The 115,343-nt window shown below is 51.9% G+C and carries 99 protein-coding genes and 3 tRNA genes (2 of these 102 only partly in view); 51 read left to right on the plus strand and 51 right to left on the minus strand.

What is annotated here, in order from left to right; genetic code table 11:
• The 7 genes from ispF to JL719_RS05680 form a co-directional block, all read left to right on the plus strand.
• On the plus strand, positions 1 to 131 hold the final stretch of the coding sequence (gene ispF, locus JL719_RS05650; protein ID WP_033158834.1) for a 2-C-methyl-D-erythritol 2,4-cyclodiphosphate synthase. 343 nt of this gene lie to the left of the window's left edge; the window shows 131 of its 474 coding nt (coding positions 344-474); its start codon lies beyond the left edge, outside the window; the stop codon is at positions 129 to 131.
• Between the two features lie 143 nt (positions 132 to 274).
• Complete coding sequence (locus JL719_RS05655; RefSeq protein WP_033158835.1) at positions 275 to 562, plus strand: hypothetical protein; 288 nt, start codon at positions 275 to 277, stop codon at positions 560 to 562.
• 218 nt (positions 563 to 780) lie between these two features.
• Complete coding sequence (gene truD, locus JL719_RS05660; RefSeq protein ID WP_033158836.1) at positions 781 to 1,818, plus strand: tRNA pseudouridine(13) synthase TruD; 1,038 nt, start codon at positions 781 to 783, stop codon at positions 1,816 to 1,818.
• 111 nt (positions 1,819 to 1,929) lie between these two features.
• Entirely contained in the window at positions 1,930 to 4,080 is a 2,151-nt protein-coding gene (locus JL719_RS05665; protein ID WP_051670411.1) for a type I secretion system permease/ATPase, read from the plus strand.
• A gap of 1 nt (position 4,081) precedes the next feature.
• Positions 4,082 to 5,440 (plus strand): HlyD family type I secretion periplasmic adaptor subunit, encoded by a 1,359-nt coding sequence (locus tag JL719_RS05670; RefSeq protein WP_033158837.1) that lies wholly within the window; start codon positions 4,082 to 4,084, stop codon positions 5,438 to 5,440.
• 21 nt (positions 5,441 to 5,461) lie between these two features.
• A complete protein-coding gene (locus tag JL719_RS05675; protein ID WP_033158838.1) occupies positions 5,462 to 6,109 on the plus strand; it encodes a response regulator transcription factor in 648 nt (215 codons plus the stop codon).
• A gap of 32 nt (positions 6,110 to 6,141) precedes the next feature.
• On the plus strand, positions 6,142 to 7,434 hold the full coding sequence (locus JL719_RS05680; protein ID WP_033158839.1) for a TolC family outer membrane protein: 1,293 nt from the start codon (positions 6,142 to 6,144) through the stop codon (positions 7,432 to 7,434).
• Between the two features lie 148 nt (positions 7,435 to 7,582).
• On the opposite strand, the gene JL719_RS05685 is transcribed toward JL719_RS05680, so the two are convergent.
• From JL719_RS05685 to JL719_RS05705, 5 genes are read right to left on the minus strand one after another with little or no spacing between them, the layout of a single operon-like run.
• Positions 7,583 to 7,771: a formate dehydrogenase subunit delta gene (locus JL719_RS05685; RefSeq protein ID WP_276308146.1), complete on the minus strand. Its 189-nt coding sequence runs from the start codon at positions 7,769 to 7,771 to the stop codon at positions 7,583 to 7,585.
• A gap of 27 nt (positions 7,772 to 7,798) precedes the next feature.
• Positions 7,799 to 8,638 (minus strand): formate dehydrogenase accessory sulfurtransferase FdhD, encoded by an 840-nt coding sequence (gene fdhD, locus JL719_RS05690; RefSeq protein ID WP_033158840.1) that lies wholly within the window; start codon positions 8,636 to 8,638, stop codon positions 7,799 to 7,801.
• A 14-nt stretch (positions 8,639 to 8,652) separates the two neighbouring features.
• Positions 8,653 to 11,505 carry a formate dehydrogenase subunit alpha gene (gene fdhF, locus JL719_RS05695; RefSeq protein WP_033158841.1) on the minus strand — a complete coding sequence of 951 codons (2,853 nt, stop codon included), beginning with the start codon at positions 11,503 to 11,505 and terminating at the stop codon, positions 8,653 to 8,655.
• 20 nt (positions 11,506 to 11,525) lie between these two features.
• Entirely contained in the window at positions 11,526 to 13,070 is a 1,545-nt protein-coding gene (locus JL719_RS05700) for a formate dehydrogenase beta subunit (protein ID WP_033158842.1), read from the minus strand.
• A complete protein-coding gene (locus JL719_RS05705) occupies positions 13,070 to 13,546 on the minus strand; it encodes a formate dehydrogenase subunit gamma (RefSeq protein WP_033158843.1) in 477 nt (158 codons plus the stop codon). Before JL719_RS05705 ends, JL719_RS05700 begins: the two co-directional genes overlap by 1 nt.
• A 239-nt stretch (positions 13,547 to 13,785) precedes the next feature.
• Here JL719_RS05705 and JL719_RS05710 point away from each other — a divergent pair, with 239 nt between their 5' ends.
• On the plus strand, positions 13,786 to 13,989 hold the full coding sequence (locus tag JL719_RS05710) for a (2Fe-2S)-binding protein (protein ID WP_084153452.1): 204 nt from the start codon (positions 13,786 to 13,788) through the stop codon (positions 13,987 to 13,989).
• Between the two features lie 83 nt (positions 13,990 to 14,072).
• Here the strand turns inward: JL719_RS05710 and JL719_RS05715 are convergent, their stop codons facing one another.
• The 5 genes from JL719_RS05715 to JL719_RS05735 are packed head-to-tail and all read right to left on the minus strand — an operon-like array spanning position 14,073 to position 16,528.
• Positions 14,073 to 15,053 carry a peptidylprolyl isomerase gene (locus tag JL719_RS05715; protein WP_051670415.1) on the minus strand — a complete coding sequence of 327 codons (981 nt, stop codon included), beginning with the start codon at positions 15,051 to 15,053 and terminating at the stop codon, positions 14,073 to 14,075.
• Between the two features lie 14 nt (positions 15,054 to 15,067).
• Entirely contained in the window at positions 15,068 to 15,331 is a 264-nt protein-coding gene (locus tag JL719_RS05720) for a BolA family protein (protein WP_020482975.1), read from the minus strand.
• Entirely contained in the window at positions 15,328 to 15,630 is a 303-nt protein-coding gene (locus tag JL719_RS05725) for a YciI family protein (RefSeq protein ID WP_033158844.1), read from the minus strand. Before JL719_RS05725 ends, JL719_RS05720 begins: the two co-directional genes overlap by 4 nt.
• Positions 15,630 to 16,172, minus strand: coding sequence for a septation protein A (locus JL719_RS05730; protein ID WP_033158845.1), 543 nt, complete (start codon positions 16,170 to 16,172; stop codon positions 15,630 to 15,632). The genes JL719_RS05725 and JL719_RS05730 overlap by 1 nt, the downstream gene beginning before the upstream one ends.
• A gap of 26 nt (positions 16,173 to 16,198) precedes the next feature.
• Positions 16,199 to 16,528: a hypothetical protein gene (locus JL719_RS05735; RefSeq protein ID WP_129871354.1), complete on the minus strand. Its 330-nt coding sequence runs from the start codon at positions 16,526 to 16,528 to the stop codon at positions 16,199 to 16,201.
• A gap of 112 nt (positions 16,529 to 16,640) precedes the next feature.
• Between JL719_RS05735 and JL719_RS05740 the strand changes: the two genes are divergently transcribed.
• From JL719_RS05740 to JL719_RS05755, 4 genes are all read left to right on the plus strand, one after another.
• Positions 16,641 to 16,946: a DUF1244 domain-containing protein gene (locus JL719_RS05740; RefSeq protein WP_033158847.1), complete on the plus strand. Its 306-nt coding sequence runs from the start codon at positions 16,641 to 16,643 to the stop codon at positions 16,944 to 16,946.
• A complete protein-coding gene (locus JL719_RS05745) occupies positions 16,943 to 17,674 on the plus strand; it encodes a class I SAM-dependent methyltransferase (RefSeq protein ID WP_033158848.1) in 732 nt (243 codons plus the stop codon). Before JL719_RS05740 ends, JL719_RS05745 begins: the two co-directional genes overlap by 4 nt.
• A gap of 63 nt (positions 17,675 to 17,737) precedes the next feature.
• Positions 17,738 to 19,462, plus strand: coding sequence for an SPOR domain-containing protein (locus JL719_RS05750; RefSeq protein ID WP_033158849.1), 1,725 nt, complete (start codon positions 17,738 to 17,740; stop codon positions 19,460 to 19,462).
• A gap of 2 nt (positions 19,463 to 19,464) precedes the next feature.
• Positions 19,465 to 20,364, plus strand: coding sequence for a 5'-nucleotidase (locus JL719_RS05755; RefSeq protein WP_033158850.1), 900 nt, complete (start codon positions 19,465 to 19,467; stop codon positions 20,362 to 20,364).
• On the opposite strand, the gene JL719_RS05760 is transcribed toward JL719_RS05755, so the two are convergent.
• Positions 20,342 to 21,850 carry a cyclic-di-GMP receptor FimW-related protein gene (locus JL719_RS05760; protein WP_033158851.1) on the minus strand — a complete coding sequence of 503 codons (1,509 nt, stop codon included), beginning with the start codon at positions 21,848 to 21,850 and terminating at the stop codon, positions 20,342 to 20,344. The two genes, JL719_RS05755 and JL719_RS05760, sit on opposite strands and share 23 nt — an antisense overlap.
• 135 nt (positions 21,851 to 21,985) lie before the next feature.
• On the opposite strand from JL719_RS05760, the gene lnt reads away from it, so the two are divergent.
• From lnt to JL719_RS05775, 3 genes are all read left to right on the plus strand, one after another.
• Positions 21,986 to 23,509 carry an apolipoprotein N-acyltransferase gene (gene lnt / locus JL719_RS05765; RefSeq protein WP_033158852.1) on the plus strand — a complete coding sequence of 508 codons (1,524 nt, stop codon included), beginning with the start codon at positions 21,986 to 21,988 and terminating at the stop codon, positions 23,507 to 23,509.
• A gap of 51 nt (positions 23,510 to 23,560) precedes the next feature.
• A complete protein-coding gene (locus tag JL719_RS05770; RefSeq protein ID WP_033158894.1) occupies positions 23,561 to 25,060 on the plus strand; it encodes an alkaline phosphatase in 1,500 nt (499 codons plus the stop codon).
• Positions 25,061 to 26,342: 1,282 nt separating this feature from the next.
• Entirely contained in the window at positions 26,343 to 26,510 is a 168-nt protein-coding gene (locus JL719_RS05775; protein WP_165385923.1) for a hypothetical protein, read from the plus strand.
• A gap of 103 nt (positions 26,511 to 26,613) precedes the next feature.
• On the opposite strand, the gene rimI is transcribed toward JL719_RS05775, so the two are convergent.
• The 13 genes from rimI to JL719_RS05840 all read right to left on the minus strand — a co-directional run bounded on the left by rimI (position 26,614) and on the right by JL719_RS05840 (position 39,752).
• On the minus strand, positions 26,614 to 27,168 hold the full coding sequence (rimI, locus tag JL719_RS05780; RefSeq protein ID WP_033158853.1) for a ribosomal protein S18-alanine N-acetyltransferase: 555 nt from the start codon (positions 27,166 to 27,168) through the stop codon (positions 26,614 to 26,616).
• Between the two features lie 4 nt (positions 27,169 to 27,172).
• Positions 27,173 to 27,979: a uracil-DNA glycosylase gene (locus JL719_RS05785; RefSeq protein WP_033158854.1), complete on the minus strand. Its 807-nt coding sequence runs from the start codon at positions 27,977 to 27,979 to the stop codon at positions 27,173 to 27,175.
• Positions 27,980 to 27,992: 13 nt separating this feature from the next.
• Positions 27,993 to 29,537, minus strand: coding sequence for a 2-isopropylmalate synthase (locus tag JL719_RS05790; RefSeq protein WP_033158855.1), 1,545 nt, complete (start codon positions 29,535 to 29,537; stop codon positions 27,993 to 27,995).
• Positions 29,538 to 29,827: 290 nt separating this feature from the next.
• On the minus strand, positions 29,828 to 30,799 hold the full coding sequence (locus JL719_RS05795; RefSeq protein ID WP_051670419.1) for a glycosyltransferase family 2 protein: 972 nt from the start codon (positions 30,797 to 30,799) through the stop codon (positions 29,828 to 29,830).
• Between the two features lie 224 nt (positions 30,800 to 31,023).
• The gene (locus tag JL719_RS05800; RefSeq protein ID WP_051670421.1) at positions 31,024 to 31,902 is read right to left on the minus strand and encodes a glycosyltransferase family protein; all 879 of its coding nucleotides are present in this window, start codon (positions 31,900 to 31,902) and stop codon (positions 31,024 to 31,026) included.
• A gap of 161 nt (positions 31,903 to 32,063) precedes the next feature.
• The gene (locus JL719_RS05805) at positions 32,064 to 32,948 is read right to left on the minus strand and encodes a hypothetical protein (RefSeq protein WP_051670422.1); all 885 of its coding nucleotides are present in this window, start codon (positions 32,946 to 32,948) and stop codon (positions 32,064 to 32,066) included.
• 284 nt (positions 32,949 to 33,232) lie between these two features.
• Complete coding sequence (locus tag JL719_RS05810) at positions 33,233 to 34,084, minus strand: CHAD domain-containing protein (protein WP_033158856.1); 852 nt, start codon at positions 34,082 to 34,084, stop codon at positions 33,233 to 33,235.
• Between the two features lie 3 nt (positions 34,085 to 34,087).
• Positions 34,088 to 34,828 carry a CDP-diacylglycerol--serine O-phosphatidyltransferase gene (gene pssA, locus JL719_RS05815; protein ID WP_033158857.1) on the minus strand — a complete coding sequence of 247 codons (741 nt, stop codon included), beginning with the start codon at positions 34,826 to 34,828 and terminating at the stop codon, positions 34,088 to 34,090.
• A 242-nt stretch (positions 34,829 to 35,070) separates the two neighbouring features.
• Positions 35,071 to 35,511 carry a DUF6678 family protein gene (locus JL719_RS05820; protein WP_033158858.1) on the minus strand — a complete coding sequence of 147 codons (441 nt, stop codon included), beginning with the start codon at positions 35,509 to 35,511 and terminating at the stop codon, positions 35,071 to 35,073.
• A 118-nt stretch (positions 35,512 to 35,629) separates the two neighbouring features.
• Positions 35,630 to 36,409: an outer membrane protein OmpK gene (locus JL719_RS05825; protein ID WP_225893029.1), complete on the minus strand. Its 780-nt coding sequence runs from the start codon at positions 36,407 to 36,409 to the stop codon at positions 35,630 to 35,632.
• A 66-nt stretch (positions 36,410 to 36,475) separates the two neighbouring features.
• Complete coding sequence (gene ilvC / locus JL719_RS05830; RefSeq protein WP_033158860.1) at positions 36,476 to 37,492, minus strand: ketol-acid reductoisomerase; 1,017 nt, start codon at positions 37,490 to 37,492, stop codon at positions 36,476 to 36,478.
• A gap of 32 nt (positions 37,493 to 37,524) precedes the next feature.
• The gene (ilvN, locus tag JL719_RS05835; protein WP_033158861.1) at positions 37,525 to 38,016 is read right to left on the minus strand and encodes an acetolactate synthase small subunit; all 492 of its coding nucleotides are present in this window, start codon (positions 38,014 to 38,016) and stop codon (positions 37,525 to 37,527) included.
• Entirely contained in the window at positions 38,016 to 39,752 is a 1,737-nt protein-coding gene (locus JL719_RS05840) for an acetolactate synthase 3 large subunit (RefSeq protein ID WP_033158862.1), read from the minus strand. Before JL719_RS05840 ends, ilvN begins: the two co-directional genes overlap by 1 nt.
• 266 nt (positions 39,753 to 40,018) lie before the next feature.
• Here JL719_RS05840 and JL719_RS05845 point away from each other — a divergent pair, with 266 nt between their 5' ends.
• The 8 genes from JL719_RS05845 (at position 40,019) to JL719_RS05880 (ending at position 51,082) form a co-directional block, all read left to right on the plus strand.
• Complete coding sequence (locus JL719_RS05845) at positions 40,019 to 41,446, plus strand: DUF3375 domain-containing protein (RefSeq protein ID WP_225893031.1); 1,428 nt, start codon at positions 40,019 to 40,021, stop codon at positions 41,444 to 41,446.
• Between the two features lie 714 nt (positions 41,447 to 42,160).
• The gene (locus JL719_RS05850; protein WP_033158864.1) at positions 42,161 to 43,276 is read left to right on the plus strand and encodes an N-acetylmuramidase family protein; all 1,116 of its coding nucleotides are present in this window, start codon (positions 42,161 to 42,163) and stop codon (positions 43,274 to 43,276) included.
• 2 nt (positions 43,277 to 43,278) lie between these two features.
• Entirely contained in the window at positions 43,279 to 43,875 is a 597-nt protein-coding gene (locus tag JL719_RS05855) for an SH3 domain-containing protein (RefSeq protein WP_051670424.1), read from the plus strand.
• Positions 43,876 to 44,148: 273 nt separating this feature from the next.
• Entirely contained in the window at positions 44,149 to 44,781 is a 633-nt protein-coding gene (locus JL719_RS05860; protein WP_033158865.1) for a DUF4194 domain-containing protein, read from the plus strand.
• 229 nt (positions 44,782 to 45,010) lie between these two features.
• Positions 45,011 to 48,388 carry an ATP-binding protein gene (locus tag JL719_RS05865; protein ID WP_129871357.1) on the plus strand — a complete coding sequence of 1,126 codons (3,378 nt, stop codon included), beginning with the start codon at positions 45,011 to 45,013 and terminating at the stop codon, positions 48,386 to 48,388.
• A complete protein-coding gene (locus JL719_RS05870) occupies positions 48,385 to 49,590 on the plus strand; it encodes a Wadjet anti-phage system protein JetD domain-containing protein (protein WP_033158866.1) in 1,206 nt (401 codons plus the stop codon). The genes JL719_RS05865 and JL719_RS05870 overlap by 4 nt, the downstream gene beginning before the upstream one ends.
• Before the next feature lie 2 nt (positions 49,591 to 49,592).
• Positions 49,593 to 50,393: a 4'-phosphopantetheinyl transferase family protein gene (locus JL719_RS05875; protein WP_225893033.1), complete on the plus strand. Its 801-nt coding sequence runs from the start codon at positions 49,593 to 49,595 to the stop codon at positions 50,391 to 50,393.
• 272 nt (positions 50,394 to 50,665) lie between these two features.
• Positions 50,666 to 51,082 carry a hypothetical protein gene (locus tag JL719_RS05880; protein WP_225893035.1) on the plus strand — a complete coding sequence of 139 codons (417 nt, stop codon included), beginning with the start codon at positions 50,666 to 50,668 and terminating at the stop codon, positions 51,080 to 51,082.
• Positions 51,083 to 51,169: 87 nt separating this feature from the next.
• On the opposite strand, the gene JL719_RS05885 is transcribed toward JL719_RS05880, so the two are convergent.
• Entirely contained in the window at positions 51,170 to 51,853 is a 684-nt protein-coding gene (locus JL719_RS05885) for a response regulator (RefSeq protein WP_033158867.1), read from the minus strand.
• Positions 51,850 to 53,202: a sensor histidine kinase gene (locus tag JL719_RS05890; RefSeq protein ID WP_033158868.1), complete on the minus strand. Its 1,353-nt coding sequence runs from the start codon at positions 53,200 to 53,202 to the stop codon at positions 51,850 to 51,852. The genes JL719_RS05885 and JL719_RS05890 overlap by 4 nt, the downstream gene beginning before the upstream one ends.
• Before the next feature lie 193 nt (positions 53,203 to 53,395).
• Here JL719_RS05890 and JL719_RS24270 point away from each other — a divergent pair, with 193 nt between their 5' ends.
• Both JL719_RS24270 and JL719_RS05895 read left to right on the plus strand, forming a co-directional pair.
• Positions 53,396 to 53,527, plus strand: a complete 132-nt coding sequence (locus tag JL719_RS24270; protein ID WP_256438966.1) for a hypothetical protein — start codon at positions 53,396 to 53,398, stop codon at positions 53,525 to 53,527.
• Positions 53,524 to 54,036, plus strand: coding sequence for a DUF2380 domain-containing protein (locus tag JL719_RS05895; protein WP_033158869.1), 513 nt, complete (start codon positions 53,524 to 53,526; stop codon positions 54,034 to 54,036). Before JL719_RS24270 ends, JL719_RS05895 begins: the two co-directional genes overlap by 4 nt.
• A 70-nt stretch (positions 54,037 to 54,106) precedes the next feature.
• Here the strand turns inward: JL719_RS05895 and rpsI are convergent, their stop codons facing one another.
• The 8 genes from rpsI to def all read right to left on the minus strand — a co-directional run bounded on the left by rpsI (position 54,107) and on the right by def (position 61,785).
• Positions 54,107 to 54,496, minus strand: coding sequence for a 30S ribosomal protein S9 (gene rpsI, locus JL719_RS05900; protein ID WP_033158870.1), 390 nt, complete (start codon positions 54,494 to 54,496; stop codon positions 54,107 to 54,109).
• Positions 54,497 to 54,511: 15 nt separating this feature from the next.
• Positions 54,512 to 54,940, minus strand: coding sequence for a 50S ribosomal protein L13 (rplM, locus tag JL719_RS05905; protein WP_020482941.1), 429 nt, complete (start codon positions 54,938 to 54,940; stop codon positions 54,512 to 54,514).
• Between the two features lie 73 nt (positions 54,941 to 55,013).
• A complete protein-coding gene (locus JL719_RS05910; RefSeq protein ID WP_033158871.1) occupies positions 55,014 to 56,375 on the minus strand; it encodes a sigma-54-dependent transcriptional regulator in 1,362 nt (453 codons plus the stop codon).
• Positions 56,372 to 58,528 (minus strand): sensor histidine kinase, encoded by a 2,157-nt coding sequence (locus JL719_RS05915; RefSeq protein ID WP_033158872.1) that lies wholly within the window; start codon positions 58,526 to 58,528, stop codon positions 56,372 to 56,374. Before JL719_RS05915 ends, JL719_RS05910 begins: the two co-directional genes overlap by 4 nt.
• Positions 58,510 to 59,076 carry a DUF4390 domain-containing protein gene (locus tag JL719_RS05920; RefSeq protein WP_225893036.1) on the minus strand — a complete coding sequence of 189 codons (567 nt, stop codon included), beginning with the start codon at positions 59,074 to 59,076 and terminating at the stop codon, positions 58,510 to 58,512. Before JL719_RS05920 ends, JL719_RS05915 begins: the two co-directional genes overlap by 19 nt.
• A complete protein-coding gene (rsmB, locus tag JL719_RS05925) occupies positions 59,051 to 60,346 on the minus strand; it encodes a 16S rRNA (cytosine(967)-C(5))-methyltransferase RsmB (RefSeq protein ID WP_033158874.1) in 1,296 nt (431 codons plus the stop codon). The genes JL719_RS05920 and rsmB overlap by 26 nt, the downstream gene beginning before the upstream one ends.
• Positions 60,343 to 61,269, minus strand: a complete 927-nt coding sequence (fmt, locus tag JL719_RS05930) for a methionyl-tRNA formyltransferase (protein ID WP_033158875.1) — start codon at positions 61,267 to 61,269, stop codon at positions 60,343 to 60,345. Before fmt ends, rsmB begins: the two co-directional genes overlap by 4 nt.
• A 12-nt stretch (positions 61,270 to 61,281) precedes the next feature.
• A complete protein-coding gene (def, locus tag JL719_RS05935; RefSeq protein WP_033158876.1) occupies positions 61,282 to 61,785 on the minus strand; it encodes a peptide deformylase in 504 nt (167 codons plus the stop codon).
• Between the two features lie 280 nt (positions 61,786 to 62,065).
• Between def and JL719_RS05940 the strand changes: the two genes are divergently transcribed.
• The 4 genes from JL719_RS05940 (at position 62,066) to topA (ending at position 67,077) form a co-directional block, all read left to right on the plus strand.
• Positions 62,066 to 63,097, plus strand: a complete 1,032-nt coding sequence (locus JL719_RS05940; RefSeq protein ID WP_033158877.1) for a LysM peptidoglycan-binding domain-containing protein — start codon at positions 62,066 to 62,068, stop codon at positions 63,095 to 63,097.
• Positions 63,098 to 63,165: 68 nt separating this feature from the next.
• Complete coding sequence (dprA, locus tag JL719_RS05945; RefSeq protein WP_225893038.1) at positions 63,166 to 64,263, plus strand: DNA-processing protein DprA; 1,098 nt, start codon at positions 63,166 to 63,168, stop codon at positions 64,261 to 64,263.
• Positions 64,264 to 64,271: 8 nt separating this feature from the next.
• Positions 64,272 to 64,739, plus strand: a complete 468-nt coding sequence (locus JL719_RS05950; RefSeq protein ID WP_020482932.1) for a Smg family protein — start codon at positions 64,272 to 64,274, stop codon at positions 64,737 to 64,739.
• A gap of 16 nt (positions 64,740 to 64,755) precedes the next feature.
• Complete coding sequence (gene topA / locus JL719_RS05955) at positions 64,756 to 67,077, plus strand: type I DNA topoisomerase (protein ID WP_033158878.1); 2,322 nt, start codon at positions 64,756 to 64,758, stop codon at positions 67,075 to 67,077.
• 2 nt (positions 67,078 to 67,079) lie between these two features.
• On the opposite strand, the gene JL719_RS05960 is transcribed toward topA, so the two are convergent.
• A complete protein-coding gene (locus JL719_RS05960; RefSeq protein ID WP_033158879.1) occupies positions 67,080 to 67,538 on the minus strand; it encodes a DUF192 domain-containing protein in 459 nt (152 codons plus the stop codon).
• Positions 67,539 to 67,607: 69 nt separating this feature from the next.
• Here JL719_RS05960 and JL719_RS05965 point away from each other — a divergent pair.
• From JL719_RS05965 to JL719_RS06035, 15 genes are all read left to right on the plus strand, one after another.
• Positions 67,608 to 67,691, plus strand: a tRNA-Leu gene (locus JL719_RS05965).
• Between the two features lie 108 nt (positions 67,692 to 67,799).
• Positions 67,800 to 69,095 carry a trigger factor gene (gene tig / locus JL719_RS05970; protein ID WP_033158880.1) on the plus strand — a complete coding sequence of 432 codons (1,296 nt, stop codon included), beginning with the start codon at positions 67,800 to 67,802 and terminating at the stop codon, positions 69,093 to 69,095.
• 46 nt (positions 69,096 to 69,141) lie between these two features.
• Positions 69,142 to 69,747 (plus strand): ATP-dependent Clp endopeptidase proteolytic subunit ClpP, encoded by a 606-nt coding sequence (gene clpP / locus JL719_RS05975; protein WP_171697797.1) that lies wholly within the window; start codon positions 69,142 to 69,144, stop codon positions 69,745 to 69,747.
• 103 nt (positions 69,748 to 69,850) lie between these two features.
• Positions 69,851 to 71,128 carry an ATP-dependent Clp protease ATP-binding subunit ClpX gene (gene clpX / locus JL719_RS05980; RefSeq protein ID WP_033158881.1) on the plus strand — a complete coding sequence of 426 codons (1,278 nt, stop codon included), beginning with the start codon at positions 69,851 to 69,853 and terminating at the stop codon, positions 71,126 to 71,128.
• 172 nt (positions 71,129 to 71,300) lie between these two features.
• The gene (gene lon, locus JL719_RS05985; RefSeq protein WP_033158882.1) at positions 71,301 to 73,718 is read left to right on the plus strand and encodes an endopeptidase La; all 2,418 of its coding nucleotides are present in this window, start codon (positions 71,301 to 71,303) and stop codon (positions 73,716 to 73,718) included.
• A gap of 207 nt (positions 73,719 to 73,925) precedes the next feature.
• Entirely contained in the window at positions 73,926 to 74,198 is a 273-nt protein-coding gene (gene hbs, locus JL719_RS05990) for a non-specific DNA-binding protein Hbs (protein WP_020482925.1), read from the plus strand.
• Between the two features lie 13 nt (positions 74,199 to 74,211).
• Positions 74,212 to 74,287, plus strand: a tRNA-Val gene (locus JL719_RS05995).
• 6 nt (positions 74,288 to 74,293) lie between these two features.
• Positions 74,294 to 74,370 (plus strand) — tRNA-Asp (locus JL719_RS06000).
• Between the two features lie 98 nt (positions 74,371 to 74,468).
• Positions 74,469 to 76,337 carry a SurA N-terminal domain-containing protein gene (locus JL719_RS06005; protein ID WP_033158883.1) on the plus strand — a complete coding sequence of 623 codons (1,869 nt, stop codon included), beginning with the start codon at positions 74,469 to 74,471 and terminating at the stop codon, positions 76,335 to 76,337.
• 357 nt (positions 76,338 to 76,694) lie between these two features.
• Positions 76,695 to 77,885 carry an enoyl-ACP reductase FabV gene (fabV, locus tag JL719_RS06010; RefSeq protein ID WP_033158884.1) on the plus strand — a complete coding sequence of 397 codons (1,191 nt, stop codon included), beginning with the start codon at positions 76,695 to 76,697 and terminating at the stop codon, positions 77,883 to 77,885.
• A gap of 172 nt (positions 77,886 to 78,057) precedes the next feature.
• Positions 78,058 to 79,911, plus strand: a complete 1,854-nt coding sequence (locus JL719_RS06015) for a peptide-binding protein (RefSeq protein ID WP_033158885.1) — start codon at positions 78,058 to 78,060, stop codon at positions 79,909 to 79,911.
• 15 nt (positions 79,912 to 79,926) lie between these two features.
• Positions 79,927 to 81,003: an ABC transporter permease gene (locus JL719_RS06020; protein ID WP_033158886.1), complete on the plus strand. Its 1,077-nt coding sequence runs from the start codon at positions 79,927 to 79,929 to the stop codon at positions 81,001 to 81,003.
• The gene (locus JL719_RS06025) at positions 80,996 to 82,177 is read left to right on the plus strand and encodes an ABC transporter permease (RefSeq protein WP_033158887.1); all 1,182 of its coding nucleotides are present in this window, start codon (positions 80,996 to 80,998) and stop codon (positions 82,175 to 82,177) included. Before JL719_RS06020 ends, JL719_RS06025 begins: the two co-directional genes overlap by 8 nt.
• Positions 82,174 to 84,147 carry an ABC transporter ATP-binding protein gene (locus JL719_RS06030; protein WP_033158888.1) on the plus strand — a complete coding sequence of 658 codons (1,974 nt, stop codon included), beginning with the start codon at positions 82,174 to 82,176 and terminating at the stop codon, positions 84,145 to 84,147. Before JL719_RS06025 ends, JL719_RS06030 begins: the two co-directional genes overlap by 4 nt.
• A gap of 298 nt (positions 84,148 to 84,445) precedes the next feature.
• Positions 84,446 to 84,721, plus strand: coding sequence for a hypothetical protein (locus JL719_RS06035; protein WP_129871358.1), 276 nt, complete (start codon positions 84,446 to 84,448; stop codon positions 84,719 to 84,721).
• Between the two features lie 170 nt (positions 84,722 to 84,891).
• Here the strand turns inward: JL719_RS06035 and JL719_RS06040 are convergent, their stop codons facing one another.
• The 11 genes from JL719_RS06040 to JL719_RS06090 all read right to left on the minus strand — a co-directional run bounded on the left by JL719_RS06040 (position 84,892) and on the right by JL719_RS06090 (position 101,424).
• Positions 84,892 to 85,929, minus strand: a complete 1,038-nt coding sequence (locus tag JL719_RS06040; RefSeq protein ID WP_129871317.1) for an IS110 family RNA-guided transposase — start codon at positions 85,927 to 85,929, stop codon at positions 84,892 to 84,894.
• Positions 85,930 to 86,751: 822 nt separating this feature from the next.
• Entirely contained in the window at positions 86,752 to 87,015 is a 264-nt protein-coding gene (locus JL719_RS06045) for a hypothetical protein (RefSeq protein ID WP_033157974.1), read from the minus strand.
• Between the two features lie 688 nt (positions 87,016 to 87,703).
• Complete coding sequence (locus JL719_RS06050) at positions 87,704 to 89,098, minus strand: sigma-54-dependent transcriptional regulator (RefSeq protein ID WP_033158012.1); 1,395 nt, start codon at positions 89,096 to 89,098, stop codon at positions 87,704 to 87,706.
• 91 nt (positions 89,099 to 89,189) lie between these two features.
• Complete coding sequence (locus JL719_RS06055) at positions 89,190 to 90,614, minus strand: sensor histidine kinase (protein WP_033157973.1); 1,425 nt, start codon at positions 90,612 to 90,614, stop codon at positions 89,190 to 89,192.
• Between the two features lie 58 nt (positions 90,615 to 90,672).
• The gene (locus tag JL719_RS06060) at positions 90,673 to 91,695 is read right to left on the minus strand and encodes a PIG-L deacetylase family protein (protein ID WP_033157972.1); all 1,023 of its coding nucleotides are present in this window, start codon (positions 91,693 to 91,695) and stop codon (positions 90,673 to 90,675) included.
• Between the two features lie 20 nt (positions 91,696 to 91,715).
• Positions 91,716 to 93,179, minus strand: a complete 1,464-nt coding sequence (locus tag JL719_RS06065) for a carbohydrate porin (RefSeq protein WP_225893039.1) — start codon at positions 93,177 to 93,179, stop codon at positions 91,716 to 91,718.
• Positions 93,180 to 93,184: 5 nt separating this feature from the next.
• Positions 93,185 to 93,511 (minus strand): P-II family nitrogen regulator, encoded by a 327-nt coding sequence (locus JL719_RS06070; RefSeq protein ID WP_033157971.1) that lies wholly within the window; start codon positions 93,509 to 93,511, stop codon positions 93,185 to 93,187.
• A 9-nt stretch (positions 93,512 to 93,520) separates the two neighbouring features.
• Positions 93,521 to 96,589 carry an efflux RND transporter permease subunit gene (locus tag JL719_RS06075; protein ID WP_033157970.1) on the minus strand — a complete coding sequence of 1,023 codons (3,069 nt, stop codon included), beginning with the start codon at positions 96,587 to 96,589 and terminating at the stop codon, positions 93,521 to 93,523.
• A gap of 21 nt (positions 96,590 to 96,610) precedes the next feature.
• On the minus strand, positions 96,611 to 97,780 hold the full coding sequence (locus tag JL719_RS06080; RefSeq protein WP_033157969.1) for an efflux RND transporter periplasmic adaptor subunit: 1,170 nt from the start codon (positions 97,778 to 97,780) through the stop codon (positions 96,611 to 96,613).
• Positions 97,781 to 97,802: 22 nt separating this feature from the next.
• Positions 97,803 to 99,152, minus strand: a complete 1,350-nt coding sequence (locus JL719_RS06085) for a TolC family protein (RefSeq protein ID WP_033157968.1) — start codon at positions 99,150 to 99,152, stop codon at positions 97,803 to 97,805.
• 403 nt (positions 99,153 to 99,555) lie between these two features.
• Entirely contained in the window at positions 99,556 to 101,424 is a 1,869-nt protein-coding gene (locus tag JL719_RS06090; protein WP_033158010.1) for a sigma-54-dependent Fis family transcriptional regulator, read from the minus strand.
• Positions 101,425 to 101,692: 268 nt separating this feature from the next.
• Here JL719_RS06090 and bufA1 point away from each other — a divergent pair, with 268 nt between their 5' ends.
• From bufA1 to msrQ, 7 genes are all read left to right on the plus strand, one after another.
• Positions 101,693 to 101,971, plus strand: a complete 279-nt coding sequence (gene bufA1 / locus JL719_RS06095; protein ID WP_033157967.1) for a BufA1 family periplasmic bufferin-type metallophore — start codon at positions 101,693 to 101,695, stop codon at positions 101,969 to 101,971.
• Positions 101,972 to 102,105: 134 nt separating this feature from the next.
• Entirely contained in the window at positions 102,106 to 102,987 is an 882-nt protein-coding gene (gene bufB / locus JL719_RS06100) for an MNIO family bufferin maturase (RefSeq protein ID WP_051670217.1), read from the plus strand.
• A complete protein-coding gene (locus JL719_RS06105; protein ID WP_051670215.1) occupies positions 102,971 to 103,747 on the plus strand; it encodes an HvfC/BufC N-terminal domain-containing protein in 777 nt (258 codons plus the stop codon). Before bufB ends, JL719_RS06105 begins: the two co-directional genes overlap by 17 nt.
• 3 nt (positions 103,748 to 103,750) lie before the next feature.
• Complete coding sequence (locus JL719_RS06110; RefSeq protein ID WP_084153367.1) at positions 103,751 to 104,272, plus strand: DoxX family protein; 522 nt, start codon at positions 103,751 to 103,753, stop codon at positions 104,270 to 104,272.
• A complete protein-coding gene (locus tag JL719_RS06115; protein WP_051670214.1) occupies positions 104,269 to 104,991 on the plus strand; it encodes an SDR family NAD(P)-dependent oxidoreductase in 723 nt (240 codons plus the stop codon). Before JL719_RS06110 ends, JL719_RS06115 begins: the two co-directional genes overlap by 4 nt.
• Before the next feature lie 46 nt (positions 104,992 to 105,037).
• Complete coding sequence (gene msrP, locus JL719_RS06120; RefSeq protein ID WP_033157965.1) at positions 105,038 to 105,970, plus strand: protein-methionine-sulfoxide reductase catalytic subunit MsrP; 933 nt, start codon at positions 105,038 to 105,040, stop codon at positions 105,968 to 105,970.
• A gap of 3 nt (positions 105,971 to 105,973) precedes the next feature.
• A complete protein-coding gene (gene msrQ / locus JL719_RS06125) occupies positions 105,974 to 106,603 on the plus strand; it encodes a protein-methionine-sulfoxide reductase heme-binding subunit MsrQ (protein WP_033157964.1) in 630 nt (209 codons plus the stop codon).
• Positions 106,604 to 106,940: 337 nt separating this feature from the next.
• Here the strand turns inward: msrQ and JL719_RS06130 are convergent, their stop codons facing one another.
• From JL719_RS06130 to mgtA, 5 genes are all read right to left on the minus strand, one after another.
• Positions 106,941 to 110,834: an NACHT domain-containing protein gene (locus JL719_RS06130; protein WP_129871359.1), complete on the minus strand. Its 3,894-nt coding sequence runs from the start codon at positions 110,832 to 110,834 to the stop codon at positions 106,941 to 106,943.
• A 138-nt stretch (positions 110,835 to 110,972) separates the two neighbouring features.
• Positions 110,973 to 112,220: an ATP-binding protein gene (locus JL719_RS06135; RefSeq protein ID WP_033157962.1), complete on the minus strand. Its 1,248-nt coding sequence runs from the start codon at positions 112,218 to 112,220 to the stop codon at positions 110,973 to 110,975.
• 401 nt (positions 112,221 to 112,621) lie between these two features.
• Positions 112,622 to 113,323, minus strand: coding sequence for a hypothetical protein (locus JL719_RS06140; RefSeq protein WP_225893041.1), 702 nt, complete (start codon positions 113,321 to 113,323; stop codon positions 112,622 to 112,624).
• Positions 113,324 to 113,461: 138 nt separating this feature from the next.
• The gene (locus JL719_RS06145) at positions 113,462 to 113,767 is read right to left on the minus strand and encodes a hypothetical protein (protein ID WP_033157960.1); all 306 of its coding nucleotides are present in this window, start codon (positions 113,765 to 113,767) and stop codon (positions 113,462 to 113,464) included.
• Between the two features lie 26 nt (positions 113,768 to 113,793).
• Positions 113,794 to 115,343: the 3' portion of a magnesium-translocating P-type ATPase gene (gene mgtA / locus JL719_RS06150; RefSeq protein WP_033157959.1), read on the minus strand. 985 nt of this gene lie beyond the right edge of the window; 1,550 of the gene's 2,535 nt are visible here — the last part of the coding sequence; its start codon lies off the right edge, out of view; its stop codon occupies positions 113,794 to 113,796.

The following is a 115,343-nucleotide window of genomic DNA, read 5'->3' on the forward strand; positions in this document are numbered from 1 at the left end:
CCAACATCGCCGCCGACTTAGCTGTCGATGTTGATTTCATCAACGTCAAAGCTACTACCACCGAGAAACTGGGTTTCGAAGGGCGCAAGGAAGGTATTGCGGTGCAGGCGGTGGTGTTGATCGAGAAATAAAAGCGTTGCCAGTGTCTGATCGAGCCAAATGAGGTACTCACCGCGAACCTTCTGGCTTTTACCATCGGTGCGGCCTTCGTTCGGTATGCGGTGCATACCCACAGATCTTTGGTGTTGATGCTCTGTAAATTAAGGAGTCGACTGTGAGTAGAAATGACGCAATAAGCGAATTTATTGCTTACGGCTTCGAGCATTATGGAGACGGTTTTGGAATTGTTCTTTTTGGTATCACTATCCTTATTAGTTCCGGGATGATTCCTTGGCTAAGCGGCAGGCAAAAAAGAGGAGTTAAAGGGTATTTAGACGCGCAAAATGACTCACGTCCGCCAACCATAGAGGAAGAGTATTGTCACTCGCACTACCTTACGTTTAAGGCTGGAATCTTCTTTGTTGTGTTAGGTGTTTTTTTTATACTTTTTCAACCAAGCTAATTTTCTGAACATTTGGGTTTACTACGCGATAGGCTCGAGTAGAACAACGAAAACTTCAGTTAGGGAGGTCAGGGCGTGCGCAGCGTTCCCTGACAATTTCATGGTGGCAACCCCCGGTATGTCGCGTGACCGCTTGGCAACCGCTCCTGTGTTGCTCTGCCTCCCGCATCCATGCAGTCGTATCGCGGAAACATGACCTAAGATATTTTACAAGTCCAATGACAGATTTTAGTTTACCCGAATGGCCTTACGCCTACGGTGGCCCGTACGGTACCGGCGCCATCAAAACCGAGCCTGAAGATTTCGTCGTCGAAGAAATTCTATCGTTTGAGCCAGAAGGCAGTGGCGAGCATGTATTCCTCCATATCCAAAAAATCGGCGAAAACACCGAATATGTCGCGCGGCAGTTGGCTCGCCATGCCGGTGTCAGACAACACGATGTCAGCTACGCCGGTCTGAAGGATAGACATGGCCGCACCCGGCAATGGTTCAGCGTGTGGCTGCCGGGTAAGGCTGATCCGGATTGGTCAGCTATCGAAACCGACAGGTTGCAGGTTTTGCAAACGGTCCGGCATGCCCGGAAACTTAAGCGCGGCGTATTGGCCGGCAACCGCTTTACTTTGCTGATCCGCAATTGGACAGGCGATCAAGAACTTGCCGAAAAGCAGTTGCAACACATCAAAGCCCAGGGTTTTCCGAATTACTTCGGCCCGCAGCGTTTCGGGCATCACGGCCAAAATATCGATCGTGCATTGGCGATGTTTGCCGGTGCCAAGGTCAAACGCGAACAACGTTCCTTGTATCTGTCGGCGGCGCGCTCGTATTTGTTCAATTTAATCTTGGCCCGGCGCGTCGAGCAAGCCAATTGGCAGCGTGCGATAAGTGGCGATGTATTCAAGCTAGACGGCAGTAATAGCTGTTTTACCGGCGATACCAACGACGTCAGTCTCTCGGCACGTGTCGAGCAGGGCGATATTCATCCCACCGGGATCATGTGGGGTCGTGGCGGTAAGATTGCCACAGCTGAGGCTGGTGCGATAGAAGACGCCGTGATTGCCGCTAACGCAGCCGTAGCCGACGGATTGCTTGCGTTTGATCTGGAAGCAGATCGTCGGGCCTTGCGCGCATTGCCGCAAGATATGGCGTGGCAGTGGTTGGACAATCAACTCAAGTTGAGCTTCAATTTGCCCGCCGGTAGCTATGCCACCGCCTTGTTACGGGAAATTATCGGTGATGCACCTGGTGCCGGTGATTGAATTTGCTTTGATAAAATTGCTTTTTAAGTTGTAATGGCAGCGCTTTATAATACTTAAGTACAGTAGCGCGCCTAAGCGTTATAAGAACTATAACTTCTACTCACATCCTCCATGCCTGATAGCGGCCAGATATCCGGACCAGCAGATTCCACGTTTGACGATCCTTTATTGTTGGCTTTGCTGTCGGTCTGCAAGTTGTTGCATATCCCGCAAACCGCCACGGCCTTGGTGGCAGGGCTGCCCTTAGTCGATAATAAATTAACACCGGCCTTGTTTACGCGAGCCGCTGAACGCGCCGGTTTGACCAGCCGCTTGTTGCGCAGGCCCTTGCAGAAAATTTCCAATTTGGTGCTGCCGGCAGTGTTGTTGCTTAAAGATGGCAACGCCTGCGTGTTGCTTGCCAAGAACGCAGAAAACTATACCGTGGTGTTGCCGGAAACCGAGAGCGGCGAAAAGATTGTTAGCGTTGCGGAGCTGCAAGCCAGTTACAGCGGTTCGGCTTTTTTTGTGCAATTACAGCATCGCTTTGACGGCAGAACCGCGGAATCGGCGGTGCCTAAGGTCAAACATTGGTTTTGGGACGTCCTGTATAAATCTTGGCCGATTTATGCGGAAGTGTTGGCGGCCTCGGTATTAATCAATCTGTTTGCTTTGGCGGCGCCGTTATTTTTCATGAATGTGTATGATCGCGTGGTGCCGAATCACGCGCTGGAAACCTTGTGGGTACTGACGGTAGGCGTGTTGATCGTGTTTGGCTTTGAATTGGCGATGAAGCTGCTGCGAAGTTATTTTATCGATGCGGCCGGTAAGCGCGCCGATATTATCTTGTCGGCGAATATTTTTGAAAAACTGATGAATATTCGCATGGAAGCCAGGCCGCCATCGGTGGGTGCATTTGCCAACAACCTGAGCGAATTCGAATCGTTTCGCGAGTTTTTGACCTCGGCGACGCTGGTGACATTGATCGACTTGCCGTTTTTGTTTTTGTTTTTAGTGATTATTTATAGCGTCGGCGGCAGTTTGGCTTTGATTCCGTTGGCGATTTTACCGTTGGCCATGTTGATTGGTATCGCCTTGCAGGCGCCGTTAAAGAACACGATCAACGCCATGTTCAAATTCGGCGGCGAGAAAAATGCCACACTGGTGGAAGCGCTGTCCAATCTGGAAACTATCAAAACGGCCGGTGCGGAAGGGCAATTGCAGCGCCGTAGGGAACAGAATGTCGGCGAAATTGCCCGGCTGGGGTTAAAGTCGCGGTTTTATGCCGGCTTAACCGTCAATTTGACTGCTTTCCTACAGCAATTGGCATCGGTATTGGTGGTGGTGGCCGGTGTCTACCAGATTACGGATGGCGATTTGACGACCGGCGGCTTGGTGGCTTGCACAATGTTGACCTCGCGGGCCTTGGCGCCGGTGGGGCAGGTCGCCGCACTATTGACCCGTTACCATCAAGCTGTGACCGCCTTGGGGTCGTTTAACCGCATGATGGCCTTACCGGTGGAACGCGAGAGTGGTAAGGACTATTTGCATAGGCCGGGTTTCAAGGGCGAGATAGAGTTCAAGCACGTCCGTTTCAGCTATCCGCAGCAACCGGTCAAGGCCCTGGACGGCATAACGTTTAAGATCAAGGCTGGTGAGCGCGTGGGGTTTATCGGCCGCATCGGTTCCGGCAAGAGTACGTTGGAAAAATTGATGCTGGGTTTATATCAGGCGCAAGAGGGTTCGATATTGATAGACGGCACCGATATTCGCCAAATCGATCCTTCCGATTTACGCCGGCAAATCGGCTATGTGCCGCAAGATATTGCCTTAATGTTCGGTAGCGTGAAGGACAATATTGTCTTGGGTTCACGCTACGCCGATGACGCTACGGTGTTAAAAGCGGCGGCGATTGCCGGTGTGGATCAATTCGTCAGTAAACATCCTGCGGGTTTTGATTTGCAAGTGGGCGAACGCGGTGCATCCTTGTCCGGTGGGCAGCGGCAGAGTATTGCGCTGGCTAGAGCTTTGCTGTTGTCGCCATCCATTTTTATTATGGATGAGCCGACCAACGCGATGGACAACAGTAGCGAGGAGGCGTTTAAACAGCGGTTTGCTGCGCAATTGGGCGAACAGACTCTGATACTGGTTACGCATCGCATGTCGTTGCTGAGTTTGGTGGATAGATTGATCGTAATGGACGGCGGACATATGGTCGCAGACGGCCCTAAGGACCATGTGCTGGAAGCCTTGCGCCAAGGACAGATCAAGGTGGCTATTTGATATGTTGAAAAAAATAGCCGAGTGGCGCGCTGAGCATCGCTATCGAGCCGAAGATCAGGGCTTTTTAAGTGACGTCAACGCCGCCAATCTTTACGAATTACCCTTGCAAAGCCATTTGATCCTGTGGTCCTCGGTGGCATTTGTGGTGGTGGCCTTGGTTTGGGCCGGATTTGCCAGCTTGGACGAAGTCACACGTGGTGACGGCAAGACCATACCGTCCAGTCAGGTCCAGGTGGTGCAGAATCTGGAGGGTGGTATCGTTTCGGAAATATTGGTTCAAGAAGGCCAACTGGTGGACAAGGATCAAGTGTTGCTGCAACTCGATCAAGTCCGTTTTGCTTCCTCGTTTAAGGAAGCCAAGTTAAAGTATTACGAGTTACTGGCGAATACCGCGCGCTTGAATGCCGAAGTCAATGGCACGCCTTTGGCGATTCCTGAGGAGGTTTTGAAAAACGCGCCGCAAATTGCTGAGAATGCCAGGCAATTGCTGGTTTCCAAGCAGAGCGAAATAAGATCGAATAGCGACATTTTCGCCGAGCAGGTACGGCAGAAAGAGCAGGAAATTATTGAAATTCAATCGAAAAGTGACCAGTTGGCGCGTAGCTACAAATTATTGCAAGACGAAGTGAAGATGTCTGAACCGCTGGTGGCTGACGGGGCGATGTCGCAAGTTGAATTATTGCGTTTGCAGCGTGCCGCCAACGATTTGAAGGGCGAACTGAATTCTGCCAATCTGGCGATGCCGCGGCTACGTTCGTCATTGGACGAAGCGCGTAACAAATTAGCGGAGATCAAGATTCGTTATAAAACCGAAGCCTTGAAAGAGTTGAACGAAGTGAAGGCGGAACTGGATCGTACATCCGAATCTGCCGTTGCTCTAGAAGATAGGGTTAGCCGTACTAGAGTGCTGTCGCCGGTAAAAGGCACGGTAAAACGCATCAAGGTGGCTACGGTGGGTGGCGTTATTCAACCCGGCATGGATTTGCTGGAAATCGTGCCGCTGGAAGATCAGTTGTTGATAGAAGCGAAAATTCGGCCGGCGGACATTGCTTTTCTTCGCCCTGGGCAGAAAGCTGTGGTAAAACTAAGCGCTTATGATTTTTCGATCTACGGCGGCCTGGAGGCCTCTTTGGAACATATCAGCGCCGACAGCATACCCGGCGAAAAGAAAGATGAAGACAGTTACTACTTGATTCGTTTGCGCACCGCTAAAAATTACCTGGAAAAGGGCGGCGAACGCTTGGAAATCATTGCCGGGATGACCGCGGAAGTTGATATTTTGACCGGAAAAAAAACAGTGCTTGATTACCTCTTGAAGCCGATATTGAAAGCCAGGGATAGGGCTTTAAGAGAACGATAACTCATAACAACAATTACATTTGTGGCTAACATACTGATTTATTCCAATAATCCTCAGCTGACGGCGCAGTGGACTCATGCGCTGATCGCGGAATATAACGTTAGTATGCTGCACAGTATTCGCGGTGAATATACCGCCGATGCAGTGATTTTCGATGCAAAAAAACTGGATGACGATGCCAGCTTGTTAACGGTTTTTGCTAACAAAAAGGTCCGGTTTCTGGTGATGGGTTGCGATTGGCCGGAACATAAGCAGATCGAGGTGCTGATTAACGGTGCCGCCGGCTATTGCGAACAATCCGAAGCGTCGGAGCTTTTAACTCGTGCGGTAGCTTGTATTTTGGCGGGCGATATTTGGATTCGTCGGGCTTTGGTGCCCAAGGTCATTGGTGTGTTGACCAGTGCCAGGCGTCCACAACTTGCACCTAATACTGTCGATACCGAACTAAAGCTAAAGCAACTGGCTAGTCTATCCGCGCGCGAAGTGGAAGTGGCGGACATGATACGGCAGGGCGAAAGTAATAAGCGTATTGCTTTTGCGATGAATATTTCCGAGCGTACTGTAAAAGCGCATTTATCGTCGATTTTTAGGAAATTGAATGTCGACGACCGATTGAGATTAGCCCTATTGTTAAAAGAAATCGACCAATATCAGAGAGGAATGTTATGAGAGTCAGCAGGAGTTTGAGTTTAGGAATAGCCATGCATTTGGCCTGTGTATCCAGCAGCCAGGCGTTGAGTTTGCAAGAATCTATTCAGAAAGTATTGGATGAAAATCCCCAAGTCCAAGCTGCCAAATCAGAACGCCGCGCGGTTGAAGAGGAAATCGGCCAAGCCAAGGCCGGCTATTTCCCAACGGTGGATGTCACAGCCGGCATCGGCTGGGAAGAATCGAATAACCCTACCACTCGTGGCCGCGGTGACGGATCGGTTTTTTATCATAGGGAGGAAGGGGCGATTCTGGCCAGACAAATGTTGTTTGATGGCCTGGCTACTCCGAATGAAGTGGAGAGACAGGAAGCTCGCACCGACTCAAGGGCTTACACCGTATTTGGCCGATCGGAAATAACCGCGCTTGATGGTGTTGAAGCCTATATCAAGGTGTTGCGGCGTCAGGAGTTGTTGAATCTGGCTAAGGAAAATCTGCAACGCCATCAAGGTACCAACGATCAAATCAAACTGCGTAGTGAACGCGGCGTGGGCAAACGGGCCGACGTCGACCAGTCGATGGGCCGGGTAGCCTTGGCGGAAAAGAATGTGTTGTCCGAAATCGGTAATTTGAAAGATGCCGAGACCAGTTTCTTGCGAGTCATAGGTATGCTGCCGGAAGGGATTCAGCCGATTCAGTCCCCTGAAGCCGCATTACCTCAGACGCTTGATCAAGCTATAGAGGAAGCGTTGGCCGACCATCCTATTCTGAAATCGGCCAATTCCGATATCGATTCGGCATTTGCCCAACATGCTACGGCTATGGCGCCTTATTTTCCGCGTTTTGATATTGAGACAGGCGTCAGTCATAACTACAATCTGGACGGGATTCGCGGTACCAACTCGGATATGACGGCAATGTTACGCATGCGCTATAACATTTTTAACGGCGGTAAGGATGTAGCCCGCCGCGAGCAAACCGCGCAGTTGATCAACCAGGCCAAGGATATTCGTGATAATACGCATAGGCAGGTGATTGAAAGCATGCGTTTGTCGTGGGTGGCTCACCAAACCGTGAAAAGTCAGTTGGAGTTTTTTAAACAGCACGTCGATTCCAGCGAGAAGACCATCAGCGCTTATCAGCAGCAATTCAATATCGGTCAACGTACGTTATTGGACTTGTTGGATACCTTCAACGAGGCCTATATTGCCAAAAGTTCGTATATCAATGCCAAATATGACGAGTTGTTTTCGCAATTCCGGATTTTAGCGAGCAAAGGCCAATTGAATAAGTATTTGGGTACGACCTTGCCAGCCGAAGTTCAACCGCTTAGTGCCGCTGACTAAGGCGATCAATCGTTAATAGTTAAGGCTAGGTAGAGACTTAGACTTCCCCCCAAATTGAACCTATTTGGGGAGAAGTTTTCAATGAGGCTGATGAGCCGTTTGGAGCGCTGGTCGATAAACTGATTCAATACAATTTGACCAGCTAGAGCTACTTGGCAATACGCAATACCGCTTCCGACACTATCTCCATCAACTCTTTACCACCTTGTTGCACGTATTCTACAATCGCTTTACGCATGCGCGGTTCCCAAAAGTTGCGGATATGTTGTTCAACGCCTTTAATGGCCAATTCCCGATCGGGTTCGGATTTAAAAAAAGCGCCAATGTTATTGGCCATTTTAATGAGATTATGGTTATCCATGTTCTATGCGGCTGATTCTTGGTAATGTTGTAAACGATGAGGGTGAGTGTAGATCATGTGATTCTCGTGACGGGCGAAGCCGACCAGAGTCAGTCCGCACTCTTCCGCCAATTGAATCGCTAATGCGGTAGGTGCGGATATGGCTGCCAGCAGTGTGATGCCAACGCTGGCTGCTTTTTGTACCATTTCGTAACTGGCGCGGCTGGTCACTAGCAGCCAGCCATTTTCAAAATTGCAGTTGGCTTTGGCTAATGAGCCGATCAGTTTATCCAGTGCATTGTGGCGGCCGACATCCTCCCGTACCGCAACGATGCCGCGTTCCGGATGCAGCCACGCTGCCGCATGGACCGCGCCGGTCAATAAATTCAGAGATTGTTTTTGCGCCATATCGGCGAAACCGCTGCTCAATAGATGTGCACTAAGCGCTAAACCTTGGCCGACATGATGCGGGTGGCGGATGGCTTGTTCCAACGTAGTGGCTCCGCACAAACCGCAACCGGTTCTGCCGGTCATGTTTTTTCCCTTGCCGTGCAGTTTCTCGAATCGGGCTTCCGGAATCGTCATTCTGACTTCCACGCCTTTGGAGCGTTGTACGACACGTATCGATTGCAATTCGGATGGATGACCGATGATTTCCTCGGTCAGGCTGAAACCCAGCGCAAAATCTTCCAAATTAAGGGGCGTTGCCAGCATCACCACATGCGGAATGGTGTTGTAGACCAACACCACCGGCACTTCTTCGGCGACATAATCTTCCTTCGCGGTATGAACAGGCCCGCGCCAGCTATCGAACGTGCCGGTTCGATAGCTGGTCCAGCCCAGTTCGCTTGAGACTGCATCCATAAATCGGTTGCGGTTTACTCGTTGACCGCGATGCGGTTTTCCAGCAAAGACAACTGGTTGTCGGAAAAGTCTTGGTATTCCTGTTGCCATGCCGACGGTTGCGCGACTTTTGCAACATGCACCGCTGTAACCTTGTATTCCGGACAGTTGGTTGCCCAGTCCGAGTTATCGGTGGTTATAACGTTGGCGCCTGAATGCGGGAAATGGAAAGTGGTATAAACCACGCCCGGCTGCATGCGGTCCGTGACCTTGGCGCGCAATACCGTTTCGCCGGAGCGACTTTTCACGCCGCACCAATCGCCATCGCTGATGCCTAAGACTTCGGCATCGTGCGGGTGCAATTCCAGACGGTCTTCTTCATGCCAAGCAACGTTTTCAGTGCGGCGGGTTTGCGCCCCAACGTTGTATTGCGACAAGATTCGGCCGGTGGTCAGGATCAATGGATACTTGCTGCTGGTGCGTTCTTCGGTGGCAACGTATTCGGTCAGCATGAAACGACCTTTGCCGCGGACGAAGTGATCGGCGTGCATGATCGGTGTACCGTCCGGGGTTTCGTCGTTGCAAGGCCATTGGATGCTGCCCATTTCGTCGATTTTTTCGTAACTGACGCCGGCAAATTGCGGCGTTAGAGCCGCGATTTCATCCATGATTTCCGAAGGATGATTGTAATTCATCGGATAACCCAGGGCGTTGGACAAGTCCTGGGTTACTTCCCAGTCTTCCTTGCCGCCTAGTGGGGTCATGACTTTGCGAACTGGTGAAATTCGGCGTTCGGCATTGGTAAAGGTGCCGTTTTTTTCCAGGAACGAGGAGCCCGGTAAAAATACGTGGGCGAATTTGGCCGTTTCGTTCAGGAAAATGTCTTGTACCACCAAGCATTCCAGTTCGCGTAGCGCGTGGTGAACGTGCGTTATGTCTGGATCCGACTGAGCGATGTCTTCACCTTGTACGTACAAGCCTTTGAAACTGCCGTCGATAGCTGCGGCAAACATATTCGGGATGCGTAAGCCGGGTTCGGATGACAGCGCTACGTTCCAAGCTGTCTCGAACTGAATGCGGGTTTGCGAATCGGAAACATGACGATAGCCGACGAACTCGTGCGGAAACGAACCCATATCGCAAGAGCCTTGCACGTTGTTTTGTCCGCGCAGCGGATTGACGCCGACGCCGTCGCGGCCGATATTGCCGGTTGCCATGGCCAGGTTTGCAATACCGATAACGGTCGTGGAGCCTTGACTATGTTCGGTAACGCCCAAGCCGTAATAAATCGCACCATTACCGCCTGTTGCGTACAAGCGGGCTGCCGCGCGCATGCTCTCGGCAGGCACGCCGGTCAATTCGGCAACGGCTTCAGGTGAATGCTGAGGCAGCGCAACGAAGGTTTTCCATTTGTTAAACGACTCGACATCGCAACGTTCCAACGCAAATTTTTCGTCCGCCAGGCCTTCGGTGACGATGACGTGAGCCAATGCAGTGACAACGGCAACGTTAGTGCCGGGGCGCAGTTTAAGATGATAGTCGGCTTTTACATGTGGGCTATTGCTCACCAAGTCGATGCTGCGTGGATCGACTACGATTAGTTTTGCGCCTTGGCGCAAGCGGCGTTTCATCATCGAGCCGAAAACCGGGTGGCCGTCAGTCGGGTTGGCGCCGATTACCATAATCACATCGGACTGCATCACCGAGTCAAAGGTTTGGGTGCCGGATGATTCACCAAATGTGCTTTTCAATCCGTAGCCGGTCGGTGAGTGGCAAACGCGGGCGCAGGTGTCGACATTGTTGTTACCGAAGCCGGCGCGGATTAATTTTTGCACCAGATAGGTTTCTTCGTTGGTGCAACGCGATGAAGTAATGCCACCGATTGAGTCTTTACCGTATTTGGCCTGGATACCTTTCAATTTGTTGGCAGCAAAGCTAATGGCTTCTTCCCAGCTAACTTCGCGCCAAGGATCGGAAATTTTTTCCCGGACCATGGGGGTAGTGATGCGGTCTTTGTGCGTGGCATAACCGAACGCAAAACGGCCTTTGACGCAAGAGTGGCCATGATTGGCTTGGCCGTTTTTGTCCGGCACCATGCGTACCAGTTGTTCGCCTTTCATTTCGGCTTTGAATGAGCAGCCGACACCGCAATAGGCGCAGGTGGTGATTGTGCTGTGTTCCGGTACGCCATTATCGATTACCGATTTTTCCATCAGCGTCGCTGTAGGGCAAGCTTGTACGCAAGCGCCGCAGGATACGCATTCGGATTCCATGAATGGCTGGTTTTGGCCTGGAGAGACTTTGGAGTCGAAGCCTCGCCCGTCAATAGTTAGGGCGAAAGTGCCTTGCACTTCTTCGCAAGCGCGTACGCAACGCGAGCAAACGATACATTTCGATGGATCAAAGCTGAAATAAGGATTGCTGGTGTCTTTTTCGGAATTCAGATGGTTTTCGCCGTCGAAGCCGTAGCGGACTTCACGCAAGCCAACTTGACCGACGGTGTCTTGCAGTTCGCAGTCGCCGTTGGCGGCACAGGTCAGACAGTCTAAAGGATGGTCGGAGATATACAGTTCGGCGATGCCGCGTCTGATGCTGGCCAACTTATCGTTCTGGGTACAGACCTTCATGCCTTCCGCGACCGGGGTGGTACAAGACGCTGGATAGCCGCGGGCGCCTTCGATTTGCACCAGACACATTCGGCACGAGCCGAACGGATCGAGGCTGTCGGTGGCGCACAGTTTAGGAATGCTGATCCCTGCTTCGGCGGCCGCGCGCATTACGGAACTGCCGGCATTGACAGTGACCTTATGGCCGTCGATTTCCAGAGTGACTTGATTTGCAGACGAACTCGCGGGAGTTCCGTAATCTATTTCGTTATTGGCAGACATATTTATCTCCTGGTAATCGATCAGGCTTTGGCGGCTTCGAGGCCAAAGTCTTCAGGGAAATGATTCAGCGCGCTCAACACCGGGAATGGTGTCATGCCGCCCATCGCACACAAAGATCCGTAAGTCATGGTGTCGCATAAATCGCGCAACAACACGGTGTTTTTATCCTTTTGCACGCCGTCGACAATGCGGTCTATTACTTCGACGCCGCGTGTCGATCCGATTCGGCAAGGTGTGCATTTGCCGCAGGATTCTTCCACGCAAAATTCCATTGCATAACGGGCCATGTCGGCCATATTGACGGTGTCGTCGTGAACCACTATGCCGCCATGGCCTAATACCGCTGATATTGCCGCGAAGGCTTCATAATCCAACGGGGTATCGAACTGGCCTTCGTGCAGATAGGCACCCAATGGACCACCCACCTGAACCGCGCGTATCGGCCTGCCGCTGGCGGAGCCGCCGCCGTAATCGTAAAGCAGCTCGCGCAAGGTCATGCCGAAAGCCACTTCAAACAACCCTGGATGTTTGATGTTGCCAGCCAGTTGTAGGGGTAGGGTACCGCGCGAACGCCCCATGCCGTAGTTTTTATAATATTCGCCGCCTTTGTCTAGGATCACCGGGATCGAAGCCAGCGAAATGACGTTGTTGACGATGGTGGGTTTGCCGAACAGGCCGACGATAGCGGGAAGCGGCGGCTTAAAACGCACTAATCCGCGTTTGCCTTCCAAGCTTTCCAATAAAGATGTTTCTTCGCCGCAGATATAAGCGCCCGCGCCGCTACGCACTTCCAAGTGGAAGGTTTTGCCGCTACTTTGAATGTTTTCGCCCAGATAGCCGTTTTTGTAGGCGGCTTCGATGGCTTGATTCAGTGCGATTTTGGCGTGCGGATATTCGACGCGCAGATAAATATAACCTTGGGTAGCGCCCACCGCCAAGCCAGCGATAGTCATACCCTCGATCAATACGAAGGGGTCGCCTTCCATGATCATCCGGTCGGAGAAGGTACCTGAGTCGCCTTCGTCGGCGTTGCAGACGATGTATTTCTGGTCTGCAGGCGCGTTTAACACCGTATTCCATTTGATCCCGGTTGGAAACGCCGCGCCGCCACGACCGCGTAAGCCTGAGTCAGTTACTTGCTTGACGATCTCGGTTGGTTGTAAGGCCAGCGCATTTTTTAAACCTCGGTATCCATCGTGAGCCAAATAGTCGTCGATATTGACTGGGTCGGTTATGCCAACGCGGGCAAAGGTAAGACGGTTTTGATTTTTGAAATAAGCTATTTCTTCAATGTTGCCTAAATAGAGTGGGTGTTGCTTCCCTTCTAGCAAGCCGGCATCGAGTAAAGATGCCACATCTTCTGCTTGCACTGGGCCATAGGCAACTCTGCCCTGGCTGGTTTCGACTTCTACGAGGGTTTCCAGCCAGAACAATCCGCGCGAGCCGTTGCGGACAATTTCTACTGATAGGTTTTTGCTGGAGGCTTGCTGTGCTAAGGCCTTGGCAACTTGCTCCGCACCTAAGGAAAGCGCGGTGGAGTCGCGGGATATGAATACGCGGGTCATTATTTGGCACCTTTATAAGTGGCTAGCAATCGGTCGAATTTTTCGGTTGTGACGCGGCCAATCACCTCGTCGTCTATCGTGATTGATGGCGAGCAAGCGCAGTTACCCAAACAATAAACAGGTTCTAATGAAAAAATTCCGTCGGCTGTTGTTTCGTGAAAGTCGATGCCAAGCTGTTGTTTGGCATGGGTTTCCAATGCTTTACCGTTCATGGCTTGGCATGATTCGGCCCGACAAATCCTTATCGTGTGCTCTCCGGGCGGAGTTTCCCGGAAGTAATGATAAAAACTAATAACCCCGTGGACTTCCGCTTGGGAAAGGTTGAGTGATTTGGCAATGTCTACTACGGCAGCCGGCGGGATGTAGCCCAGTGTGTCCTGAATACCATGCAATATGGGCAACAGATTACCCGGCATCGCTTGATGAGTGTCCAGTATTTCCAACACGGTGGGTTTTTGGGTTTGATAGTCTTGCATCATTGGCTCTGTAATAAATGACGAAAAGGTTATCGTCCTATTTAATCATGAACAAACCCGGGTTTGCAATTCGGGTTCATGCCTCAATCCCGCGTATTTCCTAAGCAAAGCAAGGTAATTGCATCTTCGGACTCTGATTGGTTTCGGAAGTTCGCGTGGAAAAAAATGTGATGGTGGATACTTTACTTTTAAATGATAATTGTTATCATTAATATGCATATGAGTTAAGAGAGGGTGTTATGTACGTGTGTGTGTGTAAAGCGGTCACCGATAGGCAGGTTAGGCAGGCAATTAGCCAAGGTGTGTGCAATCGCAGGCAACTAATGCAGTGCACGGGGGCGGGCGGTGTATGTGGGAAATGCACAGCCAGTATTAAAGCTTTACTGGATGAAAATACGCAGAATCGGAAGATGCACGCCCGAGTTCAAGTCCAAGCGGCATAGTTATTTAGAAAGCTGAGCTTATAGCAATATAAGACTTGTACTATAAAAAGACAGGGCGGTTGGACCGCCCTGTTGGGTGTGCGTTATTTAGCTGTAGCCGCTGGTTCGGTGGGTTTTGCGTCTGCGTTAGGTGCGGCGCTGGCCGGTTCGGCCGGAGTGGCCTCCGCAGCAGGTGCTGGTGCAGCCTGATCAGCTGGCGCTGCTGGTTGAGCCTCTTCTTGCTTTGGCGGTGTCGGCGGCAGCAAGACTTCAACTTTGGCGTTTTTACGCAAATTTTCGATCATGGCTTGCGCTTTTTGGCGCTGTAACATTGGGCGAATTTGTTCTTTGACGGAATCAAATGGCGGTGGTGTCAAAGCTCTGGACTCTTCGCGCAGAATCACGTGCCAGCCAAATTGAGTTTGTACCGGTGTTTTGCTGAATTTGCCGTTCTCCAGTGCAACCACTGCTTCAGAAAATGGCGGGACCATACGGTCTGCGGTAAACCAACCTAAATCGCCACCTTCGGAGCCCATTGGATCGATAGAATGCTTTTTAGCCAGCGCGGTAAAATCCCCGCCTTTTTCCAGTTCTGCAATCAGTTTTTTTGCTTCGTCTTCGGTTTTAACCAAAATATGACGGGCTTTGTATTCGCTGCCCATGTTAGCCATTTTCGAGTCATATTCCGCTTTGATTTCTTCGTCGGTGACCGGATTGGCTTTTAGGTAATCTTGTAACGCTGCTTGCGACAGCAAGGAGTTTCTTACGGTTGCCATGCGTTCGATTACTTCCGGCGATTTATCCAGTTGTTTTTGCACCGCTTGTTGAATCAGCAATTCGCGTTGAATCAGTTCTTCCAGTAGCTGTTCTTTCGGGAATGTTTGGCCTTGGCTGCGTTCCGCAATTTCCTTTTCCAAGGTTTCCAAGGTTTTCTTGCTGATATAGGTGCCGTTAACCGAAGCAACCGCGTCCTCTTTGCTGACAGTCGGCGCTGCTGGTGCGGCGGCTTCCTTAGCTTTTTCTTCGAAGCAACCGGGTAACAATACGCTACTGGCTAGTATCAGGGGAATAAGTTTCAGTTTCATCTTAAGAATTTCCTTTAGCTGTTTTCAGAGGGGGTTAAAGCATTAATGCCCAGGGCATGGATTTCATCCTTCATCATGTCGCCCAAAGCTTGATAAACCAGCTGATGTCTTTGTACCAGGGATTTACCTTCAAATTGAGTGGATATGAGGGTGACATGAAAATGACCGCCGCCTTTGTTGCCGGCGTGACCGGCGTGCGCAGCGCTATGGTCGATGATTTCGATTAATTCTGGCTTAAAAGCTTCTTCCAGCTTTTGTCTGATATGGTCGGCTGTCATTGGGGAAATACTTGTTTGAAAGGTTTAACGGTAACACGAGCATATACGCCCGCGGAGATATATGGATCGGCATCGGCCCAGTCTTGCGCATCCTGCTGACTGGCAAACTCGGCAACAATCAGGCTGCCGCTAAATCCGGCATCGCCGGGGTTATCACTATCTATCGCAGGATGCGGTCCGGCCAAAACCAAGCGGCCTTGGTTTTGTAATGCGGTTAATCGTTCCAGATGCTGTGGGCGGGCGGCCAGGCGTTTACTCAAGCTGTCCGCGACATCTTCGGCTATGACGGCATACAACATTACTCTTTAGCCTCTGGTGCGGGAATAAACTTATACAAGAACACTATTTGTACGGCAATAAAAATAAGCATCAGGCCAGGAACACCGAAAGTTTTAAAACTGACCCAGTCGTCGGTGCTGTAGTTCGCCATTACGTACAAATTTAAACAGCCGACTCCGATAAAAAACATGGACCAGCTCATGTTAAGGCGTTTCCAGATGCGATCAGGCAATTCCAGGTTTGCGCCCATCATGCGTTCTATGAAAGTCTTTTTGCCAACGAATTGGCTGACTAAAAATGCACCGCCGAATAGCCACTCAATTATGGTCAGTTTCCACTTAATGAATTGTTCGTCTTGTAAGTACAACGTTGCTCCACCCATGACCAAAATCAACCCCAGCGTAATCCACTGCATGGTTTCCACTTTACGATATAGCAGCCAATAGCTGATGACCTGCACAACCGTGGCGGCGATTACGACGGCGGTGGCAATGTAAATGTCGTACAGTTTATAAGCGACAAAAAATAGAACGATTGGGAAAAACTCTAAAAGCGGCTTCATGATTGGTGTTGAAAGATGGGAGGGAGTTAGACGTAAAGATCGATACCGGAAATGATCTCGGCAACCCGGCTTTGAGCGGGTTGATTGCGGTTTTCTGTGTAGGCGTTCAATGCTTTCAAGGTGCGCGAATTATTTGGTTGGTCGTTATTGCTTACGGTCAATCCGTTGTCCGCCAAAGCGGCCTTGATTTGAGCGGTTGACGATGTTTTAGGTAAATCAGGATTCTGCCGAGGTATCCCGGTTTCGTCATTATTAGGCTTTTGCTTTTGTTCAAGATTATTATCCAGCCGTGCGGCTCTCGGCTGGTTATAGCCGACCGGATAAAAAGCCAAGGATGAACTATGTATTGTGTTCACAAAGCGCGATTAGAGCCCAAGTATCAATTACTTCATTGTAGAATCTTTGGCTGCAATTGTACATGAACCTAACGGCTTTGCTGCTAAAATGCCGGTTTTAAAGGAGGATTTCATGATTCAGTCCAATAACGTCGAGCTGGAAGCCGCGGCTTTCAGAAAATTGCTGGTCCATTTGCAACAGCATCCCGAAGTCCAAAATATCGAACTGATGGTGCTCGCCGATTTCTGCCGGAATTGCCTGGCTAAATGGTATGCAGCTGCGGCAGCCGAGCGTGAAATTGACATCAATTACGAGCAAGCGCGGGAGATTGTCTATGGTATGCCGTACAGTGAATGGAAAGACAAACATCAACGCGAGGCCACGCCTGAACAACTGGCAGCGTATGACGCAAAGCAAAAATTGAAAGCACAATCATGACAGACGAAAACCGCTTCGATGCGATGTTCTCCAGCGTGATGGGTCAAGAATATCAAATGTTAAATTTGATCTGCCCATTTGCGACGGAAATGAGTCGCTTGGTCGGTGAAATTGTTGGCAATTACTGTGAGGAGCAAGGCACGCCGCAGGCAGTGGTTGAGCTCGGGGGCGGCACGGGGATTACTACGCTGGCGATCCTGACCGCCGCGGACAACCTTAGTATATTGAGTGTCGATAACGAACCCACCATGCAAAATCAGGCGAAGCAGAGTTTGCGCGATTGGGTTGCCGCGGGCAGGTTACGTTTTTCCGGCGAGGATGCGTTGACGGCGTTGCAGGGTTTAGCGAGCAACAGCGTCGATATTTTGGCGTCGGCATACACTTTGCATAATTTCCATAGCGATTACCGGCGGCAAGTGTTGGCAGAAATATATCGGGTATTAAAGCCGGGTGGAAAATTCGTCAACGGCGACCGGTATGCTTTGGATGATATTAGCGCGCATACCCGCTGCATACAGCGAGAGGTTGGCGGCTACTTTAAGGTTTTGACCGAAATCAACCGCTTGGATTTACTCGAACATTGGATAGTCCATCTGTTTAACGACGAGTCGGAAACTCACGTGATGCGCGAATCCGTCGTGTTGGCGCAGATGGCTGAGGCGGGTTTTCGGGACATCGAATTGCAGCAACGCATGGAGGTCAATGCCTTGGTCACTGCGCTTAAATGATATTTTGTGCTGTTCTACAAATCAGGATTTGCTGAACTGTGTGCAGCTTAAACGAGAAAAAACATGGCTGAATCGACTGCTAGTAAAAATAAAAAAACCTTGGATGCGTTTGCCGACGATCTGGATGCCATGCTTAATATTGGCGACCCCTCCGAACAACAGGTTGGCACGATAGATGATGACGAAGCCATTGATCGTTTGCTGGTGGGCGACGAGACATTCGAGCCGGATGCGCAACAGGAAATCGACGAGTTCGCGGATATCGATGAATTACTGAGTGCGAATGAACCTAAGGCTGCATCGAGCTTAGCAGACGATATTGACGAGTTTGGCGACGATTTGGCGGTTGATTTAGGCATTAATCCCGGACGCGAGCAGCAAGTAGTTGACGATGACTTTGTCGACATCGTCGATGTCGAAAATCAGCAGGCCCCTTTAGAATTGCCGGTTGATGACGTGTTTGAAGAAGTCGCGGAGTTAGAAAGGGTAGGGCAAATCGATGATTTTGCGGAGGATGCCCCGGTGGCCGTGGTGGGTTTGCCGGAAACCGCGGTGGACGACCTGGAGAATATGGCTGAAATAGACGAGTTTTCCGATGACGCTGACTTGGCAGGCGGTAATGCCGATTTTCTAATTGCGGATTTCGATATTTCGGCTGATGACGAATATGCACCAGCGGTACCTCCAATCGTCGATGATTTTGCCGATTTGGAAGAACCCGATAACAACGTCCAACCAAGCACGCCGGAACCGGAACCAGATTTGGATCAGATATTGGCGGCGGCTGTCAGTGAGCAAGAAAACGAGGAAGAATTAGTCGTTGTCCAGGCTAACGAGCCGGAAACAGCGCCGATTGCCGCAGCGGCCGAACAAGTTCAAGCAAGCCCGGTGCCGCAGGTACAAGTCATCGATCATAGCAGCGAAATTGCCGCTTTGAATCGGAATATCGTCGACCTCAAGAAGCATCAGCAGCAGATGCGCCACGATTTAACCGAGGCGGCGGGTAAAAATGAGCTGCTGGGTTGTCTGGATAGTCTGGAAAGCGTGCAGACCGAACAGAAGAAAACCAAACGGGCCGTGGAGGCCTTGGCGGCGAAAAAACCGGTAGCTGCCTATGTGGCGAACGGCATCGCGGTGGCGGCGCTGCTGATTGGCACTGGGTTAGGCATACAAGGCATGATTGCCAAGTCGCAAGTCGGCGAGTTGGTGACTATTATCGGGAAATTGCAGGAGCAAGTGAATGCCGCGCCCACCAGCGATGCCGCGGACAAGGAAATGTTGCGCAAACAGCTGGATGAATTGACGGTCAGCAATGGTGTGATGGCCACTCAGATCGCTGAATTAAGTAAGGCTGGGCATGCTGACCCGGGTGCGGCAAAGGCCAACGGTGATCAAGCCAAGCCTTCTGCCGAAATCAGCAGCCAGATCATGCAAATAGGCGCCACCATAGAAGCCTTGCAAAACAAGGTGAGTGCCTTGGAAAAAGGTCGAGCGCAAGCTGCCGCGCCGGCCCCTAAACCGGAGAAGAAAAAGCCGGAACCGGTGGAAGAAAATTGGGCGGTCAATTTAATTGCGTTTAAACAGGATTGGTATGCCAAGAGTAAAGCCCAAGAATTCGCGGGCAAGGGCGTCCCTGCCAAGGTAGTCAAAACCGAATCCAAGGGCGAGAACTGGTATCGTTTGTTTGTGGACGGTTTTAAAACCCAATACGAAGCGGCGGCTTACGCAGCAAAAATCAAGAAAACCCTCAATCTCGATTCGGTGTGGGTTACCCGCAATAAAGAATAGTCATGGATAATCAGAAACTGGTAGTTGCAGTATCGTCCAGGGCCTTATTCAATCTGGATGAATCGCATGCGATTTTCGAAACCCAGGGCAAGGAAGCCTTTTGTCATTATCAGATTGAACACGAAAACGAAATTCTGCCGCCGGGTTTCGGCTTTTCCTTGGTGAAGAAGTTTCTGGATATCAACAAAGCTTTTCCCGGTGCGCCGCTGGTGGAGATTATCCTGCTGTCGCAAAATAGCGCGGATACCGGCCTGCGTATCTTTAACTCAATCAACCACTACGATTTGGCGATTAGCCGGGCGGCGTTTACCAGCGGCGTATCCCCTTACGAATATATCCCGGCCTTCGGTGCGCATTTGTTTCTATCCGCCAATGGTGAGGATGTCAGAAAGGCCTTGGCTGCGGGCTATGCCGCCGCAACCATTGTCTCCGGAGCGGTAGCCAATCCTTCTCCGCAATTGCGGATCGCTTTCGATGGTGATGCGGTGCTGTTTTCCGACGAATCCGAGCGCATTTATCAGCAACACGGTTTGGCGGCTTTTGCGGCCAACGAGCGTAACGAAGCGCATAAGCCTTTATCGGACGGGCCATTGAAAGAGTTTTTAAGTGCTTTGCACCGCATTCAAACCCATTTCGATCAAGATTTGTCGCCAATTCGCACCGCATTGGTCACCGCACGGGCCGCGCCCGCGCACGAACGGGTCGTCAGAACCTTGCGGGCTTGGGGAATCAGGATAGATGAAGCCTTGTTTTTAGGCGGCATGCCCAAGGGGGCGTTTTTAAAAGCGTTTGGCGCCGATATTTTCTTCGATGATCAAAAAGGCCATTGCGATTCCGCGGAGTCCCATCAAATTGCAGCAGCTCACGTCCCGCATGGCGTCACAAATCAACACCGACCTTGAAGCGCACTAACCAGGGCGTACTTTCCACGCAAGCTTTCAAATACAAGGTGTTGCCGTATAGCAGTTTGATTTTACTGCCTACCGTGTATTTGCTGTTGGCTAACAACACTTCAGGTTGAGCGGTTTCCATCCCGATGACTATCGCTTTCTGGCTGTTACTGTCACCGGCATTTTCGATATCGTGGATGGTAATGTTGCCGATTATGGGTTCCAGCAAAATTAGTGTCACATCTTCATAGAGCGTTTGCTGGCGAACTATCACCAGTTTGGCGGGTTGCTGCTCCCGGCAAAGTAAGCCAATATCGCCTGTTGAACAATTGGGTGCGGGGCTTTCCGCTACCAGAAATTGTTTACTGACATTGCGCAACAGACTCAGACTGGTGCCATGCTCGGGAAAACTGATTAGCGAAGAATTTAACGGTTTGTAGAAGCTTTTTTCATGTTCCAACGGCACTAGAGACATATCGCGAGCCAGGGATCTTCCGCGCGATAACTGCGAGCTCAGGTTCATGATTTTCGATAATTTTTCTTCACCTTGTAGATGGGCGCTAACCGCAACGAAGCCCTCGAGTAAGTGTGCCGGCATCGGCGGGCCGATGGCCACCGATGCGAAAATATTGCTGTATCCCGTCAAGTGCAAGGCCAGTTTGGTTTGCATGTTTGAATTCAGTTCGGTCTCGATTTCGCCAAGTTGCAAGGCATGGCCGAAGTTCTGGCAACTGATGTACACCGAGCCGCGTGGCAATGTGCTGTTAGTACGCGGCATAGGGCTTGGTTCACTGCCCAGATTCCAAATAAAACGGCAATCCGGATTGGGTGTTTTGCTGATCTCCAGGCGATCCTGATGCCGACTGACCAACTGAAATAATTGACTGATTTCAGTTGTTGAATATTGGTTGGGTTTGCTGAGTGCAAACAATAGGTTGCGCTTGATGACTGCTTCAATGGTGCTTTGTAACTTGAATTCCTGCGGTTTGGACGAGACTGGCTTTTTTAGCAGTTGCAGTTCGCCGGCTATGGTGTAAAGCAGGCCGCTCTTTTTCCACAAGGTCGTGGACGGCATTTCGTAAAACAGCGCCGTGCTGCGCAGACAATACCCCGCGAGCTGCAAGGCATAAAATATCGCTTGTTGGGTTAGCGATGTATCGAGTTGTTTGGTCTCGACCGTGCGGCAAAAAGCCAGGCTCAAATGTCTGAGTAACTGGATGGCTAGTTTCGCAATTTTCAGCGCTTTGGTGTTGGTGGCAATGTCTGTTTCGGAACGCGCCGCGTTGGTCAAGCCATTGGATAAATGCAATGTCAGCGGGGTTAAGTTTACGAGTATCGGCAATACGTTTGCGGCTGTGCCGTTAAAGCGACTCAGTTGTTTAAGGACCAGATTCAACTGGTTTGCCGCGTTCGCCGCGGGTAGCGCGCTTAGTGAATTAATCCATCCGCCGAGGGATTCCGTTGACAGCTCAAAAGGCAGTGATGCGTTATCGGTCATGTACTTGCGAGTTAAGATGTGTTGAAAACATAAACTCAGTTTAGTTCAGATTGACGGCTATAGGCAGTTGCCGATTTTACGAAACCTCGGCAGCTGCATAAAATGCCGATTCCATCGAATAAACACAGCAGAGTAATGAAGCGAATATTGAATTGTAAATGGGAACTTGCCGCCCCCGTTTTTGGAGCATTGCTCACCATGGCCTTTGCGCCATACGATTATGCTTACGCCGCAATCGGCGCTTTAGCTTTTATTTACTGGATTTGGCAGCGGCAGGCGCCGAACAGGGCTGCTCTTAGTGGTTATTTGTTCGGTTTGGGCTTGTTCGGATCGGGGATTTGGTGGACGTATATCAGTATTCACGATTTCGGCGGCGGCGACCCGTATAGCTCGATAGCGTTGACGGCTCTGCTGGTAGCGGTTTGGGCCTTATTTCCGGGCTTAACCGGCTGGTTTATCGCCAAAACCTCAATCTGTTCCGGGGCTTGGCTACGCATAATAGCTGCCGCTATTGCTTGGGTAGCCGTCGAGTATTTTCGCGGTTATTGGTTGTTGAACGGTTTTCCGTGGTTGCAAATCGCTTACAGTCAACTATCTACGCCGTTGGCCGGTTACGCTCCATTGGCCGGGGTTTATGGGGTCGGGTTTTTGTTGGCGGTATCGGCTTTTTCCTTAGTCGAATTAGTGCGTGGCAAATTGCCGGCTTTGCCGGGGCTGCTGGTTTTAGGGGTAATTTGGGCAGGCGGTGGCTATTTGCAAACGGTGGCGTGGACTCAAGCCGTCGGCGCGCCGATCAAGGTCACCTTGGTGCAAGGCAATATCGGCCAGGATCAGAAGTGGCAGAAAAATCAGAAACTCAACACACTCAGGCTATATCAGGAACTTACTGAACAGCATTGGGATTCTGATGTGATTATCTGGCCGGAAACTTCGATTCCGGCCTTTCTGTCGCAAGTGAAAGAATTCTACATCGATCCGCTACAAACTGCCGCGCAAGCGCATGGGGTTGACTTGGTGGTTGGGCTACCCAGCAGCGGGCAGGGTAAGGATTATTACAACAGCGTCATGACCCTGGGCGACAAACAAGCCCTATATCATAAAAATCACTTATTGCCATTTGGCGAATATTTACCGCTTCAGCCTTTATCGGGTTGGGTATTGGATAAATTGCAAATACCGCTGGGCGATTTCGCGGCCGGTGGCGACCGGCAAACGTTGTTGACGGCGGGCGGTCATGCGTTTGTCACCACGATCTGTTATGAAGATGCCTTCGGCGAATTGGTTGCCAGGCAAGTGGCGGATGCAGCGTATATCGTCAATATGACTAACGACGCTTGGTTCGGCGATTCCTCGCAGCCGCATCAACACATGCAAATGGCGCAAATGCGGGCGTTGGAAACCGGCCGCTATCTGATGCGCGCGACTAATACAGGTGTGACCGGTTTTATTGGTCCGGACGGCGTATTACGTAAGGAAGCGCCTTTGTTTACCACCACGACTTTAACCGATTATATAGTGCCGATGCGTGGTCTTACGCCTTACGTCATCTTGGGTGACAAAGGTTTTTTCGGAGTGTTGGCGGTGTTGCTGCTAGTGATGTATATCTGGTATCGCCTGTTCAATGCGGGCATTTTAAAGCTAGGTGCTGAAGTCGTTTAGAACTGCGGCGATTGATTTAAAAAACATTCCTCAAAAGTACTTATGCTTCCTATGCACTGTAAATCCGCAATTCTGATAAGCACACTGAGCTTGGCGGCCGGGACATCCCAGGCTGAACCGGTTTTTGAAACGCCGGCATTCTGGTTGGAATCGGGGCAAAACCGTATCAAGGCGGCTGAGCAACTGGAAGCGAATCGAGCATTCGCCAAAAACGTCATTCTGTTCATTGGTGACGGCATGGGCATCTCGACTATTACCGCCGCGCGTATTCTGGAGGGGCAGCGCAAACCGGGCAATCGCGGTGGCGAGGAAAATTCGCTAAGTTTCGAAACAGCTCCCTATGTAGCGTTATCGAAAACTTATAGCGCCAATCAACAAACTCCGGATTCCGCGCCGACCATGTCAGCGATTATTACCGGTGTGAAAACCAATGATGGCGAATTGTCGGTAGGCATGCAGGTGGCTCGCCAGGAAAAGAGTGCAGAGGTCGTCAATACCTATAAGGTGAAAACCTTGCTGGAGCAAGCCGAGGAAAAAGGCCTATCAACTGGCGTGGTCTCTACTGCCCGAGTTACGCATGCCACGCCGGCTGCTTGCTACGCCCACACCTCTGAACGCGATTGGGAGTCCGATGCGCAAATTCCTGCGGGCGCCACCGTTCGCGATATTGCCAAACAATTACTGGATTTCGAATACGGCAATGGCCTGGAAGTGGCGTTGGGGGGCGGGCGTAGTATGTTTTTGCCCGAAACAACGCCGGATCCGGAAGATAATGATAAGTTTGGTAGCCGCAAAGACGGTGTGGATTTGACCCAGCGTTGGCTAGCCGAATATCCGCAATCGGCTTACGTTTATAACAAAGCCGGCTTCGACGCCATAGACTCCAAGCAAACCGAGCATTTGCTGGGGCTGTTCGAGCGTTCACATATGGAATACGAGCATGATCGGTTTGGTGACAAAGGTGGCGAGCCGTCTTTGACCGAGATGACCGAAAAAGCCATAGAGATATTGTCGAAAAATAAAAAAGGCTATGTGCTGATGGTGGAGGCGGGCCGTATCGATCATGCCCATCACGCCGGTAATGCTTATAGAGCTTTGACGGAAACCATCGAGCTCTCTAATGCGGTACGCAAGGCGTTGGAAAAAACCAATCCTCAGGATACGTTAATCATAGTTACCGCCGATCATAGCCACACCTTTACCATCGCCGGCTATCCGCAACGCGGTAATCCTATTATGGGCTTGGTCAAGCAAGCTGGCGAGAAAGGTTTTGCCAAGGACAGTAACGGATTGCCTTACGCGACGTTGGGATACGCCAACGGTCCGGGTTATCGAGGTCAAAAAGGCCGCCCCGATCTAAGCGCCGTCGATACCACGCATCCCGATTTTCTGCAGGAAGCCGTTGTACCGCTAGGCAGCGAAACGCACGGCGCCGAAGATGTGGCGATTTTCGCCTTCGGCCCCAAAGCGCATTTGTTTCATGGCGTACAAGAGCAAAGTTACATCTATCAAGTGATGGCGCATGCCTTCAAGTTTAAAGCCGGGCGGTAAAGTCTCACCAATCGTGAGCACAGGATTTTCAGCATAAAGATAAGGCATTAAGACCATGTGCTTGTATTAAGCGTGCGAGCCAAACTATACCGGCAAATTTAAAAAATCATGGCAAATTAGCGCGTGGCCGGATTTGCTCGGGCCACTAATAATGCAATCTTAATTTACACATAATCTAGATTTAAGGAAGTCTGAATAAAGTACCGACATACAAATCTAGCTTAGACGGTTATAAGGAAAAATTATGGACAATTTAAAAGCGATACCAATAACCAGCAATACAGACGGCAATTATTGCGACCACTCTAACTTGACCATGGAATTCGCCTACGGGTCGCCAACCGGGAATTTTATCTGTACGGAATGCGGGCGACTGTTATCTAAATCGACGGCCCGACAGGCGGCATTTGTGCCAAATAGCGTGCCAATAAAAACCATGCCGCCTTCAAGATTACCCGTATTTATAGTTTAGATATTTGCACGAGAAAACCACGAATACAAAAAAGCCGGGTATTGTTCCCGGCTCTGCTTGTCTAATTGACAATTTAATGCATTCTTGAAAACTAAAGATATCGGTCTGACTGATATTAAATAAAATTATCTTCCTATCTCAACGTCACGCCATGCCTCAACGGCGAATTCCGCCAATTCTTTGATTATTCCAAGTATGAATAACGCAAGACCATAAGTAAGTCCGGCGAGTATCAGTACTGCAAGTATTTTCATAAGACCTCCCAAAAGCTATCGGCTGGACCGATTCTGCCACCTTTTTGCTAAAACTCAACAGTGTTTTGGTCACTCTTGTAGATGGCGTGTTTTCGAAAAAGTGGACAAAATCATCCAAAACAAACCCTTGGTTCGCTTTCTTAAAGTCAATTAAATTTTACAAATTTATTCATTTGAACTGCCATAGCTTGGTGGTGGCGCTATGTTTGTGTAATCAAACGATCTCGTCATCAGCCTAACAGATTAGCTTTAGGCTTTGGTGCGTCGACGTATGAGGCAAAGATAAGCGATCTTTTGCGTTACTGACCAAAAATGTCAGGTAACTGTCACTTATGGCAATACTGCGCTGAAAAAATAGTCTTATTTACGCAGATCGTTCGAGCAGGCGAAGGCCATTCCGTTGCCAGAAAATGGTGTGATATTTGCTTTGTACCTCTTGCCGAATGTTAGCAACCTAAATTTTCGGTACGACTAGTTACTTTTCTGAGCAGTATTGGTAAGTTAACGAATTCAATTGCTTGTGGGGATTAGACAAGCTTCAATTAAGGGAATTACGATGAAAACTAAATTCGGTAAATCCAACTCGCTTAAAACCCGTGATGCTGGTTTTCAAGCAAGTCCAATATATCTTTACGAAATTGACCTCAGAGTCCAAACGGCAAATTGGTTGAAGCAAGAGACTCAGCAATTGAAAAATAGATTGAAAAAATATCCGGCTGTATAACTTGTTAAACGCCCAATGTACGGCCCTAATCGGATCGGTTACCGTTTCCGAGCAATAGTGTTGGCGGGATAATTTAGGCCGACAGTGAATCTACATAACCCGGCTAGAGCATAGGTACCAGATCCAACTCAAACATAATCGCGTCCTCGCGACCGTTTTTGGCCGGATAATAATTCTTACGGGTGCCGATTTCGCGAAAACCGGTTTTTCGATACAAATTGATGGCGCCAGGATTACTGGGGCGCACCTCAAGGAATATTTTCTCAGCGCGGGGCCGGGCGTATTCGATTAAGTGTTCCAACATTTTGCGGCCGGCTCCCTGGCGTTGAAAGTCAGGGTTGACGCTGATGTTCATAATGTGAGCTTCGCCAGCGGCTACATTGATGATGCAATAGCCTACTATGTTGTCATCTGGCGCCTCGCACACCCAACTGGTGTAAGTCATGGTGCGGAAACAATCTTTAAATATCCCTTCCGACCACGGAAATTCGTAATTTAACTCTTCTATCTTTAAGACGCTGGTTAAATCAGCATGATCCATTTTGCGCATCCGCATTAAGTCTTTGCTATCTACCGAGTCTGGAAACACCTTGGCGTAAAACTCGCGGTCCGCGTCGTAAATCACTGCATCTTTCAGTTTATGTAACAGTTTCCACATGGTCTTATTTTTCTAGTTTTTGATAGACCGACAGCGCAAACTGCAAGTCGCTCCAGGCTTTTGCCTTTTCCAGTAGCGAGCGCAATAGGTAAGCCGGGTGATGAATGACAATCAGCGGAATATCGTGTAATTGGTGTTGAACGCCGCGTAATTTTGCCAGAGGTTGTTGGGTGGTTAGCAAGCTTTGCGCAGCAATCCGGCCTACCGCCAAAATTATTTTCGGTTGTATCAATTCGATTTGCTGCTGCAGAAAGCGATTGCAGGCGGCGACTTCTTCGGCTTGCGGATCACGGTTATTCGGCGGCCGGCATTTCAATATATTGGCTATATAGACTTCTTCCCGCTTTAAACCTATCGCCCGCAACATTTCGGTTAATAATTGGCCGGCTTTGCCGACGAACGGTTCGCCTTGTAAATCTTCATTCTGCCCAGGCGCCTCACCAATCAGCATCCAGCTTGCTTGTTTATTGCCGACACCGAATACGGTTTGGGTGCGGGTTTTACACAGCGAGCAGGCTTCGCATAAAGAAACCTCGTGTTGCAGGTCTCTCCATATTTGATCGTTGGCGTGTGATGATGGCGACGAAGCAGGATGTCGCGGAAATTCGATATTAACGGTTTCGATGATGCTTGATACCGTTTGCTCGGAAGGCTCAACTTCGTGGGCTGCAAAGGGGGTAGACGGTACTACGTGTTCGATTCGACTTTCACAATGAACGGCCGCTTGCGGAACTGCGATGGGTAGACGCCTGGGTGTCCAGACGTCAATGCCCATCGCCTCCAAGTACTGCAAGCGGGTCGCGTTATCCATGGCGGCTCAAAAATCAGACATCGCCTTTTTGCGGATGCTGACGTTGGTCGGGCGTTTGCAGTTTGTTAACCGCGTTAATGTAAGCCTTGGCCGAGGCGATCACGATGTCGGTGTCGGCGCCGGAGCCGTTAACGATACGGCCGGCATTTTCCAGTCGGACGGTTACTTCACCCTGAGCATCCGTGCCGGTGGTGATGTTGTTAACCGAGTACAACGCCAAAGTCGCGCCGGTTTTTACCAAACTTTCGATGGCTTTCAGGCTGGCATCCACTGCACCACCGCCTTGCCCGCTGCCGGTGACTTCCTTGCCGTCGACACGTATCGTGACGGTGGCGTTAGGGACTTCGCCGGTTTCGGAACAGACTTTTAAGGCTACTAGTTTGATATGTTCGTCTTCCGCTTCGAAGCCTTGCTCGGAAATTAAGGCCTGCAAGTCTTCGTCGAAAATATCGTGCTTTTTGTCGGCCAATTGTTTGAAGCGGAAAAAAGCATCGTTCAAATCGGCTTCGCCGGCAAAGTCCACGCCCAGCTCTGCCATTCGGGTTTTGAAGGCGTTGCGGCCGGAATGTTTGCCTAAAACCATGCGGTTGGTGGTCCAGCCCACATCCTCGGCGCGCATAATTTCGTAAGTCTCGCGGTTTTTCAATACGCCGTCTTGATGAATGCCGGATTCGTGGGCAAAAGCATTGGCGCCGACGATGGCCTTGTTAGGCTGCACCGGAAACCCGGTGATGGATGACACAAGCTTTGAGCAAGTGACAATCTCGCGCGCATCCAAGCCGGTATCGCAGCCGAAGAAATCCTGGCGGGTGCGCACCGCCATCACCACTTCCTCCAAAGAGGCATTGCCCGCGCGTTCGCCCAAACCGTTGATCGTGCATTCTACCTGCCGCGCGCCGTTCATCACCGCCGACAAGGAGTTGGCAACCGCCAAGCCCAAATCATTGTGGCAATGTACTGAGAAGATAGCCTTGTCGGAATTGGGGATGCGCTTGATCAAATTGGCGATAGTCGCACCGAACTGCTGAGGCATGCTATAGCCGACCGTGTCCGGGATATTAAGTGTCGTCGCTCCGGCATCGATCACAGCTTCCAGGATTCGGCACAAGAAGTCTTCTTCCGAACGGCCGGCATCTTCCGGGGAGAATTCGACGTTATCGGTGTACTGGCGGGCGCGCTTTACTGCCCGAACTGCGTATTCGATGACCTGATCCGGCTGCATATTCAACTTCTTTTGCATATGGATCGGCGAAGTCGCGATAAAGGTATGGATGCGCGAGCTGTTTGCGCCTTTCAAGGCTTCGCCAGCCCGGTCGATGTCTTTGTCCAGCGCCCGCGCCAAGCCGCAAACTGTGCTGTCTTTGATGGCATCCGCCACTGCTTGCACCGCTTCGAAATCGCCTTGGCTGGCGGCTGGGAAGCCGGCTTCGATGACGTCGACTTTCATGCGCTCCAGAGCTCGGGCAATGCGGACTTTTTCATCGCGGGTCATTGAGGCGCCTGGGCTTTGCTCACCATCGCGCAAAGTTGTGTCGAATATAATTAATTTATCTTTCATGAGAACTCCGTTCATGAAATGTTCGGCGCTGAGGCCGAGGAACAGAAAAGGGTGGTATTGTTTAAATGAGGATAGAGTGCGCCCCTCAGGGCAGCAATCTTAAAGACAGGCCGAACAATTGTCTGCCAATGGCTGGCATGAAAACTAAGTGACTATGAAATTCGTTTTTCTGATTGTTCATGGTTGGAAACTATACTTGATTGCCGACTAAGGCTCAAGCTTGCGATGCTGCGGCGTTTGAGGCTGCTAAATCCATTTTACCTTTTGTTTCGATTCGGAATCTAACTAGGCTATCGTCGTATTTTAGAAAATAAACTCAATCCGCAGCTATAAAGAGCGTGCGCTAAAAACTTAATCTGCAGAAAGTGAATGCCGTATTGGAAACTAGCCAGCATGGTTTTGACCGCTAGCAAGCCTTGGTTTTGATTGATGTATTCCCAACTCAAATCTTGGGCGGATTGGATGTAGTTGAGCCTGATCAGCTTGGCTAGATCAGGTCTGACATTTCGCTTAATCAGTTGTTTTTTTATTTCCAGATTGGATAAGGAGTGATCCATCCGGCGGCGAGGCTGAGACGAGTATCCCTGGCCCGCGCTACGTTGCAGGTACAAGCCTTCTGTCACTAATCCGCATCGGCCATTCAGCGCAGCGCGCAAAGCCCAATCGCAATCCCAAAGTAGGCAGTCTTCCTGATATAAGCCGATTTGCCTAACCTGTTCCCTGGTTGCCACTGGTCGTTGAAACGCCATAGGGACCCTTTTTAGCAAAGCTTTGAATAGACGGTCTGCGTCAAATTCCAGTAGGGTTTCCGTCACTTGCGTTCCAGCCAGATCTGCCAATATTTTGTTCATGGCGTCAGTGTAGGATTCGTGCGTCCATTTTGAATTTGGACCAAACCAAGCGACGCTCATGAACAGCGTGTTAATTTCTGGATGGTTTTCTAAAGTTGAAACAGCTTTTTCTAAATAAGTCGGTGCGTAAAGGTCGTCGTCGTCCAGAAACGCAATGTATTTGCCAGAAGCGGCTTTGATGCCGGTGTTTTTTGCTGTGGCTCCCCCCAAAGAGGCTGGGTGCCGCAAAACTTTAATCTTCGTTCCGAACTTTTCCTGGATCTGAGCGGGGTTTACCGGAGGGGTTGAGCAATCGTCAACGACAATGATCTCGCAATCCGCCAAGGTTTGATTGACTACGCTGCTTATGGCTTCGTCCAAAAGGTCGGGGCGGTTGTGGGTGGGTATGATGACGGTAACTAAGCAGCTCATAGCATCGATTAGGCCGATTAAATTACAAAAGGTTTAACGGAAATATTGTGATGCATAAGATGAATCAAATAAATGCTGGTAGTTGGGCTATTATATCTTTAAGTTGATGATGGTGTCGCTTATTATGTTTAAGTAGTATCGGGCAGTGCCAGTAAGATAAATAGGTTGTTGGAGCTGATCGGAATTAAGCGGTGCTTTGTTCGAGAAATTAAAACAGATAGGCATTAAAATAAATTGAACGATTTTTTGAGGAGGCTTATTTTTGAGTAATTTTTAACAATAGTGCAGGCTTCTCGGAAGTTTAGGTGCTGTTTTGTTGAAAGATATTCATTCATTAGCACAGATTCTTTTGCGGTCGAATATGCCGCGCCCTGAGGTCTCAGGCTGTGCTGTACAGGAGTCGCATCGATAATCCCCATGGTTTTTTCCGATGCACTCACCTTTATTGGCCAAACGAGGTCATATCCCCATCCCATTGGACTTTCAAGCTCAAACGGTAGTAATTCATTTACAATTGATTTATGCATGCTAAATAGCGGGCCAATTTCAACAAAATGTGTTTCGCGTGCATTTAGCCAAGGCCTGGAAACAACAAATGTATTATCAGCTGTACTGGTTCTCGTGCGGGCGGGTTGAGCCAAGCAAAAGTTTAAATGCTGTTGCCATCCGATAAAAGCATCGAGAAAGTTATCGTCAACAAAAATGTCGTCATCGGTAAAGACAAGATAATCGTATTTGCTTATGTCAACCTCTTCTAGAATTTCATTTAATATCGTAAATTTTGGTTTAAGCTCAAATATCTGCTTAACCAGAATTAGGTTGGCGTGGTTTTTATATTCGGCTTGGTTGTCTTTTAGAGAGTTTTTAGGGTTCAATGATACCCAGATTTGATCAACCGCACATGCTGTTGATTGATTAAACGCACTTATCAGGTGATTAAATGTGTTTTCTCTGTATTCTAAATATATTCCTAAAATTAGTACCTTCGGTTTGTTTTTAGGCACATGTTGTATTTTTAGTGGTTTGTGATGGGTAGGGCACCGCATCAATATTTGGGAAATTTTGATTTTTAAATAGCATTTAATTTCGTCTAAATAGTTCACGAATAATTCCTTGGGCCGTCAGCTAGTTGCGAAATGCTGTTCTTAAGGAGGTTGGCCGAACTCAGTTTCCAATTGGAGCAAGGAAACTTATGTTCTCATTGAATAAGATCTGCTGTGTTGTTTTGGATAGTCAGCATTTCGCCATTGCTGAATGGCGAATTTTAAAATATTTTTCGCCTATGAATATCCCAGTAAAAGCGTTTCAGACGCATGAAATAATGGGGGTAGAACAGAAATGTTTTGCAGCGGATTAACGGAGCGGAAATTAGCGTAAGCCAGTCTTCTAAGGCTGTAGGCGATAATAGCCCCAAACTTCTGACACCGCCTGGCGGCATCTCGATGCCGCGCTCGCGCTTAAATTCCTGCCAAATCTCTATACCTTTATTGACGGGCTCAACTTGATCTATTTTTCGAGGTTTTTGTTCAAGCCATTCGTCCGGGTTTACGCAAGGTACCGAATCAATTACCGCCACTCCGGTTTCGCGCTCTTCATCGGTCAGAAGGTGTAAATACCACCAATCAGTTCCGAAGGCAATTAAGCCCGGGTCGTAAGTTGCCATAAACCGATCCAGAATAGGCTTAGAGAACATTGGCACGCAGTTTTCCACGAAATTGGTAAGCCTCGCAAATCTGAAATGATTTGCTTTTGTGACTTCATGGCTTATTTTGCCGATGCTCAAGAAACCAGGCTGTAGCAAGACGAGTTTGTAGCGTTCTAAAATGCGGAATAACTGGCTAATTTGGCTGGCGCTCAATTCTATATCGTCGTCAAGTACGAATATTGCTCGATAGGGGGTGAGTAACTCTCCCCAGCGGTTATATATATCGTGTAGATTTGGATATTTGCCGCCTTTTCGCTCGTTGTAAAAATCAGCAACGCTCCGGTGATAATCACTTTCGCCTTCGTATTGAGTAACCCATAAGTCGAAATTTTTTTTGCCCGTGACCCATTTTTTTATATTGGATCGGTGGCCGGCTGAGGTGTAAACCAGATAGGGTGAAGACGGAACACCTATTTTAGGTGAGTTTCTATCATCTGATGCCATTGAAACCGCCTCTAATATTTCGTAATGCCACGTTATGAACTTTTTCTTGTTGATTTTGACGTTTGGGGATAGCGTTTAAGTTTGACGGCTTTAGTTTTTTCGGTAGCAGCTGATTGTCCTGAGGCAATGATAAAAAATAAACTCAATTGACAGTAGAGTTAATGGTTCGTAAGGTTTGCCGAGTCACATTGTTTTTCAATTGCTTAATAGAAAATTTTTTATTTCTGGTAGATCATCTCGTCGTTGGTGCCAATAAATAAGCCGACAATGAGTATAGCTAGTTTCTACGCGGATTCAAAAACCCAGTTTCTGTCGTTTTGGGTCACATGCCGAAACACCAAAATCTCCGAGCAACAGGTTATAAATGAGTCGATCAACTCTTGTTGTTGTCGTCGATAGTACTGCTCTACTGCGCTCGGTATCTGATGTTGAAAAAATAGCTCAAGGGTTTGCAACATGATTACAGAGTTTTGAATGTCACCCATGCGAGTTAACTGGCTTTTCAACGGGCTTGAGTCCATTTCAGCGTGAGTGGAATCAAGGCATTGCGCTGCTAAAAGCGTATAGCGCAATTTTTTAACAGCGATGCGCAGATGATGAATGCTGGCAGGTATGGTGGGATCCAGTGCTTCATAACGATTTATCACTAGGCCATAAATATTGTTAATGGCGCTTGGCAATGCCTGTTCAAGATCGATGTCGGTTGTTTGAGTTTTGAAGTATTTACCGGCTTTTTTCAACTTGCGACGCAGTTTCGGTTGATACAGGGTGGCAATAAATGAATGGTTTTCCAGCAGTAAACGCTGTTCGCAGCGATGCATGTACGCTAAAAAAGGCTCTAGCTCAGGAAGTATAGGCAGGGTCTTGGCCGCCTCGAACAGCATGACCTGGGTATCTCGCAATTCGTCGAAACCGTCGAGTTGCTTTTTCAACGCTTTGCGAATGCTTAGTAATGTGGGTTGTGGCTCCAAGGCATGTAGCAATTCTATCAGCGCCAACAAGCGCCGGGTGCTAATGCGTAATTCGTGGACGTTATCTTCGCTGGCGGTTTGGCGGCAGGCTTTCAAGCGTTTGCGATATTGGCGCCAGTGTATTTCCAAGGCGTCGAGCAACAGTTTGCCGCCGGTATTTTTCATCCGCTAACTTTTACGGCTTTGCAGCTTACGTTTGCGCAAAACCAAGGTAACTATAGGGCCGGATATGGCATAGCCGACCGATAGCAGGAACAGCATTCGCTGTGGTTGCGCCATTATGAAGCTGATAACCAGCATCGCGATAATGGCAACGATGAATGGCACTTTGTTTTTAAAATCGATTTCTTTGAAGCTGGAGTAACGGAAGTTGCTGACCATTAGCAAACCGGTAGTGATGGTGGTCAGCAATACCAGATACTTGATGTTTTCCACGTCATAACCGTTTTCCACGCAGAACCATAATCCACCGGCCAAAATAGCCGCCGCTGCCGGGCTGGGTAGGCCTTGAAAATAGCGTTTGTCGGCCACTTCCACTTGCGTGTTGAAACGCGCCAAACGTAACGCTCCACCGGCCATATGCACAAATGCGGCGAACAAGCCTGCTTGGCCCATGGTGGATAGAGTCCACAAATACATGACAATAGCCGGAGCAACGCCAAACGAAACCATATCGGACAAGCTGTCGTACTGCACGCCGAATTCGCTTTGCGTGTTAGTCAGGCGGGCAACTCGGCCGTCCAAGCCATCCAGTACCATCGCAATGAACATCGCAATCGCCGCTGTTTCGAAACGGCCGTTAATTGCCGAGGTGATTGCATAAAACCCGGCAAACATGGCGCCCGTGGTGAATAGATTGGGCAGTAGGTAAATGCCACGATGACGAGTAAGCGGTTGCTTCTTGATCATAATGTGTCTACAAAGGTTGAAAAGTTGGCGGCATTGTACATGCTGAATATGACAGATGCTTAACTAATGTGGCCGGTTTCGTGGGTATGAGAGAAGGCTTGTGATTATTGAGATTGTAGCCCGTATGCCGCGTAGCGATAGACATCGGTGATGTATTGCCACTATTGATAACGTTTGATTTTCAACCTGGATTTCCGTTGCGCTTCATCCAGGCTACGCTGACTGTCACGTTGACCGGAAGGTTAGGCCAATTTCTGGGGCGGGAAGTCTTCATATGACTTTGGAAAATAGCCCCAGATTCGTGCGACATCCCCTTTTACCTCATAATCAAAGCCGATGCTGGAAAGTTTTGAAGCAATCTCAGCGCTGTGATCAATAATCCTGGGCGGCGTTAAATGCCCCATGAATTCATGCTGATGCAGCCCAATATCAAACCACTCTACGCCAACAAATGGAAATGGCAGATGGTAATGCCACTCGGAATCCCATTCGGAGATATGACCATTTATCCATTTACTTCTATACGAAGGCCGCCAGCCCGGCTTTTGCCGAAAGTAATTGATTAATTCATTCCACTTTGTGTCATTGGCAAGTGCGCCAAAATACTTGCATTTAGCTTGGAAAATGATCTTGTCTCGGTTAGAACCAAGCGGTGTTGCCGTGGCGTCGGGAAGTTCGCGCATCGAATTGGCCTACCGTAATGTTAATCGGCGCGGCGCTGTTTGCCGCGTCCGGTGGAATGAAGTGTTATATGCATGCTAACCAACTAACTGTCACGACTGCTGTTCATTTTCATTTGCCTCAAAACTTCCACAACACCAACGCCTGCGGCACGCTGTCCTGTAAGCCTTTAATCCCGTATTTGTTATGCCAATACTGGTATTCGATGCCGATATACAAATGGTCGCTATCACCCCATAAGTTGCCGAGGTCTAATCTAAGTTGCGGCTGCGCCAGGGCTTGGCGGGCGGCGGTGTGGTTATGGCCGATGAAGTCGGCAAAGCCTTCGAAGCTCCATTTCGTGCCGGCAATTTCGAACCGCAGTTTCCACACTGGGGTAATCTGCCAGGAGGTGCCGATGTCGGCGGTTTCGGTGACGCGCTGCCGTAAAAAGTCGACGTTGAAATAGTCGAAGCCCGGCAGGTCGAAATCGACGGTAACGCCATTAAGCCAAGCGCGAAAGCCGCTGCGCGAGCTGTTCATGTTTTCCCCAAGGTTGACGCCGGCGGTCACGCCGAAATCCTTGAAAATGCCGTAGGACAAGTCCAAGCCGATGACTTTACCGAGGCTGAAGGTGCTGTATGCCTCGCCGTAAAGATTGGTTTGCGCGGTTTGGCCGGATTCGGTAAACATCGTATCCATGAAGAAGAAGTTGCGGCCGTAAGCCCAGCCGTGGGCGTGGGTGACGGTGATGATGGACTGGCTGACGTCGTTGGCGTTGAACGGTTCCTGGTAGTTGCCGCCATGCAGATATTGGATCTCGCTGTTACTCCGTTGCATGAAATCAGCAGGGCAGGGCTGGGCCAAGGTCGCGGTGATGATACCAAGATAAAACCGGTTTAAGCGATAGCGATCAAGCATTTGGCAAAATCCAGCGGGCAAAAAAAAGCCCATCGTGTAGATGGGCTTTAATCCTAGCCGATAAGCTTAGTTTTTGCTTTTATCGACGATTTGGTTAGCTTTGATCCAAGGCATCATGGCCCGCAGTTTAGCACCGACGGTTTCGATAGGATGCTCGGCATTCAGGCGGCGTCTGGCGGTCATTTCAGGGTAGCCGGTTTGGCCTTCCAGGATAAATTGCTTGGCGTATTTACCTTGCTGAATGTCTTCCAGGGCTTGTTTCATGGCCCAACGGCTTTCTTCGTTGATTACTTTTGGGCCGGTGACGTATTCGCCGTACTCGGCGTTGTTGGAGATCGAGTAGTTCATGTTGGCGATGCCGCCTTCGTACATCAAGTCCACGATCAGTTTCAGTTCGTGCAAGCACTCGAAGTAGGCCATTTCTGGCGGGTAGCCGGCTTCGGTCAGGGTTTCGAAACCGGCTTTGACCAGTTCGACCGCGCCGCCGCACAATACCGCTTGTTCGCCGAACAAGTCGGTTTCGGTTTCGTCGCGGAAAGTGGTTTCGATGATGCCGGAGCGGCCGCCGCCGATCGCAGAAGCGTATGACAAGCAGATGGCTTTGGCCATGCCGGACGCATCTTGATGAATCGCAATCAAATCAGGAATGCCGCCGCCTTTAACAAACTCGGAACGCACGGTGTGACCAGGTGCTTTAGGCGCAATCATGATTACGTCCAGGTCTTTGCGGGGTACGACTTGGTTGTACAGAATCGCAAAACCGTGAGCGAAAGCCAGGGCTGCGCCTTGTTTGATATTGGGTTCGATTTCTTCTTTGTACAGTTTGGATTGAAACTCGTCAGGAGTCAGAATCATCACCACGTCGGCGCCGGCGATGGCTTCCGGTACGTCTTTGACAGTCAAGCCGCTGGCTTGAGCTTTGGCGACGGACGCTGAATTGGCACGCAAGCCGACAACGACGTCAACACCTGAGTCTTTCAGATTGTTGGCGTGCGCGTGGCCTTGTGAGCCGTAGCCGATGATCGCTACTTTTTTGCTTCTGATAACAGAAAGGTCGGCGTCTTTATCGTAATAAACTTGCATAGGTTTTCTCGTTGCTGGGTAAATAATAAATGTTACAGGTGTAAGCCTTTCTCGCCGCGGGAGATGCCGGTTGGACCGGAGCGCACTACTTCAATGATGCTGCCTTCTTCAAAGCCGTGGATAAAGGCGTCCAGTTTGCTGGATTGGCCGGTCATTTCCACCACGTAGCTGTTGGCGGTGACATCGATAATCTTGCCGCGGAAGATGTCGACCATGCGTTTCACTTCTTCGCGGGTATCGTGGCTGGTTTTGATTTTTACCAGCATCAGCTCGCGTTCGATATGCGCGGATTCCGCCAAATCGATCAATTTCACCACGTCGATCAACTTGTTCAGTTGCTTGGTGATTTGCTCGATAATCTCGTCACTGCCGCTGGTAACCAAGGTCATCCGCGACAGGCTGGGATCTTCGGTCGGCGCCACGGTCAACGATTCGATATTGTAGCCGCGCGCCGAGAACAGTCCGGCGACGCGCGATAGCGCGCCGGCTTCGTTTTCGATCAGGATGGAAATAATGTGCCGCATCACGATAACTCCCTGTCGACCGGTGTGCCGGGCGCGACGCGCAATTTCATGTCGTGATGGCCTTTGCCTGCTTCTATCATGGGGTAAACGTTTTCCGTGCGATCCGTGATGAAATCCAGGAATACGGTTCTATCCTTCAATGCGAAGGCTTCTTCCAGAGCACCGCGCACGTCTTCAGGTTTCTCGATCAACATACCGACGTGGCCGTAGGCCTCCGCCAATTTAACGAAGTCGGGGATGGTATCCATGTAGGACTGCGAATACCGGCTTTGATAAGAGAACTCCTGCCATTGCCTCACCATGCCCATGTAGCGGTTGTTCAGGTTGATGATTTTCACCGGCGCGTTGTATTGCAGGGCAGTGGATAGCTCTTGGATACACATCTGGATGCTGGCTTCGCCGGTGATACAGGCGACATTGGCTTCCGGAAACGCCAGTTTCACGCCAATTGCAGCCGGCAAACCAAAGCCCATCGTGCCCAGGCCGCCGGAGTTGATCCAGCGCCGAGGTTTGTCGAAGTGGTAGTACTGCGCGGCATACATTTGATGTTGGCCCACGTCGGAGGTGACGAATGCTTCCCCGCCAGTCACTTGATACAACTGCTCTACGACATATTGCGGCTTAATGACGTTGCTGGTGCGGTCATAATCCAGGCAATGCACATCCCGCCAACTGCCTATCAATTGCCACCAGGATTCAAGCGCTGACTTCGACGGCTTGGTTTTGCTGTCTTTGATCAGTTCTATCATTTGCTCCAACACCGGTTTGACTTCGCCGACAATCGGCACGTCGACTTTAACGGTTTTGGAAATCGAGGCGGGATCAACGTCGATATGGATAATCTTGGCGTACGGGCAAAACTCAGCCAGTTTGCCGGTAACTCGGTCGTCGAAGCGCGCGCCGACCGCCAGAATGACGTCACTCTCATGCATCGCCATATTGGCTTCGTAAGTACCGTGCATACCCAGCATGCCGACGAACTGTTTGTCGGTGGCCGGATAGCCGCCCAAACCCATCAAGGTGTTGGTGATCGGGTAACCCAGCAATTGGGTCAGTTCGGTTAGTTCTTTATGGGCTTCACCAAGAATCACGCCGCCGCCGGAATAAATCATCGGCCGCTGCGCGGTTAACAATATATCTACCGCGCGTTTGATCTGGCCCTTGTGGCCGCTTACCACCGGGTTATAAGAACGCATGCTGATCTTTTTCGGGTACTTATAAGGCACCTTGATGTTTGGATCGGTTATGTCTTTCGGCACGTCGACCAATACCGGGCCGGGGCGGCCGGTGGTTGCCACGTAAAAGGCCTTCTTCATGGTTTCGGCCAAATCGTTGACATCCTTGACCAGGAAGTTGTGCTTAACGCAGGGCCGAGTAATGCCCACCGTATCGACTTCCTGGAACGCATCGCTGCCTATTACCGGCGACGGCACTTGGCCCGAGATGATCACCATCGGGATAGAATCCATATACGCGGTGGCAATGCCGGTGACGGCATTTGTCGCGCCTGGGCCCGAGGTGACCAGCACCACGCCCGGTTTGCCGGTGGCGCGCGCATAAGCGTCAGCTGCATGGGCCGCCGCTTGTTCGTGGCGGACCAGGATATGTTTCACTTCGTCTTGATGGAAAATGGCATCATAGATGTGCAAGACAGAGCCACCCGGATAGCCAAATACAAATTCGACACCTTCATCTTTAAGACATTGGACAAGAATATGTCCGCCACTGAGTTCCAATTTTACGTCCTCAAAAAACTAATCGATCGGGGGAAATGCAGATTTTACAAAAAAGGTTGGATAAGCTACTGTTTTTGACCCTTTTCGTCAAGGAAAACCAAGGATTTCACTTGGGTTTTCTTGCCTACAGATAGGTTTTTCCGTTGGAAATTTGGTCAAATTTACAATTGGCGGAGCGGGACAGCGGCATTGTTTAACAGTTTACGCCACGCCAACGAGTGGCGAGCACATAAAGGATATTCAAGCTGGATTACCGTACTCTCGATTTGCTCAAACAAAATCATCCGGCGTGGCGGCTACTTAATTCGCCGCATGCGCCACTGGTTGCCGGCTTTTTGAACCGGGTGTTTGTCATCCCAAACCAGCGCTTGATTGCCCAGGCCGATCTTGCCGAGGCCTTGGAAGACGAATTATTCGGCTTGCGGGAACAATTCGGTAACGACATCTTTCCAAAGTCGGCGCTGGACTACCTCAGTGATTGGGCCGGCAACGACAAGGGCTGGCTGCGCAAATTTTATCGCCAAGGCTCGGATGAACCCTATTTCGACCTGACTCCGCCCACCGAAAGAGCCATCGCCTGGCTGGGTAGCTTGACCGAACGCAGCTTCGTCGGCACCGAGTCGCGCTTGCTGACCTTGTTCGAACTGCTCAAGCAAATCAGCGCAGGTAGCGAGACCGATCCCGAGACCCGCATCGCCGAACTGCGCAAGCGCCGCGCCGACATTGACGCCGAAATCGCCAGAGCCGAAGCCGGCGAACTGGCCTTGTTGGACGACACCGCATTGAAAGACCGCTTTCTGCAATTCACCGCGCTGGCCCGCGAACTGCTCGGCGACTTTCGCGAAGTCGAGCATAACTTTCGCGGCCTGGACCGGCGGGTGCGCGAGCGCATCGCCTTGTGGGAAGGCGGCAAGGGCGAATTGCTGCAAGACATCATGGGCGAACGCGATGCCATTGCCGATTCTGACCAGGGCCGTAGCTTCCGCGCCTTCTGGGATTTCCTGATGTCCAGCCGCCGCCAGGAAGAATTATCGGCCTTGCTGGAAAAAGTGCTGGCCTTGCAGCCGGTCGCCGAACTGCGCCCCGAAGCCCGCTTGCGCCGGGTGCATTACGACTGGCTGGAAGCCGGCGAACATACCCAGCGCACCGTCGCGGAACTCAGCCGGCAATTGCGCCGTTTCCTCGACGACCAAGTCTGGCTGGAAAACCGCCGCATCATGGAAATCCTGCACGGCATCGAGGCCAAAGCGCTAAGCCTTCGCGAAAGCCAACCGGCCGGCGAAGTGATGGCTATCGGCGAAGCCGCCGCCGACATCGAATTGCCGATGGAGCGGCCGCTGCACATCCCGGCCGTCAAACCGCGAATCGATAGCATCGTCCCGGAAACCGGCGACGGCGACCTGGACGCCGCCGCGCTATTCTCGCAAATCGTCATCGACAAGGCGCAACTGGCCCGCCACATCCGCCACGCCCTGCAAGACAAAACGCAAATCACCCTGGCCGAACTCTGCCGTAGCCGCCCCTTGCAACACGGTCTGGCGGAACTGGTCTCCTATCTGCAACTCGGCGGCGACAGTTTCAAAACCACGGTCGACGAAGGCGTGGAAGACGTCATCGTTTGGCAAACGACGGACGGTGAAGGGCGGGAAGTGAGCAAGCAGGCGCGCTTGCCGAGGGTGATTTTTGTCAGGTGACGCAAGCGGCACAGGATGTTCTTATCGAATAGGGGGGCGGAAATCTTTCCAAAATTTAGGCATATGCTAGGATAGGTAGGCGCTACATGCTGGCAATTAGAGTGGTTGTAGACACAAATGTCCTGGTTGCCGGCTTGAGCGGCGATAAAGGACCAAATCGAAAAGTTCTTCGCCGCAGCCTCCAAGGCGATTTGCAGTCATCTAGTCCGCGTCGAACTCTCCGCAGGCATGCTGAAACGAGTCGGCGAACGCTGTACGATGATCTGGCGGAAGCCGAACTCTGTCACTAGCTGGAAAACCATCCCGGTTCGATGTCATCGTTTCCGCCGACACCTTCCTCTATTTTGACCAACTCGAATCCTTGCTTACCCCTGCCGCGATGAAACCGGCAGGAGTTTGGCGTTCAACTTGGAGCAGGCTGTCGATGGTGCTCCGGCTTGCTTCGTGCGGTTTGACGTGCATGGGCGTTATGCTCACGGCAAGGACTATGTTGTGCACGCGCTAGCTTGGCCGGCTTGAATAGTAACAGCCGCGGTGACGATCCTTCCGCAGAGAAGCCGGCGCATCGACACCTGGATTGCGGGTTTTGGCGGTGAAACCCTGATTAAGGGCAGTGGTAGCGTGTAAATTTAAATTTAGCTGGAACGGGGGCATCAAGGCGGGCAATCTAAATACAAGATCGATAGTTCACCCATTAACTCGCAAGGAGAAATAATGAAGCGAAGAAGTACGAAAGAAAACCTTTTGAAGGCATCTGTGGGAGACGGCGCAGCCAACGATCCCAAGGACGTCCTAATCGTCGAATATCTATTCAATATCTGCAACAGCGTCATTCGCCGGCCGTTTCCGGAATCCGGGCGTTGTTCCACTGATTTGATCATGGAAATTCGGCGCTTTCAGCGCAACGAACTTAGATATCCTCATGCCGACGGGCGCGTCGATCCGGCGGGTAGAACTCTCCACGCCTTGGTCGAAAAGGCGCGGACGCTACGGCCTAAACGTACCGATCTGAACAAATCGTCGCGCCCCTATCTGGCCGGAGGATCTTGGTGCGGTCCCAGTGGTGAGGTCGCCGGATTATTGGAATTCTTGGAATTTAAAAGGCCGCCTGCCAGCCAGCAAACGCAAGAGCCCGGTACAGCGCACCGCGCGGTTGTTGATAGCTATTTGTCCTTGCGGGAGCGCGCTGCGGCCGGCAAGCTTCACCGTCTCAAAGCGGTCGTCAATAGTGGCGGTTCATTTTCCAAGTTGACCGATGCGGATTTTCAGGCCGCGTTGGTGGCTCTGGGTAACGGCATTACCCTGGCCATGGTCAAGGCCTTTGCCGAAGTGGAGTCGGGCGGGAAAAGCGGATTCGGCCCCGCCGGCCTGCCGGTCATTGCCTTCGAAGGGCATTGGTTTAGGAAATTGACGAATAAGAAATACGACCAAACGCATCCCATGCTGTCTTACAAATATGTCAAGAAAGCGGGGCCGGAGTGGCAAGCCAATAATAAGGATCAGGAAACCGCCTGGAAAACCCTCAACGACGCCATCGCCTTGGATTCCGACGCTGCGTTGCAGGCTTGTTCGTGGGGTATGTTTCAAGTAATGGGCTTCAACTTCAAAGATTGCGGCTTTAGCAAAGTCGAGGACTTTGTGGCATCCATGAAAGCGGGCGAACGCGGTCAACTCGATGCTTTCGTTGGCTGGTGCAAGGCCAAACCTGCTCGCTTACAAGCCCTTAAAGACAAGAAATTCGCGACCATTGCGACCTTATACAACGGAGAGGATTATGGAAATTATGATGTTTTGCTTGAACAAGCCTACAAGCGCCACGGGGGAAGCTGATCATGTTTAATCGTTTTGGTTTCATCATGGCAATATTGATGGCGACCGATGTCGGAGCCGTCGAAACCAACCAATTTCACTCGGGTGTTTATGAGCAACTCCGCTTGGCGGTGGCGCCGGACGGCCAAATTACCGGTTACTATCGTGAAGAGCAAGGGGAAGGCGTGAGCAAAACCTGCAGCTTTTACCTGCGTGGACAATCAAATGGAGATTCGGCCTCGCTGACGACATGGAATGTTGATCACTTTCCCGGCGAACTCCGCATCCAGGCCGCCGGAGTCAATTTGAAGGTGGAGCACGGTAACGAACATCCAGGATGCGGAATGCTGTTGCCACCGGCCATCGAACAAGGCCTGAATTACGATAAGGTGACGGAAACCCAATGGACTGAGTTGAGGGTCATATCGAGTCCCAAGACTTACTTCCATTCCGAACCTAAGGCTGACGCCAAACTCAAGTCTTATTTGGTGAAAGGGGATGTTGTTGGCGTGGTGGGTGCCGAGGGAGACTGGCTGCAGGTTGAGTACCCAGGGACAAAGAAAATGATCCGCGGCTGGATCAGTAACAGTGATTTAGCCGTATTTAAGTCAGGTCAATAGTCGTAGGCAAGATTCCCCTCTACGAGGAGGGTTTTGCTACCCAGCCATAAACATTTAAATATGGTCAAAGCAGCCATCCCCGTTTATAGCCGGTTGAAAAACCCGTCTGAAGATTCATGGGGCTTTGTTTGTTAAGCGCGTAAAATTCCGTTTTTCCAGTCCAGTTGGTCATGGATAGTGGCATCGAATCACAAAGCAGATTATCTCTGTTGGTTTTAGTTTTGCCCTAAAATACGCGCAATTCAACGCCTGCTCAATCAATACGAGATAAACATGACGGAAACCGACCTAGAGATGGCGCCGCAATACGACCTGTCGGCCTTGGTCATTCCGTTATTGAAAGGCGTGATCTACCAGGAAAGCGACGGCGGTTTGTGGAACGCCTTGCTGAATCTGCAGGCCAGGGTGCGGGATTACGTGGCGGTGTTGGGTTTGGAGTTGGTGTTGGATGAGGCCGAGGGTTATGCGTTTTTGCGTTCGCGGCAGGCGGATGCCGAAGACGACGAAGCGGCCGCCAAGTTGCCGCGTTTGATCGCGCGCCGGCCGTTGTCGTTTCCAGTCAGCTTACTGTTGGCCTTGCTGCGCAAGCGTTTGGCCGAGTTCGACCGCGGTGGCGGCGAGACTCGGTTGGTCTTGTCGCGCGAGGACATCGTCGAGTTGATCCGGGTGTTTTTGCCGCCACGCAGCAACGAGGCGCGGCTGATCGATCAGATCGAAACTCATATCAACAAGGTGGTCGAACTGGGTTTCTTGCGCAAACTCAAGGCGGCTTCCGGGCAGTCGGCCAATTATGAAGTCAGGCGGATATTGAAAGCTTTCGTCGATGCTCAATGGCTGTCGGAATTCGACGCCCGGCTGGCGGAGTATCAAACGCAGTTAGTTAGCGGCGGGGAAGGCGGAGAGTGATTGTTCGTAGATTGATCCCCGCCGCTCTTTCTCGCCGGGATAATCCCGTTAGGTATATCGTGGTTTATCCCCCTCTTTTTCAAAGAGGGGCTAGGGGAGATTTTCTAAATAAATCCCCCTCGATCCCCCTTTTGCAAAGGGGGAGGCTCCTTAACCTAAGCGGCATTCGCGCAGGGAGGGAGTACGTCCATTCCGTTTTACAGCGTCTTGACCAAAATTCCGCCGCGCCATGACCATCAATAACGACCTGCAATTCTCCCTGGACTTCGTCGACGACGACGCCTTGTCCGGCTTTCGTTTGCAACGCCTGGAAGTCTATAACTGGGGAACCTTCGACGGCCGGGTTTGGGTCTTGCATTTGAATGGCCGCAACGCGCTGTTGACCGGCGACATCGGTTCCGGCAAATCGACGCTGGTCGATGCGGTGACCACTTTATTGGTGCCGGCTCACCGTATCGCCTACAACAAAGCCGCCGGCGCGGATGCCAAGGAGCGCAGCCTGCGTTCCTATGTGTTGGGCCATTACAAATCCGAGCGCAACGAGGTCAGCGGCAGCGCCAAACCGGTGGCCTTGCGCGGCGACAATAGTTATTCGGTGATATTGGGCGTATTCCACAACGCCGGCTACGACCAGACCGTGACTTTGGCGCAAGTGTTCTGGATCGCCGACCGCCAGGGTCAACCGGCGCGGCTGTATGCCGGTTGCGAACGCGACTTGAGCATCGCCGCCGACTTCGCCGATTTCGGCAGCGACATAGGCCAATTGCGTAAAAAGTTGCGCGGCCTGGGCGCCGAGTTGCACGACAGCTTTCCGCCTTACGGTGCCTGGTTTCGCCGCCGCTTCGGCATCGACAACGAACAGGCGCTGGAACTGTTCCATCAAACCGTATCGATGAAATCGGTCGGCAATCTGACCGACTTCGTGCGTAGCCACATGCTGGAACCCTCAGAAGTCGCGCCGCGCATCACCGCGCTAATCAATCATTTCGACGACCTGAACCGCGCCCACGACGCGGTTCTGAAGGCCAAACGCCAAGTTGGCTTGTTGACGCCCTTGGTCGGCGACTACGACAAACACACGCAATTGACCGAACAAACCGAGGAACTGCGCGCCTGCCGCGAGGCGCTGCGGCCTTATTTCGCCGGTCTAAAGCTCGGCTTGCTGGAAAAACGTTTGGCCGGTTTGGCCGACGAGTTGAGCAAACAAGGCGCGCAAGTGGAACGCTTGAGCGAACGCAAGCAGCAACAGCAAAGCGAGGAACGCGAACTGCGCCGCAACATCGCCGACAATGGCGGCGACCGCATCGAGCGCATCGCCGAAGACATTCTGCGCCTGCAAGGCGAACTGAGCCGCCGCCGCGACAAGGCCAAACGTCACGAACAACTGGTGCGGACCTTGGACTTGCCGGCCCCGGAAGACGCCGACGCCTTTCTGGCCCAGCAACAGCAATTTGCCGCTTTGCAGGACAGCGCGGCGGCGCGCGAGGCGAATTTGCAGAATCTAGCCAGCGAAACCGGCGTCGCCTTCGCGCAAGGGATGAAGGAACATCAAGCTTTGCAAGCCGAAATCGACAGCCTGAAGGCGCGCCGCAGCAATATCGACGATATTCAAATCCAACTGCGGCGGATGCTGTGTTCGGCGCTGGGCTTGGCTGAAGACGAGATGCCTTTCGCCGGCGAACTGATACAGGTGCGCGACGAGGAAAAGGACTGGGAAGGCGCGGCGGAACGGTTATTACGCAGTTTCGGCTTGTCGCTGCTGGTGCCGGAGCAATATTATGCCGCAGTCGCCGAATGGGTGGACCAGACTCATCTAAAGGGCCGGCTGGTGTATTTCCGGGTACGCCCTGGCCAGCGCGCCGAACTGCCCAATCTGCACCGCGATTCCTTGGTCCACAAACTGGCGGTCAAGCCGGATTCGGCATTTTACGACTGGCTGGAGCGGGAAATCGCCCACCGTTTCGACGTCGCCTGTTGCGCGACGCCCGAACAGTTCCGCCGCGAACAAAAAGCCATCAGCCGCGCCGGCCAGATCAAGGCGCCCGGCGAGCGCCACGAAAAAGACGACCGCCACCGCCTCGACGACCGCAGCCGCTACGTGCTGGGTTGGAGCAACGCCGCCAAGATCGCCGTGTTGGAGAACAAGGCCAAGCTGCTGGAAAAGCAGCTAGCCGATTTAGCCGGCAGCTTGGCCGACATCGATAAAGCGCAAAAGGCGGTCAAGGCGCAATTGGAAACCTTGACCAAGCTGGGCGAATACCGCGATTTCCGCGAACTGGACTGGCAACCTTTGGCTACGGAGATTGCTCGGCTGGAACACGAGAAACGCGAGCTGGAAGCGGCGTCCGATCTGCTCAAGCAACTGACGGAGCGGCTGGAAACGCTGCAACGTGCTTTGGCCGATACTGAGCACGCGCTAAATGACAAAATCAAGGAAATCGGCGCCACCGAACAACGCAAGCAAGCCGCCGAAGCGCTGCTGACGCAGACTTCCGACATCCTGAACGAAGCCGGCGACGCACACGCCGCGCAATATCCTGCTTTGGAAGCGCTGCGCGGCGAAGTGCTGGCCGAGCGGCAAGTCACGGTGGAGTCCTGCGACAACCGCGAACGCGAGATGCGCGATTGGTTGCAGACCAAAATCGAAAACGAGACCAAAAGGCTCAATTATTTGCGCGACAAAATCATCGACGCGATGCGCGGCTATTGCGCGGCCTTCCCGCTGGAAACCCAGGAAGTCGACGTCGGCATCGCCGCGGCCCACGAATATCAAACCATGCTGGAAGGCTTGCAAAGCGACGACTTGCCCCGCTTCGAAGCCCGCTTCAAGGAATTGCTCAACGAAAACACCATCCGCGAGGTCGCCAACTTCCAGTCGCAACTGGCCCGCGAGCGGGAAACCATCAAGGAGCGCATCGCGCTGATCAACGAGTCCTTGACTCAGATTGACTACAACACCAACCGCTTCATCGTGCTGGAAGCGCAACCGACGCCGGACGCCGACGTGCGCGATTTTCAAAGCGAGTTGCGTGCCTGCACCGAGGGCGCGCTGACCGGCTCGGACGACGAGCAATATTCGGAAAACAAGTTTCTGGAAGTCAAAAAAATCATCGAGCGCTTTCGCGGCCGCGAGGGCCAGGCCGAGCAGGATCGGCGCTGGACAGCCAAGGTTACCGACGTGCGCAACTGGTTCAATTTCGGCGCCAGCGAGCGCTGGCGGGAAGACGGCAGCGAACATGAGCACTATTCCGACTCCGGCGGCAAATCCGGCGGCCAGAAGGAAAAACTGGCTTACACGATTTTGGCGGCCAGCCTGGCTTATCAGTTTGGCTTGGAATGGGGCGCGGTGCGTTCCCGCTCGTTCCGTTTCGTAGTCATCGACGAGGCCTTCGGCCGCGGCTCCGACGAATCGGCGCAATACGGCTTACGGCTGTTCGAAAAACTCAATCTGCAATTGCTGATCGTCACGCCGCTGCAGAAAATTCACATCATCGAGCCCTATGTCGCGGCGGTCGGCTTTGTGCATAACGAGGAAGGACGGGCGTCCAAGCTGCGCAATTTGAGCATCGAAGAGTACCGCGCCGAACGCGCGGCACGCGGCGGATGAGCAAGCCGGTCTGGACCTCGCCTGCCGAGTTACGCGCCGAACTGGGCAAACGCTGGCAACGCGGGCAAATCCTGACGGAAAGCCTGGCGCCCAGCGGATTGTTTCCGTTGCGCATTCCTTTAAAGTCACCCAGCCCGGCGCAATTGGCCGCCGATTTCACCTCCGTACAGGTTTGGGTGGAGCCTTGGTTGGCCGTTGAGGCCAAGCATTTTGCCGTCGAATGGCGCGACATCAATCATCGGCTGTCGGGGCGCAACCGTTTGCCGGCGGCGGTGGTTTTCGACCAGCCGGAAAACGCGGCGGCGTATTTGAAAAAAGCCAAGGAATTGGCGGTTTTCGGGCAATTGGCGGCATCGCTGGTTGACGATTTCGCCGCTCTGCGGCCTTGGTTATTGAAATATCCGTTACGTTCCTTGGAGCACGCCGACGAATGGCAAAAATTGTTGAGCGTGGCCGGCTGGGTCGTCGAACATCCGCGGCCAGGCATTTATCTACGCCAAATCAGCTTGCCCGGCATCGACAGCAAATTCATCGAAAGCCGCAAGAAGTTGCTCGGCGAATGGCTGGATTTGCTGTTGCCGGCCGCGGCGATCGATACCGCGCAAACCGGCGTCGCCGGCTTCGAGTTGCGCTACGGCTTTTTGGTGAAGCCGGCGACGATTCGCTTCCGCTTGCTGGATAGCCGGCTGCGGATTGCCGGCTTGAGCGATCTGACGGTGACCGCCGGCGAATTCGCGACGCTGAATTTGCCGGTCAAGCGGGTATTCGTCACCGAAAACGACATCAACGGCCTGGCATTTCCGAGCGTTCAGGGCAGCATGGTGATTTTCGGCAGAGGCTATGGTTTCGATGTGCTGGCAAAAGCCGAATGGTTGAAGGATAAGGATATTCATTACTGGGGCGACATCGACACCCACGGTTTCGCTATCCTCAGCCAGTTCCGCCAGCATTTTCCGCAAGCCCAATCCTTGCTGATGGACGAGGCCACTTTAATCGCGCATCGCTCGCAATGGGTCGAAGAAGCTAGCCCGATTAACGCCGAATTGGCTTATTTGACAGTGGACGAGGCGGCGCTATACGACGTGTTGCGGGATCATCGCTACGGTTGTAGGCTGCGCCTGGAACAGGAGTATGTCAGCTTTGCGTTACTGTCGGAACGGCTGGCGGCGCTGGATTTGGCGGCTGGCGGCGAGGGCGCGTAGCGGTGAGTGCGTATTTCGTGGATGTTTGGCAAGGCCGGCTGAGCGTATCTGCCGACACATTAGCGCGATTGGCGTCGCGATTATCGGACGACGAAATGTTGAAGGCGCAAGCGTTCAAGCTTCCAACCTTACGTGATCGCTACGTTGCCACGCGCGGCATGTTGAGAGAAACGCTGGCCGGCTATTTGGCGGCCGATCCGGCGACGTTAAAATTCGTGTCCGGCCCCTACGGCAAGCCGGGTTTGATTGATGAGCCTTTACAATTCAATATCTCGCATACTGCTGATTTATTGTTAATAGCCATCGCTAATTTTGCTGACATTGGAATTGATGTGGAGACGGTTAAGCTGCGGCGCAATTTTGAAAATTTGGCGCAGCGTTGCTTTTCCGTGCGGGAGTATCAAGATTGGTGCGAACTGCCGGTGGAGTGGCAGGCGGACGCATTTTATCGGTTATGGACCAAGAAAGAGGCCTTTGTCAAAGCAGTCGGTCGCGGAATTGCTTTGGGCTTGGAGCAATGCGAGTTTGCAGTGGAGGCGGGTGGGCAGTTGCGAACTATTCCCGACGAGTATGGTTCGGCCAGTGCGTGGCTGGTTCACGAATTGAGTGTTGCTGCTGTTAATTCGGCCCTTAGCGTTTCGTGTTCCGGCGGTGGCTTGAGTTTGGCTCCTGAATTAGAGTCCGGATTTGGCGGTGATGACGGCTCTGGAGTATTGCAGAACCGAGTCGGCAACAACTGCGCGGCATTGGTTACGCCGGCCCGGTGCTATGCTTTGCGGCGGTTGTTGCTGCAAGCCGATTGAGGCTTACTGAAGCCTCGCAATCGGCTTGCAGCGATCGAAAACCCTTTGTGGTTTGTCCCGTCTATGTGGTTGCATTTGCCGGCTATGTGGGTTTTGTAACAAATATCTCTTCCTGTTATTAACGCGCCCCTCTGAATAATTGCCTTTGTTGAGCCACACAGGGCGCCGGATTGCTCACTAAAAGCGGTTTGCCGGCTTTGTTGCTGTCAATTAGTAACTTGGAACGGGATTTGCTGAGTAGACTAAAAAACGGACTATTTAGTGAGGTTGATATGACTATACACATTGCATCCATGATGCCGGACCGTGCGCTTGACGAGAGTGTCATCGCCAAAGCTATTACGAAAATTGCCGTTGATTTGGCAAGATTTCGTGATGAGCCGATACAAAAACGGACGCCGATCCTGGACTTGATATTTCTATTACCCAGCCGCCAGGAGAGGGCTGATTTCGAGGGTTTGCGTTTGCATTCGTTCGATAAAACCTCGCAGACTTTGCGGATAGAATGTGCCGTACCGGAAAAAATGGTGGCATCCACTCACGCTGAGCGTTTTGTGGTCGCGGTGATAATGGACACCATTGATGCCGCTGCAGAATTTTTCACCGAGCAGCGCATATTGTTTAATGCAGCCGGGCATTTGGCATTGGCGGAGGCGCTGGTGGTGCGTGAACACTATGCGATCAATTAATCGATAACTGAGTTTATCGAAGGGCGCGCCCGTCTGGGCTTCGGCGAGCTCAGCGCGAACGGAATACCCGTGATAAATAGCGCCGGGTTAATAGTGGCCTGCTTGAGCTGGATCGGTCAAGTCCAGTAAGCTAACCACATTCAGTTTGATCGCTAACCGCGTCAACTCGATGTCGCTGTTCACTCCCAGTTTGTTTTTGATCAGGTAATGGCAGTTGCCGACGGTTTTCCGGCTGATGTTAAGCGTATTGGCAATCTCGTCTTGCGTGTTGGCTTCGACCAGTAGGCGCAGAATTTCGAATTCTCTGGCGGTTAAACTATTCAGTGCTATCGAATCATTGCCGAGTTTTTCCAACGCCAACGCTTGGGCGATGTCGGTGCTGAGAATGTGTTTGCCAAGATAGACGTGCCGGATCGCCTGCAACAGCAAATCCGGTGTGCTGCTTTTGGTGACATAACCCAAAGCGCCGGCACGGCAGGCTTGGCGGGCAAAGCTGGGGTTTTGATGCATACTGAAAACCAGTATCCTGGCTTTGTGGTCGCGTTGTTTGAGGCGGCCTATCAATTCCAGGCCGCTTGAGCCGGGCATGGTTAAATCGGTTACGACCACGTCGGGTTGGCATTCCTTGTATAGGCAATAGGCGTCTACGCCGTTCGCGGCTTCGGCAATGACCTTTAAGTCTGTTTGTTTGCTGAGCAGCGAGCGGTAGCCCTCCCGGACTATTGCGTGATCGTCTACCAGCAAAATACTGATAGTGGTTTGCTCAGTCATTGGGCGCTCTCCGACTGCGCTGTTGGCAAGCGGGCTTCGATTATCAGACCATGCGGCTTGGCTATGCTTAAATTGAATTTGCCGTTTAAGGCAAGGATGCGTTCGCGCATGCCCAGCAAGCCTATGCCGTCGCCTGGCACAAACGGCAAAGTGCTGGCGTTGCCGTTGTCTTGTATGGTGATCGATGTCTCGGTGCCGTTGATTGTTAGTGTAATATCGGCTCGGCTGGCAGAGGCATGTTTGGCGATATTGCTGACGGCCTCTTGGGTGATGCGAAACAGACTGATTGCCAGCGATTCCGTCAACGTTCTGCAATCGCCGATGATGCGCAGGCTAAAGTGCGTCTTGCCCAGACGGTTCCAGCTTGCCACCAGGGTGCACAGGCTGGCGTCCAAGCCTAATTCTTCCAGCTCCGCCGGGCGTAAGCGAGTCAATAAGTTCCGCACACTTTGTTGCATGGCTTGGGTAAAGCGGGATATTTGCTCGGCCTCTGTGACTAGCTCAGGACAATTTTGCTGCGCCGTTTGAGCGATGACCGTCGTGACGGCGTGGATTGCAGTCAAGCATTGGCCTAATTCGTCGTGAAGTTCGCGTGCCAGGCAGTGGCGTTCCTCTTCCTGCAAGTTCATCAACATCACAGCCAGTTTTTGCCGTTCCGCTAAGAGTTGTTGCTGATTGTCGGCGAGTTGGTTGATTGCCGTGGCGGTGTGCCGCCATTCCACTAAGTCGAACGCGGGTAGTCGGAACGCCAAATCGCCTGTACTGAGCCGGTTTAATCCCGCCACAATAGTCTGAGCGGGAAGTAAGGCCCGGCTGATGGCCAAGTAAACCAGCAAGCAAACCGCTGTGATCGTTACCGCCGACAACGCCAGTAAATCTCGGACGTCGTCCCAAGCGCGGGTTATTGACAACTCTGCGCTAACCGAAACAGTTAATACGCCGTAAGCCTGGCCGTTGTAAGTTATCGGCCGCTGCCAGTCGAAGTTCGGTCCAAAAATTCGTCGATATAGTTCGGAAAAATACTCAGGATAGTGATGGGTGGACAAGTCGATGCCTTTGCAGTAGTTCCGCATCGTTTCGCCGTCATTAGCCAGATAGCTGGCACAAATGCCCGGTTCGCTAGCGGTCTGTTTCCATAAGTCAAAATCCGGGAAGGGGTTGGCCGGGTTTTCGCCCGCGCTGGCTTTGAATAACTGTAACTCCAGTTGTTTGCCCAGCGCGGCTAAGGTGTTTTGTGCTTGCGCTGCCGATTGTTGAGCGCTGCGATGCAGCACATAAGTCAGCGTCGCGAGTAAACACAGTAAGGCTACCCCCGCAATGCGGGTTAACAAATACAGTTTTAGATTCATGATCGATTCGTGGCGCGCTGATAGTCGGTGGATGTTGCTGAAAAGGCATTTTAGGTAGTTGAGTGGGTGCTGAATAGCTTGATAGCGAGATGCGGGCAATTTGCCCGAGTTTGCCGGGTGAATGTCGGCTTACGGGCGGCAGTTGCTTACTTAAGCTGAGATCCTCTAAATCGGCTTAATTGGGAGGCTCAACATGCTTAAAACAGTGACTGTCAGAAATATTATGGCTATACCGCGCGAAGCGGTATGGTCTGCGATGGCCGGTATTGGGGGTTTGGAGCGATGGTTTCCGGTGAGTCGTTATCTGGGTTCGGAGGTATTATGAATATTGTCAGCTTGATTAAATGCGTGTCGTTGGTTGTGGGTATGTCAGCCGCAGAGGTCAACGCCGCGCCGCGGATAGCGGTTTTGGATTTTGAATTGAACGACATAACGTCGCTGCCGAACACGTCGACGGAAATTAGCCGCACTTCCAGTATGGCGCCTTTGTTGATGGCAGCCTTAAGCCGGTCGGGTGCTTATCAAATCGTAGCTGTCGATGCGGAAAGTCAGAAAACCGCCAACAGCGGCTTTGGCTACTTGTTTCGCTTTCACGATTTGGCAGCAGACTTGGGGCAGCAGCGGGGTGCGGATTGGGTGCTGGTTGGTCAACATAGCAAACCGAGCTTTTTGTTCTCGTATCTGTGGGTATATTTGATCGACGTTAATAAGCGAGCGGCGGTAGCGCGTTATGACATCGAGTTGAAGGGTAGTCATCAGAAAGTCACTCAGCACGCTATCGATACCTTGGCTGGAAAGATCAGAGCTACGCTTGCTGGGCACAGGGTCAATTAGTTTTACGGTTGCAATAGGTATAAAAAAAGCCGCTGAGTAGCGGCTTTTCTTTGTTCCCAATAAGAAACGTTTAACGTTTTGAGTATTGAGGACGTTTTCTGGCTTTGTGCAAGCCGACTTTTTTACGTTCAACTTCACGAGCATCGCGAGTTACGTAACCGGCTTTTCTCAATGGTGGTCTCAAGGCTTCGTCGAAAACCATCAATGCACGGGTCAGACCGTGGCGAATGGCGCCAGCTTGGCCTGAAGGGCCGCCGCCGGTAACGACGATGTTGATGTCGAAATCACCGGTTTTACCCAACAACTCCAAAGGTTGTCTGGCAATCATTTCGTCGGTTTTGCGGCCGAAATATTGTTCAACAGGGAGTTTGTTGATGGTGAATTTTCCTGAACCGACTGTGGCGTAGACGCGAGCGATTGCGCTTTTGCGACGACCTGTTCCGTAGTATTGAGCTGCCATAAACTATCTACCTGCTTAGAATTCTAAAACTTTAGGTTGCTGAGATTGATGATTATGCTCAGAACCTGCGTAAACTTTCAATTTTTTGAACATGGCGCGGCCCAATGGATTTTTGGGCAGCATGCCTTGTACGGCGGTGGTGATGATCCGGTCCGGGAAAGTTTGTCTTAACTTGCCCAAAGAAGCTGACTTCATGTTGCCGACATAACCGGTATGGCGGTAATACATTTTGTCTTTTTCTTTGTTGCCGGTCACGCCGATTTTTTCGGCGTTGATGACGATGATGTAATCGCCGGTGTCAACGTGTGGTGTGAATTCGGGTTTGTGTTTTCCGCGAAGACGTCGTGCAATTTCAGTAGCAAGGCGACCTAATGTCTTTCCTTCTGCATCAATCACGTACCAATCGCGCTTAACTTCTGCGGGCTTTGCACTAAATGTTTTCATCTTTGCTTTTTAGTCTGTTGAGGCTATAAAAACCGTGAATTGTACTTAATAGGGGCGTTAACTTCAAGTCCAATTAAAGCTTAATTTTCAGGGAGTGCAATTTTCGGTATAAGTGCGTGCGCTCCATGCCGATAGCCGATGCCAGTTTGGCGACGCTGCCGCCGGTTTTTTCGAAATGATATTCCAGGTAGGATTTTTCGAAATGGTCGCGGGCTTCCTTCAGCGGCAAATTAAAAAACTCCGGTACATTCAAGCCTAGTTTGGGTTGTTCGGCGATCGAACCCAGCGCGGTTTTGACTTCGTCAAGCTCAATGTCGTCGCCGGCACCGAGTATCATCAGCCGCTGTACCAGATTACGCAGTTCGCGTACATTACCCGGCCAGCTGTAATTACGCAAATAATTTTGCGCGGCCATCGAGAAACGCCGGAACGGCAGCTTTTCCTGGGTGACGAAATGATCGACATAAAAATTCAACAGGCTGGGTACGTCTTCACTGTGTTCGCGTAGCGGCGGAATCTCCAGTGTCACGACGTTCAGCAAATAGTAAAGATCCTGACGGAAGCGGCCGCTGTTGACTTCTTCTTCCAAAGACATGCGGGTGGAAGCGACGACTCGTACGTCAACACGCACCGCTTGGCTGCCGCCAACCCGCAGGAACGAGCTGGATTCCAGCGCACTGAGCAAGCGAGTTTGAGTTTCCGGGTCCATGCCGCCGATTTCACCCAGAAATAGCGTGCCGCGATGAGCTTGTTCCAACAGGCCGCGATATACTCGGCCGTTGTCTTCGCGGCCGAAAAACTCCACCGCCGAGTTTTCCGGGGAGATACTGCCGACCGACACATCAACAAACGAGCCGTCGCGCCGCGAACTATTGTTGTGCAAATAGCGGGCGAACATTTCCTTACCGACCCCGGCTTCGCCGACGAATAACACTCTGGCGTCGTGCTGAGCCAGGCGCTTTAACTTATCCTTGGTACGTTCCACCACCGCGCTTTTGCCGACCGGGTCCACGCCTATCATCAGCTGTTGTTTCAAGCCGGCGTTTTCGCGCTGCAAAGAGCTGGTCTCCAGTGCGCGTTCGACGATCAGCAGCAACTTAGCCAGCGATAATGGCTTTTCCAAAAAGTCGTAGGCGCCAAGCCGAGTCGCTTCCACGGCTGATTCCACTGAGGCATGTCCGGACATCATAACCACCGGACATAGTGCGTCATCTTCGCTGACCCATTCCCGCAGCAGCGTGATGCCGTCGCTGTCCGGCATCCAGATGTCGAGCAGGATCAGATTAGGCGGGCGCTGATTTTTCAGGGCTTTAGCTTCCGTGGCGTTTTCCGCCATGGCGACATCGTAACCTTCATCCTCAAGAATTTCCGACACCAACTGACGAATGTCCTGCTCGTCATCGACCACCAAAATATACGGTGCTTGCTTATTCATTTAAAGTTCCCAAATTCAAAAACCGGCAGCTGGAGTAAAAACCCCGCGCCGCCATTATAAGACGTATCCACCCAAATCACCCCGCCATGTTCTTCCACGATCTTTTTGACAATAGCCAGGCCCAGGCCGGTACCTTTGGCCTTGCTGGTTACGTAGGGGTCGAAAATGGTTTCAAGCTGTTCCGCGTTCAAGCCGTTGCCGTTGTCGTAGATGCCCAATTCGACATAGTCGGTGTTGTTCCGGCTGACTTTGGCGATTTTGATCTCGATGCGGCAGGGCGCCGTGGTGGCCTCTTGGGCGTTTTTGATCAGGTTGTGCAGTACTTGGCGCAGGCTGACCGGGTCCGCTTCGACCAGCACCCGGTCGCTTGCAAACTTGGTGCTGAAAACAATGCCGGAGGGCAGGTATAAAGCCACGACTTCCTGAATCAGATCAACCAGATTGATTTTTTCCACTTGTTTCTTGGACGGGCGGGCGTATTCGGAAAAATCGTCCACCATCCGCTTCATGGCTTCCACCTGTTGGACGATGGTGCGGGTGCCGCGTTGCAGAAATTCGGCGGAACCGTCCTGTAATTCCTTGGAGAGCTTGTGCTGTAAACGCTCGGCGGACAGTTGGATCGGCGTCAACGGATTTTTGATTTCATGCGCCAGACGCCGCGCCACTTCGCCCCAGGCTGCGTTTTTCTGTGCCTGAATCAGGTCGGTGACATCGTCGAACACTACCACCGCGCCGGTGCGGGCGCCGTGCTGCGAGAACAGTGGCGTACCTCGGCACAACAGTTCCTGACGGCCGTTGGGGCCGAGAAACACGATGCGTTGCTCCCAAATATCGTCGGCTTTTTCCAGCAGGCTTTGGATCGCATTCAGTACATCGGCCAGTTCGCTGTGCAGGGTCGCCAAAGTCGGTAAAGTCTCGCCGACGAAATGACTGACCGGGATATGTAAAATCCGGTAGGCGGCCTGGTTGGCGGTACGGATGTAAAAGGCGGCGTCAAAACTGATGACCCCGGCCGTGAGATTGGCCAGGATGGTTTCCAGATACGCGCGTTGGTTTTCCACTTCCAGACCGGCAACACGGGTTTCGTCGCGGGAGCGGGCGATGCGCCGGGTCATTTGATTGAAGGATTCCACCAAAAAGCCCAGATCATCCTGATTCATCACCGGTAGTTGTTGCTGATAATCGCCGTCGGCGACCGCTTGCGTGCCTTTTACCAGCTCTTTAACCGGCGCGACGATGTTGCGGATGCTGATAAAAGCCACCCAAATCGCAGCCAACAGGCTGAGCAGCAACACCAGCAGCAGGATTAGCGAGAAGCTGGTTTTCAGTGAGTCGCGCAGGAAATTCATTTCCTGGTAACGGATGAAGGCAAATTCAATCGAGTCGGCCAAGTCGGTTACCCGCACCGGAATCGGAAACAAGGCTTGCAAAAATCGGCTTTGATCCGCTTCGATAGCCACGATGATACGTACCAGCATTTCATCATTATCGCCGGGATCGAAAGCAAAATATTCCTTATTCTGCCGCAGCTGTAGCCAGATTTGTTCATCGGGAAGGTGCGGCAAAATATCGCTGGGGTTGACGCTGCTGGAGGCCAATACCCGGCCTTGGTTGGAAAATACCGCAATCTCCAATGCCCCGGAATCCGCCCACAGCGAGCCCACTTCCATCGCGATCAGGGCCTCCGATTTGTCGCGGAGTTGATCGGCCATTTGCTTGGTTTGCTTGATATGCCAGTTCATGCGTTGATTCAGCGAGGACTGGCTCAACTCCAGTGCATCGTCCATCGCCCGGTCTACTTCCACGTTAAACCAGCTGTCTATGCCTTGATGCAGAAATTGCACTGAGAAATAAAACACGATGGCCGCCGGCGCCAAAGCCAGCAACACGAACAAGGACACCATGCGCGTGGTCAGCCGAGAGCCGGCCTCCTTTTTCTTTAATTCCCGCACCAGCGAATAGGTGTTGAACGCCACCAAGCCCAGCAAAATCACCGATCCCAGCGTGTTGATGACCAACAGCCAGGAATACATTTCGCCGAGTTCCGATGATTCTTGGGTGGCGCTGCTCATCAATTGCAGCGACAGCAATACGAAGCCGAACAGCAGGATAATCGTGGCGCTGGCCGGTAATTTTATTTTTGAATGGGCCATGTGTGCCAGGCGCTAGAAAGAAACCACTGGTTGTCCAGATAGGCGACCGGACGCAGCGGTATTGGCAACTGCTCGCGGTTGAATTGAGTTTTTACCGCCAGCAGGTAAGGCGTGCCGGCTGTCACTTGTTCGGCGGGAATTGGCATGCTGTCATGCACGGCCGCCATGAAATTCATGGCCGCGCTCAAGGTTAAAAACATTTCGCTGCGGTCGAACGGGGTTTGCACCACATATTGATTCAGCAAGGCATGGAATTGCAGGCTGTAAGTCAGTTTGTGTTTATGGATTATCGTATCCCACAGCACCCCGGGTTGGCGCAGTTCTATCGCGACGTCCCAGGTTAAGCGCACACCTTTGTGCAGCGCTTCTTTGGCAGTCGGACTGAGCTGGTAATCGATATGAGCCTGCACGTCATAACCGTCATCGACACGATCCAAATCGGCATATTCGATGCGCGCGGCATATTCTCCGGCTTCAGCCACGCCTGGCGCAATGTGCAGGCAGAGCATCAATGCCGCGTAACTAAGGGGCTTTGTAAAGCTTGGCATAATAAAAGCCGTCCATTTGCCGGTCACCGGTGATGATTTGCCGGCCGTGCGGACGGGACATGCCCCAGTGCGCCTCGATATGAATTTCGCTGGCATTGCTGTGTCGGGCAAGGAAAGCGGCGATTTGCGCCTCGTTTTCCTGCTTCAATACCGAGCAAGTGGCGTACAGCAAGATGCCGCCAGGTTTTAGTAATTGCCAGGCGTTATCAAGAATCTTGGTTTGCAGCGCTTGCAGGGCGGCAATATCGTCGGTGCGGCGCAGTATTTTGATGTCGGGATGGCGGCGGATCACGCCGAAGCCGGAGCAGGGCGCGTCCATTAGTATCCGGTCGAATTGGCGGTCGCCAGCCCATGATCCGGATTGACTGGCATCGGCGGCTAAGGTTTCGGCTTGTAAGTTTAAGCGCTGTAAATTATCGGTCACGCGCTGCAGGCGTTGTTGATCGACATCGACCGCCAACAGGCCGCCCAAAGCGGGTTGGTGCTCCAGAATCGCCGCCGTCTTGCCGCCCGGCGCGGCGCATAGATCCAGCACCTGTTGGCCGGGTTGCGCATCAAGCAGTTCTGCGGCCAGTTGGGCGGCAGAGTCCTGTACTGAAACTCGACCTTGACTAAAGGCGGGCAATTGCTCGACGGCCAAGGCTTGGTCTAGTCTTATCGCCGTCTCGCAGCAGTCTACCGGTTGGGCGGCGATGCCTTGCGCGGCAAGTTCGTCCAGATAAGCGGCTCGGTTGCCTTGCAACAGGTTGACACGCAAAGCCATCGGCGGTGCCTGGTCGTTGGCGTGGAGGATTTTTTCGTAATGTTCCGGCCAGTCGTGCTTCAGCACATCCACTATCCAGTTCGGATGGTTGTAGTGGGCTTGGGTGTCCGCGGCGCAGGCTTGCTGCAAGGTTTCGGCCTCGCGTAAATATTGTCTGAGTATCGCGTTAACCAAAGACTTGGCCCAAGGCTTATGGCTGGTGGCGGCGACCGTTTCCGACACGGCGGCGTGCGATTTAACCCGCATGTGTTGCAGTTGATACAGGCCGATTAGCAGCAGGGCTTTAATGTCGCCATCTTTTTGTTTGAGCGGCTTGCTGAGCAAGCGGCCCAGCATAAAATCTAGTGCGTAGTAATGGCGGATGACGCCGTAGCACAAGGCTTGGACGAAAGCCCGGTCTTTGACATCCTTGATTTTGGGCAGGCCATGCTCCAGGGCGGCGGTCAGCGATTGGCCGTCGTTGAGAACGTGGGCGAGGATCTGTGCCGAGCAGCCGCGCAGATTCATGAGCCAAGAATAACGTGGTCGGAGGGGTGGGCATTCATAAAGTCCTTGCCGGCTATGCGTTTGCCACCGGGGAGTTGCACTTCCAGCAGGCGCAGCACACCGTCGCCGGTGGCGACATCCAGTGCATGTTCCGCGCAACTGATGGTGCCGGGTGCTTGTTCTGCCCGTCGATCAAGCACCTGGCTGCGCCAGACCCGCAATACTTGGCCTCGATACAGGGTCTGCGCTACCGGCCAGGCATTCAGGCCGCGGACTTTACGATCCAGCTCTACAGCAGAGTTTTGCCAATCCAAGTTGGATTCCTGTTTTTCCAGTTTGTGGGCGTAAGTAACCAGCGCTTCGTCTTGCGGTTCGGCTTGCAACGAGCCATCGGCTATCTGGTCGACCACTTTAACCAGCCCTTCGGCGCCCATTTGCGCCAATTGATCGTGCAGGCTGCTGGAGGTGGCGTCGGCGCTGATCGGGCATTCGGCTTTGTATAGCATGTCGCCGGCATCGAGTTTTTTTACGACTTTCATGATGGTGATGCCGGTTTTAGCGTCGCCCGCCATGACTGCTCGGTGAATCGGCGCCGCGCCACGCCAGCGCGGCAGCAGCGAACCATGCACATTGATGCAGCCTTGTTTAGGTATGTCCAAAACCGCTTGCGGCAGAATCAGACCGTAAGCCACGACGACCATTAAATCGGCATCCAGTGCCGCTAATTGGGCGATAGATTCGGGGCTTTTGAAGTTTTCCGGCTGATACACCGGAATATTGGCGGCCACGGCCAGGGCTTTGACTGGGCTGGCGGTGAGCTTGCGGCCGCGTCCGGCGGGTCGGTCGGGCTGGGTATAGGCCGCGCAGACTTGATGCGGTGAATCCAGCAAGGCTTGCAAGGTGGGAACCGCAAAATCCGGCGTACCGGCGAACACGATTTTCATGGAATGTCCTTATTAGCCTTGCGACTTGTGAATTTTATCCAGCTTGGCTTTGATGCGGTTGCGCTTAAAAGCCGAGAGATAATCAACGAATAACTTGCCTTCCAGATGATCCATTTCATGTTGAATGCAAACCGCCAGCAAGTCGCGCGCTTCCAGTTCAAAGCTTTCGCCGTCGCGGTTTAACGCCTTGACTTTGATATGTTCGGCGCGGCTGACTTTTTCGAAAAAGCCCGGTACGGACAGGCAGCCTTCTTCGGACTCTTCGACGCCGTCGCGCTCTATGATTTGCGGATTGATCAGGCAGATCGGTTCGTCCTTGTTCTCGCTGACATCCATCACGATCACGCGCTTATGCACATTTACCTGGGTAGCCGCCAAGCCCACGCCCTTGGCGGCGTACATGGTTTCGATCATGTTATCGACCAAGGTTTTGATGCTGTCATCGACTGTGTCTACCTCGGCCGCGACGTTGCGCAACCGTTTATCGGGAAACTCCAGAATTTTAAGAATACTCACCCATCACTCCACTTGCGAACTGTAATAGCGGGATTTTATCCGAAATTGCCTTGGGTTTGAATGTGAAGACTAAATAGGGCCGTGTTTAGTCTGGAACGGCTCGTGCTGGCATAATGCCCGAATTAATCTAAACTGTGCGGCAAATCGATGGTTGATTTTTTACGCATTTGTTTCAAATTGGACTGGGCGGCATGCAAAGCAGCGGCGCTTGCCGATTTTGCCTTTGGACGCTTCGTCCGGCGGATTTTGAACGGTTTTATAAGCTCTGGCAGGATAAATTATGTTTTTTCGCGCGATACTGGGAATATTGATACCACTGGTTTTTGCCGCAGTGGCTTGGGCCGACGAGCTGAAAATAAACCCCAATCATCCCGATCAGTACACGGTTGTTAAAGGTGATACCTTGTGGGACATTTCCGGGAAGTTTTTACAGCACCCCTGGGAATGGCCGCAGCTATGGCATAACAATCCGCAAATCAAGGATCCGCATTGGATCTACCCGGGCGACACCTTATATTTTTCCTACGTGAACGGTGTGCCGCGCTTGAGCTTCTCACCGGATGGTAATGACGAAAAACTGTTGCCGCGCGTGCGCGAGTCAGATATTGATCAAGCCATTAAAATGATTCCCAGCGATGCCATCGTGCAATTCTTGAATTCGCCGAAAGTCGTCACAGCGGAGGAGTTGCAGCAGGCGCCTTATGTCATCGGCTTTGTCGGTGAACATTTGATCGCCGGGGCAGGAGACGGTGTTTACGTTCGGGCCATCGAAAACCCGCCAGGCTTGGGGTATACCATTTACCGGGCAGGCAAGGCCTATGTCAGTCCGGTTACCAAGGAAATTTTGGGCTACGAAGCGCAATATATCGCTGATACCACGCTACAGGAACCGGGTGATCCGGCCACCTTGCTGATTAATAAATCCGATATGGAAATTCAACGCGGCGACCGCTTGATGCCTACTTCTGAGGGTGAGTTAGCCTTAAATTATTTTCCAAGACCGCCTAAACATCAGGTGGTGGGCAGCATCATTCAGGTGAAGGGTGGTGTGTCGCAGATCGGTCAGCGCGATGTAGTGGTTATCGATAAAGGTACTGCCGACGGTTTGGAAGTGGGGCATACCTTGGATGTGTATCGCAAAGGGCATGTCGTCGTGGATAGGTATCAATCCCAGGAAGCTGTGGCGGTGAAAATGCCGGATGAACTGGCTGGCGTGTTGATGGTATTTCGGCCGTTCGAACGGGTTAGCTATGCTTTAGTGATGCAGGCAACCGCTGCGATGCACACGCTGGATAGAGTGCAGACACCCTAATGGATGCCCGAGCTAACGATATTCAATCGGGTTGGTTTAAGCCGCTCCGGTTTGTTCTTTAACCTGTTTTGGAAGCCGCGCTCAATCCGCAAATCAAGTACTGGCTGGCGATGCTGCGTAGTCCCGGCGTCGGCAGTCAGGCCATTCAGCGCTTGCTGGCACATTTTGAGCCAGAACAGATATTCTCGGCGTCGCGAACCACTTTAACTGGCTTGGGTTTCAGCGAAAAGCTCATCAATGCGCTGCAAAAACCGGATTGGCAAAAGGTCGAAGACGATATTGGTTGGCTGGAGCAAGCCGGAAATTATGCGTTGACCTTGGACGATGCCGACTATCCGGCGCAACTGAGAGAAATTGCAAATCCTCCCCCGGTTTTATTTGTTAAAGGCAATCCTGCATTGTTGCTAGAGCCGCAGTTGGCAATAGTTGGTAGCCGTAACCCTTCTCCCGTCGGCGTCAGCACGGCAATTCAATTTGCAGAGACATTGGCTGCAGCTGGGTTTGTCGTAACCAGTGGCTTGGCCTTGGGCATTGATGCCGCGAGTCACCAAGGTGCTTTAAACGTAAACGGGCAAACCATAGCCGTGGCCGGCACCGGTTTGGATCGCGTTTATCCGGCTTGCCATAAGCAATTGGCTACCCAAATAGTTGAGCATGGTGCGCTGGTCTCCGAGTTTCCACCCGGTACTGGTGCCAAAGCCAATCACTTTCCCAGGCGAAACCGCATCATCAGCGGTTTGTGTGTCGGATTGTTGGTGGTCGAGGCCGCCCAGCAAAGCGGTTCGTTGATCACCGCGCGCTTGGCGCTTGAGCAGAATCGTGAGGTTTTTGCGATTCCCGGTTCGATCCACAACCCTTTGGCGCGCGGTTGTAATGCGTTAATTCGCCAGGGCGCCAAATTAGTTGAAACCGCGCAAGATATTTTTGAGGAATTAGGTCATTATAATCAAAGGTATATGCGATCCGAGTCGGAATTAGCGCAGACTTCGCTTGACCTGGAGCAGCAAAATCTATTGAAATTGATTCCGTACAGTCCCACAACGGTCGATGCTCTGGTCCAAGAAAGCGCTTGGTCGGCGGAAGAAGTTTCCTCGACGCTGTTGGTGCTGGAGTTACAAGGCTACATTGCCGCACTTGCCGGTGGTGGCTACCTCAGAGTCAAATAAAGGTTCTAATGAAAGAAGATATTTTCGATGTGCTCATTTATCTGTTTGAGAATTATCTGGATGGCGACAGCGATAACTATCCGGATACTGCCGTGATTGCCAGCGAGTTGCTGGATGCGGGTTTTCAGCAGCCTGATGTCAACAAGGCGTTCGATTGGCTGGAATCTTTAGCTGAAATTGAGAGCATCACACCGGCGGTTTCCTCTTCGTTCCGCATTTTTAGCGGTCAGGAAATCTCCGTGTTCGACATGGAATGCCGGAATTTCTTGATGTATCTTGAGCACAGCGGCATCTTGACACCGATTAATCGCGAGATAGCGATTGATCGGGCAATGGCCTTGAAAGACGAAAATATTACGCTGGATAAATTGAAATGGATTGTATTGATGGTGTTATTAAGTCAACCCGGCGATAGTGCCGCTTTTTCCCGAATGGAAGACATAGTTTACGACTTGATACCCACTTCTTTACATTGATTTTTCTACGGATAGCATGAGCAAAAGTTTAGTCATTGTAGAGTCGCCGGCAAAATGCAAAACCATCGAAAAATACCTGGGTAAGGACTTCCAGGTATTGGCCTCTTACGGTCACGTCCGCGACTTGATTCCCAAAGAGGGCGCGGTCGATCCGGAAAACGGTTTTGCGATGAAATACCAGGTGATTGATCGCAACCAACGCCATCTGCAAGAGATAGGCAAAGCGATAAAAAATGCCGATACACTTTATCTGGCGACTGACCCTGATCGCGAAGGCGAGGCGATTTCCTGGCATGTGTTCGAGCATCTCAAGGAAAAAAAACTGCTAAAAGACAAGGAAGTGCGGCGGGTGGTGTTTCATGAAATCACCAAAAAGGCCGTCACCGAGGCTATCGCTCACCCCACCGAGCTATCCAATAATCTGGTCAATGCGCAACAGGCGCGGCGAGCTTTAGACTATTTAGTCGGTTTTAATTTATCGCCGTTGCTGTGGAAAAAAATCCGCCGCGGATTATCCGCTGGTCGCGTGCAAAGCCCGGCGTTGCGGATGATCGTCGAACGCGAAATGGAAATCGAGGCGTTCAAGACTCGTGAATACTGGTCGCATACCGCCGAAGCCAGCGCACAAGGGTTGCCGTTTAAAGCCAAATTAACGCATTTCAACGGCGAAAAACTGAATCAATTCAGTTTTACCAACGAAGCGCAAGCGACTGAAGTCAGGCAAAACTTATTGGAAGCCGCCGATGGTCAGCTGATCGTCGCCAAGCTGGAAAAAAAGCAACGCAGTAAAAATCCGGCGCCGCCGTTTATCACTTCGACCTTACAGCAGGAAGCAGCTCGCAAGCTGGGTTTTACCACCAAGCGGACCATGATGGTGGCGCAACAGCTTTACGAGGGTATCGATTTGGGCGGTGAAACCGTCGGTTTGATTTCCTATATGCGTACCGACTCGGTTAATTTGGCCGAAGAGGCGCTTGCCGATATTCGGGCGCTGATCGCGGAAAAATATGGCGCCGATGATGTGCCGAAAGAGCCGCGCCGTTTCAAAACCAAATCTAAAAACGCTCAGGAAGCTCACGAGGCTATTCGGCCGACGTCCGTGCAGCGTTTGCCCGAACAGGTGAAAGACCGGCTCAGCGCGGAGCAATTCAAGCTCTACGATCTGATCTGGAAGCGTACCGTCGCCTGCCAGATGATCCACGCCACCTTGAATCAAGTGGCGGTCGATCTGAATTGCGGCAGCGATAAAAACGTATTTCGTGCCACCGGCTCTACGGTAACCAATCCCGGCTTCATGAAGGTGTATCTGGAAGGCGTGGACGACAGCAAGGAGGCAGCCGACGATCAGGATAGCCTGTTGCCGCCGATGGAAGAAGGGCGGCCTGTTGTATTGAATGAAATTGCAGCTACCCAGCACTTCACCGAGCCACCTCCGCGTTACAGCGAGGCGAGTCTGGTAAAAGCCTTGGAAGAACATGGCATCGGCCGGCCGTCCACTTATGCGACGATAATCTCGACCTTGCAAAACCGCGAATATGTGACGATCGACAACAAGCGGTTTTATCCGACCGACGTGGGGCGTATCGTGAATAAGTTCTTGACCGAGCATTTCACGAAATACGTCGATTACAGTTTTACCGCTAATCTCGAAGACGATCTGGATGCCGTGTCACGTGGCGAGAAGGATTGGATTCCGTTGATGAACGACTTCTGGCGGCCGTTCACGCAGTTGATCACCGAGAAAGAAGAGAGTGTGCAGCGCAAGGATGTGACTCAGGAAAGTATCGACGAAAAATGTCCGGAGTGCAGCAGTTCGCTGTCGATTCGTTTGGGGCGGAATGGCCGTTTTATTGGATGTACCAATTATCCGACGTGTTCGTATACACGAAATTTGGGGGATGATAATGCAGGCGCTACGTCTGCGGAACCGGAAGTGGTGGAAGGGCGGGTGTGTCCGAAATGCGAGTCGACGCTGGTTATAAAGACCGGCAAGTATGGCAAGTTTGTCGGTTGTAGTGGGTATCCTAAATGCAAACACATCGAGCCCTTGGAAAAGCCTTCAGATACCGGGGTTGAATGTCCGCAGTGCAAGAATGGGGCGATCCTAAAACGCAAGGCGCGCAGCGGGAAGATTTTTTATTCTTGCTCGGAATATCCAAAATGCGATTATGCCTTGTGGGACGCGCCGATCAAGGAAAGTTGCCCAGATTGTAATTGGCCGATTTTGACCTTGAAAACCACCAAGCGCCGTGGCACCGAAAAAGTCTGTCCGCAGAAAGAGTGTAAATACGCAACACCGTACGAGGGTGATCCGGACGACGCAAACGGACCGGCTTGAGCCTAGGGTAGTGCTACTGTTTGCCCGATCTGAATTGCGTGTTTGTCGATAAAGCCGGCTGGTAATTCCAGTATGTATCTGGCCGGGACTTTTGAATCATAAATTCGGCACGGGTCTTTGGCACAGGGCTGTAAATCTTTTAACAGCCCTACAATTTGGCCGTCACCCGCTAAAAACACCACGTCCAAAGCCAGTAGGGTATTTTTCATCCATACCGCGCGATGGGTCTGATCCGGATAGACAAACAGCATGCCCTGGTCCTCGGCAAGTGTCTGCCGAAACATCAATCCGTGCTCGCGTTCGCTTTCGTTAGCGGCGATAGCCGCGTAGACGATACGTTGTTGATTTACAAATCTGATGGGGTGGTTGAACTCGGTAAACCCGTTTGCTGAAGCCCGCGCGCTGCTGAGCGTCATAATAAAAGCGATGCCGAAAATGGTGCTGGAAAGATAAGAGTGCATGCGCAATGTCAGTAATATAAGGTTGTCTTTAAAGATGCGGCTGATTATAATGCCGCGTTCAATTATTTAGCGAGCGTGGCGAAATTGGTAGACGCGCTGGATTTAGGTTCCAGTGGTAACCCCGTGGGAGTTCGAGTCTCCCCGCTCGCACCATATCCTGCGTTATTCGTAACGATACGACCTTAAGTTCCCCAGATCTAAACATCGCCGGCCGGTCTCCCAAAATATAAAACCGTATTTTTAATTTTTTGAGGTAATGCAATGCAAGTTTCTGTCGAGAAGACATCAGAGTTAAGCCGAAAAATGACTGTTAGCATTCCTGATGCCGTGGTTCAGGAGAAAATGGAAACTCGCTTTAAAAAACTCGCGCGCGAAGTCAAAGTGGACGGATTCCGTCCGGGTAAGGTGCCCGCGAGCATGGTAAAAAAGTTGTACGCCGATAGAGTGAGAAACGAAGTAACCGGTGACTTGATTCAATCGACTTATTTTGAAGCGTTGCAACAACAGGATTTAAACCCCGCCGGTCATCCGCATATCCATCCTACCGAGAAAGCCGAAGGTTTTGAATATATCGCCGAGTTCGAAGTTTATCCGGAGATCGTTCTGGACGGCGTTAGCGCATTGAAAGTGGATCGCCCCTCAGCAACTGTGGAAGAGGCTGATGTCGATAGCATGATCGAAAAACTGCGTCAGCAAAAGAAAACCTGGAATACGGTCGAACGCGCTTCGCAGGATGCTGACCGCGTAACCATTCATTTCTCCGGCGTGGCCGACGGCGAGAATTTTACCGATGGTAAAGTCGAAAATTACCAGGTGGAAATCGGCGGCAAACAAATGATTCCCGGTTTTGAAGACGAATTGAAAGGCTTGGTCGCCGGTGCGAGCAAAACCTTTTCTGTGACATTTCCAGAGCAATACAACAGTGAAAAATTAGCCGGCAAAGTGGCCGAATTTGAGATCGAATTGGTTAAAGTAGAAGAGCCGGTTTTACCTGTCGTCGATGCGGAATTTATCAAGGCTTATGGTGTTGAAGACGGTGATGCGGCCAGTTTCCGTAGCGATGTTCGGGCTAACATGGAAAGAGAGCTGAACCAAGGTCTGAAAAACAAGTTGAAAAATGCGGTGATGGATGCGTTATACGAGAACATTGTGATAGCGATGCCTAACGCATTGATCGATCAAGAAATTCAAGCGTTGATGAAGCCTTATGCCGAACGCGCGAAAAACATGCGTTTGAAATTGGAAGACCTGAACTTGCCTAGGGATGCATTTGAAGCTCAGGCCAAGCGTCGAGTGGCCTTGGGTTTGATTCTGGGTGAAATCATCCAAAAGAATGACATCAAGGTCGATGCCGATAAAGTGCGTGCGGTCATTGATGATATGGCGAAGAGTTATGAGCGCCCCGAAGACGTTGTGAACTGGTATTATGCCGACAAGGCCAGGCTAAATGATGTGCAGCAGATGGTCTTAGAGGACCAAGCTGTTGCATGGATTGTCAGTCAGGCTAAAATCACCGACGTAACAGTTGGTTTTGATGATGTCATGGAAAAACAGTAACGAATGAGGGCTAAACGTGTTTAACCAAAATGTGATGAGCGAAATGATGGCGCCGCAAGCGGCGGGCGGTCTAGTGCCTATAGTGGTTGAACAAACAGCCCGTGGGGAAAGATCGTTCGATATTTATTCCCGTTTGCTGAAAGAGCGGGTAATTTTTCTAGTTGGCCAAGTGGAAGATTACTCGGCTAATCTGGTGGTAGCGCAATTGCTGTTCTTGGAGTCCGAGAATCCGGATAAGGATATACATTTGTATATCAACTCTCCCGGTGGCTCAGTGACAGCAGGGATGTCGATTTACGATACCATGCAATTTATCAAGCCGGATGTCAGCACCATGTGTATCGGTCAGGCCGCCAGTATGGGGGCGCTGCTGTTAGCGGGTGGTGCGCAGGGTAAGCGCTATTGTTTGCCTCATTCCAGAGTGATGATTCATCAGCCTTTGGGGGGGTTTCAAGGCCAAGCCTCGGATTTTGATATTCATGCCCGGGAGATTTTGGCTATTCGTGAGCGTTTGAATAAAATCTTGGCCCATCATACCGGGCAACCCTTGGAAAAAATTCAGCAAGATACGGATCGAGATAACTTTCTGAGTTCTCAGCAAGCGGTTGATTACGGTTTGATCGACAAAGTATTGACTAGTCGTATTGCCTGATAAGTGTCGCGTCGCTTCGTCAAGACTGCGACGTGATTTGAATGTTGGTTTTTGATATATTTCATCGCCATGACGAGGTAATGTATCACGGTGGAGTCTGTCTATGAGTAGAGACAAGAAAGGTAAAGACGATGAAAAACTTCTTTACTGTTCTTTTTGCGGTAAAAGTCAAAATGAAGTCAGGAAACTGATTGCAGGTCCATCCGTTTATGTTTGCGACGAATGTGTGGAATTGTGCAACGACATCATCAGAGATGAGTTGCTGGAAGATGAAATGTCCGTGGCCGGTGGTGCGTTGCCTAAGCCGAAGGAAATCAAGCAAGAATTGGATGGTTATGTCATCGGTCAGGAAAATGCCAAAAAAATTCTGGCCGTGGCTGTTTACAATCATTACAAGCGCTTGCGCAGCAACAGCAAAAAGAACGAAGTCGAGTTGGCGAAAAGTAATATCTTGCTGATTGGGCCCACGGGTTCCGGTAAAACCTTGTTAGCCGAAACATTGGCCAGATTGCTGGATGTGCCGTTCACCATAGCAGATGCCACCACGCTGACCGAGGCTGGTTATGTCGGTGAAGATGTTGAGAACATCATTTTAAAGATTCTGCAAAAGTGCGATTACGACGTGGAAAAAGCGGAGACCGGGATCGTCTATATCGACGAAATCGATAAAATCTCTCGCAAATCCGATAATCCGTCGATTACTCGCGACGTTTCCGGGGAAGGAGTGCAGCAGGCCTTGCTGAAGCTTATCGAAGGCACTGTCGCTTCTGTCCCGCCACAAGGCGGTCGCAAGCATCCACAGCAGGATTTTTTGCAGGTCAACACTGCCAATATCTTGTTTATCGTGGGTGGGGCTTTTGCCGGTTTGGATAAGGTCATCAAACATCGTACCGAGAAGGGTGGCATCGGTTTTTCGGCGGAAGTTAAAACCAAGGACGATAAACGCAATGTCGGCGAGATTTTTGCCGATGTGCGCTCCGAGGATTTGATCAAATATGGTTTGATTCCGGAGTTTGTTGGTCGTCTGCCGGTTATCGCTACGCTGGACGAGTTGGATGAAGCCGCGTTGATTCAAATTCTGACACAGCCTAAAAATGCTTTGATCAAGCAGTACAAGCATTTGTTTGGAATGGAAGGTGCGGAGCTGGAGTTTAGAGATGATTCGTTAGCGGCGATTGCCCGCAAATCGATGGAACGAAAAACCGGTGCCAGAGGTTTGCGAACAATTGTCGAGAATGTGTTGTTGGATACGATGTACGAACTGCCTTCCAACGACAAAATATCGAAAGTTGTCATCGACGAAAACGTCATTTTGGGTAATTCGGAGCCAATTTTGGTTTACGAAGCAGAGCAAAAGCTGGTGGCTTCGGACGCTTCTTAGATAAGGGGCTTTGAACGTTTCTCGCGCTCTCGCGAAGAAATAACCAAAAAAGGGGGCTTTTTCAATAACGCCCCCTTTTTTTTGCCTGAAATTAAAGATACTTGTTTTCTGGGAGTTCATCCTCATATAGGATGACATCTAATGTTTTGAGCTGCTCAAGGGAGCAAATGAAATGACCGAGTTAAAAACCAAAGATGAATTAATTCCTGTCTTGCCCTTACGGGACGTGGTGGTCTATCCGCATATGGTGATTCCATTGTTTGTCGGTAGAGGTATGTCTATTGATGCCCTTGATGCCGCCATAAAACAAGACAAACAAGTGTTGCTGATTGCCCAGAAACAGGCCGATGTCGATGAACCGGGTTTTGATGACTTATACAGGGTCGGGACCTTGGCCAACATCCTACAACTGTTGAAATTGCCGGACGGTACGGTGAAAGTATTGGTTGAAGGCAGTCAGCGCTGCTCCGTAACAAAATACCAAGAAGTTGATAATTATTGCGCGGCCAGCGTCGTCGAGTTGAGTGACGAATTAAATATTTCCGAACAGGAAGCGGAGGTTTTGCAGCGCACGGCGATTAATTCGTTTGATCAGTATGTGAAATTGAATAATAAAATTCCGCCCGAAGTGCTTAATTCCCTGGCCGGCATTGACGACCCAAGCCGCCTGGCCGATACGATGGCGGCGCATATGGCTTTAAAAGTTGAAGAAAAACAGCTGATGCTGGAAATGGTCGATGTGGCTAAACGTCTGGAAAATTTGATGACCTTGATGGAAGGTGAAGTCGATATTCTGGAGATGGAAAAGAAAATTCGCGGCCGCGTTAAAAAGCAGATGGAAAAAAATCAGCGCGAATATTATTTGAATGAGCAAATGAAAGCTATTCAAAAAGAGCTGGGCGAGATGGACGAAGCCAGCAACGAGATCGAAGAACTGGAAAGAAAAATTGCCGCGGCCGGCATGTCCGCCGAAGCGAAAACCAAGGCGACGGCCGAGCTGAATAAACTGAAAATGATGTCGCCGATGTCAGCCGAAGCCACGGTGGTGCGTAATTACATAGACTGGATGGTCAACGTGCCTTGGAAAAAGAAAACCAAGGTGCGGCACGATTTAAAACTCGCGGAAGAGGTATTGGAAGCCGAACATTACGGCCTAGATAAGGTTAAAGAGCGGATACTTGAATATCTCGCCGTGCAGCAACGTGTTAAAGCGTTGAAAGGGCCTATTCTGTGTTTGGTCGGTCCTCCGGGGGTTGGTAAAACCTCTCTCGGCCAGTCGATTGCACGGGCCACCAATCGCAAGTACGTGCGGATGGCGTTAGGCGGGGTAAGAGACGAAGCGGAAATTCGCGGACATAGGCGTACCTACATAGGCTCTATGCCCGGTAAAATTCTGCAAAATCTGTCGAAAGTCAAAACCCGGAATCCCATGTTCTTGCTGGACGAGATCGACAAAATGGCGGCAGATTTTCGCGGCGATCCGGCTTCGGCGCTGTTGGAAGTCCTTGATCCGGAGCAAAACCATACTTTCTCGGATCATTATCTGGAAGTCGATTTCGATCTATCCGACGTGATGTTTGTGGCTACCGCGAATACGATGAATATCCCGCCCGCCTTGATGGACAGGATGGAAATAATCCGTTTGGCTGGTTATACGGAAGATGAAAAAATCAACATCGCCCTGCGCTTTTTGATTCCGAAGCAGATCAAAAACAACGGTCTGGCAGAGTCGGAAATTTCCATCTCCGAAGCAGCGGTCAAGGATATTATCAGGTACTACACGCGGGAAGCGGGTGTGCGCGGACTGGAACGGGAAATTTCGAAAATTTGCCGGAAAGTCGTGAAAGACCTGTTGTTGAAATCCCGCAAAAGTCGAACCTCGGTTACCGAGAAAACACTGGACAAGTATCTAGGCGTCAGACGCTTTAGCTATGGCATGGCCGAAGACAGCGATCAAATTGGTCAAGTGACAGGTTTGGCATGGACTGAAGTTGGCGGTGAGTTGTTGACGATTGAAACTGCGGTAATGCCGGGTAAGGGCAAGCAGCTAACGACCGGTAAACTCGGCGATGTGATGAAGGAGTCGATTGAAGCGGCGGTCACGGTGGTCAGGAGTCGAGCTAATATCTTGGGAATCGACAGCGATGTGTTCCAAAAAAATGATATTCACATTCACGTTCCGGAGGGCGCGACCCCAAAAGACGGGCCTAGTGCCGGTATTGGCATGTGTACCGCTATTATTTCAGCTTTGACCAAAATTCCAGTGCGTGCTGATGTGGCGATGACCGGAGAGATTACCCTGCGCGGTGAAGTACTACCGATTGGCGGACTGAAAGAGAAATTGTTGGCTGCGCATCGCGGCGGCATTGCGACAGTGGTGATTCCGGCGGAAAACGAAAAGGACCTCGCCGAGATCCCGGAAAATATCAAACGTAATTTGGCGATTAAGTGTGTCCGTTGGATAGATGAAGTGTTGGAGTTGGCTCTACAGCATATGCCCACCCCCATTGCTGCAATCCCGGTGGCAGAAATAACTGAAACAGCTACCAGCAAAGTAGAGGTAAAAAAGCCGGGTGTTGTTGCCCATTAAAAGTTGAGTCGGGTCGGCGGAAACCATCAGCGTCGTGGCTTCCGCGGACTTCTGTGCTTGACATCGCTTGCAGGCGATTGATATAAATGTCGACCTCTCGCACCAGGAGAGGCTGTAAATCGGGTTGGTGGAAAACCGGTTAGTGGACAAATCCAAACATTTGTTTGCTGAGCATAATTAATACAACGACATCCTAAGGGGAAATAAATGAATAAATCGGAACTTATCGATGCAATCGCCAGTGCGTCCCAGTTAACTAAAGCTGATGCAGGGCGGGCTTTAGATGGTTTTATCAAAGCAGTAGAAGATGCTTTGAAACAAGGTGATTCCGTTGCCTTGGTTGGCTTCGGCACATTCGATGTTAAAGAAAGAGCAGAGCGTAAAGGCCGCAATCCGCAGACCGGTGAAGAGATCACCATTAAAGCCGCGAAAATTCCTTCATTTAAAGCTGGCAAATCTTTAAAAGATGCTGTAAACTAGCCGCTCTTTAGTCGGGTGCTTAGCTCAGCTGGGAGAGCATCGCCCTTACAAGGCGAGGGTCGGGGGTTCGAACCCCTCAGCACCCACCAGACTTTGGAGCGGTAGTTCAGTTGGTTAGAATACCGGCCTGTCACGCCGGGGGTCGCGGGTTCGAGCCCCGTCCGCTCCGCCAAAACAGAAACCTCGGGCCGTATGGTCCGAGGTTTTTTTTTGCCTGTTAATTTTATGGCCTGAAGCGATCGGGTTTAATACTGTTTAAGGACAGCGTTTATGCTTTTAGAGATTAGAGAAAAGGTGCACGGTCTGTTTGCATCAATCATATTGATTTTGATTTGTGTGCTTTTCGGATTGTGGGGCATCCAAAACTACCTTGGCGGCGGTAAAGAGGCCCCGGTAGTGTCTGTGGGAGACAAGGAGTTTTTTCAGCGGGATGTCAGTCAGGCCTATCAGCAATATGCGCAAAATCTGGCAGGCATGAAATTCGACGAAGAGACGATAAAAAAACAGGCTTTGCAAAAGCTGGTTCGCGACGAGGTGTTGTTGCAATACGTTCAGGATCAAAACCTGTTGGTTAGCGATGAGACGGCCAGGGACTTCATACAAACTCTCGAGTATTTCCAAAAAGACGGTAAGTTCGATAAGACGCAATACCAAACCATGCTCGGTTCGCAAGGCATGTCTTCAGCCGAGTTCGTCAATCGCATCAAAAAAGCTTTGGTGATGGAGCAATTCCAAAGAGCCGTGGTAGATAGCAGCTTTGTCACGCCGGCGGAAATCAACAACTTCTTTAAAATCCAGAACCAAACCCGCGATGTGGAATATTTGACCGTGCCGTTAACGGCTGTCAGTCAACAGCCCGGCGAAGAGGAAATTACCGCTTATTATCAGCAGCACCAGGATGCGTATCAGACTCCCGAGCAGGTGGCTATCGAATACGTGGAATTATCATTGGATAAATTGGCCGCAGATATTAGCCCTACTGAAGAGCAGTTAAAGGCTTACTACGAAGAACAAAAAGTCCAATTCACTACGAAAGAGCGCAGAAAAATCAGTCATATCCTGTTCGCATTCAGCAAGGATAAAGCCGCCGACGATTTAGCGCTGCAAAAAGCCCTGAAAGCCAAACAAGATTTGAAAAACAAGGATTTCGCTGCCTTAGCCGCCGAAGTGTCCGACGATAAATTAACCGCTAAAAATGGCGGCGACCTGGGTTTATTTAATGTCGGCGTGATGGAGAAAGCCTTTGAAGATGCCGCAAGCAGCTTAAAACTGGGCGAAGTCTCCGAGCCCGTTAAATCGGCTTTTGGTTATCATTTAATTAAAGTCACCGAATTGATACCGGGCGACGTAAAGCCTTACGAAGCGGTAAAAGCCGAAGTCAGCAAGGCTTATCAAAAAGCGCAGGCCGAAGCCAAATTTAATACCTTGGCCGAGAAAGTTGCCGAAGTCAGTTATGAAAATCCTGATAGTTTGGCGGCGGTTGCGCAACTATTGGGTGGAGCAACCAGCAAAACCCAAGCGTTTACTCGCACCGCGGGTGAAGGTATCGCTGCCGACGAAAAAGTTCGGGCGGCTGCGTTTTCCGAAGATGTGTTAAAAGGCAGCAACAGCGAGCCGCTGGAAATTGGCGGCGACAAAGTTGTGGTGTTGCGTATGTTATCGCATCAACCTGCCGCCAGCAGAGAGCTCAAGGAAGTTAAGGCTGAGGTCATTACTGCGATTCAGCAAGATAAAGCAAAACAGCAGGCCATCGCAACTGCCGATAAAATTAAGCAGGAATTGGTTGGCGGTAAAACGCTTGCGCAAATCGCCGAAGCGCTGCATTTGCAGACCAAAAAAATCAATGGCTTGACACGCACTACCAGTGAATTGCCGGCGGCTGTTACTCAAGAGATTTTTAGAACCGCCAAACCGAAGGCCGGTCAGCCTAGCGTGGCGGTAATTGACGAAGCCAAGGGCGGTAAATTGGTGGTTAGCGTCAACAATGTACACGAGGGTGTCATGTCGGATAGTGACAAGAGCAAACAGGCCTTGATTGCCAAAAACATCTCGGCCGCCTTTGGTAAGGCGCAGATGGAAGCGGTATTGAATGCGTTGCAGACTAAAGCCGAGATCGTTATCAATACGCAAAAACAGTAAACCGCAAGGTGGGCCTGCAAAAAGGGAGCTTAGTGCTCCCTTTTTTTTGCTTGATTAAGCAGTTAGCGCTTAGCAAAGAGGATGTTGTTGCGGATTCTAGTCAGCGACTTTTAGTTAGTCGCTATAACCATTGCCCGGTGAGTGAATAGCCAGCAGCGTCCGCCCCACATTGGCTTTTAGGCTGACGTTTATTAACATAGTCGCGGATAGCCGAATAAGGCGATTTTTCGCTTCGGATACCATCGATATTATTTTCCTGTTCAGCCATATCATGGGATAAACTTTAAAATTTGTAACAAACATCGCTGCGAAAGCGACACTCGTCTTAATTTTTAATAGCTTGATTTAAGGATCAACATGATTATCAAACCTCGCGTACGCGGTTTTATGTGCGTCACCACCCATCCGGTCGGCTGCGAAGCCAATGTCAAACAGCAGATCGACTACGTCAAAAGTTTCGGCGCCATCGCTAATGGTCCAAAGAATGTGCTGATTTTGGGCGCTTCTACCGGCTACGGTCTGGCATCTCGGATTGTCTCGGCTTTTGGTTCCGGTGCGAAAACGCTGGGTGTGTTTTTTGAGCGCGAGGGTACGGCCGATAAGCCGGGTACTCCCGGTTGGTACAATTCTGCGGCATTCCATAAATTTGCCGAAGCTGAAGGACTGTACGCGAAAAGCATCAATGGCGACGCCTTTTCCGACGAGATCAAACAAAAAACCATAGACGCTCTCAAACAGGACTTGGGCAAAGTCGATCTGGTGATTTACAGCTTAGCCGCGCCGCGTCGCACCAATCCTAGAACCGGCATCACCCACAATTCGACCTTGAAACCGATCGGCAAGGACTTGGTGCAAAACGGTATCGATACCGATAAAGAGATTATCAAAGAATTCACCCTGCCGGCAGCCACCGAGGAAGAAATAGCCAACACGGTGGCCGTGATGGGCGGTGAAGACTGGCAAATGTGGATCGATGCGCTGGCCGACGCCGGCGTCTTGGCGGAAGGTGCCAAAACCACTGCATACACTTATTTGGGCGAAAAAATCACCTGGGACATTTATTGGGACGGCACCATCGGTGCGGCCAAAAAAGATTTGGACAAACGTGTGATCGATATTCGCAATAAATTGGCAGCATTAGGCGGCGACGCCAGAGTGTCGGTACTCAAAGCCGTAGTCACTCAAGCCAGCGCGGCGATTCCGGTCATGCCTTTGTATTTGGCCTTGCTGTTCAAAACCATGAAGGCAGAGGGCACTCACGAAGGCTGCATCGAGCAGGTCAATGGCTTGTTCCGCGATAGTCTTTACGGCGCCAATCCCATTCTGGACGACACCGGCCGCCTGCGTGCCGACTTAAAAGAACTGCAACCGCAAGTACAAGACAAGGTCACGGCTTTGTGGGAACAAATCAACAACGACAATATCAACGAATTGAGCGATTTTGCCGGTTACAAACACGAGTTTCTGAAGTTGTTCGGTTTTGAAGTAGACGGCGTGGATTACGATGCCGACGTCAATCCCGAGGCACCGATTACCAACTTGCTGTAAAGATTACCCCGGTGGCTAGCGCGGCGGCGACCCACCGGGTTAAAAAGTAAGGACACCTGACGTTTTTGCAAAGGCGGCTTTATCGGCGAACCCCAAACCGATGCGGATAGTGCTAGCCACAAGCAAAAGCGTCGCTCAAGTTTCTGTTTAATTTCTGCGAAACATTGGACACATGCAAACACAATCCTCAACCCGAGACTGGATTCTCTATGCGCTACTCAGTTTGACCATTTTGTTGGTCGTGTTGGCGATGTACCAAATCGATCGGCAATGGCTGAAATTGAGTGAAATGCAAGCCGCGCTGTCTGAGCAAGCCAAGGATATGCGCGAACTGCGCGGGGCTATCGCCTCCGGCGCGATTGCCGCAAACGCATCATCAAATTCGACGAATAGTGGCGAAGTCGCACAAGCATTTCAACGCGCTCATACTGCTACTCGTATGCCGGATTACGCCCAAGGCGACTGGAGCGTGGAAGCCTTTGGCACCAACCTCAAAACCATCACGCCGCTGGTGTCCAGTGATGCTTATGCCTCCAATGTACAAAGTTATGTGTTGGAAAGCCTAATCACCCGCAACCCCGACACCCTGGAATGGGAGGGTCTGGTCGCCAAGGACTGGACGATTAGCGAGGACGGTTTGGTGATTACTTTCCTGATGCGCGAAGACGTCAGTTTTTCCGACGGCAAACCCTTAACCGCCGACGACGTAGTGTTCAGTTTCAATTTCATTATGACTGACGCGATCCAGGCGCCGCGCGAACGGGCCTACCTGGAAAAAGTCAAAAGCGTCAAAGCCAACGGTAAATACGAAGTGATGTTTACCTTCAAAGAACCCTATTTCGAAGCGTTGTCCCTGGCTGGTGGCATAGGCATCATGCCCAAACATTTTTACGAGCCGTACTTGAAAGAGCCGCAAAAATTCAACGAGTCCAAAGGTTTGTTATTGGGTAGTGGCCCTTATCGATTAAACGATCCGAAAAACTGGACGCCGGACAAAGGCAATATTGAACTGGTCCGTAACGAGCGTTACTGGGGCGACGTGCAACCGTCTTACCATCGCATTCTCTGGAAAATCATCCAAAACGATAGCGCCCGTTTAACCACCTTTCGTAATGGTGATATCGACTCTTACTCCGCTAGACCGGTCGAGTATCAAGAGCTGAAAAAAGACCCACAAATCCAGGCCAAGAGCCAAAACTTCGAATACATGCCACCGGTCGTCGGCTATAGCTACATCGGCTGGAACCAAGAGCGCGGCGGCAAACCGACCCGTTTCGCTGACAAGCGCGTGCGGCAAGCCATGACTTATCTGACCGACGTCAGCCGGGTAATAAAGGACGTCATGCTGGACTACGCCGAGCCGGCCGTCAGTCCGTTCAGTAAAACCAGCAAGCAGCACGATGCGGCTTTACAACCTTATCAGGCGGATCTCGACAAAGCCAAAGCCTTGCTTAAAGAAGCCGGTTACCAGGACAAGAATGGCGACGGCGTATTAGAAGACAAGGCCGGGGCGCCCTTTGAGTTTAAACTGACTTACTTTCAAGCCAACGAAGACACCAAACGCATGGTGTTGTTGCTGAAAGACTTGTACGCCCGCGCCGGCGTCAAGTTGATTCCCACGCCGCAAGAGTGGCCGGTGATGCTGGAAAATCTGGACAAAAAAGACTTCGATGCCATCACCCTGGGTTGGACCAGCGGTATCGAAACCGATTTGTACCAGATGTTCCATAGCTCACAAGCAGTCAGCAAAGGTGATAACTACGTCAGTTACAAAAACCCGGCCTTGGACAAGTTAATCGACGATGCCCGCCGCACCGTCGACGAAGGCAAACGAATGCCGCTCTGGCAGCAAGCCGAGCACATTCTCTATGAAGACCAACCCTATACCTTTTTGATGCGGCGCAAGAGCTTGTTATTTGTCGACAAGCGCATCCACAACCTGCAAATGACCAAACTGGGTTTGAACTTCGGCTCCCTGCCGCTGGAAAACTACGTGCCGCTGGCGCAGCAAAAATACACCCAATAGGCCAAGGATTCGCCGATGTTGACTTACCTGTTGCGGCGTTTGCTGTTGATGATCCCCACCTTGCTGGGGATTACCGTGCTGGTGTTCAGTGTGATGGCTATGTCGCCGGGCGGCATCAGCGCCCAGACTTTGATCGGCGGCATGGACATGAAGCCACAGGAAAAACAGGCTTTGCTGGACTATTACAACAAACGCTATGGCCTGGATCAGCCGGCACCGGTGCAATATCTGCGCTGGCTGAACAATGTTTCGCCGATTGGCTTTGTCACAGACCCCCAAGGTCAGCGCGGCGAGTTTTCCTTCAGCAAGGGCATGGACTTGGGTACCAGTTTTCAATACGGCCGGCCGGTATCGGACATTCTGGCCGAGCGCATTCCGATTACCTTGCTACTCAATCTGGTCACCCTGCCGTTTACCTACATCATCGCCATCATGGTCGGCATGAAGGCCGCGACCCAACGTGGCAGCGCTTTCGACTTGGGCGCCGGCATGTCAATGTTGGCCTTGTGGTCGATTCCGACCATGTTGGCGGGCGTCTTACTATTGGGTTTTTTTGCCAATGTTCAGTACTTTCAATGGTTCCCGACCGCCGGCATCAGCAGCCGGGAAGCGCAGGATATGCCCTTCCTGCCGTATTGGGACGAGGGCGGCTTTGTAAGAGGTTTCTTGTTGGACAGAATCTGGCATCTGATCTTGCCGGTGATTTGCCTGTCCTACGGCGGTTTCGCGGCATTAACCAAACTCACCCGCACCTCGATTCTGGAAAACCTGCACGCCGATTACGCCCGCACCGCCCGCGCCAAGGGTTTGGCCGAAACCGACGTACTGTGGAAACACGTATTCCGCAATAGTTTATTGCCGTTGATTACCGTCTCGGCCGGCTTGCTGCCCAGTCTGTTGGCCGGCTCCTTGATCGTGGAAAATATTTTCAGCATCAACGGCATGGGCCAATTGGCGGTGGAAGCGGTGAAAGGCCGCGACCGAGAGTTGGTGTTGTCGATTACCTGGATCAGCGGCTTTCTGACACTGATCGGCTATCTGATCGCCGACTTCTGTTACACCCTGGCCGATCCAAGGGTGAGTTATGACTAAGCCCGTGATTAGCCGCGAATCTTTTTCTGCGCGTATCTGGCGCAAAACCCTGGCCGGCGTTGGCGTTAAATTTGGCTTGGGCTGGGTGGCGCTGTTAGTGTTCTGTACGGTGTTCGCGCCGTTTCTGGCCAACTCCATGCCCTTGCTGATGAGCAAGGACGGCGTGATTTCCGCACCGGTGCTGGAATACCTCAGCGTCGAAGACACCTGGATCTTGGCCAGCTTTTTCATTGCCCTGGTGGTTTACCGGCTAAACATAGACGGCGGTAAACAGATTCTGTTGTTTTTATTGGGTAGTGCTGTGGCGGCTTTGCTGGTTAATAGCTTCGTCAAACCGCCGGTGCTGGTGATCTACGACGATTTCCGAAGCGCCGCTTACACGCAAGTCGATTGGAAAATCATGCCGCCGATTCCCTATGCCCCCGTCGATTATCTGCGCGACTTGGGTAGCAAGGGCCTAGAAGCCCCCTTCGCCACTGAAGGCCACACGCATTTAATGGGCACCGAAGAAAACGGTGCCGACGTGTTAAGCCGGATGATCCATGCCTGCCGCATTTCCTTGAGCATCGGCCTGATTGCCTCTGGGATTGCCTTGGCAATCGGTATTGTAGTCGGTGGCTTGATGGGCTATTTCTCCGGCGTCGTCGATATGCTGGGTATGCGGCTGGTGGAAATCTTCGAAGACATTCCGACGCTGTTTCTGCTGCTGACCTTCGTGGCCTTCTTTGGCCGCAGTCTGTACATGATGATGGTGATTATCGGCGTCACCGGTTGGTCCGGCTACGCGCGTTACGTGCGCCAGGAGTTCCTGAAGCTGCGCAAACAGGATTACGTGCAGGCGGCGGTAGCCAGCGGCTTGCCGCTTACCTCAATCTTATTCCGACACATGCTCCCCAACGGCGTCGCACCTTTATTGGTGGCGGTCAGCTTTGGGGTAGCCGGGGCGATACTGTCGGAAGCGACCTTAAGCTTTTTGGGCTTGGGCGTGGTCGATGCGCCATCCTGGGGGGCGATGCTGGATCAGGCCGTCAAATCCTCGACCTTTAACTGGTGGATGGCGGTGTTCCCCGGCGGCTCTATCTTCATGACGGTGTTTGCCTACAACTTGATCGGCGAAGCGTTTCGGGATGCCATCGATCCGCGCTTGTCGGATAAGGCCGGGGTCAAATCATGAGCCAGCCCTTGTTGGAAGTTCGCAACCTGCGCACTTATCTAAGGTCCGGTGGCGGCGAAGTCAAAGCTGTGGACGACATCAGTTTCAGCATCCCCAAAGGCGAAACCTTTTGCCTGGTCGGTGAATCCGGCAGCGGCAAGTCGGTCAGTGCTTTGTCGGTGATTCGCTTATTGCCGGACGGTGTGGCGTCGCACCCCAGCGGCGAGATTTTGTTGAACGGCCAGGATTTGTTAAGCCTGGATGATGTCGGTATCCGAACGGTGCGTGGTTTAAAAATCGCCATGATTTTCCAGGAGCCTATGACCTCCTTGAACCCGGTGATGAGCATCGGCGAGCAAATCACCGAGGCTCTGCAATTGCATCATCCCGATATGGACGACGCCGAAGCCACCGAGCGGACTATCAAGGCCTTGGAGCAGGTGCAAATTCCCAACGCCGCCAGTCGCTTCCGCGACTATCCGCATCAGTTATCCGGTGGCCAGCGCCAGCGAGTGATGATCGCTATGGCGCTAGCCTGCCAGCCGCAGTTATTGATCGCTGACGAGCCGACCACCGCACTGGATGTGACCGTGCAAGCGGAGATTTTGCGCCTGATGCGCAAACTCCAGGACGACACTGGCATGAGCATGCTGTTCATCACCCACGATTTTGGTGTGGTGGCGCAGATGGCGCATTGGGTGGGCGTGATGCAGCAGGGTAAACTGGTGGAAGTCGGCGCGTGTAAATCACTACTGCGCAACCCTAAGCATCCCTATACCCAACAATTGCTGGCCGCGGTGCCGGAGAATCTGGCCAAACCGGGCAGGGCGGCCCTAGGTGCCAATCCTTCTGTTCCCGAAACCGCCGAATCGCCAAGCGCGGAAAATCTAACTATTTCACAGGAGCCCGTCGTAATAGCGAGAGCAGAACCCTCTCCCCTCGGGAGAGGGCAGGGTGAGGGGATGCAAATCAATGCTTCACCTTACTCGCCCCCTCTGTCGGATGAGTTGCTGAGTAAGAGCGATAAAAAACTGCTTTCCGTACTGGAGCGCGCCGGCTTAAGGCTACAGTCAACGCAAAACGTTTCGATGAACTCCCCTCACCCTAGCCCTCTCCCGGAGGGAGAGGGGACTACCAGCTCGGCTCGGATAGATGTGGATAGTCATAAGAGTTCCGCTCAAATAGTGACGAAGCAGGGCGAGCCGCTACTGCAAATCCGTGATTTGAGAGTCTGGTTCCCCATCAAAAAAGGTTTGTTCCGGCAAACCGTCGACTATGTAAAGGCCGTGGATGAAGTATCGCTGGATATTCCGCGCGGTGAAATCGTCGCCTTGGTCGGTGAATCCGGCTGCGGCAAAACCACTTTGGGCAGGGCGGTGTTGCAACTGGAATTGCCGACGGCCGGCAGCATCCGCATCGACGGTCAGGAACTCACCGGCTTGTCCGCCCGCGAACTGCGGCCGTTGCGCCGCAAGATGCAGATTGCCTTTCAGGACCCGCAATCTTCGCTCAACCCGCGCTTGCTGGTGGAAACCACGCTGATCGAACCGATGAAGGTGCATGGCATCGGCGCCAATCACGAACAGCGTATCGAACTAGCTGGGCAACTGCTGGAAGACATGCAACTCAGCCGCGAATCCTTGTGGCGCTACCCGCACGAGTTCTCTGGCGGCCAGCGCCAGCGCATCGGCTTGGCGCGGGCTTTGGCGCTAAATCCGGAGTTTGTGGTGTGCGATGAAATTACCAGTGCGCTGGATGTGTCGGTACAGGCGGAAATTTTGCAATTGCTGCTGGATATTCGTCGGCGACGGAATCTTACCTTGTTGTTTATCACGCATAATATTGGGGTGGTGGAGTATCTCAGTGATCGGACGGTGGTGATGTATAAGGGGAAGATTGTTGAAGAAGGCTTGACTGCTAAGGTTTGTGGGGCGCCGGAGCATGCTTATACTCAGAGGTTGTTGGCGGCGGTGCCGAGGTTAGTGGTATAGGGGGAGCTGGCATGATATACGGAAACTTTTTAATCACTTGTTAGGCCTCACAGCAATGCTTTTCGGTCACTCGTCGGGCCTTGCAATCGAAGCAGTGCCAGGCCCAGAGGCTGGGCTTCCGCGCTTCGTGGGCAGCAGCTTGGCAGGAAGGATGCAGGTCCATCTAGCCGGTCGCATCGTCGGCGACTTCAACGAGCCATGCTGCGTCTTCAGGCCTCTAGCGGATCACTTGACCACAATCTGTGCTTGTTCGGCGGGCTTGTGGCACGAGAGTCTGGACGGACTCAGGCCTTACGAGATGTTTGAATCTCTCGACCGGGCCTGCTTTCAGGGTCAAAAGGAACCCTACCCAGCTGTCTTCAATCTGATGGGCTTCCTGACGAACGTCTCGGAGTGCTTCAACAACGCAAAGGGGTTTGTCGTGGCACCAAAACCCGGTGTCCTATTGACGCTCGTGCAACTACAAGATGACGTGTTCTTCTCATGCGAGATTACTGTCGCTGAGTGGTGCGCTGCTTCAGCATCCTTCGCAGCATGGCTACTCGACGAAGAGCGCGCGCATGCCGCGGGTTGAGGCCTAGCCAGCGTAGGTACGATTAGCGATAGCGTAATCGTACGCATGTTTTGGAATATGCCATGGCTTATTTTGATGTCGGGTCTCGGCCCGACAGCCGAGATACTTTCTTTTGCTTGGCCAAAAGCCAAGTAGATACTCTGTTCAAAAGCAACAAATTTCATCATCTTTTACTCGGCGATGATGGATTCAGGGATGGCATAAAACCGCGTGTTATCGAACGGCTGATCGTGCTTCAACATGCCATGGATCGCATGCAGTAATTTACGCATGACGGCGCAGACGGCTTGCAAAGGTTTCTTGCCGTTGTCGATCAAATGCTGGAAATACGCTCGCACATGCGGATCGTGCTGTTTGGCACTCAAGGCCGGCATATACAACGCCGAACGAATATGCCGGTTACCGGCCTTGGATAACCGCATTTTCTTGTGTACGCTTTTGCCCGACTCAAAGGCCTTGGGATCGAGTCCGGCAAACTTGACCCATTCGCGATGCGACAGGTTGGGCGGCAATAGCAGTAGTTCGCCCATCAAGGCAATGGCGCTGGTTTGGGCAATGCCTTTGATGCCGGTCAACAGGTCGAATATTCGTTGCAGTTCCGGATGCTGGTCGATCAACGCCAGCGCCTCGCCAGCCAACGTATCGATGCGTTTTTCCAGCTGACTAATCGCCAATTTGGCATCGCGTAGTAGGGCCTTCGGCGTTTCCTCGGTCGCACTCAGCGCATGTAGATGATTTTTCGCGGCGGCCTTCTGACCGGTTAGCGCGTCGATACGGCGAGCATAGCCGCGCAAAGCCAGCGCTTGATTCGAAGGACGAGTCCAGGCGACGAAATCCATGCGCTCGACATATTCGGCCAAGGTGTTGGCATCGACGGCGTCGGTTTTACTGTTTTTCATCAATACCTTAGCGAAGTGATGCGAAGCCTTGGGATTGACCACCATCACAGGTACACCGACGTCGTGTAGCGCAATAGCAAGATCGAAATGGTAAATACCGGTGGCTTCCAGACAGACCTTGATGCCGGGTAATTTGATCAACTTATTCACCAGACGCGCACGGTCGCTACGAGTATTAGCATATTTTTGCGGATCGAACGGCTTGCCGTTCTTGCGGATCACCAGCACCAATTCATCGGCGCCCACATCCACGCCGGCAAACAGGCGAGGGATAGATTCAGCGGTGGTGTTGAGCGGGTGGTTCGTCATAATCGTTTTTGAATACAGTTAAAGGGAAGTACACTATTCACCGGTTCCCGACCCTGCACATGCACCTACCTTCCTTGTGTATGCAGGCTCTAAGCCTCGGATACTCCACGGTATGGGTGAATAGGGCGGGGGCCAATCTACACGACAGGCTCTGGTAAACCACCAGTCCTCAGGGTGGGACGGCCTCCCAATGAACAATCACAGCTTAATCGGTTTTTCTGGGCTATCGGTTGTTAAAATTCATCATACAAGGGTGGGCACGGTTTTTTGTGCCCACGCGGTAATTAGGCTTTCGCCTTTTGTGTCGCTAACGCGACGGCTTGTTTTAATGTCGGTTCGCGGACCGACAACCGCGATACTTTCTTTTGTTTGGCCAAAAGAAAGTATCCAAAGAAAAGGCCACCCGGATGCCGCTTATTCCCTGCGCTCCGTAGCTTTTGAACGGGGTTGCCGAAAGGGCCTTCCTGCCCCTTCGGCAACGCGCCGCATCCCTGCATCGCCCCTAACGTGCTGCTCCGTTCAAAAGCTCCGGTGCTCGGCGCGGCATGCGGGAAGAAAACCATCCCGATTTCACGGTAAGGTCGTAAGGCGCAATTCGTAGGGCGTCAATAGGCGTAGCCGTATTGCGCCGTATGTTGGCTTTAAATCATTCGGCGCATTACGCTATCGCTAATGCGCCCTACAAAACTTCGGGTCCTACGCATGCAAGTCGGCTATCTTGCCGATTTGCTCGTTCAAAAGCTCCGATGCTCGGCACGGCATACGCGAAGAAAACCACCCCGATAAAACCATATGCAGGAATAATCGTAAGCGTTTCCGGCTTTAGTCTGCGACTCGGCATTGCTCCGGTTTCCCGTCTTTGAAGGACGGCGAGATACTGATCGGTTCGGTCAAACCTTTCATCAGCAGCAGGTAAGCTTGCTGGTCGATACACACCTTATTGAGTTTCCAGGTTCGGACCTGGCCTTGAAGATCGATGTGTTCGATACTGATCTGCTCCAGCGGCAGGGAGCGGGCTTCTGGAGGCTTGGCGTAGCTAAGTTGGGTGATGGTGGCCAGTAGTGTACTAAAAATTAATTTTCTCATGGGTGGACTCCGGGGTAAGTTTCAGAACAAGGCCGTAAGGGGTTAATAGACGTATCCGTCATGGGCTGTCTGTTGGTGTTAAATCATTCGGCGCATGGCGCTATGCTGCTGCGCCCTATAAAAACTTCGGGTAGGACGGACACGATTTTTGTACCTGCGCGGTTTGATTGTTCGAGCGCCAGGTGTCCGGCTTTGGTCGCTTGGTGGTTTGAATTCGTCGGCGGGAAACCCCGCTTGGTTATACTGGGATTTCTTCTAAATGCGTCGAGTCTTTTTCTCCACGCTTCGCCAAAATAACTCGAGCTATCTCGCCGCGAGCTCGTTAATTGGCGTAATTTTGTGCAATCGCTGAGTGCCGAGCGAGAACGCCCCACAAATTTGTCGAATGCTGCGCTTCGTGAACACAGCTATCGGTATGGTCATGCCAATTGAGCCATCCTGGTGCAAAACAGCCGGATTTTGGTTGTATCTGGTGCAATTCTGCCGGCGTTTTATCGGCTGCAAATCGCATAAGTCCATAAAAATCAAGGGGTCGGCTATTTGGCATCAACCTTGCTCCACTTAGATTGTGTTGTTACTCCTACCTGTTCTCATGTGTGGACGTGGCGCTCTGTTTGGTCGAAGTTCTTCGGACAGGCAGGGCGCATTTTTTTGTCCGCGCCAAATCAATTCCGGCCCGTCCACCCGCTTAAAACTTACATTTCAAATGATATTTCTGCACGCGGTAGCGTAGGGTTTCCCGGGTGGTGCCGAGCATGCGCGCCGCGCCGGTGACGTTGGCGTCGTTGCGATTCAGGGCTTCCTGAATGATGAATTTTTCCATTTCGTGCAGACTGATGCTGCCGTCCAGCGGAATGAACACGCCTTCCTGATTGACTTTGGCGTTGTGTGTGGCCGTCGTCGCTTGCGGGGCTTGTAGCTGCAACCATTCCACCGGCAAATTATGATCGTTGGACAACAACACGCAGCGCTCCAGCACATTGTGCAGCTCGCGGATATTGCCGGGCCAATCGTAGCTTTTCAGCATCTGCCAGGCTTGCTCCGGAATGTGGCTGACCGACTTGGCCGATTTGCGATTGCATTCGGCGATGAATTGCGGCACCAATTGATCCAGGTCCTGCTTATGTTCGCGGAGGGCCGGCATGCGGATGTTGATGACGTTTAAGCGATGATACAAATCGCGGCGGAACAAGCCTTCGGCCACTTTTTCCACCAGGTCCAGGTTGGTGGCGGCGATGATTTGTACGTCGATGCTGATCTCCGCTTCGCCGCCAACCCGGCGGATGCGTAGATCTTCCACGGCTTTTAACAGCTTGCTTTGCAAATCCAGATCCATTTCGCCGATTTCATCCAGAAATAGCGTGCCGGTGTGCGCCTGTTCGAACAAGCCGCGATGGCGCTTTTTGGCGCCGGTAAAAGCGCCGGCTTCGTAGCCGAATAATTCGGCTTCCAGCAGTTCCCGCGGCAGGGCGGCGCAGTTGATTTCCACCAAGGGCGCGGCGGCGCGGCTGCCGGAATAGTGCAGAATTCGGGCGATCATGCCTTTGCCGGTGCCGGTTTCGCCGCTGACGATCAGGCTGGAGAACGGGACGTTGGCGATTTGTTTCAGCATGGCCCGCAGCTGGTTCATGGCCGGGCTGGAGCCGATCAAGCTGTCGATGCTGTATTGATGGTTCTGCGACGCGGTTTGCTGCTCCAGGCGGCGTTGGGCGCGGGCGCTGCGGGCGGCGCCTTCCACTAACAGATTCAAGCGGTCCAGCGAGCAGGGTTTTTCGATAAAGTCGTAAGCGCCCAGGCGCACCGCGCGCACCGAATCGGCGACGCTGCCGTAGCCGGTCAGAAACACCCATTCGCTGCTGCCGATTTCCGGTTTGAGTTTCTCCAGCAAATCCAGGGCGTTGCCGTCCGGCAGGTTCATGTCCGATAACACCACCAGCGGGTCCAGCGCTTGTCCGCTGAGAAACTGTTCGGCTTGTTGCAGGGAATGGGCAATACTGACTTCCCAGCCACCCTTGCTAAAGTAACGCGCCAATTCGGAGGCTAACAGGGCTTCATCTTCAATAATTAACAGGGTATTGGTCATCATGGTTATGGCTGGTTTGCGAGTTACGGCATTGTATGCGATTGACGGGTATTCGCCGGCGCATTGCTGGAATTTGTGCGGGTGTGTCGTTTCAAGTCAAAGGTAAGCTCAGGCTGACCCGGCCGTGGCCGGCAGCATCGTTGTCCAGTTTGAGCTGGCCGCCCAGATCTTTGGCGAAGCGCTGCACCATCACCAGCCCCAAGCCACTGCCTTTTTCCTTCAAGCTGACAAACGGACGAATGCCTTGCCGCAAAAAGGCCTCATCGAAGCCGTCGCCGCTATCAATTACCGTCAGCGACAGGCGCTGGGCGTCTTGGGCAATATGCACCGCTACGCTACCGTTGCGGGTGCCGATGGCCTGCACAGCGTTTTGCAGCAAATTTAACAGGGCTTGGCGGAATTCGATTTCCGGCAGCATCAAGGAACTGTCGGCTTTGCCCTGCACCGTAAATTGGATTTTATCGGTGGCCTGGTATTTGAATAGCGTGATCAAGTCGTTGACGACTGCATTCACATCGGTAGGCTGGGCAATTTTATTGCCATGGCGCGCCGAGCTCAGCAGGTCGTTAAGGTGGTTGGTCAAGCGTTGCACTTCGCTATGCAATAGACCGATACGCTGGCGCAGATCGGGGTCGATGGCTTCGGACAGCAAATTTTCCAGCGCAAATTGAATAATCGCCAGCGGATTGCGCAATTCGTGGGCGGTGCTGGCGGCCATTTCGGTCAAGGCCGCCAAGCGCTCGGCTTTGGCTAGGCGCTGGCTTTGTTCGAGTAAAGCGTGACTGGTCTGCCGCACTTGCTGCTCCAGACGATTGGTGTAATGCAGATGCTCCTGTTCCAGTTCGATCAAGTGCTCGACCAAGTGATTGTAGCGGTCGAACAAGTCCCGCAAAATCGGATCAGCCGTTTCGCGCGTGATCGGCTGCTTCACGCCTTCCGCCAGGCCGGACAATAAATCGCGTAGCGCATCCAGCGGCTCTAACACATTGTTGCGAAAAAAATAATGGCCGATCCAAAACAGCAGCAGCGGCAAAATGACCGCTAGTTGCAGTTCCAACTGGCTGTCGTCCTCAACGCCGATCAGCATTTTCTCTTCTTCGTTGGTTTGCCGATCCAGGACTTGCCGGATCATATTCACGGAATCGATCAGCGCCTGCGGATCGCCGTTGCTGGCGGCGGCGAATTTGGCTTGCAGGGTGTTCAAATCGACCGAGACCGTGAAATCAGTGCCGTTGTTGTGGGCTTGCAGTAAATCCAGCAGTCGATCTTGTATGTCATTCAGGTGTTCGGCGGACAGATCAGGGTTGCTGCGATGCAAGGCCAATTGCGATTGCAGCTCCAGCAACTCGAAGATTGTTTCTTCCAGGTGGTGGCCTTTGCCGATGTCGGTTTCTATGGTTTGGATGCGTTGATGATTGCGCCAGGTCAGGCGGCCAATGGCCAGCAGTTCGCCTATCACCAATATGCTCATCACGATCGTGACGAAAATGACCGGACGTAGCAAAAGTTTTAGCATATTCGAGATCTCAGGTTGTTGACGGCCAAGCGCAGCGCCAGTTTGCGGGCAGATCCTTTCAAATTTTACGCCGACTCAAGGGATGATTATCAAATGTCTTGCGTACCTGCCGCCAATGCGCCAAAACCTGTTCGATACGGTTGCCGTCGTTGGGCTTGAGTAGGGTAAAGCACTCGCTGCTGCGCACGAAGGCCGACAAAAAATCGCCCATGATGCGTTGCTGGGTTTTGTATTCGGCCAGCGCAGCCCGCTTTAAGTTGATTTGCGCGGGCGATAGATTGACGCAAGCCCGGCTATGGCCGCGCAGCGGCAAGTCAGCGGGCAATACCAGCGGTTGATCGCTCCAGTCCTGCGCAATGCCCCAATTAGAGCCGGTCGGCCAGCCGTGTTGCCAATGAATCAGATAGGCCAGTAATTTGGGTTGTGGGCGCGGTGTCGGGGTTTCCAATAGCCACTGATGGACGGCCAGCAGCGTAAACATACCCAAGCCGGCATGGTCGGAATCGTTTTCCATCACATCCGGGAAGGCGATGATCGTCGGCTTGGTGTCGCGCAGAATGGCTACCAGCTCGTTGAGTAGATCTTGGCCGTCTTGGGCCAGTCCGCGGTCTTCCGCTTCCCGGTAGGGGACGTGGTCAAAGCCGGTATATTCGGAGCGCATCGGCTGGTTGCGCCGCCAATGCGAGATTAACGCTGAGTAGATACTGCCATCCGAGAACCCGAGTAAATCCAGATGGATAAAGCCATTGCCGAGTAGCTGAGCCGCGCGCCGCGACTCTTCCAGCCGCTTTTCGCCAAAGTCCAGATAATCCGCTGCCGACGGGTTGCGCTTCCCGCTGTCCAGCATCACCGCGCCGACGTAAGCATCGCCGGCGGTGACGACCGAGCTGCGCACTGTGCCGCCGTTTTGCAATACTTGTTGAATCAGGCCGGCCGCACTCAAACTTTCGTCGTCCGGATGCGGCGCCAGCACCAGCAGGCGTTCACCCTCGCCAATTGCCAAAGATTGTTCCGCGACGCTAATGTGCGGAGTAAGCAGTAACAGCAGACAAATGCTTAGATGCTTTAAAGAGGGGGGCATGGGAACTCCTAAAGTGTTGCCTAGAACTCAAAATGCGCTCTGACGCCATAGACATCAACCGGTCCGCGGTCCGCGTTATAGGCCGGATTGGCAATGTGCTGGTAATCCAGGGTCATCCAGGCCGAAGGAAGCAAGCGCAATTTGTAATAAATGTCCACCACTTGCTCGGGCCGGTAACGCAGATTGCCGTCACCGATAAAACCGTCCACGCCGCCCAGGCGCAAATACTCGGCATGTCCGGCGGAAATCCAGCTGCAAGCGTAAGCGACTCCGAGAGCATCGTAATGCCGGCCCCAACTGTCGCCGCCGATTAAGCTGCCGAAGGATAGCGAGCGATCCGCCGAGGTATAGGAATACACTTCGGTTTTGCCGTCGCTGACCATGCCGCGTAAAAACACGCCGACGCCGTCGATTAACTGTTGTTCCAGATTAATGCCTATGCCGGTTTTGATGTTGGCTTTGCGCACCCAGCACAGATCCGGGGCGCTACTGTTCGTAGAGTCGTAATTGAAGCTTGTGCAATTGGCGGCGTTTTGCGCCGAGTTGGCTTGGTAGGCAGCGATGGCCTCGTCCCAACGACCCATCCGTTCCCGGTTCCGGTAGGCTAACAGCCTGACCGCACCCGGTTGTTTAAATAGGCTGTGGCGATGCTCGATTTCCATTTGATCGCCGTAATATTTGAACATCCGAAAATCCAGCGGCAAGTCGTTCGGATTTTGTGGCGTGGCGAAGCGGCCCAATCGGAAGGTCCAGTCGTCGAAATAATATTCGGCCGCCAAACCGACGCTGTAGCCGCGGGCGTCGGCGGCAAAATCGTATGCGGCATTGGTCAGAAACGCCATGTTCAGAAACTGCTGGCGTAAATCGGCGGCGTAGCTGTTTTTATCGAAAATATCCAGGATACTGAGATTGCCGCCGGTGATCACCAAGCGCCGGCTGTCGGCATTGCCCGCCAATTGCAGTGGGCCAGAGCTGACCGCATGGTTGTCGCCGCCCAGATTAAAGGTTTGTTTTAAGTAAAAGCGCGATTTATACCAAGTTGCGCTGACCGAGCCTGACTTTTGCAACTCAAAGTTTTGGATGCTGCCGCCCAGGCCTTTCAAGTCCGACAAGGGCAGTTCGGAAATCATTTCCGGCGCCAGATAGATTTCGCCGCCTTGCCAGGCCTTTAAGCCAAAGTAGGCCGTGACGGTGCCGGTGAAACTGCGTTCGGCGTTCGGCAGCAGCGAGTGCGGCGTACCGTTGAGGTTGGTGTATTGGGCAGGGAAGGCCGGTTTCCAGCTGGATATGTAAGTGGCCTGGCCATAGGCATTCCAGTGTTCGTCGACCATATCGTGCAGGTCGTGGTCGGCCAGCAGCTGCATAAACGAAAAGTTTCCGTCGTCGGCAGCAGGCTGTAATTCCTCGGCATCCGCGTTGGCAAAATAAAGCGTTAGTGCCAGCAGTGTGCCGTAGAAAAATGCCGGGAGAGATCGATGGCTCATGGGGTTCAGCCCAAATCCTTATCCCGTTCGCCGCTGCTGACGCGGCCGCCTTCCAGCACGTCCAGAATATACACCTTGCCGTCGCCATGATGCCCGCTATGGGCCGTGCGCATGATAGTCTCGAAAATAATCTCCACTAAGTCGTCGGGTGCGAAGATCTCTAGGCGTTTTTTCAAGAGAAACGGCTTGTAATCTTGGCTGTGCTCGGTCCGCTCGCGGCCGAAGCCTTCGCAATCCATGATCGACATTCCCGGAAAACCCGGTATTTCCAGTAATGCCATCGTGATCTGGCTGAGCTTGTGCGGCTGCACGTAGGCGCGAATTTCTTTCATAGTAGTCCCCTAAAGCTCGTCAGGCTCGGCAAAATAACGATACAAAGCGGGTAGCAAGGTTAAGGTTAAAATCGTGGCGGTGATCAAGCCGCCGATGATGACGATAGCAAACGGTTTGGCTGTTTCCGAACCGACGCTGGTGGACAGTGCAGCCGGAAATAAACCCAGCATCGCCATTAAGGCTGTCATCACTACGGGCCGTAAGCGGCTCACGGAGCCGTTGACGATGGCATCATGCAATTTTTGGCCGTCCCGGCGCAATTTGTTCAATTGAGAGACCAAAATCACGCCGTTCTGTACCGCAATCCCAAATAAGGCAATAAAGCCGACCGCGGCCGATACGCTCAAATTAATGCCGGTTGCTAATAAAATCAGTAAGCCACCTATCATCGCAAACGGCACGTTCATCACGATCAACAAGGCATTTTTAACCGACATGAACGCCCAGAACAGCAACACGAAAATGAGTCCCAAACTGATAGGTACGATGATGGCCAAACGTTTCATCGCTCGTTGTTGGTTTTCAAACTGGCCGCTCCAAACGATGTGATAGCCGGGCGGCAAATCGACTTGCGCAGCGACTTTTTGTTGGGCCTCGGCCACGAAGCTGCCTTGATCGCGGTCGATTAGGTTACATTTGATGGCAATTCGCCGCATATTGTCTTCGCGGCTGATACGGGACGCACCTTGGTTGATTTTGATGGTGGCCAGCTCGGAGAGCGGAATGCGTTGGCCGGTTGGGGTTTGCACCGTCAAACTTTCCAGATTGGCCACCGAATTGCGGGCGCTGTCCTCGTAACGCAAGGTGATGTCGAACCGGCGTTCGCCTTCCAAAAACTGCGACGCCGCCTTGCCGCCCATGCCGATTTCCATCACCCGCTCCACATCGGCGACATTGATGCCGTAACGCGATACCTTAGCGCGGTCGATGTCCACGATCACTTGCGCCAAGCCGGCCTGCTGCTCGGCCGCGACATCGGTGGCCCCCTGTATGCCGGCCAGGATATGCGTGACTTGATCGGCTCTGTCCTGCAAGGTTTGCAAATCGCTACCAAAGATTTTGATGGCGATTTCGCCCTTCACGCCGGAAATGGCTTCTTCGACGTTATCCTGAATCACCTGGGAAAAGTTGGTGAGTATCCCCGGAAAAATAGCTAGCGCCTTGTCCATGGCTTGTACCAGATCGTCTTTACGCTGATACCGCCAGGTATCCTTGGGTTTCAGGTCTATCAATACCTCCAGGTTGTTAAAGCCTTTGGGGTCGGTGCCGTCTTCCGGGCGGCCCAGCTGGGTGATGACGGTTTTGGCTTCCGAAAACGTTTCCAGGGTTTCCCGCACCTGCCGCTCCAGTTGTTTGGCCGTAGTCAGTGACACCGGGGTTGGTAGGGTGATAGTCAGCCAGATATTACCCTCGTCGAGTTTGGGCATAAACTCGGTGCCGATCAGTTTCACCGACATGAAGCTCAACAGCAGTGCGCTTATCGCAGTGATAAACACCGCGCGCGCGTGGCTTAACACCCATTCCAGCGCCCGCCGGTAATGATGTTCCATCGCATGTACCAGCGGATTGTGTTGCTCGGCCAGCTTCGGGCCCAGCAAATAGGTCAGCATGGCCGGCATAAAAGTCAGGCTGAACAACATGGACGCCACCAGCGCAAAACTCAGGGTGTAGGCCATCGGCGAAAAGATTTTGGCTTCCACGCGCTGGAAGGTAAAAATCGGCAAAAAGGCGATGATGATAATGGCTTTGGAAAACAGAATGGGCCGGCCCATTTCTTTGGCGGTGGTCAGCAGCGATTGCCGCAGATGCCGCATATCGGCATTGCGCTGTAAATCCAGCGTAACCTGTACCATCACGGCTTCGACCAACACCACCGCGCCGTCGACGATGATGCCGAAGTCGATGGCGCCCAACGAAATTAGATTGGCGGAAATGCCGCCGAGGTCCACCAGGATGAAGGCGAATAGCAGGGAAAGCGGAATAATCAGCGTAACCAGCAAGGCCGCGACAAAGCGCCGTAAAAATACCAGCAGGATAATCAGGATCAACACCGCGCCTTCTATCATATTGTGTTCGACGGTATGGATGGTATGGCCCACCAGTTCGGTCCTGTCGTAGAACGGGGTGATTTTTACGCCGGGGGGTAAACCAAACTCATTGAGTTCCTGGATTTTCTGTTTCACACCATTCAGGACATTGACTGCATCCCGGCCCTTGATCAACAGTACGATGCCCTCGACCACATCGTCGCGCTGGTTCATGCCCACCATGCCGTTACGCGGCTGCGGCCCGACGCTGATGTCCGCGACGTCTTTGATGCGCACCGGTACGCCGTCGTTGGTGGTGATGACGATTTCGCCGATTTCTTCCGCAGACTTTAACAAGCCGGTGCCGCGCACCACCAAGGCTTCGTCGCCGTGTTCGATATAGCCGCCGCCGGTGTTGGTATTGTTGGCGGCAATCGCCTGAAACACCTGATTGAGGTCGATGCGATAATTTTTTAAGCGGTCCGGCTTGGCGGCGACTTTATATTCTTTCACGCCGCCGCCGAATCCAACCACGTCGGCGACACCTTGCACCGAGCGCAAGCGCGGTTCGATAATCCAATCCTGTAACGCACGCTGCTCGACCAAGGGTAAATTTTTGGCGTCGATCACGTAGCGCAAAATTTCGCCGACGCCGGTGGACAAGGGGCCCAGTTGCGGCTTGGTATCGTCGGGAATGTCCGCATATTGCAGCCGTTCCAGGACTTGCTGGCGCGAGAAATAGTCCTCGGCGGCATCGTCGAAAGTCAGCGTTACCACCGACAGACCGAAGATGGATACCGAGCGCATATTCAGCAGATGCGGCAGGCCGTTCATTTCCCGCTCGATGGGCAGCGAAATCTGTTTTTCCACTTCTTCCGGGGCCTGGCCGGGAAACTGGGTGACGACCTGCACAAAGACGTTTTGTACGTCAGGAAAGGCTTGTACCGGCAGATTTTCGAACGCGATGATGCCGGAGACGGCAATCGCCAGCGTGGCGCCGATGACCATCAGCCGTTGTTGCAAACAAAACGCGATAAGGCGCTCGATCATGTGATTGTCCCGGTTATGGCGCTAGGGCTGGTGAGTACTTTCGGTTTCGACTTCTTCTTCGGCGCGCAGCATCAGCGCTCCTTCGGTTACCAACAGTTCATTGGCGTCCAGTCCTTGCGTGATGACCGCTTTGTCTTTCAAACGCAAGCCGATCTCGACCCGGCGCTGCCGGTAGCGGTTGTCGTCTAAAGCCGTGAATACATAATCGGCGTCACCTTCGGTAAACACGGCTGTCAACGGAATCACGAATGCTTTGTCATCCGCAGCGCTTTCCACGCTGATGGTGGCATACATACCCGGCAGCAGGCGGCCATCCGGATTGTCTAATTTGCAGCGCACTTGCACGGTGCGGGTGGTTTCGTCCAACACTTGGCCGATGTATTGCACCGTGGCCGGAAATGTCACACCGGGGTAGGCTGGTACCGACACCGCGACTTGCTGCCCCAGTTTGATTTTGCCGATGTTGACTTCAAACACCTCCAGCAGCACGGTCAAATGTTTGAGATCGGAAACCACAAACAAAGGCGTATCCAAATCCGGGCGTACTTCCATGCCCGGATTGACGTTGCGTTCCACGACGATGCCTGGCAGTGTCGCCCGCAGCGCGAAGCGGCCGTCGGCTTGGCGAGCGGATAAGTGCAGATTTTTCAAGCGGTCGGTAGCGCGTTGCAGGTCGCTGCGGGCGCTGCTCAAATCGCTCTGAGCCTGTTCCAGTTCCTTGCGAGAAATGGCTTTGCCGGCGTACAGTTCCTGTTGCCGATTGAAAGCGTGGCTGGCGAGAGTGGCTGCTGCTTGTGCCTTGGCGAAATCGGCTTCGGCATCCGCGACATCCGGACTGTCGAGTTCCAATAAGGTCGAACCAGTCTGCACCGGCGTGCCCAGGGCAATCGGCGTGGCGACAACCCGGCCGGCGACCGGCGAACTGATGCGCGAGGTCAGGCTTTCGTCATACACGATTTTGCCGGCCAATGGTTCCAGCAAAGGATGTTGCGCCAAAGTCAAATGCGCGGTTTTGACGTAGGCCTTTTTCGGCGAGTCGGGTGCCAGCACCACTTCGCCGGCCGGGGTGGGAGGTTTCGGTGCCTTGGGTTTGTTTTCGGCGGAGTCGGAACAAGCCGCCAGTAGCGCAGCGGCCAGTACAAAGTGGCAGCACAACGAGATTCGGGTGAAAGTTGGCATGGAAGTATTCATATCCGTTATTCGTTCAAGCCTGCTATGGTAATTGAGTAGGTGCCTGCGCCTTGTTGTTGGCGGCATTGTCGTTAGCAATTTCTTCGCCCAAGGCTTTGGCCAGATCGTAATAAGCATTGGCCCGGTTGATCATGGCCTGGCTGTAATCGCGCATCACATTTTTATAGCTGCGTTGCGCTTCGATAAAATCCAGTACGCCGGTAGCGCCCTTGCTATAGGCTAGCTCGGCGCTGTTGCGCACCGCCAGCGCATCGTCGAGTAAGCCGCTTTGAAAACGCTGCACGATTTTGTCCGCGCTGTTCCAGGTGGCTAGAGCATTGGCGACATCGTTGCGAATGCTCAGTTCGGTTTGCTCGACCGCCAGTTGGTTTTGGTTTAATGCGACCGCCGCCTTGTCCGATTGGCCTTGATATTGATCGAATACCGGGACCGGCACACTGACGCCGACAAAAAACGAATTGAGTGCGTTATTGCTGGGGTCGCGCGCATAGCCGGCATTGACGGTGACATCCGGGTATTTCAGGCGCCTGGCCAATTCCAGTTCTCTTTCGGCCTGGGCGGCCCGTTGTTTGTCGGCCAGTAAATCCGGGCGTTGTTGTAGGGCTTTGTTCATCAACTCGTCTTTGGACAGGTTTTGGCCGATGTCCTTGATGTCCGGCCATTGCTCCTTGGCTTCGAAATGCAGGCTGTCGTTCGGCCAGCGCAAGATCACCGCCAAACCGGCTTGCGCCTGTTCTACGGCGGTTTGCGCAGTATCCAGATCGGATTGCGCGCGCATCGCTTCCATTTTTACCCTTAGAAAATCGGATTCGGCTATATCGCCGCTGTTCATTCTGAGCTGGTTGGCTTTGGCAATGGTTTGGTAATGATCGACTATTTCCTGCGCCAACCAGCGGTTCTTTTGCGCCAGCAGCAGGTCGTAATAGGCGTCTTCGACCATGTTGGAAAAGATGCGCACCGCATCGCGGAAGTCGCTTTCCGCCGCCTGAGTGGCGAAGCCGCTGCTTTGGATGCGCAGGCCGCGTTTGCCAGCTACTTCAATTAGTTGGCTGAAGGAAAAATATTCGGCAGGGCCGCAGGACACGTTGACATCGTGATTGCAGCCGCTGGCATTGGAGCCCATATTGGGCCGGTTGCTGATTTCGGAAATCTGCACGCCCAGGGTCGGATTGGGCATCGCCGCGGCAATCACCGCATCGGCGCGGGATTGGTCGATGTTGTATTGCGCGGCGATCAAATCCAGGTTGCGCTGATAAAACAGCGTCAGCGCCTCGTCCAGGGATATGGGGACGTTTTGGGCGTGGACCTGGAAAGTCAGCATAGCACCCAGCAAGCCGAGTGCCGCACTGTAGATGATACGTTTAGTTTGCATGGTCTATCCCGGAGTTGAGCAATTGGTCTGCTTGGTAAGCACTCAAAGCAAGTAGTATGCCAAAGCCAATTTGAGATCGGCAGTCCAGGAAATTCGGCTTATTTCAACCTTATTTGTCGGCGGGAATTAGGATGTTAGCGGTTCTATTGACTAGAAATGGTTTATATAAACCAATTAATGTCGGCGCGTGGCCGAAAAAATTCTAAGCCTGATATGCCTGCGCGGTCCTGAGGCACGCTAGTTGAAGCTGCGGATTGCCGGCAAGCAGGGGATAGTGAAATGTCGGAGATACCCTGGGGCAAGTTTTTTATCAGTCTTATTCAGCATTCCTGCTGATTGGGGGGCGACGCCGCCGCTCAGCCCGAAAGGCCTGAGGGATAGCGTATTCTCGAAACGGCCATCGCTAGCGATTGGTTTTGGCGATCCCCAATTTTTGCATGCGGTAACGCAGGGTACTCGGTTTTAAATTGAGGCGTTGCGCGGCACCATTGGGGCCTTCAATGACCCAGCGGGTTTGTCCCAGGACGCTGAGGATATGCTCTTTGGTTACGCTATCCAGGCTGGTGTCGCCGCCTGCTGCCACGAGTTTTAGGCCGGCGTCGGCCGTCGCGGGCAACTGTTCCGGGCCGATGTCCAATATCGGCGTATCGGTCAGAATCACGGCCCGTTCGATGATATTTTCCAGCTCGCGGATATTGCCCGGCCAACGATAGCGCTGCAAACGCTGCATAGATTGACCACTGACCCCGGTTATTTTTTTACCGATTTTCGGCGCGAATTTAGCGATCAAAAAGTTCACCAACAGCGGAATATCTTCCAGCCGTTCTCGCAGCGGCGGCGTGGTCAGCGGAAACACATTCAGACGGTAAAACAGGTCTTCGCGGAAATTCTTTTCAGCTACTTCCGTCAGCAGATCCCGGTTCGTCGCGGTAATCACCCGCACATCCATCTTGATGGGTACTTGCCCGCCCACCCGCTCGAATTCGCGTTCCTGAATCACCCGCAACAATTTGACCTGCACATCCAGCGGAATTTCGCCCACTTCATCGAGGAATAGCGTGCCGCCCTCGGCCAATTCAAAGCGGCCGATGCGTTTGTTGATAGCGCCGGTGAATGCGCCTTTTTCGTGACCGAATAATTCGCTTTCAATCAAACTGGACGGCAATGCCGCGCAATTGACTTTAATCAACGGCCGGTTTTTCCGGGGACTGGCGGCGTGAATGGCGCGGGCGATCAGTTCTTTACCGGTGCCCGATTCGCCTTGGATCAATACCGAGGCGTCGGTCTGCGCGACGCGCTGGACTTGGTTTAGTAAGGATTGCAGCGCCGGACTGCGGCCGATGATGTCGTCGAAATTATGCGTCGATTTAATTTCTTCCTGTAAATACAGGTTTTGCGCTTGCAGCCTGGCCTGTTCCCGTTCCATCAACACCTGTTCGGTAATGTCGATAAACATGGTGCGCATGTATTGCCGGCTGGGGTCGAGTTTGGACCACCACTGTATCCAAATCGGCTGATCGTTATCCCTGCGGCGCAATTCCAGCACGACACCATCGTTATTCGTGCCGTCTTCGATGGACTTGAGCGCCAACTGCAAGCGTTGTTGCGCTTCGGGCGTGTCGGGTACGAAGGAACTACCAATTAGACCCGGCACTTGTTCCGGCGTGATGCCCAGGATGCGCATGGCGGCCTGGTTGGCGGCCTGGAAGCGGGTATCGGTGTCCTCGTGCACATAAGCAATCGGCGCTTCGTCGAACAAATCCTTATAGCGCTGTTCGCTCTGTTGCCGCAGTTCTTCTACCCGAATCCGGTTCAGCTCCGCCGCCGCCCTGGCCGCGAAAATCTTGAAGGTGTAGAGCAAGCGGGGTTCTTCGGGCATTGCCCGTTCGTCGAATATCGCCAGGTGGCCGAGGATCTGGCCGTCGGCGTCTTGCAAGGGCACGCCGAGATAACTTTCTATGCCTTCTTCCTTGGGGAAGATTTTCGCCAAGTCCGACGGGTAATGGCACAACTTGCCGGCCAGCACATCGACGCAGGGGGTGCCGGCCAGTTCCCATTCCTGATTGTCTATAAATTGACCGTGCTCCCAGAAGGCCAAGGATCGTATCCGGGTTTTGTCGCTGGTGAATTCGGCGATAAAGCCGTTCGCTACTCCAATGGCCGTGCACAGACTACGCACCAGCGATCTTAAAAAATCCTTGCCGGTGGTTTGCACGGTGCCTTCCACCAGCGCCCGCAGTATGGCCAGTTCCGACGAGTCGACAGTTTGCATGAGTGAAATGGTCCGGTTGCTTGCATTGAATAGCATTCTAACCAGCGGCCGCCACAACACCAAGCCGCAACTATTCGCGGCAGCCACAACTATTGGTGGATTTTCGGCGATTGGGATACGGCTTGAATTTGCTTGGTAATTTATAAGTGTTTGTTTTTATTTGCATGTTTTATTTTAAAGCGTTTTGGCATGCCGCTTGCCATTAGTTAAGCGTCTGCCGGGAAATCGGTGGACTCCACTAAATCATTTAACGACTAGGAAAAGACTGATGAAAAACGTAAACACTGTTGTATCGACCGCCATGGCTTCTTTGATTTTATTAGGGGTGTCAGGCTTGCCATCGCTAGCCTTTGCCGCCGACAAAAAAGATATGGAGAAATGTTACGGCGTAGCCAAAGCCGGCAAAAACGACTGCAAAACGCTGTCTAATGCCTGTGCCGGACATTCCACCGCCGATAATCAAAAAGATGCCTTTATCGCCGTGCCTGCCGGCACTTGCGAGCGCATCGTCGGCGGCAGTATGGAAGCGCCCGCGGACATGAAATAACGGCACAGGCTCCGGTTACTAGGCCGCGCGAACCGTTAAAGAGCGCAGTCATGCCGGCAGCGATTGCCGGCATCCCACTCACAAGGTTCTGCGCTGTTTAGACGACACCCTTTCACCATTAAATCGAGTACCACATGACTCTCACGAAGCCACTCGCTAAACAGGTATCAGTGAGCTCGGCGATTCCGGCGCAAGCCGGAATCGGCCTTCGCTCCCAGCATCACCGGGATGCCCTAAACCAACCCATTCGGCCTGCGTGGTTGGAAGTCCATAGCGAAAACTACTTCGGCAACGGCGGTATTCCGTTACGCGACTTGGAAGCCATCCGAGTCGATTATCCGATCAGCTTGCATGGGGTTGGTATGTCGCTGGGTTCTGTTGACCCGTTGAATCGGCAACACTTACGGCAACTGCGCGATCTGATTCAGCGGATCGAACCGGGGCTGGTGTCCGAGCATTTAAGCTGGAGTGCCTTTGGCGGCAGGTACTTGAACGATCTGCTGCCTTTACCCTATACCGATGAGACGTTGGCCCATTTAGTTGCGCGCATCTCGCAGGCACAAGATTATTTAGGCAGACCGCTGTTGATCGAGAATCCTTCCAGTTATTTGGAATACGGCTTTTCCAGCTATACGGAAAGCGAATTTCTCAACGAACTAGCCCGGCGTTGCGGCTGCGGGATTTTGTTGGACGTGAACAACCTTTACGTGTCTTGCGTAAATCACGGTTGGCAGGCGGCAGATTATTTAAGTGCCATAGCAGCGGACAAGGTCGGGGAAATTCATTTGGCCGGGCATACCGTTAATCAATTCGGCGAGCAGAGCATTCTGATCGACACCCATAACGCGCCGGTCAGCGATGCGGTCTGGCAACTCTATCAAACAGCCATACAGCGTTTCGGTTGCCGTCCGACCTTGATCGAATGGGATGCCGATCTGCCGCCCTGGCCGGTGTTGGTGGCGGAAGCCGCAAAAGCCGACAGGTTTATGGAGCAGGCTTATGCACAGGCTGCGTGAGTTACAACGGGATTTTTCCCGCTTCGTGTTGCAAGAATCCCAACAGTTGCCGGCGGGCGTGAAGTCGATGGGCCTGAGTGCCGAGCAACGGCTGGCCATTTATCGAAACAATACCCGGCTTGGTTTAACGGCGGCCTTGCGCAACAGCTATCCGGTCGTGAACCGTCTGGTCGGTGAGGGCTTTTTTGCCGGGCTGGCTGCTGCTTACATCAAAAGCTACCCGCCGCAATCGGCTTGCCTGTTGACATTTGGCGCGCATTTTTCCGAGCTGATAAGCGGGTTTGCCGCCGCGCAAAGCTTGGCTTATTTAGCCGATGTCGCCAAGCTGGAGTGGCTGTGGCACGAAGCCTATCACGCTGCCGATGCGCCGATACTGTCCGCTACAGTGTTGACACAAATCGATCCCGCCGCCTACGGCCGGTTGGTTTTCAAGCTGCATCCCAGCGCACGCTTCATCGCCTCGGACTATCCGATAGCCAGGATCTGGGCCAGTAACCAGGCCGATGACGCCGGCCGGGAATACATCGATTTGCGTAACGGGGCTTGTTGCTTGTTGCTGTACCGTCCGGGTCGGCAAGTCGAAATCGATAGTCTGGATCAAGCGGAATATCAATTTCTATGGTTGTTGGCTATTGGCACGACGCTAAGCGGAACAGTCGAGACCGTGCTTACTGATCACCCCGATGCGAACGTGCCCACCCTGTTGCAACGCTGCTTGCTTAAAGGCCTGTTAACCGATTTTTATTTTGCGGATGCCTAACACATGCATACACACATCATTGCCAAATTATTAGCGCCGTTTTATCGGCCGCAAAGCTGGGGCCGTCGCTACGGCCTGTTACTGGGCAGTTTGACTCCGTTGAGCAGTTTGCTGCTGCGCTGCTGGGTTGCTTATGCGTTCTGGGTTTCAGGTCTGCTGAAACTCCAAAGCTGGGACAGCACCTTATATCTCTTCGAAAACGAATACGCCGTGCCGCTATTGCCTGCCGGGCTGGCGGCGGTGCTGGCCACCGCAGTCGAGCTTATCGGTCCTGCCTTACTGGCACTGGGTCTTTGCGGGCGCACCGCGGCAATAGTGCTGTTTCTATTCAATATCGTCGCGGTGATTTCCTACCCGGATTTGGGCAGTGCCGGCATTGAGCAGCATAAACAATGGGGCGTCATGTTGTTGGTTTGTTGCTTGCAAGGGCCGGGCGGACTGTCGCTCGATGTCTGGATAAGCCGCTACTTGTTCCCAGTGAATGTTGGCGCAGTCAGGTCGGCATTAAAACGGGAGAATGCGTGAACGTCCCGAACGGCGGAGCGCCGCTATCGGGGCAAACCGCGTTGGTGGTTCGCGGCGATTGTGGTATCGGCGCGGTGGTGGCGGAGGCGTATGCCGCTGCCGGTGCCAAGGTGTTGATCAATTATCTGCACGAAAGCGCGGCAGCGGACCGCATTGCCCAGCGGATTCGGGTTAAGCAGGGACAAGCCATGATATTTCAAGCCGATCTTAGCCGGGAAAGCCAAGTTAACAGTATGTTCGATGTACTCGCCGTCTATTGGGGCGGCTTGAATACATTAGTGACGAATGCCGATCTGGCGCTTGCTATGCCGACTGGTGGTATAGATCCGGAGCAATGGCGGGAAATTTTGCGGCAAAATCTGGTCGAGCAATTTTTATGCGTCAGACAGGCGCTGAAAGAGTTTGCCGGACGCGGCGGGCAAACGGCTATAGCATTGGCACCGACCAAAATCATCTGCGTATCCACTTTCCTGGGCGGCCCAGGCGATAACGCGCAACCCTACTATGCAGTCTGTAAGGCCGACATGGCCGGATTATGCAAGGCTTGGGTTAGTGCGCGTGGTCAAGAAAATGCGGACAGCCCTGTCGGTCCACTCACTGCAAAACGCTTGACTGAAATTTGGAACGGTCAGTCGGCGCCGGACTCGATAGCGCTGGTGTCACCCGATCCAGAGCAAATAGCAAAAACCGCCGTCGGCTTGGCTGTACGCGCAGCTTAAGTCCGCTGGCGAATTACCGTAATTAATAGAGCAGAGGCTCATCGACATGAAACCCTATAAACCACCCGCTATCCCTTCCTCGGAAATCACGCCGCAAGCCCTGTTCCAGGCACGGCGAAAATTTATACAAACGGCAGGCGGTGCCGCGCTGGCGGCCGTGTGGCCGCAGACACTATGGGCGATGGATAATTTAGGCGGGCTTGGAAAATCTAAATACAGCGTGACGGATGAACTCACACCTCGGCAGGCTGTTACCGAATACAACAACTTTTATGAGTTCGGCACCGGCAAAGATCAGCCGGCCATCAATGCCGGCAGCCTGCAAACCCGGCCTTGGACTATTACGGTAGAAGGCGAAGTGAAAAAATCCAAGGTGTTTGATATTGACGAGTTACTGAAAATGGCGGCGCTGGAAGAGCGGGTTTATCGCCTGCGCTGCGTGGAAGCCTGGTCGATGGTGGTGCCTTGGCTCGGCTATTCGCTGGCGGAATTGCTCAAGCGGGTGGAGCCGACCGGCAATGCCAAGTTTGTCGAATTTGTCAGCCTGCACGATCCGGCCCAAATGCCGGGACAAAAGGCCGCAGTGCTGGATTGGCCCTACCGCGAAGGTTTGCGGATGGACGAAGCCATGCATCCTTTGACGTTGTTGACCTTTGGTTTGTACGGGGAAGTGTTGCCCAAGCAAAACGGCGCGCCGGTCCGCATCGTCATGCCATGGAAATACGGGTTTAAAAGTGCCAAATCCATCGTCAAATTCCGGCTGGTTGAGCAGCAACCTCTGACCAGTTGGATGAAAGCCGGGCCGGGTGAATACGGCTTTTACGCCAACGTTAATCCCGAGGTCGATCATCCGCGTTGGAGCCAAGCCAAGGAGCGGCGCATCGGCGAGTTTCTGAAACGCAAAACCCTGATGTTCAACGGCTACGCCGACGAAGTGGCGGCACTGTACGCCGGCATGGACTTGCAGCGGAATTTTTAAGCCATGACGATCAAAAATCTCGACAACCGTGTGCTGCTTTGGGTGAAAGCGGCCGTATTTCTGACGGCTTTGCTGCCGTTCGCCAATTTGGCCGTCGCCGCTTATGCGGATGAGTTGGGCGCCAATCCCATTGAAAAAATGACCCACGTTACCGGGTTTTGGGCTTTGAGTTTTTTGCTGATCACTTTGGCGGTCACCCCGCTGCGGCGTCTGTCGGGCTGCTTATGGCTGATGCGCTTGCGGCGCATGTTGGGTTTGTTTGCGTTTTTTTATGCGTCGTTGCACTTTGCGACCTATTTGGTTTTGGACCAATATTTCGATTGGCAGGCAATCGCTAAAGACATCCTGAAACGGCCTTACATTACTATCGGCTTTAGCGCATTTGTGGTGCTGATTCCGCTGGCATTGACTTCAAATGACGCCATTATCCGCCGCCTGGGCGGCAAACGCTGGCGGGCATTACATCGCTTAACTTATCCGTGCGCGATTGCCGGCGTGGTGCATTTCGGCTGGCTGGTGAAAAAAGATCTAAGCAGACCTATGATGTTTGCGCTTGTACTGGCTTTGCTGCTGGGTATGCGCGTAGCTTACCGCTTGGCCGGTAACCGCACTGCACATCAAAAGGCTGTTTAGTTGGCCTTGTGAGTATTTCCCTCGGGAAATCGGCCACCGGTTTCGGCTTAATGACGCCCGTATTCAGTGACAGTCATTGAAGGTTAGAAGTGTTGGGATCGGTCATTTCTTGTTTGAGGTCAGCATATAGGCGGTGACTGCAATTTTGTGCTACGCGGGTGTCCGGAATTTTAATAGCTGTGACACAATTGCCCCGTTTGCTTGTTACGCCAACGCTAGCCAAAACACCTAAATACCCTGCCCGAAGTTTGTGATGTTTACGCATACTCGGACATGTCCCCACGGCCTCGGATTTAGCTAAAATCAAGCGTTGATTTAAAACCAGTTGCAGGCCGTCTTAATTTAGTTTTGATGGCGTTGTTGCAGAAACGTCAAGCACGAAGACGTCGATTAGTTTTCGTTCCGCCGGTGTCAATGTGGCCTTCAGCATTTCTTCCAGTTTGGCGGCGGATTTAGGCGGCGGCAGGCCGTCTGGATGAGTCGGCAACCTTTTAAAGTTAAACCACAAAACCAAATACAAGCCACGGCCTTCGGTTTCCGGCGAGATGGTGTAGCGTGGTATGAGTTGTTGGTGTATGGTCTTCCACAAATCGCGGTGATAATCGCGCTTGATTTCGATGGGCAGGTAATAAGATCGGCCTTGATGGATGAAGGACAATTTGATGTCGGCGCGCTTCTCATTGGCTTGCAATGCTTCCGGTTCGACAGCGACATCGTATTTCAGCAGCATCGGCTTGAGGAGATCAACCAGATAATTGCGACCAACCTCTTCGTATCTAGGGTCGTTCTCTGGGTAAGGTTCTGTAGGGACTAAAGTTTCTTTGCCCTTTAAATTCCAGAAATGTTGGTAACGGTTAGTGTTGCCGGTATGCATTCCCTCCGCCAATTGCTGTAAACAATCCAACGCCAGCACCGAGAGGTCGGCGACATTGGCCGGTTTTCGGTCGTTCAGCGTTTCGATGACTTGGGAAGCGTCAGGATGTTTATACAACGCTTCGCGGCGGCTGATTTGTTGGGTTTGTTGGGCGTCGCGGATTAGTGAGTGCCAGGCAATCAATTTTGGCTGTTCGAGTAATTCGGCCAGAACCTTTGCGGCTTCCTCTGCGGGATTCGCCGCCAAGTTATTTATCAAATATCGAACATAATCTCGCTCTTCCATCGCTCGCGTAACAAATCCACCACCCCTAGGCCAATTCGGCTGACAGCGGGGTGCTAGCAACGCTATCAGCATACCTATCGTAGTAACCCTTTCAAGGCTGAAGTAGGGTTCGTTACCATGCATCGGCAATAAGAACGAAGACAAATGATTGATACGGATAGCCTTCTCGGTCACTTCCAGTTTGATCTTCGTTTCGTAAATGCTTGGATCAATGACCAACCCCGTGGCAAGCCAATAAATACGCTGTGCTAAATCCATGCCTTTGCATGCTAATTTTTTTTCAATTAGCGAGAATAACGAATTTTTGTCACCTCCCGCTATAGCCGCTTTCAGTAAATACTTAAGATGGTCGATGTGATCTTTGTAGCCGCGAACCGGATATTTTTCGAGTAACGGCAATACAATACGACGGGCTATCTGTAATCCGCGAGCGTCAGAGGTAAAATAGGAAATGCCATGAATAAATTTAGCCTTGGCATTTAGTAAGATTGTGATATAACCGGAATAGGCTTTAGCAACAAAATCAGGCCGAGAATAGCATAATGATTTAAACCATTCGTCTTCGAATGTCCCTTGAGTAAAACAAAATGCAAGCGCACTATTAATTAAATCATCGTTTAAATCTTCTAAGAAACTATTATTCTCCAAATACAAACTTTCAATGCATATTAGGAGCGGCCGCCTGATATAGTGATATTCATTTTTTACATCAGCCGCCAATATTTCTTCCGCTCCAGGAAGATCAGTTCTATCCAATATCTTTCGCAATCCACTTTTCGCTGCCGAAATCAAAATTTCATCATGATTTAGATACTCCGCCAATCGCTGCTCATTGGATTTTCCGCTTACACTAACTCGATGATCAAAATATTGTGAAATTTGATCATAAACAGAAGGTTGAATCTTGCCAGTAGCAATGCCATCCAAATTTTTATAAAAAAAATTTAATTTTTCAGCCAATTCCTGTTCGCGTTGTTTCCGCCACTTGGCTTTTGATTCGATCCTTTTTTTCCACGTTTCCGGAATGGGGCAAAACTTTAGCTCATTAAACACCTTGCTAAACTCAGGGTGCTGAAAGACCCATTCACTAATTTCTTCAAGAGTCAAAGCGCTGTCTTGGTTATAGAGCGTCAAGAATGCCTGTTTGAAATAAGAGACTTTTTTATCTGAATCGATTTCGGTCAGTGCCATGCTTAACCACCAGGCACCCAAGTTTTTCGGCGGGGTAGCATTTCGGAAGTGCACAAATATCAAAGCAATCGCATATTCTATATTTTCCTTGCTTTCTATTCGTTTCAAGCCTTCCGAGAGCAAATTAATAAAAATTTCAGGGTTTGCTTCCAGCCATGCCGAGATTTTTGCCTTGTATTCTTGCGATAACTTGCATTCATCGTATTCGTCAATACCGATCGATAACCAGCAATAAAGCCTTTCATTAGAAATAGACGGACCATGCAAAGTTAATCCGCTCACCATTAAATCGCCAGCGACATCGAATAAGTTATCTAATGCGGCATGTATTTTATCGGTTCCAATATGAACAAATTCATCCAAGACATTCGGTAGGTCGTTACTACCTATTCCACGCAAAAATTCATTTTTCCAAAAATGAATGCAAGAGATTCTACTGCCGTCACCCTGCTTACCTATAAATCGAATAATATCCGCAGGTTTGATTTTTGATAAGTACAGTTTTCTTAATAAAACCTCTAATAAATCATTGCGCGCGTCTTCAATGACTTTATTGTGAATATCTTCCGCTAAGACCAATAAACTTTCATAATCGCCTGGATATAGTTGACAAAAAGCGCGCAAGGCATAACTTCTAATGGCCTCCCAATACGTTTTGTCTCTTATAACCGCCAGTAATTGAAGACTTATATTTAGCTTATTTTCCGTGCAGCATAGCCCTTGTAACAAGCAATACAGCAAATACTGTTCGCCATCGCTACGCCCCGGATTGCCGAGCACTTGTATTAATTCGCTCGCCATATCTTTTTGGCACAAGGCCGAAAACGCCGTGGTGTGCCCATCGCGGTTGGGAAAGCCTGTGGTTTGTGCTTCCCGAATCAATGCGCGTAATAATCTGGATTTCGTTTGCGTAGAAAACAACTGCACATCCCCATACACCACCACACCTAAAGGATCGATTTCAATCAAAGGATCACGCGCCGGTTCCGACAATACGGCCAACCAGGCCATCAAACCGCGCAGCGCGGCAACGATGCCGCCGTCTACGCCGATCGTTAGCGCCAATACTCGATTGACCAATAAGCCATCCTTGATCTTGCCGGCAATGAAGTACGCCGCGAGATATTCCGCGACGCTACGATGTACATAGCTATATTCGTCGCCCACCTTTCTGAACAAGCGGGACTTTAAGGCGGCGCGGCTCGCCACAGGAAGGTCGAGAGAAGCAAGACTGATGCGGCCCGGTTGGGCGTAACCTTCGCTGAAACCCGACAGGTTTGCGAGCAATTGAATCGCACATAGCAAGCCTACCGCGTCGAGCAACGCTGGAATATTAACCGTGGATTTTTCGGCAACCCTATGTTCGTCGTTAAATTCCGCCGCCAATTGTTCCGATGTCAGCCGGTATAGCTGTTGCTTGGTGGATGGCCATTCCCGCCCGCCCTTTACGGCATCAATCAGCATGTCCAGGGTTTGTGGGTTGTCCAGCAAACCGGACAGGCCGGAGTGTTCCGCTTTTTCGATGAAACTATCGGCATCGCCGACACGCTTGTCGTTAGCAAGTATCGCCGTCACGTCGCCACTGTTTAATGGGTCTAAATACAGCACGCTAACAGGGCTGATTTTAGATAAATCTCTGCTATCCAGCGCACCCAGCCAATCGGCTTCGCGGCAGGAAATGCGGAACCGTTTACAACCCAATTTATTGAGTCTGCCGCGAATGGCGTCCAGTGGCGTTCGCGCGTCGTCCTTGCCGGCTCGGGCCTCGTCTAGGCCATCAATGAACAGGGTTTTCTCCTGCCATTCCTCATTATCTAAATAGATAAAGTCTCTGGCGGAAATGTAATGACCGCCGGTAAGCTTGGCTTCGACTTCGAACAACGTGGATTTCCCCGCGCCCGGTTCGCCAAGCAATACATAGGCCGGCCGGTCTCTGTAGTCGGCGATAGGAAGGCTTTCGGCAGGAGTGTCTTCAGTGGTTTTTTCGGTGACGGTGCGGGGGACGCGAAACAGCATGAACTAATCCAACCAATATTCGGCGGGTTGAGACAGAAATTCCGCCAGCGGCACACCGCCCGCGCCGACCAGAATTTTTGTAGCGTGGGGATATTTTTCGGCAAACACGTTTAACCCTGCCGATACCACCGGCTTGGGCGCGCTTTTGACTTCTATCGCCGCCAGTTTCTTGCCTTTAGCCAGCACGAAATCGACTTCCTGGTTGCCTTCGCGCCAATAGTAAAGTTTGGTGTCTTCGTCGGCGGTATTGAGCAGATGCGCGCCGATGCTGCTTTCCACCAAACGTCCCCAATAACTGCGATCGGCCTGTGCCTCGGCGAAGCTGTAATCCTGTAGCGCCGACATCAGCGCTGTGTTGAACACATGCAGTTTAGGCACGGAATTGCGCTTGCGGACTTCCTGGCCGGCGTATTTATGCAGGCCAGCTAATAGTTTGGTTTCGGTCAGTAGATGCAGGTAATCGGCCAAGGTTTCGGTGTGTTTGGCTTCGATGATGCTTGCTATAATTTTGGTTAACGACAATTCCTGGCCGGAATAATGGCAACCTAGTTCGAACAACTGTTTCAGCAGCATCGGATTTTTGATGCGCACCATTTGCAGGATGTCTTTTTCGATATTGGGCTGAATCAAGCTATCGCGTACGTAGCGGCGCCAGCGCGTTTCGTCTTTTATCAGCCAGGCGCTGCCGGGATAACCGCCGAAATAAATGTATTGTTCGAGTGAGAAATCAAAGGCCTGTTGCATTTCGGCAAAGCCCCAATGACTGACGGGCAGGGTTTCATAACGTCCAGCCAGACTCTCCGACAAGCCTTTTTGCATCAACAATGGTGCGGAACCGAGCAACACCACATGCATCGGTACGCCACTGGCGCGATCAGCATCCCATAAGCCCTTGACGATGTCGGACCAATCCTCGATTTTTTGGATTTCGTCTATCGCAAATACAAAGATGTCGCCGCTGTGCGCAGTTTTCAGCCAGGCGGCAGTGCGGTTTCTCGCTTCTTGCCAATGGAAGGCGAGCCAACCCCTATCTTTCTTTTGCGGCGGGGAAATAGTCGCGGACGGATCAAAGCCGACAGGGAGTTCATCGTCCACTGAGATGTAGTAGCCTTGCGTCGGCTTGGCTGAAACAATGTCGCGGATGATGGTGGTTTTGCCGACCTGCCTTGGGCCGGCGAGTAAGTTGATAAAGTGAACTGGATCGCCGAGACGGTTTTTGAGTAGCGCTTCCTGGGGGCGGGTGTATTTCATGTTACGATACTGAGTAAATTTACTCAGTATCGTAAAGCCAGCAGCAGGTCCTTGTCTATTGTTTCGCGTCAACCTTGAGTTTTGCCGGCATAATTTAAGAAATCCCTTCAAGGCCAATGCCAACCATTTTTTCTTTTTATCGTACGCAGTCTGGTGGAGCAATGCTTCCGGCAAATGACTAACCAAGTTAATGATGTCATCGGCAATAGCCGTGGCGTCTGCTAAGTTGTCATTAACCCGGCCCTTAAATACCTTTTATCCTGAGTTTATAGAAGGGTGCGCCAAATCAGGCTTCGACCAGCTCAGCCCGAACGGAATATCGGTGATAAATAGGACCGGGTTAATAGTGACGCCATGCTGTTACTGCCGGGACATTTAAAGGGCATGGCGCTTATTCTGATTTACGGTAAGGTGCAAGTGCCGTTGCCGCCGTCTCTAATGTAGTAGTCGGTGGAAACCGTGCCATTGGCTGCCGAGATTACGTTCAAACCCGCCCCCAAAAACACGGGTACTGATTTTCGGGTGGTTCCGTTCAATTGGGTTAACGGCGTGCCATTGACAGATACGTTTAATAGGTAGCTGCCATTATCGAACAGGTTGACGAAGTACTGGGAATTACCGCTAGCCGGGTTTAAGGCACAGCCTGGGGTGACGGTGGTATAAGATTTTCTACTGGCAGCGTATTCGAGAACGCCGTCAGCGCTGAAAGTGTTAGCTGACGTATCGGGTAGATCGCAGAAGCCCGGTTGTACGGTGAAGGCGTAGGTATCAGCTGTTCTACTAGACAGGGTGACCACAACAGAGTTATTACCATCAACAAGCCAGACAGCGACATCGGGTTGCGACGCGGTAACTTTGGTCACAATTCCGCCATTGAGGGTAATCGTGGCCTTATCTTTTGACCTTGGGTTGAAGAGGCCGGTTTGAACGGTTGCCGCTTGCAGGCCGGTGGCTGGATTTACCGCACACTGAACCATAGACGAGGCAAAGGTTTTTCCGCTTGGGCCGATTTGAATAGTCGTTGCAGCCTGAACCCTAGGGATTGCAGATAAGACCGAGAGAATTGCCAATAGCTGTATTGACAAGCTTTTTATCGTTTTCATATTCCAAATGCCTTTAGATTAATTAGAGCGGTCTAAATTACTATTTGGCGATGAATTGAATGTTAATTCCACATTAGGGTTAAGTTAAATTTCGCTTCGAAGCGAGTCTGCCGCATTCGCAGGGAAAGCGAAAATCAATCATACAATTTCGAAAGAAAAAATGAGGGCAATGACAGTCATCGACACCAGCCCAATGATAAAAAGCACTTCCGCCCAGCGTTCCAAACCTATGGTTGAGCGCTCCAGCCGAATCGATAAGAACGATAGCAACGCACTGATGGTGAATAGCAAACTGTCTATTGCCAACGCCTTGTCGATCACGTAACCGACCATGCCTGAAGGCTGACTTTTGACGATGCTGATGACCATAATGCAAACACCTACCATCGTGGCCGAATTGGGCAAAATGTGGTGGGAAAGGTCGTTATTGAGAGCGTGTTTCATTGAATATTTTTTAAGGACTATGGCGGCTATAGGTTTACGTGGCGATAGAAAATCCGTTTCGCCAATTCTGCAGTCAGGATGTAAAGCAATACGATCAAACTCAGCCAGCCGATAATCGCCGCCGGCAGCGGTTGAAAGCCTATGAACGGCGCCAAAGGCGTATAAGGCAATGCCGATGTCAGTGCGACGATGGTGGCGGTGGTGATCATCAAATACTTGCCCGGGCGATTGCTGAATAAGCTGTTTTGGCTGCGCACCACGAACACGATCAGCGCAGCGGAAATCACCGATTCGCAAAACCAGCCGGTGCGAAATTGCTCCACCGGCACTTGCAGCCATAACAGCACGCCGAAGGTCAGGTAATCGAACACCGAGCTGATAATGCCGAAGGTAATCATGAATTTACGGATAAAGCCTATATCCCAGCGGTGCGGTTTGCCGAGCATTTCCGGATCGACGTTGTCGGAAGCGATGGTCATTTCCGGAAAATCGGTCAGCAGATTGGTTAGCAAGATTTGCTTGGGGAGTAGCGGCAGAAAGGGCAAAAACAGCGAAGCGCCGGCCATGCTGAACATATTGCCGAAGTTGGCGCTGGTGGCCATGAACACATACTTAAGGGTGTTGGCAAAGGTCGTGCGGCCTTCGCGTATCCCCGCCAGCAATACCCGCAGATTTTTTTCCAGCAACACGATTTGCGCGGTTTGCTTGGCGACGTCGGCGGCGCTGTCCACCGAAATCCCCACATCCGCAGCATGCAGCGCCGAGACATCGTTAATGCCGTCGCCCATGTAACCGACCACGAAGCCGGCTTTCTTTAAAGCAACGATGATGCGCTCTTTCTGATTAGGTTCGATTTCGGCGAACAAATTGACCTGCGCAACCCGATGAATCAGGGCTGTTTCACTCATCCCGGCCAGATCGATACCGGTCAAAATGGCCGGGGAGTTTAAGCCCAACTGAACTGCCACGGTTTCCGCCACCAAACGGTTATCGCCGGTGATGATTTTCAAAGTCACGCCCTGTTCGCGTAACAGGCTTATCGTTTCCACGCAGTCGGCTTTCGGCGGGTCGAAGAAGGTCAAAAAACCCAGGAAGCGCAAGCCGGTTTCGTCGTTCTTGGCAAATTTTGTCTTACCGGGCATTGGTTTGTAAGCGATGCCCAGGGTCCTAAAACCCTGGCCGCTATATTCCCGGTAGCGTTGCTGAATGGCATCGTAAACGCCGTCGATTGCCTGCAGCTCGCCGTTGGCGTTTTCCACCGTGTCGCAAATTTCCAGGATATTGTTCAACGCACCTTTGCAGATCATCAAGGTTTCGCCTTGATCTTGTACCAGCATGCTGAGCCGCTTGCGATGGAAGTCGTAAGGGATTTCGTCGAGTTTGCCGTTTTCGGCGACAGCATAAGTTTTGAATTGGCGGATGGCCTGATCGATGGGATTGTTGAAGCCGGTTTCGAATATGGAATTAAGATAAGCGTAGCGCGCCACTTTATCACTGGTCTGGCCGCCAATATCCAGTGTGTCTTTCAGTTGCACCGTGCCCTCGGTCAGCGTGCCGGTCTTGTCGGAACACAACA

The sequence above is a fragment of the Methylomonas sp. LW13 genome, from assembly GCF_016865255.1.
Lineage (GTDB): Bacteria > Pseudomonadota > Gammaproteobacteria > Methylococcales > Methylomonadaceae > Methylomonas.

What these genes read in the sequence shown, in the direction of transcription:
- truD (WP_033158836.1), top strand. Translation starts at nt 781, where the DNA reads ATGACAGATTTTAGTTTACCCGAATGGCCTTACGCCTACGGTGGCCCG.
- JL719_RS05665 (WP_051670411.1), top strand. Translation starts at nt 1,930, where the DNA reads ATGCCTGATAGCGGCCAGATATCCGGACCAGCAGATTCCACGTTTGAC.
- JL719_RS05670 (WP_033158837.1), top strand. Translation starts at nt 4,082, where the DNA reads ATGTTGAAAAAAATAGCCGAGTGGCGCGCTGAGCATCGCTATCGAGCC.
- JL719_RS05680 (WP_033158839.1), top strand. Translation starts at nt 6,142, where the DNA reads ATGCATTTGGCCTGTGTATCCAGCAGCCAGGCGTTGAGTTTGCAAGAA.
- JL719_RS05685 (WP_276308146.1), bottom strand. Translation starts at nt 7,771, where the DNA reads ATGGCCAATAACATTGGCGCTTTTTTTAAATCCGAACCCGATCGGGAA.
- fdhD (WP_033158840.1), bottom strand. Translation starts at nt 8,638, where the DNA reads ATGGATGCAGTCTCAAGCGAACTGGGCTGGACCAGCTATCGAACCGGC.
- fdhF (WP_033158841.1), bottom strand. Translation starts at nt 11,505, where the DNA reads ATGTCTGCCAATAACGAAATAGATTACGGAACTCCCGCGAGTTCGTCT.
- JL719_RS05700 (WP_033158842.1), bottom strand. Translation starts at nt 13,070, where the DNA reads ATGACCCGCGTATTCATATCCCGCGACTCCACCGCGCTTTCCTTAGGT.
- JL719_RS05705 (WP_033158843.1), bottom strand. Translation starts at nt 13,546, where the DNA reads ATGCAAGACTATCAAACCCAAAAACCCACCGTGTTGGAAATACTGGAC.
- JL719_RS05710 (WP_084153452.1), top strand. Translation starts at nt 13,786, where the DNA reads ATGTACGTGTGTGTGTGTAAAGCGGTCACCGATAGGCAGGTTAGGCAG.
- JL719_RS05715 (WP_051670415.1), bottom strand. Translation starts at nt 15,053, where the DNA reads ATGAAACTGAAACTTATTCCCCTGATACTAGCCAGTAGCGTATTGTTA.
- JL719_RS05720 (WP_020482975.1), bottom strand. Translation starts at nt 15,331, where the DNA reads ATGACAGCCGACCATATCAGACAAAAGCTGGAAGAAGCTTTTAAGCCA.
- JL719_RS05725 (WP_033158844.1), bottom strand. Translation starts at nt 15,630, where the DNA reads ATGTTGTATGCCGTCATAGCCGAAGATGTCGCGGACAGCTTGAGTAAA.
- JL719_RS05730 (WP_033158845.1), bottom strand. Translation starts at nt 16,172, where the DNA reads ATGAAGCCGCTTTTAGAGTTTTTCCCAATCGTTCTATTTTTTGTCGCT.
- JL719_RS05740 (WP_033158847.1), top strand. Translation starts at nt 16,641, where the DNA reads ATGATTCAGTCCAATAACGTCGAGCTGGAAGCCGCGGCTTTCAGAAAA.
- JL719_RS05745 (WP_033158848.1), top strand. Translation starts at nt 16,943, where the DNA reads ATGACAGACGAAAACCGCTTCGATGCGATGTTCTCCAGCGTGATGGGT.
- JL719_RS05750 (WP_033158849.1), top strand. Translation starts at nt 17,738, where the DNA reads ATGGCTGAATCGACTGCTAGTAAAAATAAAAAAACCTTGGATGCGTTT.
- JL719_RS05755 (WP_033158850.1), top strand. Translation starts at nt 19,465, where the DNA reads ATGGATAATCAGAAACTGGTAGTTGCAGTATCGTCCAGGGCCTTATTC.
- JL719_RS05760 (WP_033158851.1), bottom strand. Translation starts at nt 21,850, where the DNA reads ATGACCGATAACGCATCACTGCCTTTTGAGCTGTCAACGGAATCCCTC.
- lnt (WP_033158852.1), top strand. Translation starts at nt 21,986, where the DNA reads ATGAAGCGAATATTGAATTGTAAATGGGAACTTGCCGCCCCCGTTTTT.
- JL719_RS05770 (WP_033158894.1), top strand. Translation starts at nt 23,561, where the DNA reads ATGCACTGTAAATCCGCAATTCTGATAAGCACACTGAGCTTGGCGGCC.
- JL719_RS05775 (WP_165385923.1), top strand. Translation starts at nt 26,343, where the DNA reads ATGAAAACTAAATTCGGTAAATCCAACTCGCTTAAAACCCGTGATGCT.
- rimI (WP_033158853.1), bottom strand. Translation starts at nt 27,168, where the DNA reads ATGTGGAAACTGTTACATAAACTGAAAGATGCAGTGATTTACGACGCG.
- JL719_RS05785 (WP_033158854.1), bottom strand. Translation starts at nt 27,979, where the DNA reads ATGGATAACGCGACCCGCTTGCAGTACTTGGAGGCGATGGGCATTGAC.
- JL719_RS05790 (WP_033158855.1), bottom strand. Translation starts at nt 29,537, where the DNA reads ATGAAAGATAAATTAATTATATTCGACACAACTTTGCGCGATGGTGAG.
- JL719_RS05795 (WP_051670419.1), bottom strand. Translation starts at nt 30,799, where the DNA reads ATGAGCTGCTTAGTTACCGTCATCATACCCACCCACAACCGCCCCGAC.
- JL719_RS05805 (WP_051670422.1), bottom strand. Translation starts at nt 32,948, where the DNA reads ATGGCATCAGATGATAGAAACTCACCTAAAATAGGTGTTCCGTCTTCA.
- JL719_RS05810 (WP_033158856.1), bottom strand. Translation starts at nt 34,084, where the DNA reads ATGAAAAATACCGGCGGCAAACTGTTGCTCGACGCCTTGGAAATACAC.
- pssA (WP_033158857.1), bottom strand. Translation starts at nt 34,828, where the DNA reads ATGATCAAGAAGCAACCGCTTACTCGTCATCGTGGCATTTACCTACTG.
- JL719_RS05820 (WP_033158858.1), bottom strand. Translation starts at nt 35,511, where the DNA reads ATGCGCGAACTTCCCGACGCCACGGCAACACCGCTTGGTTCTAACCGA.
- JL719_RS05825 (WP_225893029.1), bottom strand. Translation starts at nt 36,409, where the DNA reads ATGCTTGATCGCTATCGCTTAAACCGGTTTTATCTTGGTATCATCACC.
- ilvC (WP_033158860.1), bottom strand. Translation starts at nt 37,492, where the DNA reads ATGCAAGTTTATTACGATAAAGACGCCGACCTTTCTGTTATCAGAAGC.
- ilvN (WP_033158861.1), bottom strand. Translation starts at nt 38,016, where the DNA reads ATGCGGCACATTATTTCCATCCTGATCGAAAACGAAGCCGGCGCGCTA.
- JL719_RS05850 (WP_033158864.1), top strand. Translation starts at nt 42,161, where the DNA reads ATGAAGCGAAGAAGTACGAAAGAAAACCTTTTGAAGGCATCTGTGGGA.
- JL719_RS05855 (WP_051670424.1), top strand. Translation starts at nt 43,279, where the DNA reads ATGTTTAATCGTTTTGGTTTCATCATGGCAATATTGATGGCGACCGAT.
- JL719_RS05860 (WP_033158865.1), top strand. Translation starts at nt 44,149, where the DNA reads ATGACGGAAACCGACCTAGAGATGGCGCCGCAATACGACCTGTCGGCC.
- JL719_RS05865 (WP_129871357.1), top strand. Translation starts at nt 45,011, where the DNA reads ATGACCATCAATAACGACCTGCAATTCTCCCTGGACTTCGTCGACGAC.
- JL719_RS05870 (WP_033158866.1), top strand. Translation starts at nt 48,385, where the DNA reads ATGAGCAAGCCGGTCTGGACCTCGCCTGCCGAGTTACGCGCCGAACTG.
- JL719_RS05880 (WP_225893035.1), top strand. Translation starts at nt 50,666, where the DNA reads ATGACTATACACATTGCATCCATGATGCCGGACCGTGCGCTTGACGAG.
- JL719_RS05885 (WP_033158867.1), bottom strand. Translation starts at nt 51,853, where the DNA reads ATGACTGAGCAAACCACTATCAGTATTTTGCTGGTAGACGATCACGCA.
- JL719_RS05890 (WP_033158868.1), bottom strand. Translation starts at nt 53,202, where the DNA reads ATGAATCTAAAACTGTATTTGTTAACCCGCATTGCGGGGGTAGCCTTA.
- JL719_RS24270 (WP_256438966.1), top strand. Translation starts at nt 53,396, where the DNA reads ATGCTTAAAACAGTGACTGTCAGAAATATTATGGCTATACCGCGCGAA.
- JL719_RS05895 (WP_033158869.1), top strand. Translation starts at nt 53,524, where the DNA reads ATGAATATTGTCAGCTTGATTAAATGCGTGTCGTTGGTTGTGGGTATG.
- rpsI (WP_033158870.1), bottom strand. Translation starts at nt 54,496, where the DNA reads ATGGCAGCTCAATACTACGGAACAGGTCGTCGCAAAAGCGCAATCGCT.
- rplM (WP_020482941.1), bottom strand. Translation starts at nt 54,940, where the DNA reads ATGAAAACATTTAGTGCAAAGCCCGCAGAAGTTAAGCGCGATTGGTAC.
- JL719_RS05910 (WP_033158871.1), bottom strand. Translation starts at nt 56,375, where the DNA reads ATGAATAAGCAAGCACCGTATATTTTGGTGGTCGATGACGAGCAGGAC.
- JL719_RS05915 (WP_033158872.1), bottom strand. Translation starts at nt 58,528, where the DNA reads ATGGCCCATTCAAAAATAAAATTACCGGCCAGCGCCACGATTATCCTG.
- JL719_RS05920 (WP_225893036.1), bottom strand. Translation starts at nt 59,076, where the DNA reads ATGCCAAGCTTTACAAAGCCCCTTAGTTACGCGGCATTGATGCTCTGC.
- rsmB (WP_033158874.1), bottom strand. Translation starts at nt 60,346, where the DNA reads ATGAATCTGCGCGGCTGCTCGGCACAGATCCTCGCCCACGTTCTCAAC.
- fmt (WP_033158875.1), bottom strand. Translation starts at nt 61,269, where the DNA reads ATGAAAATCGTGTTCGCCGGTACGCCGGATTTTGCGGTTCCCACCTTG.
- JL719_RS05940 (WP_033158877.1), top strand. Translation starts at nt 62,066, where the DNA reads ATGTTTTTTCGCGCGATACTGGGAATATTGATACCACTGGTTTTTGCC.
- JL719_RS05950 (WP_020482932.1), top strand. Translation starts at nt 64,272, where the DNA reads ATGAAAGAAGATATTTTCGATGTGCTCATTTATCTGTTTGAGAATTAT.
- topA (WP_033158878.1), top strand. Translation starts at nt 64,756, where the DNA reads ATGAGCAAAAGTTTAGTCATTGTAGAGTCGCCGGCAAAATGCAAAACC.
- JL719_RS05960 (WP_033158879.1), bottom strand. Translation starts at nt 67,538, where the DNA reads ATGCACTCTTATCTTTCCAGCACCATTTTCGGCATCGCTTTTATTATG.
- tig (WP_033158880.1), top strand. Translation starts at nt 67,800, where the DNA reads ATGCAAGTTTCTGTCGAGAAGACATCAGAGTTAAGCCGAAAAATGACT.
- clpP (WP_171697797.1), top strand. Translation starts at nt 69,142, where the DNA reads ATGGCGCCGCAAGCGGCGGGCGGTCTAGTGCCTATAGTGGTTGAACAA.
- clpX (WP_033158881.1), top strand. Translation starts at nt 69,851, where the DNA reads ATGAGTAGAGACAAGAAAGGTAAAGACGATGAAAAACTTCTTTACTGT.
- lon (WP_033158882.1), top strand. Translation starts at nt 71,301, where the DNA reads ATGACCGAGTTAAAAACCAAAGATGAATTAATTCCTGTCTTGCCCTTA.
- hbs (WP_020482925.1), top strand. Translation starts at nt 73,926, where the DNA reads ATGAATAAATCGGAACTTATCGATGCAATCGCCAGTGCGTCCCAGTTA.
- JL719_RS06005 (WP_033158883.1), top strand. Translation starts at nt 74,469, where the DNA reads ATGCTTTTAGAGATTAGAGAAAAGGTGCACGGTCTGTTTGCATCAATC.
- fabV (WP_033158884.1), top strand. Translation starts at nt 76,695, where the DNA reads ATGATTATCAAACCTCGCGTACGCGGTTTTATGTGCGTCACCACCCAT.
- JL719_RS06015 (WP_033158885.1), top strand. Translation starts at nt 78,058, where the DNA reads ATGCAAACACAATCCTCAACCCGAGACTGGATTCTCTATGCGCTACTC.
- JL719_RS06020 (WP_033158886.1), top strand. Translation starts at nt 79,927, where the DNA reads ATGTTGACTTACCTGTTGCGGCGTTTGCTGTTGATGATCCCCACCTTG.
- JL719_RS06025 (WP_033158887.1), top strand. Translation starts at nt 80,996, where the DNA reads ATGACTAAGCCCGTGATTAGCCGCGAATCTTTTTCTGCGCGTATCTGG.
- JL719_RS06030 (WP_033158888.1), top strand. Translation starts at nt 82,174, where the DNA reads ATGAGCCAGCCCTTGTTGGAAGTTCGCAACCTGCGCACTTATCTAAGG.
- JL719_RS06035 (WP_129871358.1), top strand. Translation starts at nt 84,446, where the DNA reads ATGTTTGAATCTCTCGACCGGGCCTGCTTTCAGGGTCAAAAGGAACCC.
- JL719_RS06040 (WP_129871317.1), bottom strand. Translation starts at nt 85,929, where the DNA reads ATGACGAACCACCCGCTCAACACCACCGCTGAATCTATCCCTCGCCTG.
- JL719_RS06045 (WP_033157974.1), bottom strand. Translation starts at nt 87,015, where the DNA reads ATGAGAAAATTAATTTTTAGTACACTACTGGCCACCATCACCCAACTT.
- JL719_RS06050 (WP_033158012.1), bottom strand. Translation starts at nt 89,098, where the DNA reads ATGACCAATACCCTGTTAATTATTGAAGATGAAGCCCTGTTAGCCTCC.
- JL719_RS06055 (WP_033157973.1), bottom strand. Translation starts at nt 90,614, where the DNA reads ATGCTAAAACTTTTGCTACGTCCGGTCATTTTCGTCACGATCGTGATG.
- JL719_RS06060 (WP_033157972.1), bottom strand. Translation starts at nt 91,695, where the DNA reads ATGCCCCCCTCTTTAAAGCATCTAAGCATTTGTCTGCTGTTACTGCTT.
- JL719_RS06065 (WP_225893039.1), bottom strand. Translation starts at nt 93,179, where the DNA reads ATGAGCCATCGATCTCTCCCGGCATTTTTCTACGGCACACTGCTGGCA.
- JL719_RS06070 (WP_033157971.1), bottom strand. Translation starts at nt 93,511, where the DNA reads ATGAAAGAAATTCGCGCCTACGTGCAGCCGCACAAGCTCAGCCAGATC.
- JL719_RS06075 (WP_033157970.1), bottom strand. Translation starts at nt 96,589, where the DNA reads ATGATCGAGCGCCTTATCGCGTTTTGTTTGCAACAACGGCTGATGGTC.
- JL719_RS06080 (WP_033157969.1), bottom strand. Translation starts at nt 97,780, where the DNA reads ATGAATACTTCCATGCCAACTTTCACCCGAATCTCGTTGTGCTGCCAC.
- JL719_RS06085 (WP_033157968.1), bottom strand. Translation starts at nt 99,152, where the DNA reads ATGCAAACTAAACGTATCATCTACAGTGCGGCACTCGGCTTGCTGGGT.
- JL719_RS06090 (WP_033158010.1), bottom strand. Translation starts at nt 101,424, where the DNA reads ATGCAAACTGTCGACTCGTCGGAACTGGCCATACTGCGGGCGCTGGTG.
- bufA1 (WP_033157967.1), top strand. Translation starts at nt 101,693, where the DNA reads ATGAAAAACGTAAACACTGTTGTATCGACCGCCATGGCTTCTTTGATT.
- bufB (WP_051670217.1), top strand. Translation starts at nt 102,106, where the DNA reads ATGACTCTCACGAAGCCACTCGCTAAACAGGTATCAGTGAGCTCGGCG.
- JL719_RS06105 (WP_051670215.1), top strand. Translation starts at nt 102,971, where the DNA reads ATGCACAGGCTGCGTGAGTTACAACGGGATTTTTCCCGCTTCGTGTTG.
- JL719_RS06110 (WP_084153367.1), top strand. Translation starts at nt 103,751, where the DNA reads ATGCATACACACATCATTGCCAAATTATTAGCGCCGTTTTATCGGCCG.
- msrP (WP_033157965.1), top strand. Translation starts at nt 105,038, where the DNA reads ATGAAACCCTATAAACCACCCGCTATCCCTTCCTCGGAAATCACGCCG.
- msrQ (WP_033157964.1), top strand. Translation starts at nt 105,974, where the DNA reads ATGACGATCAAAAATCTCGACAACCGTGTGCTGCTTTGGGTGAAAGCG.
- JL719_RS06135 (WP_033157962.1), bottom strand. Translation starts at nt 112,220, where the DNA reads ATGAAATACACCCGCCCCCAGGAAGCGCTACTCAAAAACCGTCTCGGC.
- JL719_RS06140 (WP_225893041.1), bottom strand. Translation starts at nt 113,323, where the DNA reads ATGAAAACGATAAAAAGCTTGTCAATACAGCTATTGGCAATTCTCTCG.
- JL719_RS06145 (WP_033157960.1), bottom strand. Translation starts at nt 113,767, where the DNA reads ATGAAACACGCTCTCAATAACGACCTTTCCCACCACATTTTGCCCAAT.